This window comes from Chryseosolibacter histidinae (assembly GCF_018598225.1).
GTDB lineage: Bacteria > Bacteroidota > Bacteroidia > Cytophagales > Cyclobacteriaceae > Chryseosolibacter > Chryseosolibacter histidini.
This window is the reverse complement of the sequence record NZ_JAHESF010000002.1, coordinates 57,672-173,014: the sequence shown is the minus strand read 5'-3', so window position 1 is coordinate 173,014 and position 115,343 is coordinate 57,672. Positions and strand designations below refer to the sequence as shown.

Annotated in this window: 90 protein-coding genes and 1 riboswitch (2 of these 91 cut by a window edge); of the genes, 45 read left to right on the top strand and 45 right to left on the bottom strand. The window is 49.9% G+C overall.

Features of this window, described 5'->3' with window-relative positions:
- The 11 genes from KK083_RS02355 to KK083_RS02305 all read left to right on the top strand — a co-directional run.
- A protein-coding gene (locus KK083_RS02355) for a DUF4957 domain-containing protein (protein WP_254160310.1) crosses the window boundary here: on the top strand, positions 1-1,475 show its 3' portion. The gene continues 145 nt to the left of window position 1, outside the view; the window shows 1,475 of its 1,620 coding nt (coding positions 146-1,620); its start codon lies off the left edge, out of view; the stop codon is at positions 1,473-1,475.
- Between the two features lie 74 nt (positions 1,476-1,549).
- Positions 1,550-3,010: a pectate lyase family protein gene (locus KK083_RS02350; RefSeq protein ID WP_254160308.1), complete on the top strand. Its 1,461-nt coding sequence runs from the start codon at positions 1,550-1,552 to the stop codon at positions 3,008-3,010.
- Positions 3,011-3,016: 6 nt separating this feature from the next.
- Entirely contained in the window at positions 3,017-3,781 is a 765-nt protein-coding gene (locus KK083_RS02345) for a rhamnogalacturonan acetylesterase (RefSeq protein ID WP_254160306.1), read from the top strand.
- A complete protein-coding gene (locus KK083_RS02340; protein WP_254160304.1) occupies positions 3,778-5,109 on the top strand; it encodes a pectate lyase family protein in 1,332 nt (443 codons plus the stop codon). The genes KK083_RS02345 and KK083_RS02340 overlap by 4 nt, the downstream gene beginning before the upstream one ends.
- A 9-nt stretch (positions 5,110-5,118) precedes the next feature.
- Positions 5,119-6,768 (top strand): glycoside hydrolase family 43 protein, encoded by a 1,650-nt coding sequence (locus tag KK083_RS02335; protein WP_254160302.1) that lies wholly within the window; start codon positions 5,119-5,121, stop codon positions 6,766-6,768.
- Positions 6,765-7,991, top strand: coding sequence for a glycoside hydrolase family 88/105 protein (locus KK083_RS02330; RefSeq protein WP_254160300.1), 1,227 nt, complete (start codon positions 6,765-6,767; stop codon positions 7,989-7,991). The genes KK083_RS02335 and KK083_RS02330 overlap by 4 nt, the downstream gene beginning before the upstream one ends.
- A gap of 10 nt (positions 7,992-8,001) precedes the next feature.
- Positions 8,002-8,964, top strand: a complete 963-nt coding sequence (locus KK083_RS02325) for a pectinesterase family protein (protein WP_254160298.1) — start codon at positions 8,002-8,004, stop codon at positions 8,962-8,964.
- Position 8,965: 1 nt separating this feature from the next.
- Positions 8,966-9,916: a pectinesterase family protein gene (locus KK083_RS02320; protein ID WP_254160296.1), complete on the top strand. Its 951-nt coding sequence runs from the start codon at positions 8,966-8,968 to the stop codon at positions 9,914-9,916.
- A gap of 5 nt (positions 9,917-9,921) precedes the next feature.
- Positions 9,922-10,260, top strand: coding sequence for a cupin domain-containing protein (locus KK083_RS02315; protein WP_254160294.1), 339 nt, complete (start codon positions 9,922-9,924; stop codon positions 10,258-10,260).
- A gap of 2 nt (positions 10,261-10,262) precedes the next feature.
- The gene (locus KK083_RS02310) at positions 10,263-12,224 is read left to right on the top strand and encodes an alpha/beta hydrolase family protein (RefSeq protein ID WP_254160292.1); all 1,962 of its coding nucleotides are present in this window, start codon (positions 10,263-10,265) and stop codon (positions 12,222-12,224) included.
- Between the two features lie 135 nt (positions 12,225-12,359).
- Complete coding sequence (locus KK083_RS02305; protein ID WP_254160290.1) at positions 12,360-13,133, top strand: HAD-IIA family hydrolase; 774 nt, start codon at positions 12,360-12,362, stop codon at positions 13,131-13,133.
- 149 nt (positions 13,134-13,282) lie between these two features.
- On the opposite strand, the gene KK083_RS02300 is transcribed toward KK083_RS02305, so the two are convergent.
- Positions 13,283-13,585, bottom strand: coding sequence for a phosphoribosylpyrophosphate synthetase (locus KK083_RS02300; RefSeq protein ID WP_254160288.1), 303 nt, complete (start codon positions 13,583-13,585; stop codon positions 13,283-13,285).
- A 231-nt stretch (positions 13,586-13,816) separates the two neighbouring features.
- On the opposite strand from KK083_RS02300, the gene KK083_RS02295 reads away from it, so the two are divergent.
- Complete coding sequence (locus KK083_RS02295; RefSeq protein ID WP_254160286.1) at positions 13,817-14,581, top strand: PI-PLC domain-containing protein; 765 nt, start codon at positions 13,817-13,819, stop codon at positions 14,579-14,581.
- Between the two features lie 156 nt (positions 14,582-14,737).
- Positions 14,738-15,790: an alcohol dehydrogenase family protein gene (locus tag KK083_RS02290; RefSeq protein WP_254160284.1), complete on the top strand. Its 1,053-nt coding sequence runs from the start codon at positions 14,738-14,740 to the stop codon at positions 15,788-15,790.
- A gap of 11 nt (positions 15,791-15,801) precedes the next feature.
- Here the strand turns inward: KK083_RS02290 and KK083_RS02285 are convergent, their stop codons facing one another.
- The gene (locus tag KK083_RS02285; RefSeq protein ID WP_254160282.1) at positions 15,802-15,981 is read right to left on the bottom strand and encodes a hypothetical protein; all 180 of its coding nucleotides are present in this window, start codon (positions 15,979-15,981) and stop codon (positions 15,802-15,804) included.
- A 545-nt stretch (positions 15,982-16,526) separates the two neighbouring features.
- Here KK083_RS02285 and KK083_RS02280 point away from each other — a divergent pair.
- The gene (locus tag KK083_RS02280) at positions 16,527-18,737 is read left to right on the top strand and encodes a serine hydrolase (RefSeq protein WP_254160280.1); all 2,211 of its coding nucleotides are present in this window, start codon (positions 16,527-16,529) and stop codon (positions 18,735-18,737) included.
- 12 nt (positions 18,738-18,749) lie between these two features.
- On the opposite strand, the gene KK083_RS02275 is transcribed toward KK083_RS02280, so the two are convergent.
- The gene (locus tag KK083_RS02275) at positions 18,750-19,751 is read right to left on the bottom strand and encodes a helix-turn-helix transcriptional regulator (RefSeq protein WP_254160278.1); all 1,002 of its coding nucleotides are present in this window, start codon (positions 19,749-19,751) and stop codon (positions 18,750-18,752) included.
- A gap of 107 nt (positions 19,752-19,858) precedes the next feature.
- Between KK083_RS02275 and KK083_RS02270 the strand changes: the two genes are divergently transcribed.
- A complete protein-coding gene (locus KK083_RS02270) occupies positions 19,859-20,602 on the top strand; it encodes a siderophore-interacting protein (RefSeq protein ID WP_254160277.1) in 744 nt (247 codons plus the stop codon).
- A 166-nt stretch (positions 20,603-20,768) separates the two neighbouring features.
- On the opposite strand, the gene KK083_RS02265 is transcribed toward KK083_RS02270, so the two are convergent.
- Complete coding sequence (locus KK083_RS02265; RefSeq protein WP_254160276.1) at positions 20,769-21,488, bottom strand: hypothetical protein; 720 nt, start codon at positions 21,486-21,488, stop codon at positions 20,769-20,771.
- Between the two features lie 147 nt (positions 21,489-21,635).
- Positions 21,636-23,558 carry an adenylate/guanylate cyclase domain-containing protein gene (locus KK083_RS02260; protein ID WP_254160275.1) on the bottom strand — a complete coding sequence of 641 codons (1,923 nt, stop codon included), beginning with the start codon at positions 23,556-23,558 and terminating at the stop codon, positions 21,636-21,638.
- Positions 23,559-23,707: 149 nt separating this feature from the next.
- On the opposite strand from KK083_RS02260, the gene KK083_RS02255 reads away from it, so the two are divergent.
- The 5 genes from KK083_RS02255 (at position 23,708) to KK083_RS02235 (ending at position 28,444) form a co-directional block, all read left to right on the top strand.
- Entirely contained in the window at positions 23,708-24,391 is a 684-nt protein-coding gene (locus KK083_RS02255) for an NUDIX hydrolase (RefSeq protein WP_254160274.1), read from the top strand.
- Between the two features lie 280 nt (positions 24,392-24,671).
- Complete coding sequence (locus tag KK083_RS02250) at positions 24,672-25,394, top strand: NUDIX hydrolase (protein WP_254160273.1); 723 nt, start codon at positions 24,672-24,674, stop codon at positions 25,392-25,394.
- Between the two features lie 11 nt (positions 25,395-25,405).
- Positions 25,406-26,203, top strand: a complete 798-nt coding sequence (locus tag KK083_RS02245) for a nicotinamide phosphoribosyltransferase domain-containing protein (RefSeq protein WP_254160272.1) — start codon at positions 25,406-25,408, stop codon at positions 26,201-26,203.
- A complete protein-coding gene (locus tag KK083_RS02240) occupies positions 26,136-26,837 on the top strand; it encodes a hypothetical protein (RefSeq protein ID WP_254160270.1) in 702 nt (233 codons plus the stop codon). The genes KK083_RS02245 and KK083_RS02240 overlap by 68 nt, the downstream gene beginning before the upstream one ends.
- A gap of 167 nt (positions 26,838-27,004) precedes the next feature.
- A complete protein-coding gene (locus KK083_RS02235) occupies positions 27,005-28,444 on the top strand; it encodes an alpha-L-fucosidase (RefSeq protein ID WP_254160268.1) in 1,440 nt (479 codons plus the stop codon).
- A 181-nt stretch (positions 28,445-28,625) separates the two neighbouring features.
- On the opposite strand, the gene KK083_RS02230 is transcribed toward KK083_RS02235, so the two are convergent.
- Together KK083_RS02230 and KK083_RS02225 are read right to left on the bottom strand one after the other, a co-directional pair.
- Positions 28,626-29,771: a glycoside hydrolase family 88/105 protein gene (locus KK083_RS02230; protein WP_254160266.1), complete on the bottom strand. Its 1,146-nt coding sequence runs from the start codon at positions 29,769-29,771 to the stop codon at positions 28,626-28,628.
- Between the two features lie 343 nt (positions 29,772-30,114).
- Positions 30,115-31,173 (bottom strand): substrate-binding domain-containing protein, encoded by a 1,059-nt coding sequence (locus tag KK083_RS02225; RefSeq protein WP_254160264.1) that lies wholly within the window; start codon positions 31,171-31,173, stop codon positions 30,115-30,117.
- A gap of 491 nt (positions 31,174-31,664) precedes the next feature.
- Here KK083_RS02225 and KK083_RS02220 point away from each other — a divergent pair, with 491 nt between their 5' ends.
- The 5 genes from KK083_RS02220 (at position 31,665) to KK083_RS02200 (ending at position 38,401) form a co-directional block, all read left to right on the top strand.
- Complete coding sequence (locus KK083_RS02220) at positions 31,665-34,115, top strand: carboxylesterase family protein (protein WP_254160262.1); 2,451 nt, start codon at positions 31,665-31,667, stop codon at positions 34,113-34,115.
- A gap of 22 nt (positions 34,116-34,137) precedes the next feature.
- Positions 34,138-35,232 (top strand): sialidase family protein, encoded by a 1,095-nt coding sequence (locus tag KK083_RS02215; RefSeq protein ID WP_254160253.1) that lies wholly within the window; start codon positions 34,138-34,140, stop codon positions 35,230-35,232.
- Between the two features lie 174 nt (positions 35,233-35,406).
- Complete coding sequence (locus KK083_RS02210) at positions 35,407-36,339, top strand: ABC transporter ATP-binding protein (RefSeq protein ID WP_254160251.1); 933 nt, start codon at positions 35,407-35,409, stop codon at positions 36,337-36,339.
- A complete protein-coding gene (locus KK083_RS02205) occupies positions 36,332-37,366 on the top strand; it encodes an ABC transporter permease (protein ID WP_254160249.1) in 1,035 nt (344 codons plus the stop codon). The genes KK083_RS02210 and KK083_RS02205 overlap by 8 nt, the downstream gene beginning before the upstream one ends.
- Before the next feature lie 225 nt (positions 37,367-37,591).
- The gene (locus KK083_RS02200) at positions 37,592-38,401 is read left to right on the top strand and encodes a hypothetical protein (protein ID WP_254160247.1); all 810 of its coding nucleotides are present in this window, start codon (positions 37,592-37,594) and stop codon (positions 38,399-38,401) included.
- Here KK083_RS02200 and KK083_RS02195 read toward each other — a convergent pair.
- Positions 38,370-40,628 (bottom strand): ATP-binding protein, encoded by a 2,259-nt coding sequence (locus KK083_RS02195; protein WP_254160245.1) that lies wholly within the window; start codon positions 40,626-40,628, stop codon positions 38,370-38,372. The two genes, KK083_RS02200 and KK083_RS02195, sit on opposite strands and share 32 nt — an antisense overlap.
- A 408-nt stretch (positions 40,629-41,036) precedes the next feature.
- Between KK083_RS02195 and KK083_RS02190 the strand changes: the two genes are divergently transcribed.
- Positions 41,037-41,765, top strand: coding sequence for a phosphatase PAP2 family protein (locus tag KK083_RS02190; RefSeq protein WP_254160243.1), 729 nt, complete (start codon positions 41,037-41,039; stop codon positions 41,763-41,765).
- A gap of 17 nt (positions 41,766-41,782) precedes the next feature.
- On the opposite strand, the gene KK083_RS02185 is transcribed toward KK083_RS02190, so the two are convergent.
- On the bottom strand, positions 41,783-42,532 hold the full coding sequence (locus tag KK083_RS02185; RefSeq protein WP_254160241.1) for a DeoR/GlpR family DNA-binding transcription regulator: 750 nt from the start codon (positions 42,530-42,532) through the stop codon (positions 41,783-41,785).
- 127 nt (positions 42,533-42,659) lie between these two features.
- Between KK083_RS02185 and KK083_RS02180 the strand changes: the two genes are divergently transcribed.
- Positions 42,660-43,892: an MFS transporter gene (locus KK083_RS02180; protein ID WP_254160239.1), complete on the top strand. Its 1,233-nt coding sequence runs from the start codon at positions 42,660-42,662 to the stop codon at positions 43,890-43,892.
- A 249-nt stretch (positions 43,893-44,141) separates the two neighbouring features.
- Entirely contained in the window at positions 44,142-44,693 is a 552-nt protein-coding gene (locus KK083_RS02175; protein ID WP_254160237.1) for an REP-associated tyrosine transposase, read from the top strand.
- 244 nt (positions 44,694-44,937) lie between these two features.
- Here the strand turns inward: KK083_RS02175 and KK083_RS02170 are convergent, their stop codons facing one another.
- The 6 genes from KK083_RS02170 to KK083_RS02145 form a co-directional block, all read right to left on the bottom strand.
- A complete protein-coding gene (locus tag KK083_RS02170; protein ID WP_254160226.1) occupies positions 44,938-45,474 on the bottom strand; it encodes a fibronectin type III domain-containing protein in 537 nt (178 codons plus the stop codon).
- A 534-nt stretch (positions 45,475-46,008) separates the two neighbouring features.
- Positions 46,009-46,491 (bottom strand): RNA polymerase sigma factor, encoded by a 483-nt coding sequence (locus KK083_RS02165; protein WP_254160224.1) that lies wholly within the window; start codon positions 46,489-46,491, stop codon positions 46,009-46,011.
- Positions 46,492-46,509: 18 nt separating this feature from the next.
- Positions 46,510-46,755 carry a hypothetical protein gene (locus tag KK083_RS02160; protein WP_254160222.1) on the bottom strand — a complete coding sequence of 82 codons (246 nt, stop codon included), beginning with the start codon at positions 46,753-46,755 and terminating at the stop codon, positions 46,510-46,512.
- A 513-nt stretch (positions 46,756-47,268) separates the two neighbouring features.
- A complete protein-coding gene (locus tag KK083_RS02155) occupies positions 47,269-48,753 on the bottom strand; it encodes a P-loop NTPase fold protein (protein ID WP_254160220.1) in 1,485 nt (494 codons plus the stop codon).
- 92 nt (positions 48,754-48,845) lie between these two features.
- A complete protein-coding gene (locus KK083_RS02150) occupies positions 48,846-49,481 on the bottom strand; it encodes an NYN domain-containing protein (RefSeq protein ID WP_254160218.1) in 636 nt (211 codons plus the stop codon).
- 41 nt (positions 49,482-49,522) lie between these two features.
- Positions 49,523-50,041, bottom strand: a complete 519-nt coding sequence (locus KK083_RS02145) for a hypothetical protein (RefSeq protein ID WP_254160214.1) — start codon at positions 50,039-50,041, stop codon at positions 49,523-49,525.
- Between the two features lie 278 nt (positions 50,042-50,319).
- Between KK083_RS02145 and KK083_RS02140 the strand changes: the two genes are divergently transcribed.
- Positions 50,320-50,871 (top strand): REP-associated tyrosine transposase, encoded by a 552-nt coding sequence (locus tag KK083_RS02140; protein WP_254160237.1) that lies wholly within the window; start codon positions 50,320-50,322, stop codon positions 50,869-50,871.
- A gap of 144 nt (positions 50,872-51,015) precedes the next feature.
- On the opposite strand, the gene KK083_RS02135 is transcribed toward KK083_RS02140, so the two are convergent.
- The 6 genes from KK083_RS02135 to KK083_RS02110 form a co-directional block, all read right to left on the bottom strand.
- The gene (locus KK083_RS02135) at positions 51,016-51,402 is read right to left on the bottom strand and encodes a VOC family protein (RefSeq protein WP_254160213.1); all 387 of its coding nucleotides are present in this window, start codon (positions 51,400-51,402) and stop codon (positions 51,016-51,018) included.
- Between the two features lie 232 nt (positions 51,403-51,634).
- Positions 51,635-52,165: a hypothetical protein gene (locus tag KK083_RS02130; protein ID WP_254160212.1), complete on the bottom strand. Its 531-nt coding sequence runs from the start codon at positions 52,163-52,165 to the stop codon at positions 51,635-51,637.
- Between the two features lie 225 nt (positions 52,166-52,390).
- Positions 52,391-53,014 carry a hypothetical protein gene (locus KK083_RS02125; protein ID WP_254160210.1) on the bottom strand — a complete coding sequence of 208 codons (624 nt, stop codon included), beginning with the start codon at positions 53,012-53,014 and terminating at the stop codon, positions 52,391-52,393.
- 402 nt (positions 53,015-53,416) lie between these two features.
- Positions 53,417-54,088, bottom strand: a complete 672-nt coding sequence (locus KK083_RS02120; RefSeq protein ID WP_254160208.1) for a DUF6250 domain-containing protein — start codon at positions 54,086-54,088, stop codon at positions 53,417-53,419.
- 48 nt (positions 54,089-54,136) lie between these two features.
- A complete protein-coding gene (locus tag KK083_RS02115; protein WP_254160206.1) occupies positions 54,137-56,839 on the bottom strand; it encodes an exo-rhamnogalacturonan lyase family protein in 2,703 nt (900 codons plus the stop codon).
- A 38-nt stretch (positions 56,840-56,877) separates the two neighbouring features.
- A complete protein-coding gene (locus tag KK083_RS02110; RefSeq protein ID WP_254160204.1) occupies positions 56,878-58,233 on the bottom strand; it encodes a glycoside hydrolase family 88/105 protein in 1,356 nt (451 codons plus the stop codon).
- Between the two features lie 259 nt (positions 58,234-58,492).
- Here KK083_RS02110 and KK083_RS02105 point away from each other — a divergent pair, with 259 nt between their 5' ends.
- From KK083_RS02105 to KK083_RS02095, 3 genes are all read left to right on the top strand, one after another.
- The gene (locus KK083_RS02105) at positions 58,493-59,089 is read left to right on the top strand and encodes a hypothetical protein (protein WP_254160202.1); all 597 of its coding nucleotides are present in this window, start codon (positions 58,493-58,495) and stop codon (positions 59,087-59,089) included.
- 117 nt (positions 59,090-59,206) lie between these two features.
- On the top strand, positions 59,207-60,538 hold the full coding sequence (locus KK083_RS02100) for a hypothetical protein (RefSeq protein ID WP_254160200.1): 1,332 nt from the start codon (positions 59,207-59,209) through the stop codon (positions 60,536-60,538).
- 231 nt (positions 60,539-60,769) lie between these two features.
- Positions 60,770-61,147 carry a hypothetical protein gene (locus tag KK083_RS02095; protein ID WP_254160198.1) on the top strand — a complete coding sequence of 126 codons (378 nt, stop codon included), beginning with the start codon at positions 60,770-60,772 and terminating at the stop codon, positions 61,145-61,147.
- 69 nt (positions 61,148-61,216) lie between these two features.
- On the opposite strand, the gene KK083_RS02090 is transcribed toward KK083_RS02095, so the two are convergent.
- The 9 genes from KK083_RS02090 to KK083_RS02050 form a co-directional block, all read right to left on the bottom strand.
- Positions 61,217-61,819, bottom strand: coding sequence for an RNA polymerase sigma-70 factor (locus KK083_RS02090; RefSeq protein ID WP_254160196.1), 603 nt, complete (start codon positions 61,817-61,819; stop codon positions 61,217-61,219).
- Positions 61,820-61,981: 162 nt separating this feature from the next.
- Positions 61,982-63,133 (bottom strand): hypothetical protein, encoded by a 1,152-nt coding sequence (locus tag KK083_RS02085; protein ID WP_254160194.1) that lies wholly within the window; start codon positions 63,131-63,133, stop codon positions 61,982-61,984.
- A gap of 42 nt (positions 63,134-63,175) precedes the next feature.
- On the bottom strand, positions 63,176-65,719 hold the full coding sequence (locus KK083_RS02080) for an MBG domain-containing protein (protein WP_254160192.1): 2,544 nt from the start codon (positions 65,717-65,719) through the stop codon (positions 63,176-63,178).
- A 39-nt stretch (positions 65,720-65,758) separates the two neighbouring features.
- Entirely contained in the window at positions 65,759-67,126 is a 1,368-nt protein-coding gene (locus tag KK083_RS02075; protein ID WP_254160190.1) for a DUF4302 domain-containing protein, read from the bottom strand.
- 12 nt (positions 67,127-67,138) lie between these two features.
- The gene (locus KK083_RS02070) at positions 67,139-68,458 is read right to left on the bottom strand and encodes a DUF4302 domain-containing protein (protein WP_254160188.1); all 1,320 of its coding nucleotides are present in this window, start codon (positions 68,456-68,458) and stop codon (positions 67,139-67,141) included.
- Positions 68,459-68,466: 8 nt separating this feature from the next.
- Positions 68,467-69,345 carry a zinc-binding metallopeptidase gene (locus KK083_RS02065; RefSeq protein ID WP_254160186.1) on the bottom strand — a complete coding sequence of 293 codons (879 nt, stop codon included), beginning with the start codon at positions 69,343-69,345 and terminating at the stop codon, positions 68,467-68,469.
- Positions 69,345-70,823 carry a RagB/SusD family nutrient uptake outer membrane protein gene (locus tag KK083_RS02060; RefSeq protein ID WP_254160184.1) on the bottom strand — a complete coding sequence of 493 codons (1,479 nt, stop codon included), beginning with the start codon at positions 70,821-70,823 and terminating at the stop codon, positions 69,345-69,347. The genes KK083_RS02065 and KK083_RS02060 overlap by 1 nt, the downstream gene beginning before the upstream one ends.
- A 20-nt stretch (positions 70,824-70,843) precedes the next feature.
- The gene (locus KK083_RS02055) at positions 70,844-74,353 is read right to left on the bottom strand and encodes a SusC/RagA family TonB-linked outer membrane protein (protein WP_254160182.1); all 3,510 of its coding nucleotides are present in this window, start codon (positions 74,351-74,353) and stop codon (positions 70,844-70,846) included.
- Positions 74,354-74,533: 180 nt separating this feature from the next.
- Complete coding sequence (locus KK083_RS02050; protein ID WP_254160180.1) at positions 74,534-75,526, bottom strand: FecR family protein; 993 nt, start codon at positions 75,524-75,526, stop codon at positions 74,534-74,536.
- Between the two features lie 261 nt (positions 75,527-75,787).
- Between KK083_RS02050 and KK083_RS02045 the strand changes: the two genes are divergently transcribed.
- The 3 genes from KK083_RS02045 to KK083_RS02035 all read left to right on the top strand — a co-directional run bounded on the left by KK083_RS02045 (position 75,788) and on the right by KK083_RS02035 (position 78,000).
- A complete protein-coding gene (locus tag KK083_RS02045) occupies positions 75,788-76,417 on the top strand; it encodes an NAD(P)-dependent oxidoreductase (RefSeq protein WP_254160178.1) in 630 nt (209 codons plus the stop codon).
- A gap of 50 nt (positions 76,418-76,467) precedes the next feature.
- Positions 76,468-76,980, top strand: a complete 513-nt coding sequence (locus tag KK083_RS02040) for a DUF6496 domain-containing protein (RefSeq protein WP_254160176.1) — start codon at positions 76,468-76,470, stop codon at positions 76,978-76,980.
- 201 nt (positions 76,981-77,181) lie between these two features.
- Positions 77,182-78,000 (top strand): carboxylesterase family protein, encoded by an 819-nt coding sequence (locus tag KK083_RS02035; RefSeq protein WP_254160174.1) that lies wholly within the window; start codon positions 77,182-77,184, stop codon positions 77,998-78,000.
- An 89-nt stretch (positions 78,001-78,089) separates the two neighbouring features.
- On the opposite strand, the gene KK083_RS02030 is transcribed toward KK083_RS02035, so the two are convergent.
- Together KK083_RS02030 and metE are read right to left on the bottom strand one after the other, a co-directional pair.
- Positions 78,090-78,323: a cysteine-rich CWC family protein gene (locus KK083_RS02030; protein WP_254160170.1), complete on the bottom strand. Its 234-nt coding sequence runs from the start codon at positions 78,321-78,323 to the stop codon at positions 78,090-78,092.
- Positions 78,324-78,431: 108 nt separating this feature from the next.
- Positions 78,432-80,756, bottom strand: coding sequence for a 5-methyltetrahydropteroyltriglutamate--homocysteine S-methyltransferase (gene metE / locus KK083_RS02025; protein ID WP_254160168.1), 2,325 nt, complete (start codon positions 80,754-80,756; stop codon positions 78,432-78,434).
- Between the two features lie 163 nt (positions 80,757-80,919).
- A riboswitch (cobalamin riboswitch) is annotated at positions 80,920-81,130 on the bottom strand.
- Positions 81,131-81,479: 349 nt separating this feature from the next.
- On the opposite strand from metE, the gene KK083_RS02020 reads away from it, so the two are divergent.
- Positions 81,480-85,235: a PKD domain-containing protein gene (locus KK083_RS02020; protein WP_254160166.1), complete on the top strand. Its 3,756-nt coding sequence runs from the start codon at positions 81,480-81,482 to the stop codon at positions 85,233-85,235.
- Positions 85,236-85,263: 28 nt separating this feature from the next.
- On the opposite strand, the gene KK083_RS02015 is transcribed toward KK083_RS02020, so the two are convergent.
- The 5 genes from KK083_RS02015 to KK083_RS01995 all read right to left on the bottom strand — a co-directional run bounded on the left by KK083_RS02015 (position 85,264) and on the right by KK083_RS01995 (position 90,469).
- Positions 85,264-85,761, bottom strand: coding sequence for a hypothetical protein (locus KK083_RS02015; RefSeq protein ID WP_254160164.1), 498 nt, complete (start codon positions 85,759-85,761; stop codon positions 85,264-85,266).
- A 165-nt stretch (positions 85,762-85,926) separates the two neighbouring features.
- Entirely contained in the window at positions 85,927-86,175 is a 249-nt protein-coding gene (locus tag KK083_RS02010) for a hypothetical protein (protein WP_254160162.1), read from the bottom strand.
- Positions 86,176-86,487: 312 nt separating this feature from the next.
- A complete protein-coding gene (locus tag KK083_RS02005; protein WP_254160160.1) occupies positions 86,488-87,243 on the bottom strand; it encodes an SDR family NAD(P)-dependent oxidoreductase in 756 nt (251 codons plus the stop codon).
- A gap of 27 nt (positions 87,244-87,270) precedes the next feature.
- Entirely contained in the window at positions 87,271-89,436 is a 2,166-nt protein-coding gene (locus KK083_RS02000; RefSeq protein WP_254160158.1) for an alpha-glucuronidase family glycosyl hydrolase, read from the bottom strand.
- 7 nt (positions 89,437-89,443) lie between these two features.
- Entirely contained in the window at positions 89,444-90,469 is a 1,026-nt protein-coding gene (locus KK083_RS01995; protein ID WP_254160156.1) for a LacI family DNA-binding transcriptional regulator, read from the bottom strand.
- A gap of 223 nt (positions 90,470-90,692) precedes the next feature.
- Here KK083_RS01995 and KK083_RS01990 point away from each other — a divergent pair, with 223 nt between their 5' ends.
- Both KK083_RS01990 and KK083_RS01985 read left to right on the top strand, forming a co-directional pair.
- Complete coding sequence (locus KK083_RS01990; protein WP_254160154.1) at positions 90,693-92,309, top strand: sodium:solute symporter; 1,617 nt, start codon at positions 90,693-90,695, stop codon at positions 92,307-92,309.
- A gap of 264 nt (positions 92,310-92,573) precedes the next feature.
- Positions 92,574-93,344 (top strand): cupin domain-containing protein, encoded by a 771-nt coding sequence (locus KK083_RS01985; protein ID WP_254160152.1) that lies wholly within the window; start codon positions 92,574-92,576, stop codon positions 93,342-93,344.
- 373 nt (positions 93,345-93,717) lie between these two features.
- Here KK083_RS01985 and KK083_RS01980 read toward each other — a convergent pair whose 3' ends face one another.
- The 5 genes from KK083_RS01980 to KK083_RS01960 all read right to left on the bottom strand — a co-directional run bounded on the left by KK083_RS01980 (position 93,718) and on the right by KK083_RS01960 (position 99,983).
- Entirely contained in the window at positions 93,718-94,938 is a 1,221-nt protein-coding gene (locus KK083_RS01980) for an endo-1,4-beta-xylanase (RefSeq protein WP_254160150.1), read from the bottom strand.
- A 90-nt stretch (positions 94,939-95,028) separates the two neighbouring features.
- Positions 95,029-96,402 (bottom strand): putative oxidoreductase C-terminal domain-containing protein, encoded by a 1,374-nt coding sequence (locus KK083_RS01975; protein ID WP_254160148.1) that lies wholly within the window; start codon positions 96,400-96,402, stop codon positions 95,029-95,031.
- 26 nt (positions 96,403-96,428) lie between these two features.
- A complete protein-coding gene (locus KK083_RS01970) occupies positions 96,429-97,823 on the bottom strand; it encodes a Gfo/Idh/MocA family protein (protein WP_254160146.1) in 1,395 nt (464 codons plus the stop codon).
- Between the two features lie 31 nt (positions 97,824-97,854).
- Complete coding sequence (locus tag KK083_RS01965) at positions 97,855-98,715, bottom strand: ThuA domain-containing protein (RefSeq protein WP_254160144.1); 861 nt, start codon at positions 98,713-98,715, stop codon at positions 97,855-97,857.
- Positions 98,716-98,738: 23 nt separating this feature from the next.
- Positions 98,739-99,983, bottom strand: coding sequence for a DUF6807 domain-containing protein (locus tag KK083_RS01960; RefSeq protein WP_254160142.1), 1,245 nt, complete (start codon positions 99,981-99,983; stop codon positions 98,739-98,741).
- A 305-nt stretch (positions 99,984-100,288) separates the two neighbouring features.
- Between KK083_RS01960 and KK083_RS01955 the strand changes: the two genes are divergently transcribed.
- The 4 genes from KK083_RS01955 (at position 100,289) to KK083_RS01940 (ending at position 107,741) form a co-directional block, all read left to right on the top strand.
- Positions 100,289-103,552 (top strand): SusC/RagA family TonB-linked outer membrane protein, encoded by a 3,264-nt coding sequence (locus tag KK083_RS01955; RefSeq protein ID WP_254160140.1) that lies wholly within the window; start codon positions 100,289-100,291, stop codon positions 103,550-103,552.
- Positions 103,553-103,644: 92 nt separating this feature from the next.
- Positions 103,645-105,561: a RagB/SusD family nutrient uptake outer membrane protein gene (locus tag KK083_RS01950; protein WP_254160138.1), complete on the top strand. Its 1,917-nt coding sequence runs from the start codon at positions 103,645-103,647 to the stop codon at positions 105,559-105,561.
- A 315-nt stretch (positions 105,562-105,876) separates the two neighbouring features.
- The gene (gene uxuA, locus KK083_RS01945) at positions 105,877-107,040 is read left to right on the top strand and encodes a mannonate dehydratase (protein WP_254160136.1); all 1,164 of its coding nucleotides are present in this window, start codon (positions 105,877-105,879) and stop codon (positions 107,038-107,040) included.
- Between the two features lie 77 nt (positions 107,041-107,117).
- Positions 107,118-107,741 (top strand): HD domain-containing protein, encoded by a 624-nt coding sequence (locus KK083_RS01940; RefSeq protein WP_254160124.1) that lies wholly within the window; start codon positions 107,118-107,120, stop codon positions 107,739-107,741.
- Between the two features lie 94 nt (positions 107,742-107,835).
- Here KK083_RS01940 and KK083_RS01935 read toward each other — a convergent pair whose 3' ends face one another.
- Positions 107,836-110,256: a bifunctional aminotransferase class I/II-fold pyridoxal phosphate-dependent enzyme/GNAT family N-acetyltransferase gene (locus tag KK083_RS01935; protein ID WP_254160122.1), complete on the bottom strand. Its 2,421-nt coding sequence runs from the start codon at positions 110,254-110,256 to the stop codon at positions 107,836-107,838.
- Positions 110,257-110,451: 195 nt separating this feature from the next.
- Between KK083_RS01935 and KK083_RS01930 the strand changes: the two genes are divergently transcribed.
- The 3 genes from KK083_RS01930 (at position 110,452) to KK083_RS01920 (ending at position 113,527) form a co-directional block, all read left to right on the top strand.
- A complete protein-coding gene (locus tag KK083_RS01930) occupies positions 110,452-110,838 on the top strand; it encodes a DUF7793 family protein (protein ID WP_254160120.1) in 387 nt (128 codons plus the stop codon).
- 273 nt (positions 110,839-111,111) lie between these two features.
- Complete coding sequence (locus KK083_RS01925) at positions 111,112-112,782, top strand: PAS domain-containing hybrid sensor histidine kinase/response regulator (RefSeq protein WP_254160118.1); 1,671 nt, start codon at positions 111,112-111,114, stop codon at positions 112,780-112,782.
- A 253-nt stretch (positions 112,783-113,035) separates the two neighbouring features.
- Complete coding sequence (locus KK083_RS01920; RefSeq protein WP_254160117.1) at positions 113,036-113,527, top strand: DUF1440 domain-containing protein; 492 nt, start codon at positions 113,036-113,038, stop codon at positions 113,525-113,527.
- Between the two features lie 91 nt (positions 113,528-113,618).
- On the opposite strand, the gene KK083_RS01915 is transcribed toward KK083_RS01920, so the two are convergent.
- Both KK083_RS01915 and KK083_RS01910 read right to left on the bottom strand, forming a co-directional pair.
- A complete protein-coding gene (locus KK083_RS01915) occupies positions 113,619-114,506 on the bottom strand; it encodes a helix-turn-helix domain-containing protein (protein WP_254160115.1) in 888 nt (295 codons plus the stop codon).
- Positions 114,507-114,734: 228 nt separating this feature from the next.
- Positions 114,735-115,343, bottom strand: partial view of a LytR/AlgR family response regulator transcription factor gene (locus KK083_RS01910; protein WP_254160113.1) — the 3' portion only. It continues 102 nt past the right edge of the window; only the last 609 of its 711 coding nucleotides appear in the window; the start codon falls outside the window, past its right edge — the gene reads right to left on this strand; it ends in the stop codon at positions 114,735-114,737.

Sequence of the window (115,343 nt, the reverse complement as noted above, 5' to 3'; positions counted from 1 at the left end):
TGAGTCGTGATACCTTCAAGACCATCGACTACACCATTGAGTCGGACCAGAATTACCTTGTGCTTAATTCTGAGCTGCTGAAAGGTGATCCCCTGTTCTGGAATATGCTTTATCAGGTCCGTGCCACAGCGCATGCTGAAGATCCTCAATATGACAGCAGGATATCTGACCTTGGTAGCGTCCGCACAGAAAGATTTCCTTCCGTTTTAAAGGAACCCGCCACCTATGACGTAACCGATGTAGCTGCGCGTGTAACCTGGACTGTGGAGGGAGAAGACATAACGACGATCAAAATATTTGCCGGAAACGACCTTAAGCTTACCACCCCGCTACGGGAAATCACAGTACCCGAAGCTGACAGAAAGAAAGGTGAGACATTTGCCGTGCAGGGACTTACTCCTTCCACTAAATATCAGGTTGCTATCTATGCGCAGGGAACACTGCGCGGATGGGTCGAGTACACTACCCTAACTGCAGATATAGATCCTGCCTCACCCGGTGTGGTAGACCTGCGCGCGGCAACGGATCCGCTGGCTGTGGCCAATGCCGTGACAGCTGCGGCGAGTGGAAGTACCATACTTGTGAAACGCGGGTCTGTTTTCTACATGCCTACTGTAGCCTTAAATAAGTCCATTACCATACGGGCGGCCCATGGCTTCGGAGCAAAAAGGGCGCGGCTCTTCAATAAGAACGGAAACTGGAATATTGCTGGCGGATCAACAATAGAATTCATTCGATTTATTGACCTGGAGCTACGCGGTGGAGACTTTGGTGGTACCTATGTTTTTAATCCCGCTGTAAACAATATCTCGGTCAGTGAATTGCTGTTTGAAAACTGTGTTATCAATACCATGCGTGGCGTGATGCGACTGAGAAATAACAACGTGGTTGTTGATAACTATAAGTTCATCAATTGCCAGCTCGACAGCATCGGCAGCTATGGCCTTCTTACGGCTGATCAGCCTGTTTCAGGATCACCGTCAACCACAGCGCGGGTAAATAATATTGTCCTGCAGAACAGCACCTTTAACAGGTTCCAGTTCTTTATTTCTTCCTACAACAATTCGCAATCCATTACCATCGAGAACTGTACATTCAGCAATATTATTACGAGTGAAAGTGGCAACTATATTTTCAGATACCGCGGCGGTGACGGAAATAATAACGTGATCAACGGGATAAGTATCAAAAATTCAGTCTTTGGCCCTGGATGGAATACGGGCAATACTGCAACCAACAATGTGAGGGGAAAAGAGGGCCTTCCGAGTACACCCATTCAGGTTGTTAATACCTATGTTACGAATGATTGGGATTTCGTTGCAACCTACGAGATCCCGGGATTACGTTCGACCGTCTATGGAGGGAACCAGAGTGCGCTGTGGGTAAGTCCGCTGTCGAATAATTTCTCTTTTAAAGACAACGGTTTTGCGGGAAGATTCAGCACCGGTGATCCGCGTTGGAGAACGAAACGTTAATACCCTTTATTGCATTTAAGGCGTGGCCTGCCTCCAGGCCCGCCTTTATAATTTTTGAACAATAATCTGCATCAATGAAAACCTGCCTTCTTTTTCTCTTCTCCCTTTTGGCGCTGGTGAATTGTGATAAACCCGACGCCGAGCCTGATGAGAACGGAAATGAAGAAAAACCCGTACAGGTTGCGGAAGACGCTTTTGCCTTTCCCGGTGCAGAGGGCTTCGGCCGCGACGCTACCGGTGGACGCGGAGGCAAGGTGATGTTTGTCACCAATCTCAACGACTCCGGAGAAGGAAGCCTGCGCGCTGCCATTCAGGCCTCAGGTGCGCGATTTGTGCTCTTCAAGGTGTCTGGAACCATCGCCCTGAAATCCACCCTCAACATCAGCCATGGCGATATCACTATTGCAGGACAAACTGCGCCGGGTGATGGGATCTGCCTGAAGAACTACCCGGTGAATATCAACGCCGACAACGTGATCATCCGCTTCATGCGTTTCCGAATGGGCGATGAGGCGCAGCAGGAAGGCGATGCCATCGGCGGACGATTCCACAAGAACATCATTATCGATCACTGCTCCATGAGCTGGTCAACCGATGAGTGTGTATCGTTTTATGCGAACGAGAACACAACCGTGCAATGGTGTATAGTTTCGGAAAGTTTAAGGAACTCCGTTCATGACAAAGGTGCGCACGGCTACGGCGGCATCTGGGGTGGAAAGAATGCCTCGTTCCATCATAACCTGCTGGCCCATCACGACAGTCGCAATCCAAGACTGGGTGAAGAAGCGGGAAAAGCTTTTGCGCTGACGGACCTTACTGACCTGAGGAATAACGTCATTTACAACTGGGGCAATAACAGCACTTATGGCGGCGAAGCGATGAACGTGAACATCGTGAACTGCTATTACAAACCCGGACCGGCTACTGTAAAAAGGGAAAGGATCGCATCCATTGACAAGAACAAGATCGCCGGCACCGAAGTGTATGATCTCTGGGGCAAGTTTTATGTCAACGGCAATTTTGTTGAAGGCAGTACACGCGCTACGCAAGACAACTGGACGTATGGTGTGCTCAACCAGTTTCACAGCAGCTATGGAACCATATCTGAGGCCGACAAAACGGCGCTCAAATTGAGCGAGCCACTTCCCACGAACAACAATGTCACTACCCATACCGCACAGGTTGCATATGAGAAGGTGCTTGCTTACGCGGGCGCCAGTCTGAAACGCGATGGCGTTGATGAACGCATTATTGACAACGTACGGAAGGGATCGTTTTCCTTCCCGGGGTCCAATGGCAGTACCAATGGTATCATCGATACGCAGGCGGATGTTGGGGGATGGCCTGAGCTGAAATCAACGGCAGCACCTGTGAGCACTTCCGGCGATGGCATTCCTGACGAATGGAAAACTGATAAAAAACTCGACCCTTCCAAAGCACAAGCCAACGGAAGGGACCTGAGCACGGCTTATGACAATGTAGAAGTGTATATTAACAGTCTCGTGGCCGATATTACCGGGTCACAGAATAAATAGACATTCATGAAGAATATTATAAAAATCTTTGCATTCCTTTTCTTGCTGACGGCAACCTCCTTCACGCTGCCTCCCAAAAAGATCACGGTCTACCTCATTGGCGATTCTACCATCGCAGACAAAACGCCTCAAACATTCCCGGAGACGGGATGGGGCACGCCATTCAAAACTTTTTTCGATTCCACCGTAGTGATAGAAAACCGCGCGAAGAACGGCAGAAGCACCAAGAGTTTTATTGTTGAAAACCTCTGGCAGCCCATTGCCGATGCCTTACAAGAGGGTGATTACGTCTTTATCCAGTTTGGGCACAATGATGAGGCTAAGGAAAAGGTAGGCCGTTACACCACACCCGAAGAATACAAGAAGAACCTGCACAGGTTCATTTCAGAAGCCCGTGGCAAAAAAGCAAACCCTGTATTACTGACACCTGTAACACGCAGGAAATTTGACAAAGACGGCAAGATCATGGAAACCCATGTCGAATACTCGAAGCTCGCACGTGAAGTGGCGAAGGAGACCGGTGTTCCATTGATCGACCTCGATGAAAAAAGCAGACAGCTTCTGCAACAGTTCGGTGAAGAAACGTCGAAGCTCCTGTTCCTGCAGCTTCAGCCGGGTGAGCACCCGAACTACCCGGATGGAAAGGAAGATAATACACACTTCAGTGAGCTCGGTGCCCGCAAGATAGCGCAGGTCGTATTATCAGAAATTGTGGCATTGCGTTTGGAGCTGAGTGACAGGATCGTGAAACCCAAGAAAAAAACACCATGAGAATTATACTGCTGATCATTTTTTGCTTTTCTGTGTACCTGGCAAAGTCGCAGGACAAAGCGCTCGCGTTTCCGGGAGCAGAAGGTTTCGGAAAATTCACCACGGGTGGCAGGGGAGGAAAGGTAATTGTTGTTACAAACCTGAACGACGACGGACCCGGAAGTCTGCGCAAAGCCATCCAGGTGAAAGAACCCCGCATCATCGTGTTCGCTGTTTCCGGCACCATCGAGCTGCAATCTCCCCTCAGCATCAACGAAGGCAACGTGACCATCGCGGGACAGTCAGCGCCGGGCTACGGTATTTGTCTCAAGAACTACACGCTCCGGATCAACACCGACAATGTGATCCTCAGGTTCCTGCGTTTCAGGATGGGCGACGAAAAGAAATACGAAGGCGATGCCATCAGTGGCAACAAAGGAAACAACGTCATCATAGATCATTGTTCCATGAGCTGGTCTACAGACGAATGCGCTTCCTTTTACCGGAACCGGAATTTTTCGTTGCAGTGGTGCATCATATCCGAAAGTCTAAACACTTCCGTGCACGTGAAGGGTGAACACGGCTACGGCGGCATCTGGGGAGGTATGAAAGCTTCCTTTCACCACAACCTCATCGCCAGCCACAACAGCAGGCTTCCACGCTTCAGCGGATCGTCCACTACACCCAACCCACCAGATGAGCTGGTGGATTTCCGCAACAATGTTATTTACAACTGGATGATCAACAATACTTACGGTGGCGAGAAAGGTCGATATAACATGGTGAACAATTATTACAAGCCGGGGCCGTCAACTAAAAAAACGAGAATGGATCAGATCGTTAATCCGTCGTCTCCCGTTGGTAAATTCTTCATCGCCGGCAATTACCTGTATGGCAACGAAAGTGTAACGGCTGATAACAAGACGGGTGTTAAAGCTGAACATCCCGATTCTGTTTTCGCAGACAAACCTTTTGAGGCGGAGGCCATCCGTGAGCAAAGCGCGGAGCAGGCATTCAAGCTCGTGCTGGCTGGTGCCGGTGCCAGCTTCAGAAGAGATGCTGTGGATGTGCGTGTGGTGGAAGAAGTGCGCACAGGAAAATCACTTTCGGGTAAGAACAAGAATGGCATCATCGATTCGCCGAAAGACGTCGGTGGATGGCCGCAGCTCGTTTCCCAGCCGGCTCCCGCAGATGCTGACCAGGATGGCATGCCCGATGCCTGGGAGAAAGATCAAAAGCTCGATCCTCAGAATCCTGCCGATGCAGCGCAGCGGACCATCGACAAAGGATACAGCAACATAGAGGTTTACCTGAATGGCCTTGTGAAGGGTATCATGAGCGCACTATAAAAAAGAGAGATGAAGAGAAGCCTTTTATTGATCGCTGTAGGACTGGTAATAAACGTTACCGCCATCTTTGCGCAGCAGGCAAAGGACGGTTACGTTTCAAAAGTGTGGGTGGCTGACCTCGGCAACGGCTCGTACAAAAATCCCGTGCTGCATGCCGACTACTCAGACCCTGACGCCTGTCGTGTGGGCGATGATTTTTATATGGTGGCCTCCAGCTTCGATGCTATTCCGGGACTTCCCGTGCTGCATTCTAAGGACCTTGTGAACTGGAAGATCATCGGTCATGCGTTGAGACGCCAGCCTCCGTTCGGGCATTTCGAAAAAACACAACACGGCAACGGTGTGTGGGCTCCTGCCATCCGTTATCACAACAGCGAATTCTATATTTATTATCCCGATCCTGATTTTGGCATCTACCTGACCAAAGCAAAGAATGCCGCCGGCCCCTGGAGCGAGCCGGTACTGGTGGAAGCCGGCAAAGGTCTTATCGATCCCTGCCCGTTGTGGGATGATGATGGCAGCGTTTACCTCGTCTATGCCTATGCGGGTAGCCGGGCCGGTATCAAAAGTATTCTCGCTGTGAAACGCCTCAGTGCAGACGGCGCGAAGACTCTTGACGAAGGCACCATTGTTTATGACGGGCACGAGGCCGACCCCACCATAGAAGGGCCGAAGTTCTACAAGCGAAATGGTTACTACTACATCTTTGCTCCGGCCGGCGGTGTAGCCACGGGATGGCAGACCATACTGCGATCAAAAAATATTTACGGCCCCTACGAACGAAAAGTGGTGATGGACCAGGGATCAACCCCCATCAACGGTCCGCACCAGGGAGCCTGGGTGGATACGCCTTCGGGTGAAGACTGGTTCCTGCATTTCCAGGATAAGGAAGCCTATGGACGGATCGTACACCTTCAGCCCATGAAGTGGGTGAACGACTGGCCGGTGATCGGTGCCGATAAAGATGGCGACGGAAAAGGCGAGCCAGTGCTGGTCTATAAAAAACCAAATGTGGGAAAAGGTATCCCGGTGCAGACCCCGGAAGAGTCCGATGAGTTTAACAGCAACAAGCTCGGGTTACAATGGCAATGGCAGGCTAACCCAAAGGCTACCTGGGCCATGGCGGGTAATAATGGCGCATTGCGACTCTATTCTTACAAGATGCCCGACAGCACCAGGAATTATTGGGATGTCCCGAATATCCTTATGCAGAAGTTTCCCGCAGAAGAGTTTATGATCACCACGAGGCTTTCTTTCACACCCAATGCCAAGCTGGAGAATGAACGCACGGGACTGATCATCATGGGGCAGAGTTACGCCAGCCTCTCGCTCAAAAGCCGCAAGGATGGTATCGACCTCATCTATGCTGTTTGTAGGGATGCCCCGCAAGGCAAACCTGAAATGGAAAAGCTGATCCAGTCACTGAAGTCGGGAACCATTTACCTGAGGTGCACCGTAAAGAAAAATGCCATGTGTATGTTCAGCTTCAGTGCAGACGGGGAGAAGTTCACCGAAGCGGGAGAAACATTCAAGGCTGAGCCGGGCAGATGGATCGGCGCCAAAGCGGGGATCTTCTGTATCCGGACAAGTCAGACCAATGACTCTGGCTTTGCGGATTTTGACTGGTTTCGCATCGAACCTATTAACGATAAACTATGAATGCTACGAAGAAATTAATCGCTTCAGCGCTGCTGTTATTGGCGGTTGTATGGCAGACCGTGGCGCAAACCCCTGCTGCAACGGTGACCACCAACGCACCCTGGTCTGTGCGCATGGCTGACTCGGATATCATCCGCAATCCCAAAGCGTGGATGATCGACTTTGTCAAGGATCCTAAATGGAATTACACACCCGGTCTGGTGTGCAGTGCCATGGAACGCCTCTGGAAAAAGACAGGCGACGAAAAATATTATCAATACATCAAGACCTTCGCCGATGAAATGATCAACGAAGATGGCACGATCAAAACCTACAAGCCCGAGGAATATAACATCGACAAAGTGAATTCGGGCAAGTTCCTGTTCGCGCTGTATGCACACACCGGTGACGAAAAATACGCCAGGGCCATCAAGCTCATGCGTGACCAGATGCGCACCCATCCGCGCACGTCCGAAGGCGGCTTCTGGCACAAGAAAATGTATCCGCACCAGATGTGGCTCGATGGTATCTACATGGGCTCGCCCTTCCTGGCACAGTACGCCAGGGTATTCAACGAGCCGGCGCTGTTCGATGACGTAGCCCAGCAGATCAGGCTGATCGAAAAACACACCTATGACGCAAAGCTGGGATTGTATTACCATGCCTGGGATGAAAGCAAGCAGCAGCAATGGGCCAGCAAGGAAACAGGAAAGTCGCCGCATGTGTGGGGCAGGGCCATGGGCTGGTATGCGATGGCCCTGGTTGATATCCTGGATTTTTTTCCGAAAGATCACCCCGCGCGTAAAGAGATCTTACAGAGTGTAGACCGGGTGGCGAAAGCCATTATCAGATACCAGGATAAGGAGTCGGGTTTGTGGTACCAGGTGGTGGACCAGGGTAAGCGTGAAGGCAACTACCTCGAAGGCTCCGCTTCTTCCATGTATACTTACTTTTTGCTGAAAGCGGTGAAAGAAGGATACATCGATAGAAAATATCTTGCGCAGGGAGAGAAAGCTTATAAGGGCATCATCGACCGGCTGATCAAAGTAGACAACAACGGAATGGTGAGCATCACACAGGTGTGCGCGGTGGCCGGTCTTGGCGGAGATCCTTACCGTGATGGTACCTATGAATATTACATCAACGAAAAAAAGCGCGACAACGATCCCAAGGCAGTAGGACCGTTCATTATGGCGTCGCTTCTCTTCGAAGCGCTGGGAAAGAACAAAGAGACTAAACAGTAGCCTGTGTGTTATGAAACTTCGCTGGTTGTTGTTACTGTTTTCTATTATCGCTGGATCAGGGTGCGAGGCACAATCTGAAGCGCCTGCGGTGACCTATACCGTGGCGCTGGACGGAAGTGGCGACTTCACTTCGCTGCAACAGGCCGTGAAAGCGTGCAAGGTATTCCCTGACAAACGCATCACCATCAGGATCAAACCCGGCACTTACCGTGAGAAGATAGAGGTCTTTTCGGCCAATACAAAGATCGCATGGATCGGGGAGAGCGCTGAGAACACCGTCATCAGCTTCGACGATTATTCCGGCAAAGGTGATATCAATACGTTTACTTCTTACACCGTGAAGATCATGGGTAACGATTTTTATGCAGAGAACATCACCTTCGAAAATTCCGCAGGTCCGGTAGGGCAGGCCGTTGCGCTGCATGTGGAGGCTGACCGCTGTGTATTCAGGAACTGTCGTTTTATCGGCAACCAGGACACTATTTACACAGGTGGAGAAAAAAGCCGGCAGTATTTTAAAGATTGTTATATCGAGGGCACTACAGATTTTATTTTCGGGGCAGCTACTGCCGTATTCGAGAACTGTCACATCCACAGCAAGAAAAATTCTTATGTGACCGCCGCTTCTACAACAGAAGGCAAGAAATTCGGTTATGTGTTTCTCGGCGGCAAGCTCACATCCACGCCTGAGGCAACAAAGGTGTATCTGGGCAGGCCGTGGCGCAATTTTGCCAAAACGGTTTACATCACCACGGAGCTTGGTACGCACATTCTGCCGGAAGGATGGCATAACTGGAACAAACCCGAGGCTGAGCAAACAACATTTTATGCCGAGTACAACTCAAAAGGTGCCGGCGCCAATCCTGAAAAAAGAGTTAAATGGTCGCACCAGCTTACGGCAAAGCAAGCGGCTGATTATACGGTGAAGAAGATCCTTGCTGGAGATGACAACTGGAACCCCGAAACGAAATAATATGCTGCGACTGTGCATCCTGCTGACGTTTGTAAGTTTCTCATTGTACGGTCAGACGCGTTACGACTTTGTTGTGGCCAAAGACGGCTCTGGAGATTTTACAACGGTGCAGCAGGCCATCGATGCTGTTCCCGACTACCGGAAAAATCCAACCACCATCTTTATCAAAAAGGGGGCCTACAAGGAAAAGCTGTTGTTGGCCGCCTCGAAGACAAATGTAAAGTTCATCGGTGAAGATGTGGCCAGTACCATCCTCACCAACGATGACTACGCCCAGAAGAAGAACCGTTTTGGCGAAGAGATGGGGACCACGGGCTCCAGCGGCTTTTTTATTTTTGGCGATGATTTCTCGGCCGAGAACATCACGTTCGAGAATTCGGCGGGACCGGTAGGGCAGGCCGTGGCGGTACGCGTTGACGGTGACCGCGTCATGTTCACCAACTGCAGGTTCCTCGGAAACCAGGATACCTTGTACCCTCATGGGGAGAAGAGCCGCCAGTATTACAGGCGTTGTTACATCGAAGGAACGGTAGATTTTATTTTTGGATGGTCAACAGCGGTGTTCGAAGACTGTACCATCTTTTGCAAGAAGGGTGGAGGATATATTACCGCGGCATCCACGCTTGAAACAACGCCCTACGGTTTTGTCTTTATCAAATGTCAGATCACGGGCGACGCTCCTGCGCACTCATTCTACCTGGGACGACCCTGGCGCCCGTTTGCGAAGACAGTTTTCATCGATTGTACGCTGGGAGAGCAGATCATCCCGGAAGGATGGCACAACTGGAACAAGCCCGATGCCGAGAAGACTTCCTTTTACGCTGAATACAATTCCAGGGGCGCGGGTGCGGAGGACGCGAAACGTGTGAAGTGGGCTCACCAGCTCACGGCTGAAGAGGTGAAACAATACAATCTTTCAGCTATATTCGGGGATTGGAAGATCAACCCTTAGTTATTATGCCGGTTTTAAAACGGACAGAGACCCAGCCTGCGGAAGTCAGACCTGGCGTGGAGCGCACCATCATTCATACCCAGAACCTCATGACCGCCGTGATCGACTTCAAGAACGGCCCATGGGCAGAGCCTGATCCTTATCATCATCATGTACACGAGCAGGTGACCTACATCGCGGAAGGCGAAATATTGTTTTTGTGCGAGGGTGAAGCGACGCAGCGCCTGAAAGCCGGTGATATGTTCGCAGTAGCGTCGGACAGGCCACACACCATTCAGCTTTTGTCAAAAAGCGCCCGACTGATCGATAGCTTTAATCCCGTGAGAGAAGACTTTCTGAAGTGAGCATGAGGCCGTTCCTGTTTACCATTACCTTGCTGCTGACGTTTCTCGTTCATGGGCAGCAACCTTACAAAGTATTCAACTGGAAATCCGAATACACATTGAACACGTGGTTGCTCCGGCGCATGCATGAGCAGTACGATGAACGCCGGGCGACTCTCCAGAAGGCACTGGCATCGCCACGTTCGATGCAGGCTTACCGCGACAGTTGCCGGCAGCGGTACAAAAAACTGGTGGGAAGCCTTCCACCGAAAAAAGACTTGAATGTGCAGGTCAGGGGTATTGTCCTGCAGCAGGGATATGCCATTCGCAAGATCATCTATGAGAGCCTGCCCGGTCATCACGTTACCGCCAGTCTTTATGTTCCGGAAGGTATGGGAAGAAAATTTCCGGCAGTGCTGTTGTTCTGCGGCCATGAACCGGAAGCAAAAGCATCAGTGTCTTATCAGCAAACCGCGATCCTCCTGGCAAAGAACGGCATCGTTGCCCTTGTGATCGACCCGATCTCACAGGGAGAGCGGCACCAGCTTCTGGATGCTGCAGGAAACCCACTCACCCGCGGCGGTACCACGGAGCATACCCTCATCAACGCTGCGGCTAACCTTACCGGTAGCGGCGCAGTAGCCTACGAGTTATGGGATAATATCCGCGCGCTGGATTATCTTGTCACACGCCCGGAAGTGGATACGGAAAAGATCGGATGCCTCGGTAACTCTGGTGGTGGAACACAAACAGCGTACTTCATCGGGTTTGACGACCGCATCAAGGTAGCGGCCCCTTGCAGTTATATTGCGAGCCGCGAGCGGAACTTTGATCTTGTCGGCGCAAATGATGGCTGCCAGCACGTTGTTGGCGAGGGAGAAGCCGGGCTTGAGATCGCTGATTTTCTCATCATGTTCTCACCCAAGCCATTGCTGATCCTGGCAGGCCGTTATGATTTTGTCGACTATACTGGAACATTGCAGGCGCACGACGAGCTGCAAAAGGTCTACACCACCTTGCAAAGCGCTGACAAGCTGAAACTATTCACGGCCGATGACGGTCATGGCATCTCGAAATCGAAGCGTGAAGCCGCGGTCACGTGGTTCAGAAAATGGTTGTACAACGATGACACACCGGTAACGGAGGGAGCGGCAGAAACAATTCCTGCAGAAGAGCTGGCGTGCACCCCGGAAGGAGCGGTGGGCAAACACTTCCCGGAAGAGCTCAATGATTTCAAACGTGCAAAGCTGATCGCCGACAGCCTGAAGCAGAGACGCAGCGCGCTGCCGAAAGACCTGCCTGCATTGGTGAAACAGGTTCTGAACATTGGTACGGGTAAGGGCAAAATAGAAAGAGAGTCCGTGGGTGCCGTCAACAAGGAAGGATACAGCATCGAAAAAGTGATCGTCAGAAAAGCCGGGCAAATTCCATTACCAGTGCTCGCGGTATACCCGAAAGGACAGGTGAAAGGTGTAAGCATCTGGTTGCACAGCAAAGGCAAGTGGAAGATCGCTGACAGCACTGTCCTGATCAGGAAATACCTGGGTCAGCAGCAGGCTGTGATCATGGCAGACCTTAGCGGCGCAGGTGAGACTGCCGACCCCGTGGCCCTCAATGATCCCAAATATTTTAATGCCGAATACAGGAATGCCATGCTGGCCCTGCATATCGGCACATCCCTTCCGGCCTTGCGCACACAGGATGTGATCACCCTGCTCGACCTTGTTGCACAGGATGAGAAGTTGAAGGCCGCACCGGTCAAAGTATTTGCCAATGGACACCTTGCCTCGCCCGCCCTGCAGGCCGCTGTCATCGATCCCCGCATCCGCGAGGTCCAGATGTCAGACACCGTTTCGTCTTTTGAAGAGGCCATCACAGATCCTCTGAAAAAAGACTGGTATTCTTACGTCATTCCCGGCGTGCTGCAATACTATGACATAGCCGACCTCCAGGCAGCGCTGAAGGAACGATTGAAAATATTTTAACGGGCCCGGCCACCCGAGCCTGTTAAAACGTTTGTTTATAGGGAGTGATTATAAAGTTTTGATCATTCCCGGTTAAAATTTCAATCCACTGATAAATACCATATCTTCCGCACAATTTCACATTGATTCAAGTATATGGCACAAGGTCTTCTGATTGACATGGATGGCGTGGTTTATGGCGGCGACGTGATGATACCGCATGCGGATGAATTTATTGCACGGCTGTTGCAGCAAAGGATCCCGTTTATGTTCATGACCAACAACAGCCAGCGCACACGCCTGGAAGCTGTGCGCAAGCTTGGACGCCTTGGCATCGAAGTTTCTGAAGACCATATCTACACCAGCGCCATGGCCACGGGAAAATTCCTGGCCAGCCAGATCCCGCGCAGCACGGCTTATGTGCTGGGCGAAGGAGGTCTGCTCACAAGCCTGCATGAGAACGGTGTAACGCTGGTAGATACCGATCCTGATTTTGTGGTGCTGGGAGAGGGGAGGAACTTCACCCTCGAAATGGTTCAACGTGCTGTCGACATGATCCTGGCCGGCGCCAAATTCATTACCACCAACCGTGATCCATCGCCGAAGAAAAAAGGATGGAACAACCTGGGTATTGCTGCCACCACCGCCATGATCGAAGAAGCTACCGGCATCAAGGCCTTTGTGATCGGAAAACCCGGCCCCGTAATGATGCGCTCCGCCCGCAAAGCCCTGGGCCTGGAGACCGCTGAAACAACTGTGATCGGCGACACCATGGACACCGATATTCAAGGCGGCGTGCAGATGGGTTACAAAACCATCCTCGTGCTCAGTGGCATCACAAAAAAGGAAGAGCTCAAGAACTATGCGTTCAGGCCCGACCTAGTTGTCGACTCCGTAAAAGAGATCAAGTTCCCGTTACCATGGTGGTAGGGGGGAGTGGAGTTCTGCCCTTGTTGGTGTTCTTCACCAACAAACAGACTCCCTGACTAAGCGTGGGCTTTCGACCATGGACTTTTGATAAGGTAGATCGCCTGTTAACCCAACACGTCACGTCCGTGGACCATCGTCTGTGGACTCTTCTAATGCTTCACCGCCAGTTTCCTGATCATCGGTTCGGTGAGGTTTTCGCTGTAGACACCATACGCATCCACGAGAATTCCCTTCACACCATCTTTCGAAGAGATCGCAAAGACAATGCTGTTATCATCAGGGTCAGACATGCCTTCAAAGCGATGGTATTCATCTACCGTAAAATGCTCAGGCTTCCATTGTAACCGGAGCGCTGAACATTCCAGACAATCGGGCTGCAGATTAAAATCTTCTTTATAACCTCTCTTCTTCAGATCAGCGGTCGCTTCTGATAATGTATTGTAACTTTTCATAATGCTTTTTTGGAATTGGGCTCAATTTAAGTAAACATGGCAAGGAAAAGAATAGTGGTTTGCGGAATGCCGTGGTGTTAACAGAAGTTTTCGGCTATGTGAATTAATTGTAGCGCTCCTCGTCTGACCACTGCGCCCAGGCGCAGCGCGCATGGCGGTGGTCTGACGAGTGCCGCGAAGCCATGGACTATTGACTTTGTTTCTCTAACTTTACGATCGTAACCCGTAGTTATGAAACCTGGCGTATTCCTTCTTCTGTTTCTTCCATCACTTTGTTTTTCACAGCGAAACTTTCCGCACCTGCAGGCGCATGCACATAATGACTACGAGCATGAGCATCCGTTGACAGATGCATTGAAGGCAGGATTCAATTCCGTTGAGGCCGATGTTCATCTTTACAACAATCAGTTGCTGGCGGGGCATGATTCGGTTACGGCTGCGTCGCCCAGCTTAGAAGCCCTTTATCTTGCGCCGTTGGACAGTATACTGAAAGCCAATAAAGGACAGGTCTATGCGGGCCACCGCGGACCCTTTTACCTGATGATCGATGTCAAGACCGAGGCCGAGTCGTCGTACCAGGCGATCCGCGCGCTGTTGAAGAAGTACCCTGCGTTGTTATGCGGTGTGGCATCGTGCCCTGTGAAAATATTTCTGTCAGGCAACAGGCCGATCCTTACTATTGTGAACGAAGGGTATAATGGTGCTGCGCTGGATGGTCGTCCGGGAGACGTTGGCAAGGGATTCTCTTCCGATCTCATGCCTGTGATCAGCGACAACTATAAGAACTGGTCTCAATGGAACGGACTTGCAGCACCCGGTAAAGATGATCTGCTGAAGATCCGCAAGCTGGCACAAAGTGTACATGCCGAAGGAAAGAAGCTCCGCCTCTGGGCGATCCCTGACAATGCAATTGCATGGAAAGCACTGATGGATGCCGGTGTTGACCTGATCAATTCAGACAGGCTGGGCGAGCTGCACGAGTTCTTGTCGAAGTAAAGGTTGCCAGTTGCCGGTTACCGGATGGCCAGTTTAGTTCGGTGTATCTTACTCCAATGCAGTGTTTAAATATCTTCCAATTAGTTAGTGTATTCGATAAAGTTGCGAGCGCTTAACCGGTAACTGGCAACTGGCAACTTTCCCTAACTTTGCCCCATGAACGCCCTTACCTTCCACGGCCGTCACCAGGTCGTTTATCAGGCTATCCCTGACCCTCAGATCAAAGCACCTACCGATGTTATTGTCAAAGTGAAGCTTTGCGCGATATGCGGCTCAGACCTTCATGTGTATCATGAGCATGAAAAAGGTATCGATCACGAGACAGTGATGGGCCACGAGTTCATGGGCGAGGTTGTGGAAGTGGGAAAAAGCATCCGGCATCTGAAGGCCGGCGATGTGGTGATGAGCCCGTTCAGCACCAGCTGTGGACAGTGTTTCTACTGCATGAAAGGCCTCACATCGCGTTGTGTTTTCAGCCAGCTTTTCGGTTGGGTTGAGAAAGGTAAAGGACTTCATGGAGCACAGGCCGAATATGTGCGTGTTCCCATTGCGGAGAGTACGCTGATCCGGATCCCGAAAGGTATCAGCGATGAGCAAGCCTTGATGCTGGGCGACATCATTCCGACAGGATATTTCTGTGCACAGCAGGCGGAGATCAAACCTGACCAGGTGTATGCCGTGGTGGGATGCGGGCCTGTAGGATTGATGACGATCATTGGCGCCATCGAACAGGGTGCCACCACGTTGTATGCTATCGATACGGTCGAAGAAAGGTTAGCCATGGCAGCGAAGTTCGGTGCCATACCCATCGATGCATCGAAGACCAATCCTGTGTCGGTGCTGAGAGAAGTAACGGAGAACCGCGGTGCCGATGCGGTGATGGAAGCGGTTGGCAATAAAGCAGCAGGCAAGCTTGCTTATGAACTGGTGCGCCCGGGTGGCATCATCTCGATGGTTGGTGTTTGCACCGATGAGCAGATGGCATTTTCTCCCACAGAAGCTTATAACAAAAATCTCACATTCAAAGTAGGACGCTGTCCCGCACGCCATCTCATGGATCAGCTGATCCCAATTGTACGTTCAGGCCGATACGATTTCACTTCCATTATCACGCACCGCCTGGCGTTGAAAGATGGCGCGAAGGGATATGAGATGTTTGCGAATAAGAAGGACAATTGTTTGAAGGTGGTGATGGGGTTGGGAGGTTAACGGAATTAGCGTTATCGTTTTTTCGACCTCGCTTTTGCTTTCCTTTGCATTTCAACGGCTTCCTTCATTCTTCGCATGGCCTCTTCATGAGACAAGGGTCTGGTCTTTTTAAGAAGTTTACGCATGATCTCTTCAGGATCTCCATCCTGCTCGAAAGGGTTGGGGGGAGCTTGGGTACGGTTACGTCTCATAAACAAATATAAAAAACTTAATTAAACTTAATGTTGACAATAGTACTTCTGGACTTGATCTTCATTTGCAACCTGGAGCCGTAATATTTGCCGTTTATCTTCCCATATGCGAGAGGCCATCAGGAGAAAACGTTTTTTATTACTATAGCCACACTGTAGAGAATAAAATAATTTCTTAGGAAGCCCCTCAATCTCTTCCCACCTCGATTGATGGTTTCGATGTACGCTTAAGATTTCTGAAAGCGTTATCTTGTCTGGATTAACAGTAAAATTTATACGAGATATGTCTATTTCGAATTCCATACATTTATCAGTAAAACGGACAGTAGTTGAATGTTGAATAATTTATATTCAAGTTAAGTTTTTCTGCTACCTGATGTCAAGCCCGTTGCATGTCAAGTCCTCCTTAAATCAGGAACAATTGTGTGTGGATAAGATCTATTTTCATTTTTTCAGATAACTTGCTTTGGCTGCTTTTTTTAACATACCAAAGCGCGGCTGTGAACGTTATCTGATCTGACTTAATTAAACCCTTTCACTTCCCGATGCATAAACCCCTATTCCTGATCCTGCTTCTTACGGTGCTCACATCCCCAGCCCTCTCCCAGACCCTCTCCGGAAAAGTAACAGACCTTAGCACCGGATCACCCCTGCATTATGCGCACATTGCCTGTCCTGAAACAGGGGAAGGCACCATCACCGATGAAGGTGGTAATTTCACGCTCATTGTCAAGGACATCACCAAAGCCAGAACCCTGATCGCTTCCTTTGTCGGGTATCAGACCATGATGAAGACTGTTAAGGATGCGCAGCTCGTATTTGCACTTTCACCGGATACCACAACGCTGAAAAGTATCGAGATCACATCTCCTGATCCCGACGCTCTCATCCGGTTGGCGTTGCGTAAGATTCCGGACAATCACGGAGGCCAGCGTCTGCTCACCTGCTTCTATCGCATGGTCACCAAAAACCAGGACAAATACATCCAGGTCTCAGAAGCATCTTTCGAGCTGAACCAGTTCCCACTGCACTACAACCAGGTTAAAGTATTGAAGGCGCGTGAAGCCGAAGACGATAAGGCATTCAACGGTGTGGGCATGGGTATCGGCACCCCCGTTGCCTCGGCCCGCAGCACGGATATTACCATGAGGGCTGATGACAGTTTTTTGGGTGAGAAGAATCGTAAGAAGTACAATTTCTTTTACGAGGGCATCTTGCAACGCGGCGATGTGGAAGTTCATGAGATCTCTTTTGACCAGAAGAACATCAAAGACGCGTTGTACAAGGGCCGGCTGTATCTCCATACTGGTTCACTTGCTTTCGTAGCCGTTGAGTATGAGCTAAGTCCGAAAGGCATTGCTTACCTGAAGTTTGGCAATGCGGCGCAGCGTGCAGCCATGAAGCTGCTGGACATCGATATCAACATTCTTGTACAACGCCTGACTCTTACCTACAGGCGTTTCGGTGACAAGTGGTATCTCGATCATGTGGTGCGGGATGAACATGTGCGTGTAAAAAGCAAGCGTTATAATTTTGATGTGCCCGTTGCAGAACGGGGTGAGTTCCTTGTCACACGCATCGATACTACTTTCAGGCGGGCATTCGCCGAAGAAGAGCTCACCAAAAGCGGTTTTATCGAATCTGCCGCTGATACTTCAAAAAGCTTTTGGCAGGATTATAACACCATTCCGTCACAGATAGACTACAATGCCATTGCACGCGAGATCGAATCACGCAACGGTTATGCGTCCGTCAAGACCGCCCTCCGCAACCGGATGAAGAACTTCCCAAAAGATCCGGCCATCCGTGCCGATTGCGTGCTGACCTATTATCATTCCCGTGGACTTTTTAACGGCACAGCGCTGGTCAAGCATAAAGGCAAAGTGATCCTTCACAAAGGATATGGTTATGCCGACAGGGAGCTGAAGATCATGAACGATACGTCTACCGTCTTTCGGATCGGATCCATCGCTAAAACATTCACCAGTCGCATCATCTGGCAGCTGGAGCAGGAAGGACTGCTGAAGTACAGTGACAGTGTTCAACGTTTTGTTCCCTGGTATCCGCACAACGGCATCACCATCCATCACCTGCTTACGCACTCATCAGGTATTCCCAACTTTATGGCCCAGGCAGCTTTTATCGATTCCATCCGGCATCCTTTTACCATTGAAGAACTGATCCGGAATTTTGGACTTGAAAAACCGACATTTGCGCCAGGCTCCGAATTTAAGTACAGCAACACCGGTTACACGCTGCTGGCGCTCATTGCCGAAAAAGCGTCCGGTAAAACTTTCGCCGAGCTCTTCACGGAAAAGATCACGGTCCCGCTTCGCCTGAATAATACTTCGTTTGCGCGGCAGCACCCGGCACAGGCCAAGGGTTACTGGAATGGTGTGCCAGAACCCGCTTATGCGATTGGTAACACGGCAGGAGCGGGCGCAGTATCAGCTACAGCAGCAGACCTGCTGAAGTGGGATGAAGCGCATAACGATCCGCGGCTTGCAGTGTTGTTTGTTCCCCGCACCTGGTATCACGATTGGGGGTCGCATTATGGCTATGGGTGGAACATCGACAAGTATCAGTTCTGGGCATCGAAGAAACATACGATCCACTATCACGGTGGTACAGACTTTGGCTTCAAGTCGATGCTGGCGCGGCAACCGGATCAAAACAATCTCGTGGTGCTGTTGAACAATACCGGGGAGTTTCCGCTCTTCGATATTACGGACCTGGTGCTGAACATACTGAACTGATCTTTCGCACGATCAGCTCTGCGCACCTTTTAGCTGGCTGGGCAGGTAGCCGAAGAATTTTTTAAACGCTGCTGTGAAGTGATGCGCATTTCTGTAGCCGGCCTGGTCTGCCGCTTCACCAACGGTTTTGCCCAGGTCGAGCAGCATGTGCCGGGCCTGTTTCATACGAAGCTCATGAAGATACCCGAACACCGTTGTGCCCCACATTTCCCTGAAGCCTTTTTTTAGCTTGTATTCGTTCAGGCCGCCTTTTTTAGCGAGCTCTGTCAGCGAGAGTGGATCCTCCGGATTTTGCTCCATCACCCAGCGAATGTGGTGTAGCTTTTCGATGTCAGTGCGTTGAAGGCTTCCGGGCTTCGGCTTTTTCAGTGCCTGCTCAAACTGCTCTGCCTGCAGCATCAGCAGCTCCAGCACTTTTGATTCGAGGTATATGCGTTGCAGCGATCCCGAGCGGTTGCAGTTCATCATATCGAAGATGATGCTGTTCATCCTGGCGGTGATGCCCAGGTTCTCCTTGCTGAGCGCAGCCATCTCCTTTTTCTCGATCTTTTTCGCCAGCGCGGCGAGCATGGTACTTTCTTCCAGAACCAGCTTTTTGAAGAAGGTCTCTGTCAGATGCACTTCAAAGAAGCGATGGGCCATGGGTGACGGCTTCAACAGAACGTCGCCATTATAGGCCGGGGTATAGATGATGTTGTGCTCTGCGCTGCCAAAACTGTCGGGAAGCGAACTGGCGCCCGAGATCTTCATACCGGTTTTGCCCGACAGCGAGAAATGCATTTCAATGACAGACGCATCACTCTCCACATCAAGGTGGATCTCTTCGTGTAGGGTAGCCTCACCGTAGTTGATCAGAATGCCTTCAAACCACGTTTCCGTAGCGCTCATGGTGCCGATCTGGTGGGAGAAGGTGCTCTTCTTTTCTGATAGCCCTGTCGGACTCCTGAATTCGTCAGGAAATGACTCCTCGAATATGAGCTCTTCCATCTGCCGTCCTTTCATTCTCACCTTCATAGGCCGTTTTCGTTAAACGTTGATTAAAATCCGTTTGCCGTTGACCCCTGAAGCACCGGACGAAGCAGATTTGTGGTAATTTAAGTCTTTTCACTAAAACGGATCAGATGACACCACGGTTACCGAAAATACTGGAGCATATGGCTGAAAGCAGGCTAGGGATCTCCTGCACCGTTACAGCGGTAGAATATTTCCATGCTACCCTCAAGCGGGTACAGTTCAGGGGAGAGCTTGGAATGGAAACGTTTGTTCCCGGCCAGGAAGTTAAGTTTCGTGTCTCCGACGACGAATACAGGCATTATACGCCAACCTTTTTTGATCTTGAAAAAGGGATTTTTGACGTTCTTTTTTACCTGCAGGGCAATGGCCCCGGAAGTCATTGGGCATCAACGCTGGAAGCGGGCGATACAGCGAGAATGCTGCGTACAGGCGGAAAGATGCGGCTTGCAACGCATAACCGTTACCACTTTTTCTTCGGCGATGAAACGTCGCTGGGGCTGTTCCGCTGCCTGAAGGAAGCCGTGCACCAGAAAGGGCATGAGTACCTCGGCATCCTTGAGCTGGCAGAAGGGTCCTTCGGCTGGCCCGAGAAGCTTGATGTGTCGGTAGACCTGGTGCCGAGGTTACATGACGAACGTCCGGCGCAGGAAGCCATCGCCTACCTGAACGACCTTCACGGACTGCTTTGGAAAACCTGGAAGAAGGCGTCCTTTTATTTGGCGGGACGCGCTGCTTCCATCGAGGCGTTCCGCGAGGCACTGGTCGCCAGGGGTGTCAGCAACGACAGGATCAGCACCCACGCTTACTGGTCTGATGGTAAGAAAGGACAACTTATAAACAGTAGGCAGTAGGCAATAAGCAATAAGCAGTAGGCAAGATGCGGGCGCTGAGGTACAATACTGTGCTACGTTCGCCAGCCAGTACCTGCGAAGCTTACCAGCGTTGGCTGTCCTTTGCCTACTGTCCGACCGCTCGCGATCGGTTCCGATAGCTATCGGGATGCCTACTGCTAACAGTCTATCTAAGGTAGACTCTGCCAGTAATAACGATGCTGTAATTTTTACCATTGAAAACTGCTTTCATATAACCCGCACCCTTGGATTTTCCTTGACTCTTCGCGCTGTAGGCAGTTTTCGCGATTAGCTTGTTCTTTCTGTCAAAAACATATAACACCGACCCGCTGAAATGGAACAGGTAACCTGCGCATGGTGCGATGAATTCTGCGCCGTGTTGCAGCGTGCCGGCACAAGCTATCTTGTTCACGGTGATCTCGTAACGTCCGCTGTCTACATAGAAATTTTCGGCTGCAGCGATCTCGTCAGGAAGGTCGGCCAGGATCGTTCCCCGTTTTTTATCCAGGAGTAAAAAACTTGTCTGATCCGCAACGGCGATCGCATGATCGAGGATCAGCTCAGGACATTTCAGGAATTCCTTGTGATCATTAATATCAATTTCATCCGGTGATGCCTTGCGGAAGGTGCCATCGTCAAGCACGCTTTTATCATAGACACTCGCAGCGATGTACCGCTGCATCCTTTCCGGAAGTGTGATCGTCCAGGCAATACGTTGGTCGCGGGTGTATGATAACGCACGCAAATGAAATTGGTGAAAACCGAATGCCGTGTCGTACTGGTTCACCGCATAGGACCGGTCTGCTTTCCACTCCAGCTTTTCCGTATGCTGCGCGTAAAGTTCTCCGAAACAGGCTATCAGTAAAATACAAAGAGATCTTGCCATACGTTGATCGTTGGATTCTCAATTAGGAGCAAACCTTCAGCCAGTTTTTTTAGCCAGGGTCGATGGACCATAATGTGAACGTCAGGCAATCGTACGTCGTACCTCGTAAATCGTACCTTCAACGTCACCTGCATTTACTACGCCATACTACCGGTTATGGACTGCCTGCGTTTTCATCAGCTCCTGGTACCGTGGATCCTTCTTCAGCGCTTTGAACGTGGGATACTCCAGGAAAAAATTGACCGGGGGCGTGTGTTTCCGGATGCATTCGTTGATGTGATGGAACGCCTTATCCCAGTCACCGATTGCATACCAGACGCCTGCCAGATCGCCATCGAGCACCGTGTCGGGGTCTTCCCGCTGGCGCAATTCGATCTTCCGGATGCAGTCAATCGCTTTTTCTTTCTGGCCCAGCATGGCCGACGCATAGCCAACACCCATCAATCCTTTCAGCGGATGATTGGTCAGGCGGTGTACTTCTTCGAACAACCTGAGCGCCTCTGCCCAGTCGCCCTTCAGGCCCATGCTCCAGGCTTTCAGCTCGATGCTGATGCGCATCTGAGGGTTCATCTCCAGCATCTTGTCTGCCTGCCGGATCGCATCATCGTAACGTTCGCCAAAGATATAAACGTTGCCCAGGTATTGATTGGCGATGGTCGACAACGGATCGAGCTGCACGGCTTCCTCCATGATCTGTATGGCCTTTCCCTTTTCTCCTGTCAGGATGTAATAGTATGCCAGCATCTGGTATGCCGATGTTACCGCGGGGTTCAGACGCAACGCTGTTTGCAACGCTTCATAGGCTTGCTTCCATTTCCACTCGAAGAACAGCAGGGAGCTTGCTTTTGCCACATAACCTTCTGCTACCGTATCGTCAAGCTGAAGCGCTTTGGCGGCATATCGTTGTACAATATCGAATGCTTTTTGAGGCAGCATCTGGCCGGTAGATCCAAGGTAGCTGTGCACGCCCGCGATCATGGCATAGGCTTGCGCATAATCCGGTTCAAGGGCAACGGCCTGCTCAAAACATTCGATCGCCTTGTGCGCATCTGCCGGTGTTAACCTGTTCCAGTAATGAAGCCCTTTCAGGTAGTGCGTGTAGGCGTCGATGTTGTGAGCAGATGTTTTGATGGTGCTCGGGCGTGTTGCCGCAAGGTTCTCTCTCAGCTTATTGGCGATAATGCCGCTGATCTCGTCCTGCACCTCGAAGATATCGGTGAGGTTGCGGTCGTAGTTCTCGCTCCAAAGGTGATAACCATCGGCGGCATTGATCAGCTGTGCGGTGATGCGCACGCGGTTGCCCGACTTGCGTACACTGCCCTCCAGGATCTTGTCAACGTTGAGCCTGATGGCGATGTCGCGGATGTCGTCATTCTTGCCCTTGAAAGCAAAGGACGAAGTGCGTGAGATCACCTGCAGCCCTTCCACTTTCGTAAGTGCGTTCAGCAGCTCTTCCGTAATACCATCGCTGAAGTACTCATTTTCGGGGTCGGCGCTCATGTTCACGAACGGAAGCACCGCGAGGCGATTTTGCGGCTGCCGGGTCTTGCCCTGGAGCTCATTCCTGCCGGGAACCGCGAGCCCCGCGTTCGCGATAGCAAAAACACGCACGGGCAGCTTCACATTCTTGAGCTCGAAGTAGCCAAGCTCACGTGTGCTGATATCTTCCTGGTTCTTGACTTCGTCGAATACTTTTTCAGAGATGAACACGCCGCCGGGAACTGCCAGCGATTCAATACGCGAGGCGAGGTTCACGCCATCGCCATAGATGCCGTCATCGTCCACGGTAACATCGCCGGTGTGGATGCCGATGCGCAGATCGACCTTTGGGTCCTGCTGCAATTGTTTCTGGATGTCGATGGCACAACGTACGGCCTGAATCGCACTGGTGAAGATGCTGAGCGAGCCGTCTCCATAATGTTGTAAGATCTTGCCATTGAACTGTGCGATGCCGGGTTCAAGCACTTCCTTCAGCCGCTTGCGTTTGAGCCGCGCAAGCTGCTCGTTCTCCTGCATCAGGGCGGTATACCCTGTCATATCAGCGAACAGAATGGCGACAAGTTGGCGCATGGCGACTGGTTTGAGCTGTAAAGATATAAAATAGGCCAGGATTTGAGTTTGATAAATAAAGATAGTCCCATCGTAACAAGGGATATCGTGTGCGGGTTGTACAAGCCGATGGGGCTTTTATCTCACCTTTAAATTCCTATTTTTGGATCATGAAGCAGGAAATCAAGGTGTCGGTAGATGCTGTTGTTTTCGGTTATGATCAGGAGAGTGGCGTTTCAGTTTTGCTGATCAAACGAAGAAATGAGCCTTTCCAAAAAATGTGGGCCCTGCCGGGTGGACTGGTACTCAACGGGGAATCCCTCGATGAAGCCGTAAATCGTGAGCTCAGGGAAGAGGCGGGAATAGATGTAAACTACCTGGAACAATTATATACCTTCGGCTCGCCGGAACGGGATCCGAGAAATCATGCTATTTCAATTTCATATTTTGGATTGGTAAGGCCGCAGGATTTTCAGTTGGCGGCACACACCGATGCCGAAGATGTTGCCTGGTTCAACATAAAAAAACTTCCGAAGCTGGCCTTCGATCACAAAAAAATTATTGATGCCGCTATCAAACGATTGCGCGGTAAAATCACCTACGAACCCGTGGGATTCGAGCTGCTGGACAAAGAATTTCCATTTTCTGACCTGGAGAAACTGTATCAAACACTTTTAGACCACGAAATTGACCGCAGGAACTTTAAAAAGAAGATCATAGGCCTTGGGATCCTGGAAGAGCTCGACGAAACCATCCAACGTAAATCGGGAAGGCCCGCCCGACTTTTCAAATTCAATAAAAAGAAGTACTTCGAGCTTAAAGAGAAGGGTTACAATTTTGATATTTTCTTTTAAATCAGCCCCATTTTTCAATTAGTGTATAATTTACGCAAATTACCTTTGTGAACTGAAACCATCCATATATATTTGCGTATAATTTACACAAATATAGGAATTGATAAAGATCATGATTGGCGTAATAATAGCCCGTTTCCAGACACCCTATCTTCATCCCGGGCACAAGACCCTGATAGCGTTTGTACAGTCTAAGCACAAGAAGGTGGTAATTGTTCTCGGTGTTTCCCCTGTATTAGGTAGCCGAAGAAACCCGCTTGACTTTCATACAAGGGAAAGAATGATCAAGAAAGAACATCCGCAGATTGTGATACTTCCACTCCCGGATCATCCGCTCGATACAAAATGGTCTTCAAATCTTGATCAATTATTGAATGATACATTTCCAGGATCTGCTTTTACACTGTATGGAAGCCGGAATAGTTTTATCGATTATTACTCCGGAAAAAATACCGTGCATGAATTACCTGCCAATGGCACGCACAACGCTTCCGAGATCCGCGAGATGTTTAAAGAACAGGTTATGGATTCAGTGGAATTCAGAGCTGGTGTGATCTATGCGTATCTGAATACATACCCGAGCGTTTATGCAACAGTTGATATCGCAGTCTTTAGAAATAATAAACAGGAAATTCTTCTGGGCAAGAAAGACAATGACCAGAAGTGGCGTTTGATCGGAGGTTTTAGCGATCCTACAGACGCGGGTTTCGAACAGGCTGCACGCCGTGAGCTGCAGGAGGAATGTGGAAATATTGAAGTAAGCGAGATGCAGTACGAAGGATCTTTTCAGGTGGATGATTGGCGCTACAGAGCAGAGACGGATAAGATCATCACAACCCTGTTCTCAACTGATTATTTGTCTGGCACACCTCAGGCGAGTGACGACATAGCAGAATTGAAGTGGTTCCCTTTATCAGCGCTGGATGAAACGATAAACGAACAAAGTATTACTTCAACGCATGTTCCCTTGCTGAAACGATTATTAGAGAAATATAACCGATAAACTCCGCGAATATGAAAAAGCAAAACCTACTGCTGCTGGCCGATGCCTACAAGTACTCTCATCACAAATTGTATATGCCCGGAACTACCACGATCTATTCTTACCTCGAAAGCCGGGGCGGCGCGTTTAATACGACTGTATTCTATGGATTGCAATACTTTTTGAAAGCGTATCTCGAAGGTGAAGCTTTTACAAAAGATGATGTTGACGAAGCAGAACAACTGTTGACCGGGGCCTTCGGAAGAACAGATGTGTTTAAAAGAGAGAATTTTGATTACATACTTAAAAAGCATGCGGGCCGACTTCCTGTAAAGATCAAAGCGGTTGCCGAGGGAAGCGTTGTTCCAATACACAATGCGTTGATGACGATTGAAAATACCGACCCTCGATGTTATTGGCTTACAAATTTTTTGGAAACGCTGCTGATGCAGGTTTGGTATCCGTGTACGGTTGCAACACTTTCAAGAGAAGTCCGGAAGTTAGTGGAACGTTATTTCGAAGATACTGCCGATGAAAGTGCCGCCACAGCAATTGATTTTGTGCTCAACGACTTTGGTTTTCGCGGCGTAAGCTCCGTGGAAAGTGCCGGCCTCGGCGGATCGGCACATCTTCTCAGCTTTATGGGCAGCGACACAGTCTACGCTTCACGGTTTGCTCAACAATATTACGGCGCAAAGAAAGTATACGGACTGTCTGTTCCTGCCACGGAACACTCTATCATGACGTTGCTTGGTGAAAAAGGTGAACAACAGGTTTTTTCAGCACGTCCTCAACGCTTACCCGCAGGGAATACTGGCATGCGTCTCTGATTCTTATAATATCTTCAACGCTGTTGAGAACTATTGGGGCACGGCACTAAAAGAACAAATCCTTCAACGCAACGGCACGCTGGTTATCCGCCCTGATTCCGGCGACCCTGTGAAGACCTTACGCAAGGTGTTCGAGATCCTGTTTGCAAAATTCGGGTTTACAATTAACTCGAAAGGATATAAAGTGCTGCCTCCCCAGATCAGGGTTATACAAGGTGATGGCATTGATATTGACACCATCCCCAATATTTATCAGGCATTAAAGCTGAGCAAGATTTCTGCCGAGAATCTTGTGCTTGGCATGGGAGGCGCTTTGTTGCAAAAAGTAAATCGTGATACGCAAAAATTTGCTTTGAAATGCTCTTATGCAGAACTAAATGGAGATTGGGTTAATGTAAAGAAACAGCCCATAGAAATGAATGACAAAGGTGAATTGGTTAAATCGTTCAAGACCTCCAAAGCGGGGAAGTTGAAGCTGGTAAAAACACATGGCCAGTATCAGACCATAGACATATATTCCAACAACCATGTTGACGAGCTTCAAACGGTATTTGAAGATGGGGTGGTTACGAAAACATATACGTTTGAAGAAATAAGGGAACGTGCAAAGATAAATACCCTACAGTTTGCCTGATGGAAACAAGTATAAACGCTATGCTACGTCGGCTGCCGTTGGACTGGGCGCGGAAGTGGCAAATATGCCATCCCTTGTTCGTGCGTCGTATGTTCAACCTTCAGATTACAAAAAGGAAAGCCGTACGCTTTTCATCGGAATAGTCAATTTTGTTTACCTTCGGCGCTATGAGTAGAAAGTTGTTTCTTATTGTGCTGGCGGCCGCCTGTGTTGTGGTATTCAACAATGCAAGGGCACAGGCCGAGCACCCCACCTCATCAACCTATGTGTGGCCTTCTGATCCGCTGGTGAAGGAGAAGCTTGAAAAGTGGCGCGACCAGAAATTCGGTATGATCGTCCATTGGGGATTGTATGCCGTTCCGGGTATCATCGAATCGTGGGAGCTGTGTTCCGAAGACTGGATCAACCGCGACAGCACCGTTCGGTATGAAGATTTCAAAACATGGTACTGGGGTCTTCAGAAGGATTTCAATCCCGTGAACTTTGCACCCGACCAATGGGCGAAAGCCGCGAAGGATGCCGGCATGCGTTACGTGGTCTTCACCACCAAACATCACGATGGCTTCAATATGTTCGACACGAAGCAAACGGATTTCAAGATCACGAATGGTCCCTTCCGCTCGCATCCGAAAGCCGATGTGGCGAAATATGTCTTCAGCGCATTTCGTGAGCAGGGATTTATGATCGGTGCCTATTACTCCAAGCCCGACTGGCACAGCGAATATTACTGGTGGCCGCGATACGCTACGGCAGACCGGAACAACAATTACGATATCCGGAAAAACCCCTGGCGCTGGAATCAGTTCAAGTCCTTCACGTATAACCAGATCCATGAGCTTACGCACAACTACGGATCCATCGATATTCTGTGGCTCGATGGCGGTTGGGTGAGACCACTGGAATCTGTCACCGATGAAGTACGCGCATGGGGTGCGGCCATTCCGCCCTGGAGCCAGGATATAGACATTCCGAAGATCGCTGCCATGGCCCGCAGCGCACAGCCGGGAATGCTTGTGGTTGACCGCACTGTGCATGGTGAATTTGAGAACTACCAGACCCCGGAGCAAAGTATTCCCAAGCAGAAGCTCGATCACCCCTGGGAGAGCTGCATCACGTTGGGCGGCGCATGGGGATACGTTCCTAACGACCAGTACAAATCCGCGGCCACAGTGATCCACACGCTGATCGAGATCGTTGCCAAAGGTGGAAGCTTGCTGCTCGGCGTAGGACCTCAGGCTGATGGTACCCTGAAGACCGAACAGATCGAAAGGTTGAAAGAGATAGGGGAGTGGCTGAAGCAAAACGGCGAAGGCATTTACAACACACGCGCCACAATCCATTATCGCGACGGCAATACATGGTTCACGCAAGCGCACAACGGAACGCTCTATGCGCTGGTATGCCTCGAGAAAGATAAACCACTGCCGGAAACGGTGACCTGGAAGCTTAATATCCCCGCAAAGGGCAGCTCCATAAAGTTGCTCGCGAACGGAGAGAACGTAAAATGGAAACGTGAAGGCGATATGGTCACAGTAACCGTCCCCTCATCGTTCAGAAAAAAATACACGGCCTATCCGGCGATGGCATTCTCTTTTTCGAAAGAATGATTGCTCCAAGACCGCGCCCGGAACCTGTATCCTGAGCGAAGCATGTGTGTAGGGCCTGCGCGAGCGAAGGATCCCGTGATCTGTACCGAGTACTTATTTCGAAAGCCGATTTTATGAAGTGCACTTTGTCATCCGGGGATTCCTCGCTCCTCCGCGTGCAACCCACTTTCCTCGCTCCATTCTACCTTAGTTTATAAATCTCACTGCCCGCCAGTAAAAAGCAACCCAATCCGAAGTCTTCAAAATTCGGAACAGAGGTGTGTGTTACTGGTTGACCGTCTTTGGGCTCTTTACCGGTGCCTTGCACATATCCGAGAAAGCCATTGACATGGACCGCTTCTTTCAGCAACGCATTCCAGGCTTTGGTGACAACGGGTTTATAGATCTTTGCATCGAGGTAGTTGTTGTTGAGCCCCCAGGTTATTCCATACACAAACAACGCGGTGCCTGTAGTCTCTTTGCCGCCGTAGTTGGTGGGATCGTGGAGGCTGACATTCCAGAAGCCGTCTTTGCGTTGCACAGCGATCAGGGCTGCTGCCATCGCCTTAAAATCGTCTTCGTATTGTTTCCGGTTGGGTGCATCAGGGGGAATGATGTCGAGCGTACGCACCAGCGCGGCAAATACCCAGCCGTTGCCACGCGACCAGTAGCAGTCTTCGCCATTGGGTTCAGTGTACGGTGCATCGAAATCCTTGTCACGCCACCAAAGATTGTCTTTCGGGTTGAAGAGTCCGTTGTCGCCATGTTTGTTGCGCGTATACATGTACATCTCGTGCATCCGCGTCCAGTACTTCGGATCCTTGTAGATCACTCCAAGCTTGGCGAATACGGGCATCGCCATCTGAATGGCATCGACCCAGCTCCAGTCGTCGATCTTGTCCGTACGCATCATACTATCCATAGAAGCCTTGATCTTTTCGATCTTGTACGGCTGTGGGTCCATGAGATAAAGATCGATGTAGGTTTGCCCGGCGCATTGATTGTCGGCATTGCGGGTGTAGGTTTCACCATCGCGGAGGTTCCATTGATGGAAGTCGGCCCATCGCAAAGCATAGTCTAAGTAAGCGGGCTTGGGATCGAGCTTATACATAGCCATGAGCCCTTCATAATACACACCGCGCGTCCAGATGTTGCTGGCACGCGAACGTTCATGCACAATACGTTTGCCCACGTCAGGCCATTTGTCCATAAAATACTGGTTGGTGATGCGCATGGCTTCCAGTGTTTTTTCTCTTGACGGAAGTTTTTTCTGGCCGTGCGAAGGCAAAGAGATCAGTGTTGCAGCGATCAGAAAAAGAAGCGCGCGGGGCGTAGGGCATGTTTTCATGCCGACAAATTAAGATGATGCCGCTGGTAAACCTTACTGCAGTATCCTGCAGGAGAGTCCACGGTCGACAGTCCACAGCATTCCTCCTTCGAAGACCGTCATCCAGAGCGGTGGTATTGCGGTGGGTGGTGGGGAGCGAAGGATCCCCCGAAGGTTACTGCGTATCCAATTCGAGCGTGTGCCTTTACTTATGCACGTTGTTAATGGGGGATTCTTCGTTCGCGCAATGCCAGCACGCGATGCCACACTCAGAATGACGACTTAACCAAGTCTGTTGACCTTTACACAGCACTATTGTCTACTGCCACGATCGCTTGCGATCGTATTTGTCTACTGCCTACTATTAATGTGCTCCCGAATTCAGATACGACTTCAAATTCTGTCTTGTGATGATCTCCAACGGGAAAAGGTATTCGGCGGAAGCGTCTTTTTTAAACACGAGGAAGTTGGCCAGCTGGCTGATGCCGATGAATGCCTGGCGTCTCGAGTTCTGGTTGATGAGGAAGTCGATCACACCTTTGTTGAGATAACGGAGGTTCTCCTGCAGCAGGTCATAGGCTACGAGCCTGATGCCGTTCTTGCCGTGTTTCTCCAGCATGTTCGATACGATGGACGCACCTTTTGATGTGGTGACCAATAGCCCCTTTAGTTCGGGATTCGAGAGCAGGTCGTTGAGCTCTTTTTCGAGTGTTGCTTCGTGGGTGAGGTTCAGGTCTACGCTGATCACCTTGCACTGCTTCATGCTGGCGAAATAATCCTTGAACCCTTTTTCTTTTTCAGACAAGTGCACGGAGTTGTGAATGTCGTCATAGATGTGCAGGATGGCGTAGGTGCCGGGATCTGCCTGGTTGATGTGCAACAGCTCGGCGCCCACGGCTCCGCTCTGGTAGAGGTCCTGGCCCACGAAGCTCAGCGATTTTGTTTCGGGGATGTTGTTGTTGAACACCACGAAAGGGATCTCGTAGGCGCGGCACAGGTTGAAAAATTCGATCGACTCCTGGTGAAAGATAGGCGCTGTAATGATGCCATCGGGTTTGGCGTTGAGGGCTTCATTCATGGCTTCCTTGAAAGAGTTCTTGTCGTACAGGTCGAAATGCAGCAGCTGCACCTGTACACCGAACTCGGCCCACTCTTCTTCGGCTTTGATGATGCCTTCAGACGACATCTTCCAGTATTCGTCCTGCTCAGGATCAGGCACCACGGCGGCCACCCTGAAGGTTTTGTTGGAGCCCAGGGTGCGGGCGATGAGATTGGGTTTATAACCGGTTTTTTCCAGGATCGCCATGATCTTGTTATAAGATTCTGCCGATACCTCACCGCGTTTGTGAATGACACGGTCAACCGTGCCAACGGAGACATTGGCCATTTTGGCGATGTCTTTGATCCTGATTTTTTTATTCATCTCCAGGTACAAATAAAATTCTTTAACCGTTAAAAAGCACGGTTTACGCTTTGCAAGTCCACATTTTATAAAGACTACCGGAAACCCAGGGATTACCTGCTTTTCGTTTACGCGCACGAATTGATCGTGTGCGCGAACGAAATTACTTTTTTCTTGCAATTCCACATAACTCCTTCTACCTTTCTTTACGAAAAGATCATCTGCCGGAAAATGCGCGCCCGGAGTCCATCATTTTGATATGATGGATACCAGGAACAAACGATTCCGGAGCTATTACCTGCAACAGGTGCTGACAATAATCGGGTTAGTTACATATGAAGGAGGCTCGCGTATGCGGCCTCTTTTCTTGTTGCCAGTTACCAGTTCAGGGAAGCGTTGGCAATGACGATCGGGCTAACGATCTCCTGGATTAGAACTCAGTATATAAAATTTACACGGCACGAAACTGGCAACCGGTAACCGGCAACCAATTCAAAACACTAACTTCCATCATGAAACTCTCCCTTCTTTTTCTACTCGCTCTATCATGCTTCACCACTTACTCCCAAACCTACCAATTCAAACAAGGTCTCGCGGCGGGGCAGTGCCACCGTTACGGGCGGGAAGCTATCATTGCTGATCAGCTCGCATGGCAACGCCTCACCGGTGCGTTGAAAAAGCCTATGGCCGGCGACGTGCTGATGACAAACAGCGAAGGCAAACAGATCACCTGGAAAACTGTGACCGCCGACAGCACCGGGCGTTTCAGAGGAGATGCCCTGGCAAACGGATATCTTTATCTCACCTACGAAGCTGACCGCAAGCAGGCCATGTTGCTGAACATTTCCGGCGACGCTATGTGCTATGTAAATGGAGCGCCACGCGGCGGCGACATTTACGGAGACGGATGGATGAACCTGCCCGTACAAATAAAAAAAGGCTTGAACGAGATCATCGTCCGGTGCACCGGTTCAGCACGGTGGCAGGGCGTGTCTGCACGACTATCGTTGCCTGAAAAAACTGCCATGATCTCCACTGACGATGCCACACTTCCGCATGTTGTTGTAGGCCAAACAGCGGATGCGCTGCTCGGAGCCGTTGTAGTGATCAACACCACTGCCAAGCCACTCACGGGCCTTACCCTCACGGCAACACTGGAAGGTCAGACGTTGTCTTCCGATGTTCCCGTGATCGCTGCCATGACCCTGCGCAAGGTGCCATTCCGTATTAATGCATCAGGAGTTAAGACCAAACAAACTTATACCTGTGCACTACAGCTCAGGCAAAAAGGAAAATTGCTGGATGAGAAGAACATTTCGATCGACGCTGTTGAATCACACGATCATCACAGTTATACGTTTGTCAGCAACATCGATGGAAGTGTTCAATACTACAGCGTTGCTCCGCAGATGAGTACCGGTAACGGACAACCCGCCATGTTCCTCTCGGTGCACGGTGCCGGTGTTCAGGCCATCGGTCAGGCCCGCGCATACAAACCCAAAGACTGGGGTGTGCTGGTGGCGCCGACCAACCGGAGACCTCGTGGCTTCAACTGGGAAGACTGGGGACGCCTCGACGCGCTAGAAGTGTTTGAGCTCGCCAGGAAAAAATTCAATCCCGATCCACAGAAGATCTACCTTACCGGTCACTCCATGGGCGGACACGGCACGTGGTACCTCGGCGCAACATACCCAGGTAAATGGGCTGCCATCGCGCCTTGTGCCGGATATCCGACACTGACCGGTTATGGATCGGCCGACGGAAAAATACCGGAGAGCGGCGCCACCGAAGTTGAAAAACTTTTGTTGAGAGCAGGTAATGCCAGCAACGTGATCGAGCTTGCGCGCAACTACAGATCGCTCGGCGTTTACATTCACCATGGCGATAGCGACAAGGTTGTGCCTGTTACCTACGCCCAGCAGATGCGCAAAGTGCTTGGTGAGTTTCATAAAGATTTCAGCTACTACGAATATCCCGGTGGCAGCCATTGGTTCGGCAACGAGAGTGTGGACTGGCTTCCCATCTTCGATTATTTCAGGTGGCACCACATTCAACCAGACAGCGCCGTGCACGTGATCGACTTCACCACCGCCAACCCCGCCATATCGTCACAATACCGCTGGGCCTCTGTATTGCAGCAGCAACGTGCGCTGGAGTTCAGTCGCCTTCAACTGAAGCGTGACAGGAAAAGAAAAACCATCACAGGTACCACAGCGAATGTTTCCATTCTCGGCCTGAGCTTCGGCGATTTCAGCAAAGGTGATACGATCACCATCATAATTGATCAGGAGAAGCCCGTGAAATATGTAGTGACCGCGCCGGAAGACAATCTTTACCTGCACAAAGACAGGCAGTGGCAACGCGGTGAGAAACCTTCCGTCTCGCATAAAGGAGTGGACCGCAACGGTACTTTTAAAGAAGCATTCAATCATCGTATGATCTTCGTCTATGGAACCACGGGCGATCAGAACGAGAACGCCTGGGCTTACAACAAAGCCCGCTACGATGCGGAGATCTGGTACTATCGCGGTAACGGTGCCGTAGACATGGTTGCCGATAAGGATTTTAATGCTGACATTTACAAAGACCGGGGCGTGGTGCTGTATGGTAATGCCACTACCAACGCAGCCTGGAAAAAATTACTGGGCAATTGCCCGATCCAGGTGAAGCGTGGAAGTGTGAAGGCAGGAGCGCAACAGTTTGAAGGGAATAACCTTGGCGTCTATTTCACCTGGCCCCGTGCAGGAAGCAACATTGCTTCGGTGGCGGTGGTGAGTGGAACAGGATTGCAGGGTATGCGCACAGCGGAGGCTAACCAGTACTTTGCTGCAGGAAGCGGTTTCCCTGACTACATGATCTTCTCCACCGAGATGCTGCGGAATGGTGCGGCAGGAGTGAAGCTTGCCGGTTTCTATGGTAACGACTGGAGCCTGGAAAATGGCACATCGGCAACCAACAAGTAAGAACCATATTCTGACCATACGAATGACCAGTAACCGACCGCTGATCACCATTGCCCTGATCGCACTCCCTGTTTTAATGATGCAATGCAATTCCAAACATGAAACTGCCGCGGAGTCGCAGCCGCGGGATTCCGTGACGGTAATTGCTGAAGATTTTATTTTTGGCGATGACCGCCCCTTCCCGCAATGCCACGCTTCTACCGTGTTGCCCGTTGCCGGCGGATCATTCCTGGTTGCGTGGTTTGGTGGCACGCACGAGAAGCATGACGATGTAGGCATCTGGCTTTCGAAGGGCACACCCGGAAAGTGGTCGGCACCCCGTGAGGTTGCCAAGCTCAGGGAAGACCCGCACTGGAACCCGGTGTTGTTCAGGAAAGATTCTAACGAAGTTATTCTCTATTTCAAGGTGGGCAAGACCATCGACGAATGGGAGACGTGGTATATGACGTCGCGTGACAATGGTGAAACATGGTCTGAAGCAAAAGAGCTCGTGGCTGGCGATAGAGGTGGAAGAGGCCCGGTACGCAACAAGCCGCTACTGTTATCGAACGGAGTTTTGCTGGCGCCTGCATCCAATGAGAAGAAAGGCGTGTGGAATGCATTTGTCGATCGCAGTGAGGACGGAGGCACCACGTGGACGGCCAGCGCATTCGTGCCGCTCAATCGTGATTCCTTTCCGGGAGAAGGAGTGATCCAGCCCGCGCTCTGGGAATCGCAGCCAAGCCGAGTGCACATGTTGCTGCGCAGCTCCGCAGGCGTGATCTGCCGCAGCGATTCTGAAGATTATGGCAAAACATGGTCACCGGTTTACAAAACTTCGCTACCCAATCCCAACAGCGGCATCGATCTTACCAGGCTTTCTAATGGAACCCTGGTGCTGATCTTTAACAGGGATAGCACCAACTGGGGCGCGCGCCATCCCATATCACTGGCGGTTTCAAAAGACAACGGCAAAACGTGGCCCCTGATCACTGATCTTGAGAAGGGCAGCGGCGAAGACGAGTTCTCCTATCCGTCGGTGGTTTCGCTTGGTGACACCGTTGCGTTGACCTATACCTGGAAACGGCAAAGGATTGCTTTCCGGATGGCGAGGATTGATTACGTCCATAGTCCATAGTCGATGGTCCATGGCATTTGGGTGTGAGCTTCACTGCACCCCTTACCATCCACTAGACCATTAACAATACTATCAGGATTAGCATTAGCCGGCTATGGACCATGGACCATCGACCATGGACTACTACAACTTTCCCATTGTCCAGTTCACGGTCCTTCATTATATTGAGCATAAATGAACAAAACACCCGTCATCGAGATCAACGGTGTAAGCAAGTCTTTCAAAGATGTGAAAGCTGTTAACCACCTGAGCCTTACTATCTATGAAGGAGAGTATGTGGCGTTGCTCGGCCCCAATGGCGCAGGCAAGACCACGTTGATCGAGATGATCGAAGGCATTCAGAAGCCTGACGAGGGGAGTATCGCCATCCTGGGCATGAGTTGGAAAACGCATGCGCAAAAGCTGCATCGTGCCATCGGTCTGTCGCTTCAGGAAACACGGTTCATAGACAAGATCACCACGGAAGAAACGCTGAACCTGTTTGGCAGCTTTTACGGACTGGGGCAGCGGCGTACGGAAGAGATCCTCGACCTTGTGAACCTGAAGGAAAAACGGAAAGCTTATACCGTAACACTCTCCGGCGGGCAGAAGCAGCGGCTGGCATTAGGCATTGCGTTGCTGAACAATCCTAAAATACTGTTGCTGGATGAGCCGACCACCGGGTTGGACCCCGCGGCCAGGCGTGAGATCTGGAAGATCCTTGAAAAGCTTCGCAGTGACCTGGGCACTACTATGATCCTCACCACGCACTACATGGAAGAGGCAGAAGTATTGTGCGAAAGGATCCTGATCATGGACAAGGGTCAGTTCATTGCGCAGGGCACTTTATCGGAGCTCAATGCAAAGCACGGCGAGGGTGACCTCATCGAGATCAGCTTCGGCAACAATTTCGATATTGAGGCGCTGGGGCTCTCGGGCATCAAAAAGCTGAACTGGATTGCGCCGCACACCAAAGTGCAGATCTTTGTGGATAACATCGCCGAGGTGCTGCCCGCCGTCATCAATTCGGCAAAGACGAAGAACATCAAGATAGAGGAGCTGTTATCGCGCAAGATGACGCTCGATGACCTTTTTATTTCCATGACCGGACGACACCTCCATGACTAAAAGCCTTTACCAACTCATTCTCGTTCACTTCAAAACGTTCTTTCGGGAGCCTGGTATTCTCTTCTGGGCCATTCTTTTTCCTATTCTGATGGCGTGGGTGCTGGGCGTTGCTTTTTCGAATAAAAGTGAAACACTGCAAACCGTTTATGTTATCGGTGCTGCGGCTCCTGAGCAGATCACGGGTGAGAAAATTTTTGGCACGGAGACGGGCAATCCATTCAGGATCAGGTTCAGGGAAGCAGCTGAAGAAGAAGCTGTACGTGCCATCAAACGCGGCATCATTGCATTATACGTTGAAGTGAGAGGGAGTTCGCTCGTTTATCATTTCGATCCTCACAACCCTGACGCACAGCTCCTGCACCTGGTGCTTGACCGGGGCATGTCCGGTATCCGCAGCAATGGTTCCATCGAAGCGCTGCAGGCAAAAGGCACCCGTTATATCGACTTCCTCATCCCGGGCCTCATCGCGTTAGGCATTATGAATGCATGCCTTTGGGGAATAGGATGGACATTGATCGAGACCCGCATGAAGAAGCTGATGCGCCGGATGGTGGCCACGCCGATGAAACTGTCGGTTTTCCTCAGCTCGCATATCATTACCCGTATCATCCTCGGCGGCGTTGAAACCCTGCTGCTGTTCGTGTTTGCATGGCTTTATTTCGGCACCACCATCACCGGAAGTGTTCCTGCTTTCATCGTTTTGTTCGTGGCGGGTGTGCTTGCCTTTGCAGGCATCGGTATACTTACAGCATCAAGAACCGCTAAAACAGAGATCGGCAACGGACTGATCAACGCCGTCACGCTCACGATGATGATCCTTTCAGGTGTCTTTTTCAACTATCACAATTTTCCCGATTGGACCATTCCCGTGATCCAGGCGTTACCCCTTACCGTACTGGCCGATGCGATCCGCGCCATATTCATAGAGGGTGCGGGCTTCGCTGAAATGATCAAGCCCATCGCTATATTGTTGGCAACAGGCCTTGTCACCTTCACCGTAGGCCTTCGTATTTTCAAATGGTACTAAGGATGCCATCCTTTAAAAGCGCACCTGAAGTATAGATGCTGACGATAGCACATACCTTCTTTTGGATCAGCGCATTACTCCTCACAACATACATTGCAGGTTCAAAACATCAGGAAAACGCGAAAGCCGGTTAAAGAACCAGGATGCATTTCAAAGAATAAAGCCGTACGGTGGCATGTTTTTATTTGTTGCTTTGTCATGGTTAAGACCACACTTTTTTTATCTATGCGTCACGGAAGCATTTTAATCCTCTTCATTGCTGGTTTGTTCCTGATGAGCTGCGGCTCAGACGAGCTGTCGCGCCTGCGTGCTGAAAATGCGGAGCTGCGTAAGGCATTGGAAGAATATCAACCCGAGATCGAGGCTATGCGCAATATGAATGCATGGCTGGATTCTATTGATGTCAACCGTCACTCAACGCATGACGACGACAGCAAAAGCTCACCCGCGCCCCGCGCAGTTTCCTCCAGGCTGCAGGATGTTAACCGTTATGTGATTACTTCGGAGAAGAAGCTTACCCGCTTTGAGGACTCACTGCACCAGTCAAAGCGAACCCTTTCCCGTTACGAGGTGATGATCGGTGAGATGGAGCATGAGGTCGTTCTTCGCGATGAATACATCGAAGATCTGAAGGCATCACTATCCGTCTATCAGGCAGCTCACAGGTCGCTCACACAAAATACTATGATCCGGCAAGATTCCCTTGCGGCGATGCACGAAGAGCTTGCATTGCTTCAGGCAAAAATGGACGGTCTCCTGGCCCACCTCCGGTTAAAAGAAGGTGACGCCATATATGCCAAAGGTAAGGCAGCAGAAGAAGTGGTAAAAAGGTCGAGAGCAACCGTTGCCCAAAAACGCGATGGATACCGTGAGGCGCTTGAAGTTTTCAAAAAAGCGTTTTCGCTGGGTAACCAGGAAGCAGCTGACAGCATTGCAGAGCTGGAATGGAGACTGCTCACCGATCCGGAGCTTTATTTAGGAAAGCCTACCAGCTTTAATCAGGTCAGGAATGAATTTCAGCACGCTCCTGGGTGATCTCCTGCGGCAGCTCGATCACAAAAGTGGCACCCTTGCCCCAGGTACTTTCAACCTTGATCGAACCTTTGATCTTCTCTACAAGTGATTTAACGATTGATAGCCCCAGGCCGGTTGAGCTTTCTCCGCCTGTAGGCCGCGCCGAAAGCTTTTTGAATTTGCGGAAGAGGTGAGGAAGGTCGTCGGGATGAAAACCCTGCCCTTCATCCTGGATCACGATCTTCACAGTTTCACGTTGCTTCAATATCCTCACGTAGATGTTGCGGCCCGCCGGTGAAAATTTAATGGCGTTGGTAATGATATTGTCCAGGATCCGGTCGAGATAGCTGGCATCGGTTTTAATGGAGGCCTCCGTCTCGTACTCAAAGAACATCTTGAGATCTTTTTTATCGAGCTGATGTGTATAATGGCCCAGCAGTGATGATACATAGTGTGTGAGTGAAATCTCGGTGATGTTGAGCGCTTCACTGTTCTCGTACTGGTTGATGTCGAGCAGGTCGCGGATCAGTCCATTGCCATCTTTGCACACCTTTTGAATGATGGTGATGATCTCTTTTTCTTCGGTGCTGAGGTGGCTGTTGAACGCCAGGATCTGGGTGAGGCCGGCAATCCTGTTCAGCGGACTTCTCAGGTCATGTGCCACCACACCGATCAAACCATCTTTTTCGCGGTGAAGGTCTTCCAACGTTTCATTTTTCTGCGCCAGCATCCTGTTCTGGTCTTCAACCTTGTCCATGAGCTTTTTCAGTGCTGCATATGCGTCGGAGATCTTTTCGTTTTGCGCCGTGAGCACCTTAGAATGCCGCGACTTCACATACACCCAATAAAGGATACCTATGATGATGGCCGTCAGGAACGTCACCGATACCCAGAGCAGCTTCCGGTTGCCTGACAACTTCGCCTCTTCAAGCTTTTTGGCTTCGCTCAGCAGGATGATCTCTTTATCCTTCTTTTCACTTTCGTATAGCTCCCGCATCTGCAGCACCTGGCGGCTCTTGCTTTCATTGAAGAGGCTGTCGTTCAGCGCTGAATATTTTTTGAACCATTGATATGCTTCTCTATAGTTGCCCCGTGCTGAATCGAGCTTGGAGTGAAAGAGATAGGCTTTCTCCAGCTCCAGCATCGAGCCCGTAATTTTGGCCGTAACCTGCGCACGGTCCATGTGCACCGAAGCCTTTTTTATATCGCCGATCTTGAGATAGAGCTCCGTAGCGCCGATCAGGGCTTTCACCAGGGCCTCATTACTTTTTATTTGCTCCGCGATGCGGATGGCATGCTCGTAGTGGGTGGCGGCATTCGAATAGTCATGCAGGTTTTTGTATGAATAGCCCAGGTTACTGTGCGCGAGCGATTGCCCGCGTTTTTCATCGATCTGCCGGTAAATGACCAGCGCGCTATCAAGGTAATGAACTGCTTCTCTGTAGTGCTGAAGGTTCATGTGCGCTTCGCCTACATTCAGCATGCCTACCGCGATGGACTGCGTGTGCTGAAGCTCCTTCATGGTTTTGAGGTACCGCAGAAAATACTTCAGCGCCTCATCGTATTGTAAAATATCGATGTATACAACACCGATGTTGTTCAGGGTGGAGGCGTAGTATAGTTTGTCGTTGAGCTTTTCGCAGGTCTTCAGCGACATCAGATAATACTCCAACGCCGTTTCATAGCTGCCCTTTTTCAGGTAGGTAACGCCTGTACTGTTTTGGATCTTGAACAGGATGGCATCGTCAGGGTATTCTTCAATAATGCCGAGCGCGATCTTGTAGTGCTCCAGCGCTTTATCATACTGTGCAAGGTAATCGTAGGCCTGGCCGGTATACACGTGGCTGTTGGCAAGGCTCCTGTAATTATTGATGGCCGCAAAAGAAGCGCGGGCGTTTCCAAAGTGACGCAGGGCGCTGTCGTATTTTCCTCTCCGAAGTTGGGTGTGGCCCGATGCGAGCCATGCAATGCCTTCGCCTTTTTGAAAGCCCAGTGTTCTTGAGAGGCTCCGGGCACGTTGGGCGTAATCCAACGCTTCATCATAGTTGCCAGACCAGTAGAGGTGACGGCTCAACTGTACCATGTTATTCACCAGCAGCGTGTCCTCATTGTTGTGCTGACTGATCAGCGCTTTAAGGCTGTCGATCTTGTTTTGCTGTGCGCGTAAAGGTGAAGGGGAGAGGAGTGAAAATGCAACGATGAGTGAACAAACAATGCAACGCAAAAGAAAAAAAACATCTCGCAACATGACCCTTTATCTCTGTTTTTAAACTTATATGATCAGCCCCAAAGTGTTCAAAATCCACCGGCCTTTTTGTGTCACTTACCGGCCAACGCTATGGATGTATGGTTTGGTCAAAATATTTGAAAAAGTATTCTGTAGAGGGGAAATCTTTGTTCAATGCACTAAGACGTGAATACGGTTCTGCGGGGGAAAAGGTTTACCAGGATTGGAGGATTTGGTGGATTGACAGGATAGGCTCATCACATCATACGTTTTAATGATCTTTTTTTGTTGAGAGATACCACCTGATACGGCATGCGCTCCCGGTTTTCAGTGATGGCTAACAATTATTCGTAATTCTTCGAGTCAGGTTCCCGGCTCCTTTGTGTGGGTGCTTAAGAATGAGTAATATTCGTTGTTGAAGCAATCTGTATGAGAAAAATATTAGCGGCATTCATTCGATGGGTCCGGAGATTTATCAGGGAAACATTGCATGTACAGGACGAGAACCTGCCTTACTATGTTACCATTGCCGTGGCCATCGTGCTCTTTGTCATCGGCCTGAATGCTTTTGTAGAGCTCACAGACGAGCTGGTTGAAAACGAGCTCGAATCTTTCGACCGGTCCGTCACCGCCTGGGTGGTATCTTTCAGAAGCGATTCGCTGACACCTTTTTTCCGGTTCATGACCGAGATGGGCGACGTCATCGGCTACATCGTGATATCCGTTGCCATCGCCGCGTACTTTTACTTACGGCACCGCAGCTGGCGTTTCATTGTGCAGACATTACTTGTACTTTTATTATCTACGGTTTGCAACGTTGTGCTGAAGCGCTTCATCAACAGGGCGCGACCCACGGCAGAACATCTCGTGTCGGTGAACACGCTCAGCTACCCCAGTGGCCATTCCATGAGCGCCATGGCGTTCTACGGTTTTCTGATCTACCTCTGCTTTCAGATGACCATGCACCGTGTAGTGCGAACGTTGCTGGTGATTGGTTTGGTTTTTATGATCCTTTCCATCGGCCTGAGCCGGATCTACCTCGGTGTTCACTTTCCTTCGGATGTAGCGGCGGGTTACATCGGAGGTTTTATCTGGATCACGTTTTGTGTGGTGATCTTTAATGTGATCGATCTGTTACGGGGGAGGAGGGCGAACTAGGTCGCTTTGATGTCAGATCAAAGTACTGCTGTGCCGGAGTCTCTGAAGGCGTCTTCTGCCAGGGCTTTTCCGTCTTCGTCTGTGATAATAACATCCACTTTGGAAGCAGCACAGATGAAGAATGCCTCACCGGTATTTATTCTTTCGTGTGGGGTAAGGGCCACCACTTTTTTGGAAACGCCGACAATAGCTTTTTTTACTTCACTTTCCTCGTAGTTTATGGTGGTGACGCCGATGCTGGGATGGATGCTGCATATTCCCATAAAGAAAATATCGGCGCGCACCTTATTGAAAAAGCTGATGGTATCATGCCCCATGGAGGTGAATGCGGTTTTATTGAGCCTTCCGCCGGCAAACAGAACTTCAATGGCCGGATGCGATTCCAGTATGTTTACTACCGGAAAGCTGTTTGTAACCACGGTGATGTTGAGATCAGGCGGAAGCATGCTCGCGATGGCCATAGCCGTTGTACCGCCATCGAAAGCCACCACCTGGCCGTTGTGCATCAGCTTCAAAGCTTTCTCTGCGATGATCTTTTTTACATCGCTCAGGTAATTCAACCGGTCTGAAAATTTGTGAGGTGTTGGTGAATGCGGCACCGCGCCGCCACGCACGGCCTTTAGCAATCCCTGGTCTGTGAGCTCCTTAAGGTCTCTCCTCACGGTGTATTCCGAAACATCCAGCGCTTTACTTAAGGTTTTAAGTGTCACCTTCTGGTCTTTCGAAAGTCTGTCAAGGATGATCTGAAAGCGTTCTTCTTTCAACATAAACGAGCAATATTTTGCAATATAATGCAAAATAATCACGCTGAATGCCAAATAGTTGGAATTTATTAAGCGATATTTTGACATATTTTGCGATATTGAATTACATTTATTGCAAAATATAGCAAATATGAGCTTATCTGAACGGGAAATACATGTTGGCGCACCGGATATGCGGCAGCATTTTCGGCAGGACATAAAAAATGCTCCTGCGCACGCGGCTGTTCTGTTTAATCGCATCGCAGTCAGCGCCATTTTCTTCATGCACGGGCTCACTTTTGCCAGCTGGGCTTCGAGGATCCCTACAATCCAGGAAAATTTACGTTTGAGCGCCTCCGAGCTGGGGGGTGTACTTTTCGGGTTGCCTGTTGGCTTCTTCATTTCTCTTCCATTCGCCGGATGGCTTATCGCGAAGCTGCAAAGTAAACGGGTTGTTGTGGCCGCATCGGTATCGTATGGCATTTCCCTGGTGGGCATTGGTATGATGTCGAGTGCATTTGGACTTTTTGTTTCCCTGTTCGCCTTCGGTTTCTTTGCCAACCTTCTGAACATTTCAATCAACACGCAGGCAGTAGCCGTGGAGAGTCTGTATAAGAAGAAGATCATGGCGTCGTTTCACGGCTTGTGGAGCCTGGCGGGTTTTGCAGGAGCTGCGCTCGGAACGTGGATGATCAACCATTCAGTTTCGCCATTGTACCACTTTGGTATCATCTGCATCACATTCGTCATCGTTAACACGGCATGTGCTTTCCACCTGGTGAGTAAAGATGACGCCGGGGGAGAAAAGCGTCCGATCTTTGCAATGCCTGACAGAACGCTGCTGGGATTAGGGTTCATTGCATTCTGCTCGATGATGGTGGAGGGCGCCATGTTCGATTGGAGTGGTCTCTATTTTATGCAGGTGATCCAGGTAGATCCGGGGCTCACCGGTTTTGGTTATGCCACGTTTATGGTGGCGATGGCCGGAATGCGCTTTGCGGCAGATAGCTTCTCGAACAAAGTTGGCCTGAAGAAGATCCTCCAGGTGAGCGGTGCGCGGGCCACGACGGGGTTGCTGGTGGCGGTTGTCTTTCCGCAGATGATGCCTTCGCTGGCCGGTTTCTTTCTCATCGGCATGGGTGTGTCGTCCGTTGTTCCCATGGTGTACAGCGCCGCAGGAAGATCGAGATCCGTTTCGTCAGGCACGGCATTGACAGCAGTTTCTTCTATGGGATTTGTCGGTTTGCTGATCGGGCCTCCCATCATCGGATTCATCGCCGAAGCAAGTGACCTCAGGATCTCATTTCTTACACTCTCGCTCATGTCAGTGGCGGTTGTTATCCTGGCCTCGCGACTTCCGGCACCGTCCAACCTCGATCGATAAAAATGAAGACGTCCAATACCGCTGGATGATTGCTGAAAATTCATCTGAGGCAGTGCAATGCTCGAATGCGCGTGACGTTGTGTTGCCGCGCTGGCGTAAGGTACTGCCCGGGCTGGCGCAAGTCTTCAGCCTGTGTGAGGGCATGCGGGAGACTTGTGCCCGGTTATTATCAAGTCTTCAGACTTGAAAGTTTGTATTGACGAAGCCTTCATTCTTACCTATCTTGTATATAAACATAACCCTCTCTCCATGAGCCGCAAATACAAGATACGCGATCAGGGCGCTTTGTACTTTGTTACATTTACCGTTATCCATTGGCTTGACGTATTTACACGAAAGGAATACCGCGACATATTTCTCGATAGTATACGCTATTGCCAGAAACATAAGGGGCTGGAAGTTTGGGCATACTGTATCATGAGCAGCCATGTGCACATGGTCATCGGAAGAAATGGCGACCCCAATCTTGAGCACATCGTAAGGGATATTAAGAAATTCACGTCTTTCAAGATCATCGAGGCAATCAAAGAACACCCACAAGAAAGTAGAAAAGATCTATTCGTCTGGCTGTTTGAAAGGGCTGGCAGGGCAAATAACAATAATAAGCGTTATCAATTTTGGCAACAGCATAGTCATCCAATTGAATTGAATACCGATGAAAAGATCGATCAGAGGTTGGACTATATTCACAACAATCCTGTGAAGGCGGGTATTGTTTTGTCACCGGAAGATTATTTGTATAGCAGTGCTGTAAATTATGCGGGATTGCCGGAGACGTTAATTGATGTGATGCTGATGTAGCGCTATCAGTCTGAAGACTGACATTGTAATGGGCACAAGTCTCGCTCGCGCGCCGGCCTTCGCGGGAAGACTTGCGCCAGTCCGTTGAGTCTAAGGCAAACTTGCCTGGAGCAAGTCTTCAGGCTGGTGTGAGGGTACATGGGAGACTTGCGACAGCCGGGTATGGCGAAGGTTTTAATTGCTTAGAAAAAGCCGCAACCCTTTGAGAGTTTTAACCCTCAAAGGGTTTTGAATACGGTTTACGTTACTGCACAAAACGACTCACCACATCTGAATACACCAGCGTAGGATCTGCACCAACACCAGCTACACGAAATACGTATTCCTTACCACTGGTGAGGCCATGAACAATATAGGTTCGTGCAGTGGATCCTCGCGAAATCCACTGTGCTTCGTCACCGGCGGGAGCTGTAGTGTATTCAAACATGTAGCTTCCCGCACCTGCTACCTTATCGATGCTCAGCTTGATGCTGCCGGGGTTGGGGCCGTTCATTACCTTCAGATTCTCCGGCTTTACAAGCGTTCCGATAGGACTATTAGGCTTGCGTGACCGGAAGCCTGAGCTCAATAGTATTGCAAGATCATTTTGGCAATTTGCTTGCACGTACAGTGCAAGAGCGTTGAGCAGCGTTTCCACTTTATTGCGTTTTTCATTTTTGATAACAATTTTTTCCGCAGTCCTGCTTTCAGCCTGTGACAAGGCGTCTCTATATGCTGTGAGCGCTGTTGTGACATCGGCCAGGGCAGGAGTGGGTGTGGGGTAATTTTCATTACCCGTCATATTATCAATAATGGTTTGTGCGGGTAGCAAGTTCGGCGTCGCGCGACTTTGAGAAACCAGTAACAACTTTAATTGTTGGCATAATTGAAACATTTTTAAGTTTTACATAGAAACCAAAGCATGCTTTATGTCAGCAACTAACGTAATACCTGGTGAATATTTTTAGTCAAAAGGATTTTTGTCAGGAAAACCAGACAAGAAACATGTCAGGTTTTCCTGACAAAAAATTAAAATGCCTTCTTTGTGATGTCTGGTTTTTCAGAAAGACGCGACTTCACTAACCACAAAGACCTGACTGTTTTCTTTAGGAAATAGTGTACTTAGAAGAAGATCATCGGCATTTTCTTATGAAGTCGGTGGATTTTCTTAAGACTTTGGTCCGTTTCCTTAAGAAGATGCCCTATATTCTTAAAGAACTGTGGTGTTGTCTTAAGAATATTTCTCATCGCTTTAAGGAAACACTTCATTTTCATAAGAAGATGCCGAAACTTCTTAAGGAAACGCATCAATTCCTTAAGACTTTGCTTCGTTTCCTTAAGGAAATACTCTAAAGGATCTGAGCGATATCGTAAAGTCACCAGGGAAGGCGCTTATTTTTTTAGCAACTGTGGTGATTAACGAAGGTGAAAGTTTCTTTTTTCCATTCTCCAGGTATGTCATGGCAACGCTCCTGGCGTTGGTGAATAGAAAAAGCCTTATTTCCTCTGGCTCTGTAAACTTTGCACGTTTAAACCAGAGTGCTGAGAACACCTCACTCACCAGCGCTTCTGCCAGCTGCTCTGACTGAAAGTACCGGCACGATACGCGATAGATGGCTGGAGCGTAACGATCATAAATGCAGCGGAACGCCAGACGACTGCCATGTGCGAAGGCATGTACCAGCACACCATTGATGCCGTCACTGGTATTGATCAGCGTTTCCCTGGTTACGGGTTGTGATGTTGTTTGAGCATTCACAAAACCGTTTTTAAACGTAAGAAAAAGATTTAAGACGAATGAAGAGAGGGTCTTGTACATAGGCTATCGATTTGTGTTTTACTGCTTGAGCATACGTGTTCTTCCTGCCTTGAGCAGTTGCTCTGGTTTATCTGCATTTTGCATATGGTCTAGCAGATTATAAACCGCCTTAATATCTTCTCTCAGTACTGGTCCGATAGACTTTAGCTCAATTGTACTGAGAATGCCCAGCAGGCCTTGCTGAAATCGTAATACTTCCTTTTGGCTTGATACGGGGATGATGATCTTGCGGGGAATGTTGGTGGTGGTGTTGAATTCTATCATGGTATTCGGTGGTTGAAAATGTTGCTAATGATTTGCTTTAATGATACAAATATGAAAATGCTGTAAGACAATGTTGAGGGCCTTTTGGCCCACACTTATAGATTTTTAATTACTAATCTGTACGCTCGAAGCTGTGTTCAATACTATACTGCAAGATGTGAGTGATGGTAAGAAAAAAAATGGGGTTATGGCCACATTTAATGTGTATTTTTCCAATACTTTGTATTAGAAAAACAGAATCAGAGAATCCGAGAACATTCAATGACGTGTAGAGCAGCTAAGAAATGATATTTTTCTGCAGAAGATAGCTGAAAGAATAGAGACATTGCGAGTGAACGTCGATGTGACGCAAGAGCAATTTCATAACTATATAGAATTCACTTGAGCGAATTGAGATGGCAGATACCAATATCACTGTGAGTACGTTAGAAACTATTTGTAAATATTTCAAGCTTTCATTACAGGATTTTTTTAAGGGCATGTGAATGCCCACCTGGTGGTTTAAGGAGTATCTTATATCTCTTCGTCTCTTGTCAGTTCAGCATAGGCTTCTATCGCACTTATTATTGCCCGTCTGAAATCCAATATGCTAATTTCCCCCCCAGAAGTAGTGGTTGCAGTATAAAAATCAGAATAATTGTCATTCTCATCCCACGTAACCTTGATTTGGTATCTGTAGGTATTTCCTGACGGCAATTTGCTATAAACAAATTCAGAATTTTCCTTGCCTTCTTTAATGAATTTGTGATTTCTCCAATCCAAAATCAACAACAAATTCGCGAGGAAATAGTTTGAACGCTTATTAATTCTAAATTCTGTTTTGGTAATAGCTTCCACTAAATTATTAATGCCACCAAATAAATGTACTAGGAACTGAAAGACACTGAAAAATGCTATTTGATAGCTTAAAATTCTATTATCGATGCGATGTAACGAAAAGGTTCCGTAGAAATACTCTGCGTTATGAAGTTTTGTCAATGATCTAAGATTTAGAATGTTGGAGAGAATTAAATTCTTTAAAAGAAGAATTAGGAAATTGCGGTCGTTTGAATTATTTGACCACATTGGCATAACATCCTTAGTCTTTATCTGAATTGATTCTACTATAAGTTCTATGGCTTCTGTGACCATTTTACGATTATCAAAATAGAATACTTCTCTGCTGTAGAACTTGTCGATATAACCATTAAATGCGGTATTGGTACCATATTTACTATTGAATAACAAGCGTACGTTATCAATATCACAGGATAAAATTATTCTGTCAAGGCCAAATTTATTGTCATCATTTAGGTCTCGAACATCAAAATGAACTGCAAAAATGTTTATTATTCTGAAAATATGCTCTGGATCAATGCGATCAAGATCATCTACAATTAACACTACTTCTATATCCGCCTGATCAGATTCATGACCCTTGCCTTTAATACTTGCAATTAGCTTAGTAATTAGCTGGGTATAGAAATCATTTTCGTAAACATGACCTTGTTTTTTAGTTAGTTTATCAGAAAAATCCTTGATATGTTTTGCATCATTTATTGTGAGTTCATTTTGTTTTGCGTCAATTTTTTTACTGAGACTGGTAATTAAGTGCTCAAGTGGTTGGAGTATTGACATTACCTTTTTTCCGATTTCTGGAATTGCAGAAATGAAGTTTTTAAAGATTTCAAATTGATCAGCACTATCGAGATATACTAGCGTATTTAATGAAGACACTTCTAACTTATCCAGATCTGGACTATGACCTAGTAGCTCGAAGAGTATGTCATATTTGATCAGTTCAAAAATATCTTCATTCTTGGATACTGAGTAATTGGTTGGATAGATATGTATTGGAATAAATTTAGCGTGCTTATCAAAGAATTTCCTTAGAAAGTAAGTTTTCCCACAACCAAAAATTCCTGAGAAAATTATCCTATCGTTGCCTAGTAGATTTAGGAATTCTTCAAATCTGGCTTTTTCCGTGTCTATAGGTATTTCTAACTTTGAATTAATCATACTCATAAAGGCTTAACCATTTATTTTAACAAAGCGAAGAACGATCAAACCTTCCGCGGCTCGCGATTGAAGTTTTTGACAGACTGGCTATATTATTTTAACATTAATGTTTGCAGTTCCTCCCCCTTAAATTCTTTAAAAAGCGACCTGAATTGATTTTTATATTCCTTATCTTTTTCTAATGAATTAATATTCAGCACATGGTTACAGGCTTCCTTTAACCGTTCGTTAGCAAAGCTCTTTCTTCCATTTTCTTCATATTCAAAATGTGCGACTATTACTGTCATTCCTCTTTTCATCAGCGCTCTGACAAGTGGCACAAAGTCTCCATCTCCCGTTACAAGAATAGCGACGTCCATGATGCCCTCCATGCCTATCTGCAGAATGTCAATCGCCATAGCAACATCAATTCCTTTTTCACCTTGTGATTGGCTCATTGGATGGAATTTCGTTTCAATGCCTGCATGCATCAAATCATGATGCCGATTTCTATCAAGCTTAAGATTTTTTTCGGTTGCTGTAGTCGTAGTAAACAAACCTTGGTACCATGCAGCATAAACGACTTTACAGTCTATGAAGCTTTGGTAGTGTCTTCTGGTATAGTCTTCTATGAGTCTATGAAATGGTTGAAAAGATAGCCAACCAAGTTTGCGCCCATAAAAGTAATTCTGGGCGTAAGTGAAATGTGATCCATCGTAAAATATACCGATTCTGAGTATTCCATCCATATGGTCTATATTAGTTGCACTTATTGCATAATTGAACTTAATTACTTCCTTTTTTTTACATAGGTCTTGTTGCCGTTTTTATTGATGTAGTACTGGCCTCCACGTGGTCCTGTGTGTATAGCTTTGGACTGTGAGTAGCTGCCAGTGTTTGGTGATGTATTGTTGCGGGAGTTACTATAGTCTGTTTGCTGATACTTGTCTTCTTTTGGCAATGGTAACATTTTGATTTTTTTACCATTTGATTGATTTTTGGGGTGGCGATTAATTATGTCTACCGCCTTGGCGTCATATTGAAAAAAGTCTATATACAAATACCCCTGAATGGTTTTATCTACGGCCGATCTAACCTTCAAGTATTTACCACCATCATAATCAACGATTAAAACCGAATCTCGGCTTTTGACTGTTGCTAGCTCCTTTGCATCTATATTTTGTTTTTCTCGGATATACATCACATTGCCATGATTATACACCAGTGAATAGTCTATTGTGTCGTTTAGCGGTTCTTGCGCAATGGCGCCAGCGAGCGGGAATAGAATGAAATAGATGAGCAATTTCATATAGGTTGGGTTAGGGGTGAGGCGAAAAGCAAAGCCCATCCGCCGCACATGCAGTGCATCACGGATGGGCTCCTTATATGAAAGTTAAAAAAAAATGTATCAATCCAAAAAAAACATTTTTGTACTGCCTCAACCCCGCGCTAGCGCAAGTCTTCAGCCTGTGTGAGGGCATGCGGGAGACTTGTGCCCTGTTATTTATCAAGTCTTCAGACTTGAAAGTTTGTATTGACGAAGCCTTCGTTCTTATTTATCTTGTATATAAACATAACCCTCTCTCCATGAGCCGCAAATACAAGATACGCGATCAGGGCGCTTTGTACTTTGTTACATTTACCGTTATCCATTGGCTTGACGTATTTACACGAAAGGAATACCGCGACATATTTCTCGATAGTATACGCTATTGCCAGAAACATAAGGGGCTGGAAGTTTGGGCATACTGTATCATGAGCAGCCATGTGCACATGGTCATCGGAAGAAATGGCGACCCCAATCTTGAGCACATCGTAAGGGATATTAAGAAATTCACGTCTTTCAAGATCATCGAGGCAATCAAAGAACACCCACAAGAAAGTAGAAAAGATCTATTCGTCTGGCTGTTTGAAAGGGCTGGCAGGGCAAATAACAATAATAAGCGTTATCAATTTTGGCAACAGCATAGTCATCCAATTGAATTGAATACCGATGAAAAGATCGATCAGAGGTTGGACTATATTCACAACAATCCTGTGAAGGCGGGTATTGTTTTGTCACCGGAAGATTATTTGTATAGCAGTGCTGTAAATTATGCGGGATTGCCGGAGACGTTAATTGATGTGATGCTGATGTAGCGCTATCAGTCTGAAGACTGACATTATTATGGGCACAAGTCTCGCCGGCGCGCTGAGCCCTTGCTGGAAGACTTGCGCCAGCTTTTGATTACCAGGTCTCACAAATACCCGATATTTTTCAGGCAAGGGAGACAATGAGCGATCCTACATATAAAACACATTGAACTTATGTCCATCCGGATCAGCGAACACAAAACCGTAGTACCCCTCTCCAAACGCTTCTGGTTTTGAAACTACTGTTCCTCCGGCTTGTCGTACTTCCTTTTCCCAATTATTAACCTCTTCCTTAGATTCAGCAGAAAGCGTAAATATAATTTCATTGCCAGCTTTTGTATCAATTATCGGTCCCTTCATGCCGGGTTCAAGTGCATCTTTTAAAAAGAAATGGATGACAAAGTTTTCGTTACCAAAGAAGAAGCTGGTCAGTTCGTCAGACGCTCCGTTATGTTTGAATCCGAGTTGTTTATAGAATTTGCTGGTGCGATCTAAATTCTGAACACTGAAATTGGCCCAGATCTGTTTTGGTTTCATGAACTAAAAAGGTTTTATGGTTAATAGATTTTTTGATATGCTGAATCGCTTGTTCGCGCTGCGTTCTAACACGTCTCAAAGATCATCCATTAGTTTATTAAACAGGCTGGCTATTTGCGAACTTTTCAGGGGGTGTTTCCGCCATTCTCATGAATACTTGCTAAAATAAAGAAAGCTGTCACCACGAGGGTAACAGCTTTCCAGGTATAAGTCGTTTCAAGGCCGAATGGAATCAGATGCCTTCAACAATGAAATTGATACTTTGCTGCCAGTTGATTGGAGCGCCATCTACCGATGATTGAATGTTGTATACCTTCAGTATCTTGTTGGAACCACAATTGTTATACACGGTAAATGACCCAATATCATAAGGAACACCATTGGTTGGATTGACGGGCAGTGTGCCGGATATGAACATCACGTCTGCGCCATAGCACGTTGAGCTTGCATTTTTGAGCTGTATATCGAGCGTGCCGCCTACGGTAGGATCAGAGCTGTCATAGATTGCATAAACGGTTACGGTTGTTCCGGATGAAACAGGGGCGCCCGGATGCAGAATGATGTACCAGCTGCCAATAAACGCATTCTCACCTTCAACGGTTTGCCTGGCATGCGTGGCGGCATCCCACATTTGCAGCACATCATGGCTGAACGAAGGCCTCAGTGAGACAGGCAACGATGCAGAAACACCATAGGCCAATGAAACAGTGGAGCTTGCAATCGTAGCCGCAACTACGAATAGGGTCACAGTTAATTTCCTCATAAAATTTAGGTTTGTTTTTTATTAAAGCTATTGAATGCAGGTGAGATTTCAAATCGCCAGGAAGAGAATTGGTTGCCCGTAACGCCTTTGCTATACGCTATTTTTCCAGTTTTATCGCCCTCCGGCGTATAGCGCTGAGAGATGTATTTAAAAAATGAAAGGGTCTTCCTGTTTAGGAAAGCCCCCTTCATAAAATCGTATATTGATGGCTCCGCTATACTTTAATTACATGTCTTTTATTTGGATAGTAATGTTATGGGGTGCTGTTTCGTCGCCGCCGAAGTAGGGGTAGAGCCGGTAGCCAGAAGCCTTTCCACTGCATGCCCGTGGTAGTTGAACAGTCTTATTGCCAACCTTAAAGACGTATACATTTTCACCAAATGAGATCTCGAAAGTAGCGGACTGATTCAACTTCATCGAATCAACCAGGGCTAATTTCCGTTCACCATTATTGTAAGCATAAGCCCAGATCTCCAGCTTGCCTTCATACCAACGCCAGCCAAACCGCGCACTATTTTCCTGGTGCTGGCTGCCATGGTCAGAAAGACCATACAACTTATTGATATCGCCCTGATTGTTTGCATTTACCGTTTTATAAATGGCAGAGCTATCAAAACTGGCCGTGAAACTGATACGTTCAGCCTGCTCTACAAAGTGTACGCCGTGCGTTGCGCTATGATTGCCAGCTGGTATAGTATAGGCTTTGTCATTCCTTTCGGCAGCGGCGGCGTTTTTCTTGATATTTTCAGCTATTGTTTCATAGCCGTCTATCATTGAGCATGAAGACAGGAAGGTTGCGATGAGAACGAGAGCGATTCCTGAGACAGTGGGTTTTATGAAGGATTTCATTTTTTTGTTGGCTGGTATTGCCTTTCGTGAGTAAATGCAAAACCATGTCTTCCTTCATTTCAACATCTGCCGTCTTGATGTAAGGTTTATGAGGATAAATACTACGTTAGCTGCCTTTCTGATACCTGAGATAATTTCATAAGCCATTTGCTGCCAGTAGCGGCGGAGATAGTTGCTGACATTCCAGGTAGGAAATGTTTAAAAAATGAATTTGCAGCAGCATCATGATCAAATAATCTTATGCATCCCCGACGAAAAGCAGAATAATCTTTAGCTGCTGTAGAGGCAAAACTATAAAGGATGTCCCGGAATGAGAGCAGTAGTTCTATATTGAATCGAACAAACCCTCAAAGGGCTGTTAAGTAAGTGAGTTAAGCCGGTAGCGAAATAGTAGTAGTAGACTTATGGCAATCTATAAACTGTAAACCGCGAGATCTCCTGCCTTGAATGCGTTGACCTAAATCCAAAATATCCCTCAAGTAGTGGTTGCGGATCAGTATATCGAAAATAGCATTCACCATCCACCCAAAAGCTGGTGGTGCTGTTCTGTAAGATGATCTTGATCCTGTATTTTTTGTTAGGCTTCAACAAATGGTTTGCATCCGCGTACTCCTGCAACAACACCCTGTTTCCCTTGCCATCGTATTTTCTAAAACGCGTAGTAGTATTTGAATTTCCACCCATGCCCACGTAGTAGAGCTGTAGCGAATCATATTCTTCGAAAGCACCCTGCCGCGTGAATAGGTTAGTACTTCGTGGATCACGCGCCATCCAGAACTGATTCAGGTCAGAGAGTCTGTCATTCTTATTGCCTTCCACCAGCACGGTGCGGTCATATTCTATTTGTATGTTTCCCCCCAGGCGTTTGTTCAACCACACTGTTACCCCGCCGTTGCTGTCTATCACCAGCTTTCTATCTTTCACATACATCACAGAATCTCCTCCAGGAGCAGCTTCAACAACCCATTCATTCTTATCAATTCTCTTTCTAAAATCAGCTTCATATAGCAGCGACTGCGAAACCGCATCAACCACTCCTAAACAGATCACCACGCCAGTTAGTATTGCTCTCACCAACTTTAAACTTTAAACTTTAAATCTTAAACCTCAAACTTTAACCTGTCACTCCAACTGATCTCCCAACATCGCGACCAGGGCCATGGCACTCAGTCCCCACTGTGCAACGGCATTGGTTGAAACATCAGCTTCTTCCACGGGGTTCAGCACTTCGGGCGGTGCGATGGTTCGGGTGTTTTGTGAAGGGTTACGGAAGCCTGCAACACCGTCGAAGAACTCTTTCCAGGCGCGGGCTGCCAGGCGTGCATCTTTTTTACGAATCGCAGCAAAGGCTGTGAGACGCGAATGCCCTTGTTGCAGGTTGAGCTTGCCAAGGCTTTCGCCCAGGGCTGCTGTTTGCTCTTCAGGGGTGGCATTGTAGAGTTCGCAGTATTGCACCCACGCTTTTTCAAACTCGGGCATATTTACCGCGTCTACGAGCTCGGCGCAGATTTCCGCCAGGCCAAACACGGCGCTGAGATGCGATGCAGAGATCTTGTCTTTCGGTTCCATGGCAAACTTGCCGGTGCTCAATTCCATTTCTGCGCCGCCGGTGAAGAACCCATGAGGTTGTTGGGCAATGGTGCGCATGCTGTTCAGCAGTTTGTTCATGATCTGCTTGTCGCCGGTGCGTTCCCATTCTGTAAACCATGCCGCGGCCAGTGCACCCCAGTCTGTTCCGAACGAGATGCTGGCATAACCTTCGGCCTGTGCGGCTTTCTGGCCGATCTTTCTTCCGGGCACAATATCGCGTAAGGTTCTGTCGGCATTGAGCTGCTCTCGCATGAGGTCGCCTACCCGTTCGTCAGCAGTGAGGTAATAATAGAATCTACGGTTTTCAACGGTGCTGATGCGCAGCTGTTTGGCGCTGCATCCCCAGTGCTGCACGTTGTGGCGCGATCCCAGTGGACTAAACTTACCGAGGTGATGCACGTCTACTTCACCGGTATGACGTGTCATCGCTTCGGCCATGCGAAACACATCGGCTCTGCCGGAGTAAAGAAAATAATGCCAGAGCCATATGTCGGTGGAGAGTTCGGAGTTGTCCCACGCGTAGCCACCCACATCATAACGCCATTGGTGACGGTCGCGGTCGTAGCTGTGCATCACGTCGCCATAATTCCAGAAGCCGTACCAATGGTGTTGGTCTACCTGCTTTCGATAATAGTCAAAGTAAAAGCCGAGTTGCTCTCTGATCTTTTCCTTGCGGGGAGAAGGCTGATAGGTAACATTCCACCGGCCGCCAAACACACCGGCTTTCTGCCAGTACTCAGTTGAAAAAGTGATCTGCGGTGGTTGCTGGATGGCTGCAGCGATCTCGTTGAGCTTCTCGTTAGAAGGTGTGGCGGGCAACATCCACAGTTGCAGCTCACTGGTGCGCGCAATGCCTTCGGGTGTGCCGAAGCCGGGCTCGTAGTCTTCATAGGTGATCTCCAGTCCTTCGAGCTGTTTCGCGAATGTATCTTGCCCCAGGCCGTCGTGGTAAAAGCGCAAGTCCATGGCTTCTGCCTGCGGTGCCCATAACCACATGGTTACTTCTGCCGATGTGGTATGCGCCTTGCTGATGTCGAGCTGCGCGGGATAGCTCTGCCAGAAATTGCGGATGCCAAAAGCGATGCCGCCTTCCGGTGTTCCTACATAGGCGGTACCAGCTGCACGGTTGCCATGAGCAGCGTGGATCCATCCATAACCTGTTTCGGTGCGTTTTCTGATCTCGAATGAGTCAGCTGTGGGTTGAAATAAAGTATAATCGCCGAAAGCGGGAATGTAATCCAGTCGTTTGGAGATCGCTTCAGGAAAAGATTCGAGGGGCGGGGTCGCCTTGCCTGTGCGTTGTGCTGCTCTGATGGCATCGCCCGGGTCTCGTCTCAGGCCCGTGAGGCCGCGCACTGCTTCTGCAAAAACACCTTTGTTCTCGCCGGCAAAGCGTACATGGCGATTGTGCAATGCATCGTTCAGCGGCACCGAGAAACGCACACCCAATCCTTTAATAATGTCCTTATGCTCATCGCCGTCATAGATAATGGTGTGCATGATCCTGATGGCTTCGCTGCCTTCATAAAAATATAAACGGATCACAAATGGAAGCCAGCTGCGGCCGTTGTTATGCGCGTGTTTCCCTTCCAGCTTCACAACAGCGCGTACCGGACCTCGTTGCTCAACGGTGACCTGGCGAATCGAGCTTTCAAAGTTCTCATAGGTCACGGTGCCAGTGATCTCCGCATTGTTTTGTGTGGTAAGTACGAGCTTGCCATCCTGCGCGGCGATCTTTCTATCGCGGGAGATGGAGCGGATCAGCACTGTGCCGGTCTTTGCTATGGTGCAGGCGATAATACCTGTATTGACGACGATGGCGTCATCTTGTTCCGCTACGCTCAATTGAGCTGAGGCTGTCACTGCTTTTCCTGTTGTAAGCTGAAACGTCTCGGGCAATGACTGATGCGCACCAATGGCGTGGGCTGTCCATTTCAACGAACCATCGGGCCAGTAGGCGAGGGGCCATGATTGCAGCGCTAAGTTTTCTCCGGCATTGCCTTGCAAAGAGAACACTGCATTCTTTTTCAATACACCTTTCGCCCAGGGCACACCCCAGGTGGCTCCGGAGGCAAGCGCAGGAGATTTTCCATCGAGCCAGTGTAAGGCAACAGCATCAGTCGGAGCCGATCCGTCATCGCCCGAAAGGGAAGGCCACGAAACCGCCGGCAGTGTGGCCAGCATGAGTGAATTTTTTACAAAGGTTCGCCTGGATAAAGCATCATTGTTTTCCATCAGGGCTGCGTTGTTTGGTTGTGGTCAATAAATAAACTTTATTTCGGGAACATGAGTGCGCTGTCGTTCATCTCACCGGGATGTTCATTCAGCAATTGATACATCGCTGCACCCGCCAGCAACACTGGACCATAGCCATGAGCCGCATACGCATTGATGGGACGGTAATAATAGAACGCCGGGTCGAATGCCATACCCGTTCCCACGCAAGTGCCCTCTACCTGTCCTTTGGCGCTCACTTTTGTGCTCACGGCATTCCAGGCCAGCAACGCCATGGGTGCATGTGCTTCGCGGTTGATCCAGCCCCGGTTGATGGCATGCGCGATACAGTAGGCATAGATGGCTGTGGCAGAAGTTTCAAGATAGGAGTCGTGACGGTCTATGAGCTGGTGCCAGAAACCATCACCCGACTGGTGTGCTGCAAGTCCCTGGATGTGTGCCTGCAGTTGTGCCAGGATCATCGGTCTGCCGGGATGATCTTCCGGCAGCACTTCCAGCACTTCAACGTTGGTCATCAGCGCCCAGCCATTGGCCCGTGCCCAGTGAAACTGCGGATGTACATTCATGCTCTCCACCCATCCGTGCATATACAGTCCTTTTTCTTTATTGAACATACGCTGGGTAAACTGGGTGATCTGCTTCACGGCTTCGTCATAGTATTTTCGATCGCCGGTAAGTTTGCCCATCTGCGCCATGGCGGGCACGCTCATGTACAGGTCGTCGAGCCAGAGTGTATTCGGCAGCGGCCTGTTGCGGGCCAGTGTTCCGTCTTTCAGTCTGTACTCTTTTGTCATGATGTACTGGATGAAGTTATCGATATAGGGTCGCAGCGATGAAGTGATGCCAGCGCGTTCAGATTTGATCATAGCGGCGCAGAGCGATCCTGCATCGTCTAAGGCGCGCGGCTCAAATACTGACCGCAGGGGATTGGTGGTGCCAGGATAGGTTGCAGAAAATGATTTGAAGTAAGTGGCGGCTTCGCCGAGAAATTTCATACGTGAGGCTGTGTACTCCGTGTAGCGTTTATCGCCTGTGACCTGCCCGGCCAGGAGCATGGCGCCGTAAGTAACACCCCATTCATAACTTGTGAGCCTGAAGTCGCCCTGCTTGAGCACGGCATCCTGGGCGGGTTTGCTGCGGTCGGTGATCACGGCTCCGCTCTTGCTGCTGACGATCAACGGTGGCGTTACTGCTTCCAGGTATTCCCTGATCCGGTCGAGCACTTTTTTCACGTCTTCCGGTTTCGCGGGCGGATTGTAAGGGATCTTATAGTCTGGCTGGAGCGCATGCAAAGGCGTGTTGGTATCCGTCTTTGGAGTGTTCTGCTGGGCGGACAGCTTTAGTGTGGCAACACAAAAAGACATGCACAAGGCTGCGCGGTAAAAGTATTTCATACTTAAGGGATTTAAATGATGTACAAAAAACGAAAAGTCGGCGGATTAACTTACCTGATCTGTCGGGTGTTGAAGCGGCTGCGCTCACGGTTTCACTGCGCAAGTCGACATACAGGAGCCTGTATATGGTTTTGCGCAAGCGTTGCGCAGCCGATCTTTTTACAGCCAAATGTCATGCAGATGATGTTTAAGAGAACGCCCGTCAATGTGCACGTGCCTGCCTCGGTAACTTGCAGCTTGTTTTTTGCAATTCCACGTTATGAGAAAGACCTTGCCGCTGATCGTTGCTGTTGCCACGTTTTTATTGTTAGGATGTGACGGTGATATCAGCCTGATCCCCGATGCTGAAAAGCCAGGAAAAAAAGATTCTGTTACGACTTATGTAATTCCAGCGGGAGCACACTATTCGAGCCAGTCTGCGTTCCAGCAGCTGGATGTCACCAGCATTCGGTTCAGTGCCCGTTTCAACAATTCTGCGATGTACCAGACGGTTGATAAGGAAAACCAGGGCGATATCAACAAGCTTTATGGCATCTCTGACTGCAACACCGCTCACCAGGTGAACAGCGCACGGTTTGGCTGGCGCTGGTACAACAATGTCCTGGAGATCTGGGCTTATACTTATAATGAGGGCACATCGAAATACACCTTCGTGAGCAAGGTACCGCTGAACACCTACAGCACTTATGAGATCGGCTTCACTGACAATGCTTATACTTTCCAGGTAAACGGCGGAGCACGGGTGTCGCTGCCCCGGCATTGTGCGCAGCAAGCTCATGGTTACAAACTTTACCCTTACTTCGGTGGCGATGAAACAGCCCCGCATGAGATCACTATCGAGATTAAAGACCTGTAAAACATCCAGTAGGCACTCATTTCGGCACTTTTTTCTGGCTCGTTGTTTGCCATTTTATAGTAGACTGTGGTGTCGTATCCTCTCCGCACCAGGCAGTCGACTATAATTTTCATATTTATGAAAGCGTCAAATTTAAAACAGTTCTTTCTCGCCCTACTGGTGTCGGGATGGATCAGCGTACAGGGCCAGACAATGGTGGAGTCTGAGGTTCCAGGCGATAATTTCAGTCTTGAAGGTGCGCTCGAACTTTTCAAAAAATCGCAATCGCCTCAGCAATTTGAGGAGATGCTGAACTCACCAGATTCCAAAGTCAATAACCTCGATCTTAATAATGATGGTGACACTGACTACGTGCGGGTCATTGATCGCAATGAAGGGGATGTTCACGCATTCATTTTGCAGGCTGTTATTTCCAGCACAGAAAGTCAGGACGTAGCCGTGATAGAATTGCAAAAAAAGGCCAATGGTGAGGCTGTATTGCAGATCACCGGCGATGCGGATGTTTATGGTGTGGAAACCATTATTGAGCCGACAGAGGAAGTGCGCGTCAATGCGGGCACGTCTACGGCGCGCACCGTTGTAAACGTTTGGACGTGGCCTTCCGTACAATATGTTTATGGTCCTTCCTATTCTGTTTGGGTCTCTCCCTGGAGCTGGGCGTATCGTCCGTTCTGGTGGCGCCCATGGAGGCCGGTAGCCTACTATGTGTATGATCCTTGGTGGAGACCTTACCGTCCATATTACGCTGTTTGTCATTCACACCGGATCGGCTACCTGCCGCGATTGTACAGGCCTTACAGACGTACTTCTGTAATTGTATATAACCACTACCACCATGATATCGATCGTTACAGGTCACGCACCAACGGCCGCGATCGTGATGATGGAAGATACAGTGACAGCCGCAATCGTTATGACAGAGATTCTCGTATGCGCACCACGGGCAGCGACTACAATCGCCGTCACGATGATGGAAGAAACCGCACCGATGCAAATACTTCATCATCGTACAGCAGGCCTCGTTCCACGGAGTTCAACCAATCCTCTGATCGCCGTAACGAAGTAAATAACGAAGGCTTTTCACGTTCACAGTTCAATCGCTCACCAGCGCAACGAAATGGGTCAGAGCGATACCGGTCAACAACGGAAAGAAGTATTTCAAAATTCTCCAACTCGAATCCTGTGCCCTCGAATGAAAGGCACCGCTCTTTTGAAACAAATCGCCCTTCCGGGGAAGTGAATACAGAACGGGCTCCAGAACGTCAGCAGAGAAGTATCGAAAGATCACAGTCACAGCGTTCCTTTGAGCAACGCTCAGCGCCGGCACGTCAGACTCGGGAGTTTCATCAGCCACGGTCTTCAACACCAACAAGAACAATTGAGCGATCGGCGTCACCCAACAGAGAGTCAGGACGTGGAAGTGGTGGTAATCGAAGGGGAAGAGATTGAGTAGTTTACGCAGTGTCCCGAAGACCGAAGACACTGCTATGACGGGGGATTAAGCGGCTTAGACAGTATCACCCCGGCACCCGGAAAACGGTTTAGTCGTCGGACCACTGCCTTGCGCGTTTGCCGTTGCGCAGTGGTCTGACGACTTTTTATTTCGCTAATTTATTTAGTTTTTAAAACTAATATTATTAGTTTAATCCCTATCTTTGAACCGGATAATCAAGGAGCCTTATGAACACAGTAAAGAACATCAAAATAGCCACCGGCTTGAAGCGGATCGAGCTGGGCAATGAGAATTTTGCCCTGTTGCAGATCAGGGAAGTTTTGAAAGAGCATCGTGAAACGTTGATCAACCGCCTTGTGCTGGACCTGGGCACGTATATCAATTATACCTTCAGCACGCCGGCAACCAGGTCACAGATCGAAGCGATCAGGGAGAAACTGATCGACCTTAGAAAATCCACGCTCAGCATGCCAGCTTACAGTGACATCATTAATGAAGTGCTGGAGAACGAGACTACGTATGTGAGGTCAGAGCCTTTTTATCACGAGATCAATGCCGTGATCGGTGAAGCGCTCAATCCTTCACAGCTCATCCTTGTTAAATAATGCCCGATCGCGCGAAGCTGTAAGGAAAAGAATGATTGGCCTGCGTTAGGCTACAGATGTATGGTCATGTTAAAGCAAAAGAAGCATCTTTAAAAAGGTCGGGTCATTCTTAAAGGTATTCTTTTCAAGGAGTTTTGCGCGGAGTGTTTTCAGGGCATTAACGATGTGGTTCTCTACGGTCTTTTCAGACAGGTTGAGCTGCTCGGCTATTTCCCTGTACTTCAGGTTTTGAAAACGGCTCATCTTGAAAACTTTGCGGCACTGCACCGGGAGCCTTTCAATTTCCTGGTAGAGCATTTCTTTGAGGGCATGGTCTTCGATGATGTTTTCAATATGATCATGGCCGAGCTCTTCAGCCATGCGTTGGTGATGCTGTTCGATATTTTTTTGACGATTCACGTAGTTGATGGAATGATTGATAACGGCGCGGTACAAGTAAGCTTTCAGTGACCGGGCGTTCAGGATGTCGGCGGGAGTTTCCCAGAGCTTTAAAAAAATATCCTGAACAACCTCTTCGGCAATGCTCACATCTTTCACATACTTTAATGCGGCCAGCGATAAACCTTGAAAATGGCGGGAGTACAATGTTGTGAACACATCATGGTCGGCATTACGGATTCCGGCAAGAAGCTCTTCATCTGTATATGGTTCGATCGACTTTCCCCTTGCCATTATAAAACACCTTTCTTCTTCAGGGCCATCCTTTAAAAATACAACAAAACCGTAAAATGGCCCAAAGAAAATTGTACACTGCGTAACAGACCCTGCTGCAAACCATTGCAAAAGGCGTCCCGGATACAGGACGCCTTTTTTTATAACAGTGGTTCTGACTGATCAGCCTCCGATGCGACTTACGGTCTCGCTATAAACTTTGCCGCCAGAGCTGAACTTACCGGTGATGGTGATATCGTGCCGTGTGGTGTTCTCGCTATCGATCACGATGCCACCCATCGGAAGTTTCGTGCCCAGGTATCCGCGGTACTTGCTGATCTTCAGTGTGAAGTCGAAGCTTACCACACCATCAACGTTGGTGTAGTTCGTCATTGTGAAATCATCAGCGGGAACTGATGTCACGTTTTCATACAGGGGCGTGTTGTCAGATGCTTTCACAAATACATTTGCTTTCAGGGTGCCGTCGTAAACAAATTTGATGTCGTTGTATTTTTCGATCAGCGCATTGTTCACAATGGCCGTACCGTTGAAGCTGATGGACACCAGCTCGCCGGTAGCGATGCTGTAAGCGTAGGTGTAAGAGGTGTTGTCGCGGTTCTGGAAGATGTAAGAGTCCGGGGTTCCGTTGAAGTCAAGGTCATCTTCATAATACATCAGCTTGCCGCTGTTGGCATAGTCAAAATTGTAGATGCCGTTCTGCTCAGGAGTGAGCTCGATCAGGCGGTTGTAGGTTTCATCCACCAGGTGGGGTTGCGCTTTGAGCTGGAAGATCTGTGTAGCGCTGATGCCTTTTTTAAAGAAAACTTTGAGGTCTTCAATGTCAACGCTTGATCCTGCCTTGAGCGCATAGAGCTTCAGGTAACCTTTGTCAAGCGGAGCTTCGTATCCGGCAGCGGTTGCACCGGCATCGGCAATAGCACCGGAAGCAGTTTCAAAACGCTGCAGCAGGATCCTGTCATCCGATCCGTAGAGCTCATGCCCGAACATATATTCATACTGGAATGTTTCTTCGAAGGCGGTACCATCGCGGCGAGTACCTTTGATCGTACCCTGGAAGTAGCCGTTCTTGGAAGCGGCATCTTCGCCGTCCTGGCCATTCTGGCCGTCTTTTCCATCTTTCCCGTTTGTTCCGTTGGTGCCATTCGTTCCGGCCGCACCGGTATCTCCTTTGTCTCCTTTATCTCCCTTGTCGCCTTTTGCGCCTTGCTCTCCTGCCTCGCCGATGGGGCCCGGCTCACCATCTTCACCCGCACAGGCAGCGATGGCGAATGCCGCTATCAAAGCATACAGAAATAATCGTAGTGTTTTCATCATTGGTTTATTTGTGGTTTAAGTAATAAGTCTCTTTTGTAAATGCTATCGAACAATCTGGATCTTGCGAATGATCTGCTCATTTTTATCCGTTACGATCTTCATGAGCAGTGTTCCCGCCGGAAACTGACTTACGTCAAGGTGATGTGATGTGACGGGTTTGTTAAAGTTTACCTGTTGCAAGGGGCGGCCCATCACGTCGTAGAGGGCAATTGACCTCATAGCCTCATGGTTGCTTTCGATTACCACAATGCTATGCGCAGGAACAGGATAGATCATCCATGCGTGCTCCGTTGTCTTTTCTGTGCCCATAACAGCATCCTGGATGATCATATCACCGGCGGCCTCGCCTTTGTACGAAGGGTGATCGATCACAGCGCGCACATAGTATTCGCCGATCTCCGTGGGCTGTGCTGTTTTTTCATTGTAAGTAATGATCAAAGGCAACCCGGCGGGTATGGTCTGAGCCGTAACGAATATGGGTGAGCCATTATAGGTGCGATTGCCGAGCCCTGTGAGCGTGATCTCCGCCGCGATCTTTTCGAGGGTGATCCTGCCTTCAGCTTTCCCCACATACAATGGATCATCGATGCTGGCAATCACCTGGTAGCTTCCACCTTCAACCGGTACGTCAGGCTTGCCGTTGTACAGGATGTTGACGGTAAGGCCTGCGGGAACAGTGGTTGCTGTAGCGGCGCGTGGCTGGCCATTATAGTTGAACGTGCCAAGCCCTGAAAGTGTCACTTGTGCGGGCAGCGCGAAAGTATGCTTGTGCACACCAACATTTGTAGACAGGTAAACATCATTACCCATCACGTGGAGCCTGGCGTAGTCATAGTTCTCCACACCACTGATTTGTGTCTGCCACGATGAATTCTGATCCACAGCATAATACACGGATTTATCGCCTACAGCATAGAGGTGGCCACGGTCGTCCCACGCCACATCGGTGAACAATCCTTTATTGAATCCGCCCACCGCTACAGGTTCCGCAGCGAGACCGTTAATAAAATACAATCCAGCAGACGTTGCAACGTACGCCTGATGTTCACTGCGGAGTGCCAGGTCGTTGATGGTGATGTTGTCAAGTTTTTGAACGGTCCAGTGAAGACCGTTGTCAGCAGAGATGTACAGTCCGTCGTTGGTGGCGGCGTAGAGATAACCTCCGGGCAATTCTGCCAGCGAACGGATATTTACACCAGAGGCGATCTTCGAGACGAGGCTCACTTCATACGTTTTGGTATGGATGCGGAACAGCCCTGCGTTGGTGCCGGCGTAGATCGAATCTTTCGAGGTAATGTATACGGTGTTGATGCTGGTAACACTGGCCGGGAATCCCAGCGAGAACCAATCTCTTTTACCGATGCCGTCGAGGTAGATGTAGGCCGATACCCAGGGAGAGTTGTTGAAACCTCCTGTGCACCCGACAAACTTGTCGCCATTATCTTTTTCGGCATAACAGGTTACGCTTCCTTCGCTGTTTGAAAAAATGTGTGTCCATGTATTGCCGCGGTCTGCCGTTTCGAAGAGCCGTGTATTGCCATCGGCCATCGCGATCAGCTTCGACTGATAGGAGGAGAGGAAGGAAATATCCATGGGAAGGCCCACCTGAGAAAAGCTGAACGTATCCCCATATGGGGAAGTCCATAAGCCGTTGAGGGTAGCCATTACCAGTTGACCGGTTACCTGATCATGAAATATTCCCGCGCGACTATCCTGCGCGATCAGCAATTTCCAGGCAGTGTCGGTGTTTGAATAGTAGGTTCCGCTTCCTGCAATGCTCACGAATACCTTTGATCCGCCGAGCACTGTTACGCGCCTGATCTGTTTCCCGACAAATACATCTCCTCCAATCGAAACCCAGGTGTTGTCTTGTCCGTCATCGGCGTAGTTGATGAAGAGGCCCTGTTCTGCGGTACCGGCATAAACGTCTCCTTTGTCGTTCGTCGCCAGGCTCATGATGGAGTTGGCGGTTTCGTCCATCGCGGAGAGTGTCCAGGTGTCGCCCTGGTTGTCGGAGCGATAGATGCCTCTACCAGTGCCTGCATACATCACTCCGTGTTTATTGTTGCAGATTGAGAATGTGAACATGCCGTATTGGGTAGGGAACGGTTTGTGTTCCCACGAAAAAGTGCCGGGCGATGCTCCCGCCACTCTTTTATAAACGCCATCACCGGTTCCGATAAAAAGGTTCCCATTGTCATTCAGCGCTATGCTGCGTATCTGGGTTGCTTCCGGCAGACCGGTAGCGATGGATTGCCAGCTATTGCCATTATCGGTGCTGGTCACAAGCATACCATCGGCATCGCTGGCGTAGATCGTACTGTTGTATTCGGCTATCGACAGTATGGTGCCCGTTGTGGTAAGCACTACATCCCATCGGTCTTTGCCTGGCAGCTTGCGGAAGATCTTTCCGTTGCCGGAGCCTCCGAAATAGGTTCCGTTTGAAGTTACGAGCGCTGCCCACAGGTTTACACCGTAAGGCCCCTGGGTCTTGGTCCAGAAATCGCCCTGCGCCTGTAGCGATACGGAAGCTGTGATGAGCAGGAGGATCGCGAGTGGTCTTTTGAAGCGTAAAATTGATATCATTCTTTTGTTCATTTTAAAAGTTGCTGGCATCATTGCGTTTTACTGATAGAACAGTCCTGTGAAATAGAGGTCGGCATCATCAACGCTGATGTACTTCGGTATCACACCTCCCAGCTCCTCGTACGCGTCGTAATACTCGATGCGGAAACGATTCACATTGATCACACTGAGGATGTGCGGGAGGTAGTTTTTGATGAAGGTGGCATTTTCTCCTTCCGGCGAGCTATCGATGGCCTGGGGTGTAAAAGAGAAGATCCCTTCAGCCGTTTTCGTGAACGTATAGGGGAACACCGCCCGCACCAGCTTGTCATCGCTGTAATAAAAGACCCGGAGGTCCATGGTATTGGTTTTGAGATGGAGGTCCAGCGCGATGTAATACAGGTAGATATCTTTAGCCGAGAGTCCGTTATCATCGATCAGCCAGAGGTTGTAAAATTTGGCAGACCATCCTGGCAGGTTTCCTGCATTGGGTGAAAGCACTGCTGTGCCGGCAGGATACTCGCTGCCTAACAAGTAGTGCATCGGGATCACGGGAATGGGAGATGCCTGCAGGTCCACCCGTGCGCCATTGTACAGGGTGTAAAGTTTTTTCGAGGTGCCATCCCAGAAGATCTCACTGGCCTGGTATCCCGGTAAGGTCATGGCATTTTTCAGCTCGATTCCTTTTAAAGAATACGCATAGTCGCTGCCGAAAAATTTTGCGCCGTTGTCCAGGTAGGTCACATAGATGCCTTTGGAGATCGGGTTTGCCGCGAACTGGATCACCTTGCCTGGCGCTGGCGCGATGTACAGGAACCGTACCGTTGACAGGTAAGCGGCAACAGCTTCCATGGTGGCCTTTAGTCCGCTCGCCAGGTAACTGTCGTGATCATTTTTGGTTGCCTTCACCAGCTTCAGCACATCGCCGTACTGGTTGCCCATCAGGTACAAGGTATCACCCTTGGTGTACTTAAAGCTGTATGCTTTGTCGACGCCAGCATTGTTGGGATGCGGCACGCGGTCGAGGTTCGATCCTTCTCCGAAAATGAGGGTAGGATTCACACTTTGTGTAAGCTGCACAGCGTACGGCGTGATCGTTGGCTTCCGCGCGGCAATGGTGTCGGTATCGGCATACAACGAAATCTTATCGGCAGCCTCCAGGGTAAAAAAGAGCGAATACATTTTTCCCGGCTGCGGGATGAGCACGGCTTTCCAGCCATTGTCAGACGATTGAAGCATTTGACGGAAGGCCACCAGCGCTTCTCCCGGATCTGCGTAAGAACGTTGAACAGGGATGACTGCGTCTTCTTCCTGGCTGCAGGAAGATACCACGAGCCATAACATGAGTAAGAGCAGGAAGGCTAAGCTTCCAATGGTGAATGGATTCACTTTGCCAGGTTTTTTTATACTATCAATTTTTCTGATCATTGCCTTTTCTTTTTAGAACCACGCGCTCCCGAAATTTCCCGTAAAGGAGAAAGAAGCTTTTTCCACACATTTCATTTCAGCGGCATACCCTGTTTCTGTTTTGTAGTACTCCATACGGAACCGGTAGGTGTCGAAGTAATAGAGCAATGCATCCATCACAGGTTTGATGTATTCACCGTTTCCGTTCGGCTCATCGTACGGGGAGAACCTGAACACACCGTCAGGGGATTTTGTGTACGTATAAGGGTATTGTGCCAGGAAGTAGTTTCCGTTGCTGAGGGAACGAATGATCACGTTGATGTTCATGGTTTTGTTGGCGGTGTTGAAGTCGAACTCGATTTCATAGAGACCGATGCCATTGTCTGCCAGCGTAGCCACTACATTCTGCCGAAGGGTGTTGAAGGTCTGTGACCATCCCTCTATCTTTTTCGCCGGTACAGAGATCACTGAAAAATCCACACCCAGCAACAGGTGCAGGGGCAGGGTGGGGTCGGTGGAAGAAACCACTTCCATGCGTGTGCCATCAACTTCTACATACCAAACATTCTTTACGGTGTCGAAGAACACTTCCTGGAAAGTGATGTTCCTGTAACGCACCGGCTTTTGTAAAAAGATACCTCGTGCGGTATAACCGAAAGGAACGGTGGTGATGTTGAGGCTATCGGCCTGCTTGAATGAAAGCGAGAACAACCTCTCTTCCAGGTTGAAGCTTGTGTTGAGTCGTTTTCCATCACTGGATTGGAGGTAGGAGAAGGGCGTGCTTTTGGCGTACGCAGCGGCTCCATGCGTGATGGTGTTCACCTTCCCGGACTTAAACGCCTGCGCTTCTTCCTGCGATGCCTTGATCAGGATCAGGGGTGTGTCATGCTGATTACCTTTCAGGCGTATAGTGTCACCGTGTGTAGATTCAAAGGCAAATTCGAAATCGGAGCGCAGCCCCTTTCCGATCTGGCCACCCAAAGTATCAGGGTCAGGGTCGGAGAGAATGTGCAAATAAGAATAGGTATCGAAGAACAGCGATGGACGTTGTACCGCTTCCAGCCTGTAAGAGCTTTCAAACAGCTTGCTGGCGCAGTCTTCGTTGATGTCGGCCATCATAGACACACGGCCTTCTTCGTTAAATGTGAAGTGAAAGCTGAATCCGCCGCCGAGCTCCGGGAACACAAAACCTTTCCATCCATAGGGGCTGCTCACCAATTGCTGCCGGTGCTCTTTTAATATTTGGGCGATCCGTTCTTCGGGCCTTCCCATGATCGCTTCATCTTCATCATCCTGGCATGCAGCGAATGCAACCAGCATCAGCAGTGACAGGTATTGTAAATTCTTTTTCATGTTTTCTGTTAGTTACCGGTGGCTTTTGTGATCGCTTCCTGCGTGGCGGTTTGCAGTGAGTAGAAGTCAATGTTCCACGACTGTTTGAAGTAGGCCACCACAAAAGCTTCCTTTTTACGAAGCAGTGCACGTCCTTCTTCCGGTACTTTGCTCAGGATGGCTTCGTACCCCGCGCGTCCTTCCACCAGCATCATGGAGATCATTTCTACAAAGTCTTCGTCGGAGCTCGCCCGTGCGTAAGGTGTAATGAACCCCAACGCGCGTGCAGTCGCATCATCTGTATTGTACCAGCTCGCCGTATACCCGGAAGGTGTTACCTGTTTGTATTCACGCGGGTATAAAATGGTCTGGTGGAGGATGTGTGCAAATTCATGGTGGATGGTGTGCAACATCTGTTTGACCGCGGGAACATTCTGCCGGTTGAAATCATTGACCACGAACAAGGTCACCTTTCTGCCTGACTCCGCTTCACCCAATACGATGGTGCCATCGTCATTGTATTTGGCGCTGCCCACCAGCAGAAATTGTTTGGGCGCATGTTCTTTCACAAAGGCTTCACCAGCCTTCAGCACATAGGGATCGATCCACGTGTCCTTTACCACTTTCATCACAGGGATCACCTTGTCTTCTTTTACGGGCACAAGCACCCTGTTAGATGGCAGCTCATAGGGATCCCATTTATATTCTACCGCAATGTTGAAAGGGCTCGTATAGTTGTCATCTATCCACAGGTCGATGGCGCTCTTTTCGGATGGATCGGTATCCAGGAAAGAAACATCCAGCGTATCCTCATCGCTGCATGACATCATGGTCACCAGCAACGCAGCGAGCACAACGGTGATCCTGGCGCATTTTTTATTGAATGGATGCATACACATGTTTTTCATTATCTCGGATTTAATTCAATGCCTGACATCTGCGCTTCCTGCGGGATCTGCAGCACCCTTCGCGGGTCGTTAGGTCCCAGGGTGATGATGTTCTTCCGGTTGTCAGGTGTGTGCACAACCGGGATATGGTGCCGGAGGATGTCGAACCAGCGGAGACCTTCAAAAATGAATTCTACCCGTTTGAAATCGAGAATGGCCGTAACAAGCGCAGCTTCCACGTCTTGTGTCTTATAGAAAGTAAGCAGGCGTGGTCTTGTGATGGTATGCTTGGCAGGATCGTAGTACGGGGCATTCGAATCGTTGATGATGATGCGTGTGCTGGCGAAGTCATTCAGGTCTTTCAGGGCTTCGTCATAATTGCCAAGCATGGCGTTGGCTTCGGCACGGTTGAACAGCACTTCTTCGGCCGTGAACAGGGGTATGATGTTGTAAGGTGTTCCGATATCGGCGTTGGGATCCTGCTTTACAAAATGTTCCCTGAACTTGGGCGTAAACACCGATGCATCGTCTCCATAGAACATGTAGGCCCATAACCCTCCCGTGACGTTATTGTCCCACACCATTTTCTCAAGCAGGTGCGAGCTGAAACCATACCGGTAGTTGCGCAGGCGTCTGCCCCACAACGATGGTGCTTCCACCAGCAACAGGTTGGCAGATGCATCAGCCTTGGTATACTCGGCGAGCTTTACCAGGGGCTCCTGCGCGCGGTAGGCCGCGGAGTTGAGGGGTCTGAGGTTAGACAAAATATCACCATCGGGAAAAGTTTGGTTGGCATGGTCAACAACCTTCCGGTAGTCTTGTTTGAAGAGATAAAAACGGGTTGCAAAGGCATGTGCCGCGGCCGTTGTAAAGTGATATTTTCCGGCACCTTCTTTATAAGAATTATTGTCGATCAGCGGCAACCCTTCTGTAAGGTCTTTTTCGATCTGCTCGTAAACGTACGCCACGGTTTTCCGCTCATATTTTTTCACAACCTCTTTTTCAGTTTCTGTTACATAGGGTATGCCCGGGTCCTGCGATGCTGTTACCGGATCGTACACCCGAGAGAATAATGTTACCAGCATAAAGTGGGCGTAAGCCCTCGCCACTAAGGCCTCTCCTTTTGAAGCATTATAAGGTTTCTGATCCGGTGCGTTGCCGATAACCTCGAGCACATGATTGGCGGAAGCGATGGCTGTGTAGGCTGAGAACCAGTAGAAGTCGGGTGTATCCTCATTGCGGTCCGGAACATCTTCAAAAAACCAGGGACTGCGGTTGATGATATCGGACCCGCTAAGCGCTTTGTCTTCGGCATTGTCAGACATGGCCTCCAGGAATGTGATGTAGTTGGCCCTGGGATATGCCGATGCTGTCAGCTCAGCCACTTTCGCCGGTGTATTGAGCTCAGCACGCTGATCGGGCAGATGCTCGAGGTAATCGCTGCAGCCGGCGGTGGTCAGCAGCACAAAAGTTATATAGGCGTATAGATTCTTTTTCATTGATGATTCATTGAGGCATTTTAAAAACCTGCTTTGAGTGAAAGCGTGTATTGCTGCGGTACAGGCAGGGCCACGCCACCCGATGCAAAAAATTCAGGATCCTGTCCTTTCAACTTCTTATTGGCGTAAAGCAGCGCCGGGTTATTTGCCACCAGACTGATGGAGAAGTTGCTTCCGCCGATATTCTTAACGAACGCGGAAGGCAGGAGGCAGGTAAGCGATACCTGTTTGAGTCGTATAAAGCTGCCGTCAACCACACGCACATCAGAATAGTTATATACCGCATACGGATCTGTGCCTTCAAGCTCGCTCGTGTTGCGGGTGTCCAGCACGGAGGGTATGTTGGTGAGCGCTTCGTCGCCGCTGATCATCCAGCGGTTCAGGAATTCTTTAGGCGTTGCATCCAGGTCTGTGTAGCTGCTGCTGAAGGCAGGATTCAGGCGGATCTTGTTGCCGGTGCTGTATGTGATGAGTGCCGAGAGTGTAAAGTTCCGGTATTGCACAGCGTTGTAAATGCCGCCGGTGGTGGTCGGGTCAACCGGACCTTCGTATTTCAGGTATGCGGTTTTATCGCTTTGCAGGTATACATTCGGACTCACGTCACCGCTCTCGTTGATAAAGTACGGCGAGCCGTTCTCGGCATCCAGCCCTTTGAAACGTACGGAAAACAATCCGCGGTACGGATAGCCCTGGCGTGGCCCGCCATCGGAAGACACCAGCTCCCAGATGTTTGGGTTGCTCTTCAGGTCCGTTACCTTGTTGGTGCTCCGGGCAAAAGTGAGCTGGGTTCTCCAGGTCGTGTGGTTCTTCTGAAATACAGTGTATCCCAGGGTGAGCTCGATGCCGCGTGATCTCATGTCGGCATAGTTGGCTGATTTCACAAACTGTCCACCGATGCCTGACGTGCGCATGGGACTGATCAGGTCGAAGCCATTCCGGTTGTACCAGTCGATCGTGGCGGTGAGCCTTTCGTTGAAAAAGCCCGCGTCGATACCAATGTTCGTTTCGTACTGTTTCTCCCAGGTGAGATTCATGTTCTCGAGGTCCTGGATGTTGATCACCGATTCGATCTCCGGAAGGTATGGACGGGTCGCCTTGTTGGTAGACAATACGAGGCTTGAGTTGGTGGCATTGCCCATGCTGGCTGTCAGCCCGTAAGTAGCGCGCAAAGTCAGACGGTCAATGGTGCGCTGCTGCTGCATGAACGGTTCCGTGTCAAGATTCCACGAACCGCTTACGTTCCAGGTAGGAAGCCACCGGGCCACGCGTGATTTTCCCAACCGGTTCGACCCGTCATACCGGATGGTGGCATTGGCATTGTACTTTCCACGGTACGAGTAGGTGCCGTTCAGCATCCACGCCAGGAACCGGTCATAGTTCATTCTCATGCCATAGAAGTCGAAGTTGCCTTCGATCACCTGCTTGATGATGTTGGGGTCCACATAAGGAATCCCTCCTTTGTCAAACTGATAGCCGTAGCCATAGAAGAACTTGTTCTGTCGGTCGGCATGCCGCAGCTCCTGCGAGCCGAAGAGGCGTACGATATGGGTATCGTTAAATGTTTTGTTCCACTCCAGCGTATTCCGGAGGTTGAAGCTCACCAGGTAGTCGTCGTTGGTATTGTAGAAGCCGCCATAGGGGAGTACCACTACAGGTTCGGCTTCCGGATCATCCGGGTCTCTGTAGAGGAACCGGTTGTTTTGCCGGATGGTAGCATCGCCCGCAGCGCGGTATGCGTTCGCCATATTCGATTGCTCATACACCTTATGCTCCTGGTTGGTCTTGGCATATCGCAACGCTCCGAGAAATGCATAGCGGACATTTTTTGTGATCTTGTACGAAACATCGCCCTGCAGCTTGAGGTCGATCATGGTCAGGTCGAGCGTGTTGTTGCTCAGCTCGTCGATGATGTTGAAAGGCGCAAAGTTCCTTTTGAAGAACTCGAGGTTGCCCTGCTCATCGTAAGCTGTGAGCGTGCGACTGGTATTCAGCGCATAGCTGAAGGGGTTGATATCGAAATCGCGGTCATACTTGCCCTGCACGGGATTGCTTCTGCGGCTCACGGTGCCAGGCGCGCGTTGTACACGCACCGATCCCTGTGAAATGAATCCCAGCGACAACCGGTCTGTAATGTTGAAGTTCGCGCGGGCGTTTCCGGTAAACCGTTTTACGTTGTCGCCGATCGTCCAGCCTTCATCTTTCAGGAAGCTGGTGGAAAAATAGAGCTGCGACTTTTCGGTGCCGGAGGAGATGCTAAGCGAATGCTCCTGCATAAAAGAGTTCCGGAAGAGAATATCGAACCAGTCTGTGTTCTGGGAAGCGTATCGCTTCAGGAATGCGGCCTTGGCTTCAGGTGTGTTCTGCAATCCGAAAAAACCGGTCTCCCCGTTGTAAGAGTCGATAAGGTCATACATTTTCACGAACACACCCCCGTTGGCAGCGCGTTTGCTGTTGCCAAACAATTCCCATCCCTTCCTGTCAAGCTCGGTGTACAGCGCCATCTGGTCTGACGAGTTCATGATGTTGAAGGTGCTGTACGAAGGTTTGAGGTACGTGGAGAAGTTGCCGGTATACGACACTTGAGGCTTGCCAACGTTCCCTCTTTTGGTGGTGATCACAATAACGCCATTCATCGCCCGTGCACCATACATCGCGGTAGCGGATGCATCTTTCAGGATCTGGAAGCTTTCAATATCATCGGGATTGAGACCGGCTACGGAAGAACCGATCAGCGTTTTTGTATCGCCGGTGGAGAGCTGCTCGTTGGAGACATTCACCACATCTTCGAGGATCACGCCGTCTACCACCCATAGCGGTTTGTTGTCTCCCGTAATGGAAGTAGCACCGCGGATCCTGATCTTGGGCGCTGTACCGAAGGTGCCTGAAACGTTCTGTACAGAAACACCGGCAGCACGGCCCGCCAGCATCCGGCTTACGTCGGTTACACCGTCCTGCTTCACATCACTTCCTTTCAGGTTCACCGTTGACCCGGTGAATAATTTTTTATCCACCTCCTGGTAACCGGTGACCACTACTTCTCCCAGGATGTTTACATCTTCTTCCATCACCACCTTCACTTCAGATCGTCCGGTGATGCTTATTTCCTGGCTTTTATAACCGATCATGCTGAAGACCAGCACGGCATTCTCCTGCACCCTGATCTGGAAATTGCCATCGATGTCGGTGATCGTTCCGTTGCTCGTACCTTTTTCAAGGATGGAAACCCCCGCCATAGGAGTGGCCGTGCCGGCGCTTACCGTGGTCACTTCCCCTTTGATGGTGATCACCTCCTGTACGGCCCTGGAGCGCTGAAGCACCACCATGTTGCCAATGATCTTATAGGTGATACCTTTGGATTGCAGCACCTTGAGCGATGTTTCCAGCGAAGCGTTGTCGGCATCGCTTTCGATCTGAAGGGAACGATTGATCTCCGAAGCATCGTAGACAAACGTGATCTGATGTTGTTTCTCCAACCGTTTAAGAAAAGCGTCGAGCGATTCGACCCTGGGTTGTTCCAAGTTGCCTGCCATCGCAGAAATGGTGCAAATAACCACCAACAACAAGGAGAGGAATAAAAACCTTCCGGAAAACAGCACCGCACGGCCGTAGACTGTCGACCGTGGACTGTGGACTATCTTGTATAGATGTTCATACATAACGACTCGGTAAATATTGATGGGAATTAGATGGGCTCCTGACTTCTGTTGATGCTAAGGCTTGCTTTTGATGATGACGATGGAATTCTTCCTTTCGATGCTGATCGGGTAGGTAGCTTCCAGCACATCCAGCACTTCCCTGAGCTCGCTGTTCTTAAAGCGGGCGTTGAATTTTTTGAAGTTGGCGATGGAGTCGGTGAGGGCCACCCTGATCTTGTAATAGTGTTCCAGTGAATGAATGACCTCACGCAGGGAGGCGTCGGTGAAATTCAGCTCGTGCGTAAGCCAGGCGTCGGCATTCTGGTTGGTGACATCAACAGCCGTCAGCGTTTCCGTCAACCGGTTGTAAACGATCCCTTTTCCGGCGGTGAGCACCGACCTCTCTTCAGCACCTGATTCAAACCTCACAGATCCGGCCTTAACGCTTACGTAAACCTCATCGGCAGTAACGGTAATATTAAAACGTGTTCCCAACACTACTACGCTCGACTGACCGAGTTGTACAATGAAGGGGTGTTCCTTGTCATGCGCAATCGAGAAGAAAGCATTGCCTTTTTCAAGGTTGATCTTACGCTCGCTGCCCGCGAATGCTTCCGGATACAAGACGGTGGTATTTTCATCAAGCGATACTTTGCTGCCATCGGAAAGCCTGATGGAGTCACGCACGCCTGTTGTAGTGGCTTTGGTGAGCAGCGCTGAGGGCCTGGTAAAATAATAAACGCCATAGCCGATCACACCGATGATGGCGATGGCGGCCACACGCAGGATCCATTGATAAAGCGGAACTTCTTTTGCTTCGTGGCGGGTGATGTAGCGCGGGGTTTGTTTGAGCTTGAAAGAAAGGCGTTCAGTCGCCTCGGCCACATTGATGGAATCAAGATCCTTTAATTCTGAAGACGATACCCATAGTCTATGCACTTCCTGGAAAAAGGTTTCGTGCGCGGGCGATTGCGCCCTCAGCTTCTCTATATCTTTTTGTAAAAGCGGGTTCCCGGGTTCATTAAAAAGCTGGACGATCTTCCTCAGGTATTCTTCCTCAAGATTCATGGTTTAGGGTTATGTTATTTGTTCGTGTTGTTTGCATTAAGACAAATAAGGGCACCCCACCCCACTAAAAGATTTTGCATCTTTTTAACATTTTATTTCAAAATGACCCTGGATGGCGAAAATTTCTTCTTTCTGAACTGCAATTGGCTTAATAAACAAGGTAGGTAATAGAAAAGTCTTGTTCCAGGAAGTATCATTCCAGGCTGGCACCTTGTGGACAAAGGGCACGCGATTTATCCGGATACGGACAAATTGAATTCAATGAAGGTCCTGATTTTTGGAGCTTCCGGCGCTACGGGACACCACCTGGTTTCTCAGGCCGTAAATCGCGATCATGCTGTGACGGCATTTGTTCGCTTTGCTTTAAAATTTGACATTGGCAGCGACAGGGTAGGAATATTCAAAGGTGATGTGGCAAACTATCAAAGCGTTGAAGATGCTGTCAGAAACCATGATGCTGTGGTATCGGCTTTAGGTGCTTCCAGTCCGTGGAGACGGGATCTTTCTTTAATCGCCGGCGTGCGGAATATTACTGCTGCGATGGCCAGGGTTAATGTGAAGCGATTTATTTATCAATCCTTTTTAGGCGTGAGCGAGAACAGGAAGGAGATGGGTTTTCTGATCAACCGTATTGTGCCGATCGTTTTGAAGAATGTCATTCGGGATCATGAAGCCAAAGAGGAGATCATTGTGAGCAGCAATCTGAACTGGACCATTGTAAGATGTGGCATGCTGACGAACGGACCATTTACCGGCAACTACAGAGATGGCGTACACCTGACGACAGCCGCCATAATGCCGTCGGTCTCCAGGGCTGATGTGGCGGACTTTATGCTCCGGCAATTGACAAGCTACCAGTATCTTCTCAGGAAGCCCAGAATCATGTATTAACAACCCCACTACACGCGCTGACCATTCGTGGCATGTTAATTTTCTTCTTCATGGGAAAAATTGCTATGCCGGAGAAAAAAACGATCAACCGAGCCAAAAAGGCAAAACGTGCAGGCAAGTCACCAGGTACCCAGGCCGGTGAATTTGTGCGTGAAGAAATAGAGCATATCCGCGAAGGAAAACATGGCGCAAGGTCAGCCAAGCAGGCGATTGCCATTGGTTTGTCGAAAGCGCGCAGGGCAGGTGTTGATCTGAAGCCGCCGAAAAAAGGGACGGTATCGGAGAAGACCCGCAAGAGTGCAACGCAGGCTTATAAAAAAGGTCAACGGCATGAGCCGATCTCACCTACGCGTTCCAAAGCAAGGGTACGCGCATTGAAGCGTGAAGGAAGATCTGCTGTTTCGCGTCAGGCACTGTCACGCCAGGCACATGCAGCGGCCATGAAACGAACGGCATCAGATCGCTCTGCTTCGGCAAAACAGGCAGCCAAAACGAAAGGCCCGCGCAAACGTTCAGCAGCTGCTAAGAAAGGAGCGCGCACACGGGCCAGGAAAGCGCGTTGAAAGTATTTGCGCTTTGCCGGCCGGTAGCCCGGTGTTTGTAACTACGCTATCACCATCAAAATAACCATAGAGATCGGTCATCGACGCATAGTGTTGAAGACCGCCGAAACTGTACTGCTCTTCGAGAAAACGTCATTATCACATACGTTTTGCGTCGCAGCTTCTGTTATATCATCGCTGACCCTCCCGTCAGGAGCCCCTATGAATATTAACATCAAGCTTCGTTTTCTTTTTGTCTTGTTATCAGCTTTACTCACAGCTGCCTGCAGTCAGGAAGATGAGATCTTACCAGCACCGCAGGAGTCTCCTGCCACAGAGAGCGCCGCGGTTCCGGTGCCGGCTCCAGTGCTAACCACCAAGGCTGATTCCACTAAAGCCGATTCAGCGGCGTACCGGTATGCCACGTTCAGGAACATGCCTTATCGCATTCTGTTCCCCAAAAACTATGATCCTGCAAAGCAGTATCCCATGCTTGTATTTCTCCATGGCATCGGTGAAAGAGGCAGTGATAATGAACTACAGCTGCGTTGGGGCGCATCACTTTTTCAGACGGATAGTCTTCGCGAAAAATATCCTGCGTTTATTGTCTTTCCGCAATGCCTCACAGACCATTACTGGTTTGACAGTTGGGGAACAGAAACCCTGAAAGGCCTCATTGATTCAATGGGCAAGGAACATAAGATCGGCCACGTTTACATTGGCGGACTGTCGATGGGAGCATACGGAACTTACGCCATGACCTCGCGTTATCCCGGCTTTTTCACAGGGGCTGTAGCCATCTCCGGCGACGGTGACAGCAACAAGGCTCCCGTCATGGCGCGTGCCCGGTGGAGGATCTTTGCAGGAAAAAAAGATTACATCGTATCGAGCGACAAGTCTGAAAAAATGGCTGCGGCCCTCAGGAAGTCCGGTGCGTCGGTGTCGTTTACGTTATATCCCGGTGCCGATCATACGGGCAGCTGGGTGAACGCCTTTGCTGAGCCTGACTTTGTCTCCTGGATCTTTTCCGACCCGAAATAGTAGACAGTAGGTGATGGGAAGTAGGCAACAAGTAGAACGCTATCGTACCTCGTTCCCGATAGCTATCGGGATCGTACCTCCTCCCAGGTTCATCTCATCCGCAGCAAGTGCATAAGTCTTGCTTTCAGGCTGTTGTTGTGAAGCTCGGCCTTTAATTCCTTCAGGCATTCGGCACAGAGGCAATCACTGAATCTCTCCCTTGTATAACTCCGTTCTGCATCGCTCAGCTTAACAGCGCTGCACTGGCAGAGTCCTACCGAACCAACTTTGCATTCGAATGACGCATTGCAGCGGGGACAAAATTTTTCTTCGTGTTTGATCATTGACCGTATTAAATAACCCTCAAAGGGTTCTTAACCCTTTGAGGGGTGAGTTTTAATTTACGAGGGATGGTTTACTTAACAAAGGGATAGCCTCGTTTAAAACAACCACTAAAGCACCACGCTTTCTTTCTCCGAAGCGCGCAGCTTCTTTGCGGCTTCCACCATCTCTGTCAGCGCTTTTTTGGTTTCATCCCAGTGACGGGTTTTTAATCCGCAGTCGGGATTGATCCAGAGCTGGTCTGATGGGATCACCGCTTTCGCTTTGTTCATCAGGTTTACCATCTCCTCTCTCGAAGGCACGCGGGGCGAGTGGATGTCATATACACCGGGGCCGATCTCGTTGGGGTACCTGAACCCGGAAAACGCATCGAGCAGCTCCATCTGTGAACGCGAGCATTCAATGGTGATCACATCGGCATCCATATCCGCAATGTGCTGAATGATGTCGTTGAATTCGGAATAGCACATGTGTGTATGGATCTGGGTGCTATCGCTCACGCCACTGGCCGAGAGGCGGAAAGCTTTTACGGCCCAATCCAGGTAACTGGCGCGGTCTACCAGGCGCAGGGGAAGGCCTTCGCGGATGGCGGGTTCATCGATCTGGATAATGCGGATACCCGCTTTTTCCAGGTCACATACTTCGTCGCGGATGGCCAACGCGATCTGCAGCGTGGTCTGCTCGCGGGGCTGGTCGTCGCGTACGAATGACCATTGAAGAATGGTCACCGGGCCCGTCAGCATTCCCTTCACATGTTTTTTGGTGAGCGACTGCGCATAAGCAGACCAGGTCACCGTCATCGGTTCCGGCCGGGATACATCACCAAAAATGATAGGCGGTTTCACACAACGCGATCCGTAGCTTTGCACCCATCCGTTAGCCGAGAACACAAAACCTTTCAGCCGCTCGCCGAAGTACTCCACCATATCGTTGCGTTCGAATTCGCCGTGCACCAGCACATCGATGCCGGTGTCTTCCTGCCATCGCACGGCTTTTTCCGTTTCTTCCCGGATCAGTGTGTCATATTCTGCTTGCGTCAGCTCTCCTTTCTTCCACCGCGCCCGCCAGCTCCTCACCTCGGCAGTCTGGGGAAATGATCCGATGGTGGTGGTGGGGAAGAGGGGAAGGTTCAGCGAACGCCGTTGTTCGGTCTTACGGGCAGCGAAAATATTTTTACGCTGCGCATCGGCATCTTTGATCCCTTTTACACGTTGTTTGACGGCGGCATCATGGATCAGCGGAGATGTTTTCCGGTCTTCCACAGCCTTTCTGTTCGCGTCAAGCAGGTCGCTCACGGCTCCGCTGGTTTCGGATGACGTGAGTAGCCTGAGGGTTGCAACCTCATCGAGCTTCTGCCGGGCGAAGGCCATCCAGTTTTTGATCTCCGGTCGCAGCACGGCTTCGTTCGTTTCCAGGGCCAGGTCGCAGGGTGAGTGCAGCAGCGAGCACGATGGCGCGATCATGACTCTTTGTGCGCCAAGTTTTGCAGTGGCTTTGCCGATCAGCGCCAGCGATGCTGTGAAGTTGTTTTTCCAGATATTGCGACCGTCTACCACGCCCAGTGACAGTGTCATTTTCTCCGGCAACATACCGAGCAAGGTATCGAGCTGTGCGGGGTCTCTTGCCAGGTCTATATGCAACGCACATACGGGAAGCGAAACCGCGAGGGAAGCATTGCTGCGCAGGCCTTCGAAATAGGTGGCGATCATGGTCTTCACATGCGGAACCTCGCGTTTGATCTCCGAATAAGCATACGTGAAAGCGCGCTTCTCTTTTTCCGACAGGTCGAGCGCCAGGAAGGGCTCATCGAACTGGATCCACTGAACATCCAGGGCATCGAGGCGTTTCACGATCTCGATGTATACCGGCAACAGGTTTTTCAGGAGGTCTATGCGATCGAAGCCTTTTTCTTTTTCCTTGCCCAGCAACAGGTAGGAGACAGGGCCGAGCAGCACCGGCTTGGTAACGATGCCCAGTTGCTTGGCTTCATAAAACTCATCGATCACTTTTGTTGAGAACAGCTTGAACTGCTGATCCCTGCGGAATTCGGGAACGATGTAGTGATAGTTGGTGTCGAACCATTTGGTCATTTCCATGGCGATGATGTCGAGGCCATGCTTCTGGTAACCGCGTGCCATGGCGAAGTACAGGTCGAGCTCCGAGCTGTTCTGCTTCACCATCACATCGTGGTAACGCTCGGGAATGGCGCCCACGGTCAGCGACATGTCCAGCACCTGGTCGTAGAAAGAAAAATCATTCGAGGGGATCAGGTCGATGCCTGCCTGTTTTTGCAGCATCCAGTTGTCGTGGCGGATGTTCCGGCCCACCTGCAGAAGATTTTTCAGTGTGGATTTTCCCGACCAGTAAAGCTCACTGGCCTTCTTGAGTTCACGGTGGCTACCAATGCGCGGGTAGCCAAGGTTGTGTGTAAGCATTTTTTTGCTTGTGTTAAGTTGAACAATACGTTTAACCGTCAGCCTGCAGCCAAACGAATTGCTTACACGAAATGAAACGGACAGGATGGAAGACGAGCGCATCAAATGCATGGAAGATGATGCGGGTGATCAATGCCTGACAGAAGCTTCAGTGCGCGAAAGCAATGTCAATGCGTTGAAGGCAAGTCTCCTGACTTACCCGACCTTGTTCGCCTTCTCGTCTCCGTCACCGGATGACAATGGCACTCTTGAACAAAGCTTTTTTCCGGCAGGACCGGAACGGGTTCACAGTTGCGCGACAGCCCATGATTCTCACATGGTTCCTTTTTAATTCTCCCGAGGCTTCGGGAAAAACCAGCTACGCTAATGATGTTTAAAAATGCAAAGAACTGACCAGGCAAAGATAACAAAATAAATTTCCCTTTACAGAGGTTACTTTTGCCGTGCTATTTTGTAGAAGACAGGTAAAGGTCTTCTGTCACGGAACAGAAGGGCTCAGGCATGGTCATTTGAGGGAAAATTTTCCCGGACGCGCCTGATCCATCGTTGTAAAGATCATGAGAAGGACCCAACTTCCGCGGAAGTCACTTCCCCCGGTACGGGAAGTTTCTTCCGTTCATGTATTCGTACCTGAAATCTGCTTTATCATATGAGATGTATTGCTTGTGATGTTGTATCTTTAAAGCTTCATTGTTTGTAGTCATGACAAAACCCCCTCGTGTATTGGCAATCGCTAAACGGCAGGTGCTGATACTCTTTATCCTCACGCTGGCAACGTATACAGGCTTTGCACAGAACGCCGAATTCACAGCCGATGTTACTTCAGGTTGTTTCCCGCTCACAGTACATTTTACAGATGCTTCCACCGGTGCCACTTCCTGGACATGGGAGCTGGGCAATGGCAACACCTCTACCAACCAGCACCCCTCTGCCACTTATGCGTCGCCAGGAACCTACACGGTAAAGCTGACGGTATCCAACGGCACAACCTCGAACACCGAAACAAAAACAGGTTACATTGTTGTTCACCATAACCCTGTCGCTGATTTTTCTTTTGATAAGAATTCGGGATGTAGTCCTTTAGGAGTAGCCTTCACGAACCTCTCAACCTCGGCTTCAGGTGTTATCACAGACTGGCTATGGGCATTCGGTGATGGCGCACAAAGCAATATCCCGAATCCCACGCACACCTATACGTCTTCCGGCAGCCGGTCTGTGACCCTGCGGGTAAAAAACCAGTTTGGCTGCGAGCATGTTGCCGTGAAAGCGTCGGCCATCAATGTGCAGGGACCCGTTGCCCTTTTCACGCCCAGTAATGTCAAAGTATGTCAGGTGCCTGCCACGATCAATTTTACGAACCAATCTACAGGCGCTGTTTCTTATGCCTGGGATTTTGGGAATGGAAAAACAAGCACAGACGCCGCGCCGTCGAATACTTACACGCAGCCGGGCAGTTATAACGTAGTATTGAAAGCCCGTGATGTGCAGGGTTGCGAGAGCAGTCACTCGGTAGCGGTGTTGGCCGGAAGTGACGATGGCCTTGATTTTACACCTTCAATCACAAAAGTGTGCGTAGGAGAGGCGGTGAGCTTTATGGTTCAGGCCGATGCGCCCATGCTTTCAATTCTTTGGGATTTCGGTAACGGCACGTCTTCCACAACGGAGAACGCCGTTGTTACTTATCCCGCCAAGGGGATCTATGATGTTACACTGGAAGCAATGCTTCAGGGGAAATCATGCCATTCCGTGGTCACCAAAAAAATTGAAGTGCTGGCAGACCCGGCGCCCAATTTCACCTATAAGGCAGACTGTAATAACAACGTCACGTTTACCAGCACGTCCACAGGAGCTGCGCGCCTGGAGTGGTATATCGACAACACGTTGTACTCTACGGGCACATCATTCCTGCGTGCTTTCGGTGCGGGCGGTAAGTATACGATCAAGCTCATTGCTTATAATGCGTTGAACTGCAGCAAGACACTGGAGCGCGAGATCACCATCGCAGGTAAGCCGAAAGCGGCGTTCACGCCCAACCAGGAGCAGGATTGTACGTCGCCATCGCTCTCCGGGTGTGCACCGTTCACTGTTCAATTCAAAAATGAGTCTGATGGGATAACTTCCTTCACATCACAATGGAATTTTGGTGATGGAGCATCTTCCAACGATAAAGAGCCAAGCCATACCTATGCAAAGGGAAATTTCACCGTCACCTTAAGGATCACCAACGCGCAGGGATGTACCAGCACGGCCTCTGCCAAGGTAGCGGTAGCGGATGTGAAGCCTGTAGCAAAGTTCACCACGGATAAAAAGGAAGTATGCACACGTGAAAATGTGAAGTTCATCGATCAGTCGCAGGGTGCCAATTTCTGGTGTTGGGATTTCGGCGATGGTAATACCGGCACGGGCAGCCAGATAACACACAGTTATATTGAGCCAGGCGTGTACACCGTGACCCTGGTCGCGAAAAACGCAGGTTGTACCGATACCTTTGTGATCACGCAAGCCGTGAAGGTGAACGCGCCGCTGACGAATTTTGAGCTCAAGAAAAATTGCTTCGATCCTTATACCGTCAGCCTGCAAAACCTTTCGGCCGATTATCATTCTCTCGAATGGGATTTCGGCGACGGTAATAAATCTACTACCGATGTATCGGACCATCGTTATCAATCGGTAGGCGATTATACGGTAAAGCTGACCGCCACCAACAACACCACGCATTGCACAGTGAGTGTGCTTAACTCGTTCACCATTCGTGATGTGCGTGCCGACTTCACCATCGACAACGTTAAACCCTGCAAAGGGGCACAAGTAAAATTCACCGATAAATCAGATGCTGCCGTGAAATGGGAGTGGATCTTTGGCGATGGCACGATCTCGTCCGCCCAGCACCCCGTGATGAGCTATTACACGGCCGGACCGTTCAATCCGAGGCTGCGTGTTACCGATGCGGATGGATGCACCGATGAAAAGTCTCTACCGTTGGCTGTGCTGGATATCCAGGGTAATTTTATGTTCAACGCCACCAGCACCTGCGATAAGCTCACGGTAGATTTCGATGATTACTCCACAGGCACCCCGCAGATCACCGACTGGCATTGGGATTTTGGCGATGGCAATACTTCTACCGATCCGGAGCCGCATCACGTTTACACGGCGTTGGGAAGTTATCCTGTAACGCTCACCCTTACCAATGCTGATGGCAATTGTTCATTCATCCGCTACGATGCCGTGAAGTTCACCAACCCTGTTCCCGAATTCACAATTCCCAAACCCGCGTATTGCATCAACGATCCGATCGTGATCACCAACTGGTCGCGTGATGCCATATCGTTCAACTGGGATTTTCATGACGGCCGGAGCGCGAACACCATTCATACACAGATCTCCTACCCCGCAACAGGTAGCTACCCGGTTACGCTCAGCGCTACCGATGGCTATGGTTGCAAACGATCCGTGACAAAAACCGCGTTCATTACCATTACCAAACCGGTGGCGGCGTTCAAAGCTTTTGATACGGAAGGCGCATGCCCGCCACTGATCACCGTGTTCCAGGACCTTTCAACCGGAAATGTGGCTGGCTGGCAATGGGATTTTGGCAACGACACTTATTCCGTGCTCAAAGACCCGGTGAACACATACCTCAGGCCTGGCATCTTTGATGTGACCCTGAAAGTGACCGATGCCAACGGATGCTCCGATACCACCGTGGTGGAAAAGCTTGTTCGGGTGGGCGGACCGGACGGAACCTTCAGCAGCAGCATGACGGCACCCTCGTGTGTAAATACTACGATTCAGTTCAATGCCGTGACGACAAATACGGTTGTTCACCGTTGGGACTACGGCGACGGCAACGTTGACGATATGTCTGTGTCCAACACAGCGCATCTTTATACAGGTACGGGATCGTTCAATACATCGCTGGTGCTGATCGATGACAAGGGCTGCAAGGTTGTGGCCGTGGGGAATGAAAGGATCGTTGTGGGAGACACGACCAAGATCGATTTCAAATACAACCCGGTATGCATCTTTGAAGGCGATCCGTTTTTGCTCGAGGCTGAAGCTGCAGAAGAAGTGACCTGGGCGTGGGAGATGGAAGGCAAGGCATTGGGCACTGACGCCGTACAACCGGTACTGCTGGACACTGCAGGAGCGTATCGTGTGGTGTTGCGTGCCACCAATCAGTATGGATGCGTGTCAACGGTATCGCACATCATTCCCGTGCATGGCAACATTACTTTTATTCCAAATGTGTTCACACCCAACAACGATACTTACAACGATCGCTTCGAAGTAAGGGACCTTGAAAAAAGCAGGTGGGACCTCCGGGTCTATAACCGCTGGGGCGACCCGGTGTATAAAAAGGATGACTACCTCAACGACTGGGATGGCGGCGGCCTGGCTACCGGCGTTTACTACTACAAGCTAACCAATGCCGTCTGCGAGAAAACGTATAAGGGGCACGTTACGATTACCCGGTAGTTGTCAGAGTTCCACCAGCTGGCTAAGGTTACTGGCATACCCAATTTGCTACGCCCGCCCTACCACAAATGTCAGCAGTCATCTCGTTACTGATTTTTGAATCCTGGCAAGATGCTCCTATTGGTTTACAAATCTGCTTCAGCGTAAAGGTTGCGAATCTCCCACTTCTTGATGATATATCGAGTTTCAGGGTACCGTTTCCTAACGCTATGATTTTATACTGTTGCCTCATAATAGGAACGTCAATCGTGTTTTTCCCGTCATAGGTATATTCCATTACCACATCAGACTCAAAATCTGCACAATCTCGACTGTACCAACGAACCACGTCAGGATAAAAATTGTATTCGTGGTGCTCGGTTATTCCCGGTAGGCAGCTGCCAGTGCTGACCTTGTACCTGACAATTTCAGTGGTTGCCCATTTGCCGTAAAAGTCGATCTTCTTAAATGAGGGTGCATCATCTTCCTCGCATGAGATCAAAGCAGATGCCATGGAGATGATCAGGAGGGTTTTAATATTTTTCATGGCCTTTGCTGATAGCCTTTAATTGACGGTGCTTTGCAGGCATCACTTTTACTGATACACGCATTACAATATATATAATTGGGCAGAAGCCAATTGCTATGCCCGAGCGAGGAGGGTTTTCAGAGTCGTTGGTTCTTCTACCGTCAACCCTGGACTACCGACTATTTACGCACTCAATGATTTCTTCGAAGCTTTTCCGTTCAGCTCATGCTTCGATACTTTAGCCATTTTTTTGAATTGCTTTTTCAATTCACTCTTCAGCTCACTGGAGAATTTTTTGCTGACCTTGTCGATCAGCTTCTTCGTTTTTTTGGAGGGTTCTGAAATGTGATAATTCGTAATAACGCCCAGGAGGCTCTCATTCACAGTGGCACGTATCTCTTTCCTGGTTATTTTTTCTGATGCTTTTTCCATATAACGGGTTTATTCAATTGTGTTGTAAACCAAAACTAAGCCTTGTTAAGCAAATGTTATATCACTTAACAAAAACTTAACATTGGCACTGATAAAACTGCTTTTTTGCAATGGAATCGATGATTTTCAAAGATCAATACGAGTTTAGTATTCCGGGAACAGCCATTGTGATGCGCACGACGCACGATCTTTCCCGGTACGAGCGATTTCGCCACGAATGCACTAAGCACACATTGAGACATAAAAGAAACTTGTGCAAGCCTGTTGCGTCACGCATTGACAACCACAACTGTACCGCTGTGGGCTGTTGTTTCAAAATCCAATTGAATTTCCACCATCAACCGGGATTACCGTGCCGGTCATGAAGCTTGATTCGTCGCTGGCGAGAAAATACGCGGCGTTGGCAACATCTTCGGGTACGCCCAGCGTGCCCATGGGCGTTCGCGAGAGCACTTTATTCTTTCGCTCCGGATCGCTGTCAAGCGCGGCAGCTGACATCTTGGTGCGGATGAAACCCGGCGCGATACAATTCACACGGATCCCCATCGGCGAAAGCTCAACCGCCATGGCACGGGTCATACCTTCGATGGCTGATTTGGATGCGGTATAGGCAATTACTTTGGGGATACCATATTGTGAAGCCATGGAGCTGATGTTGATGATCGACCCACGCTTTTTGTCGATCATTACTTTCACAACCTCACGCGACAAGGCGAACACACCGAGCACGTTGGTCTGGAAAATATTCTGGAACTCCTGGTCAGTTACTTCTGCGAAATTCTTTTTCAGGTTGATGCCTGCGTTGTTCACCAGAATGTCGATGGTGCCGTATTGATCCACAATTGTCTTGACCGTATGCGGCAGCTGCGCCAGGTCGTTCATGTCGGAGACCATGGTGATACAACCGCTGCCGAGCGCTGCAGCAGCGTCGTTGAGCTTTTGCACGTTACGCCCCGTGATAATTGTTTTGATGTTGTTGTCTACGAATTTTTTCGCGATAGCAAGACCCAGCCCGGAAGCGCCGCCGGTGACCAGCGCGATCTTGGAAGAATTGAAGTTGTCGTTCATGTATTGTATTCCCTGTGTATATGACCCTCACCACCGTGGCCTGATGCCCGGTGCAAAAGGAAACTCAAGCTGTTCGTAATATTGCAGTGTCTGATCCGGTTTTTCAAACCCCGGAGGAATTGGTTTTTTTGAAAAGGTCTGGAAGTAGAGTACGCAGGCATTGCGCCACCACACGGCCTCCTGCTGCTGGATGTTCAGCAGGCTCTTCACAAACCGGAATTGTGCATCGTCGACCTGGCCTTCCAGTGTATTCCATTGCTGTTGCATCCATTTTGCCGAGTCGGCGCCCTGGTAATATTGATGGCACAGCTCATCCCACAACGTACGTCCTGATTTCATCTTACGATCCCAGCTCACGTGGTGGAACCAGAGCAGGTATCGCTCGTCACATTTTTCAGGATCGCTGTAAAGCTGTTGTACCGGTGACTGGTATTGCTCCAGCGCGTTGCTGCCGGAAGTTGTGCGGTTGAAACCGATCCCTTTTTCTTCGGCCTGGTGATAGTAGACAGAAGTCCAGTCGGCGCGGGGTTTGTCTTTGATCCAGGGTCCCGGTCCGTAATGATGGTTCCATCCCATGATGTGATGAAGTCCCAGCGGCGTCATGTACTTCACCGTGATATCGCGTGAGGCTATCATGATATTTTTGATGTTGCTGACCACGGCCACGTTGTTGCTGAAGGTCATGCGCACCCATTCATCCGCGATCGCCTCCGCAGAGAGCGTATGGTCCCACGCCAGCCTGCCGAAGGAATACCAGTTCGATTGTGCCACGGGATGCCCGCACCAGTTACGGTCGTTGCCGATGTTGGCCACGCCGGCCATGCCGCTGAGCGTATGATTTTCGAGCGAGCCATCAATGACCCTGGCCACCGTTGAGCCTTTGCCTTTAGCGTGAGTATCGGCATCGAGACATTCTTTAAAAAGCGGCGCAAGGTAGACGAGGTGTGTGGCGAAGCCCAGGTACTCTTGCGTGATCTGGAATTCCATCATCAGTGGCGTGGAGGGCATGGCGCCGAACAGGGGATGAAAAGGTTCGCGCGGCTGAAAGTCGAGGGGACCGTTCTTTACCTGCACCATCACGTTGCCACGGAAGGTTCCGTCGAGCGGTTTGAATTCGTTGTAAGCCTGCTTGGTGCGGTCAACCGGTACGTTGTTGTCATAAACGAACGCGCGCCACATCACAATGCCGTTGAAAGGTTTTACAGCATCGGCCAGCATGTTGGCTCCGTCGGCGTGATTGCGGTTATAGTTTTGCGGACCAGGTTGCCCTTCGGAGTTTGCCTTCACGAGAAATCCGCCGAAATCTGGAATGACCTTGTAGATCTCCGCCACTTTGCGCTTCCACCATTCCTGCACCTGAGCATCGAGCGGGTCAGCGGTTTTTAGTCCGCCGATCTCGATCGGTGCGCTGAACCTTGCGGTGAGGTATACCCTGATCCCGTAAGGCCTGAAGAGATCTGCCAGTGCTGTAACTTTTTTCAGGTAGGCCGGCGTGAGGATCAGCGCATTGGCGTTGACATTGGTGAGCACGGTGCCGTTGATGCCGATAGAAGCATTGGCGCGCGCATAATCGTGATAGCGTGGATCGATATGATCGGGAAGCTTATGCCAGTCCCACAGCGAAAAACCTGCGTAGCCCCGCTCAACGGTGCGGTCGAGGTTATCCCAGTGGTTGAGGATGCGCACTTTTGTTTTGGGTGTGCTTTCAATGGCGAGCTTACCGATGGGCTGATGCGTTTGCAGCATTCTCAGGAAATGAAAGACACCATACAACATGCCGGCGTCTTCATTCGCGGCGATCACAAGGGTGTTCTTGTTGTTGACCTTCGTGTTGAAGATCACAAACCCTTCGGGGCCTACATTTTTCAGCCGGTTCTTCAGGTCGAGTGAAGAAAGCGCAGCAGCGTTTGCCGTGCCGATGAGCAGTGTGCCTTCGGTGGCGCTTTTTACTTCAGGAACGGATTTGCCGAGCAGTCCTGTGAGCGCGCGCTGTAATTCCTTCCGGATGATCTGTGCAGTGGGAGAATTGTTATCGACAAGCCATCCTTTAATCGTGTTACGGTAATCGTTAAGCTTTTGCTGATCCGTGACAAGTGAATAACGAAGCCAGAGCTCGTAGCCGTCTTCGGCTTTCAGTGCCGTGTGGCTGAGCAGTATGATGATGAGAAGACAGTGTCGAATTTTTCTGCGCATCCGTGATTTATTTTTTTCGCTGTGACGACTGGCGGATGATGAGGCTGTGCCTTAATACCAGCGTGTTGAGGTTTGCCGCGGGCAGGTTATTGATGGTATTGATCAGTGTTGTGGCGGCGATCTCACCCATCTCCTGGCCGGGATAATGGATGGTGGTGAGGTTGGGCTCGATCACCCACGAGATGGGGTCGTTGTTGAAACCTACCACGGCGATCTGCTCGGGCACAGAAATGCCTGCAAATTTCAGCTCGCGGATGATGGCTACAGCGGACGTGTCGTTGGCGGTGAAGATGCCGTCGGGCAGCGGGTTCATTTGCATGATCTGTTGTGCGGCCTCGCTTCCGGCCTGTTCGCTCAGGGTGTTGATGATGGTGAGCGCGGGGTCAATGGCGACACCTCTTTCGGCATGAGCTTGCTTGTAACCTTTCAGGCGGTCGGCATACACGTTGCGTTTCAGGCTACCACCTACGTACGCGATGCGTTTACATCCCTGGTCGATCAGGTGCATGGTGGCGTCGTATCCTGCTTTGATGTTGTTGATCACGATGCTGGTGCACTTGGTATGTTCGGCCACGCGGTCGAAGAAGATGATAGGGATCTCCTTCTTGAGCATGGCGTCGAAGTGTTCTATGTTCTCAGTGTCGAAGGCGAGGGACACCAGGAGGCCGTCTACACGACTGTTGAACATGGTGTTCACGCTGGCGATCTCCTTTTTAGCCGACTCCTGGGTTTGGCTGATGAGCAGCATATAACCGCGCTCGTTGGCGATCTTCTCCATACCGGCGATGACGGTGGACATGAAGTAGCTGTTGAGGCGCGGGATGATGACGCCGATGGTGTTGGTTTTTTTAATGCGAAGGTTGCGGGCGAAGGTGTTGTGCTGGTAGCCCATCTGGCGGGCTGCTTCGAGAATTTTTTTTTTCGTATCTTTTCTGATGCCGGGGTGATCTTTCAGGCCCCTGCTTACTGTTGCGGGGGAGATGTCCAGCGCCTTCGCTATGTCATAAATGGTGATATCTTTAGGACTCTTCATTTCAATCGCTTGCACAGCAATTTTAGTATAAAAAAGTCATATTTTGGGATATTTTGTGAAATAAAAATGCAATCGGTTGCAAGGTGAATCGGATTGTCTTAGCTTAGTTCTGGCTATCACCACTTGGAAACATAAACCTATGGCCTGCGCTCATGAAACCACCGGATGCTTTCATGAAAGATCCTGGCTATATAGACTCTTTATCCAACTAAACCCTTAACACATGAGTGGATTTGCAACACTGGACTGGATCGTTATTGTCTCTTATTTTCTGGCCATTGGCGGGCTTGCCATCTGGGTGATCACCCGCAAACAACAAGACACCGAAGACTATTTTCTTGCGGGCCGCAACATCGGATGGTTTGTTGTAGGTGCTTCTATTTTTGCTTCCAACATCGGCTCCGAACACGTGGTGGGCCTCGCTGGCGCCGGTGCTGGCGGAAAGATCCCGATGCTGATCTATGAGCTTCATGCCTGGCTTGTGATCACGCTCGGCTGGGTGTTTCTTCCATTTTACCTGCGCAGCGGTGTGTTCACCATGCCCGAGTTCCTGGAAAGGCGTTTCAACGCCAACACACGCTGGTTTCTCAGCATCTTTTCACTGCTGGCCTATGTGCTTACCAAGGTTTCCGTCACCGTCTACGCTGGTGGCATCGTGATCGCCTCCCTGCTGCACATCGACTTCTGGACCGGCGCCTTGCTTACTGTGGTGCTTACGGGACTTTATACGATCCTCGGCGGGATGCGCGCCGTTGTCTATACAGAAGCTTTGCAGACCGTGGTGCTTGTGATCGGTGCCGGCGCGTTGACGTTCGTAGGCCTGAATGCAGTAGGAGGCTGGAGTGGCATGCGCGAAGCTCTCGAGCCCGGTTATCTCAACATGTGGCGCCCCGCTTCCGATCCTAACTTTCCCTGGCCAAGCCTGGTGATCACCAGCACGATCGTGGGAACATGGTACTGGTGCACCGATCAGTATATCGTTCAGCGTGTGCTGGCAGCCCGTAATATTAAAGAGGGAAGAAGGGGCACCATCTTCGGAGGTTTCCTGAAGCTGACACCTGTATTTCTATTCCTCGTTCCCGGTGTGGTAGCCCTCGCGTTGAAGAACCGTGGTGAGCTGCAGTGGGATAGTCCCGACCAGGCGTTTGCCACGCTGCTGATGAACAAGATGCCGGCGGGACTGCGCGGCCTTGTAGTGGCAGGATTGTTAGCCGCCCTCATGAGCTCATTGGCGTCGGTATTCAATTCATGCTCCACGTTGTTTACTGTTGATATCTATAAAAAGCTCCGGCCCAACACACCTGAAGCCAAGCTGGTGAACATCGGACGCATCGCTACCTGCATCGTGGTGGTCCTTGGTATCTTGTGGATCCCCATCATGCAGAACATTTCAGGTGTGCTTTATGAATATCTTCAGTCGGTGCAGGCCTACATTGCGCCACCCATCACCGCTGTTTTCCTGCTCGGTATTTTCTATAAGCGGATCAATGCTACGGGTGCCATGGCAACACTCGTTAGCGGACTTGCTGTTGCTGTGATCAGGCTTGCACTGGAGCTCGCAGGTGACTCCATCGGCACCGATAACATTTTCTATACCTTCGGCAACGTGAACTTCCTTACCTTCGCTGCCTGGTTCTTCCTGTTCTCCGTGCTGGTGTGCATCGTGGCAAGTCTGCTAACCCCCGCACCGCCCGTGGAGAAAGTAAAAGGCCTGACGTTCGGATCACTAACCGAGGAACAGAAAATGGCCAACCGAAACAGTTATAACGCCTGGGATATTGTTTTCTCACTGGTAGTGATCGCCATTGTGGCGTATGTGATGATTAGCTTTACGGGTTAGGAAGAATTGACAGTTGACAATGGAACAATTGACAACGAGTCGATGGTCCTGCTTCCTTCGAAGGCCGTCATCCAGAGCGGTGGTTTGAGCGGCGGACTGTGGGAGCGAAGGATCCCCCGATGGTACTGCGTACTCAGTTCGAGCGTATGCGTTAAACGTGCGCACTTCGTCATCAGGGGATTCTTCACTCCCTCAAACCCACGCACGTGCGTCGTTCAGAATGACGGTTTAAATAGAGATGTGGAAAACGAAAATTAAAACATTATGAGAACGACAGCGCTGCTCTTTTCTCTTAGTATCAGCTTCGGATCGCTGGCTCAGCTTCAGCCCATTGCCGCTGACGTGTACCGCTGGAAAGACCTGAAGATTGAAAAGGAGCAGACCCGCGAGCGAAGGCAGGTGCTGGAAGGGAGCGCGCGTGACCTTGATCTGCTGGAGATCCACACGTCTGCACTCGAGCCAGGAAAATCGCCACACCCTCCCCACACGCATGATGATGTTGAGGAGCTGGTGATCGTGAAGGAGGGAAACCTCAGGGTTACCATCAAAGGTCAAAGTAAAATTTTAGGACCGGGAAGTGTCGCCCTCGCCATCCCCGGTGAAGAACATGGTTTTGAAAATGGCGGCAATACCAGGGTCACTTATTATATCATCAAGTACCGTTCGAAGCTGCCCATGAACATCGATCGCGGAAAGCAGGCTGGCGGATCTTTTATGATCGATCGCAGCGAGCTTACGGTAAAAACCACAGACAAGGGGAGCAGGATCAACTATTTTGAACGCCCCACTTCCATGGCGCAGCGGTTCGAGATGCACGTGACCACTTTGAATGCGGGCATGAACAGTCATCCGCCGCACACGCACCGCGCAGAAGAGATCGTGCTGCTGATCAGCGGCTCGGGCAAGATCCAGATCGGCGAGCAGCACAAAGATGCGTCTGTGGGCGACCTGATCTTTCTCGGCTCCGAAGTGCTGCACGCCTTCACCAACACAGGCCAGGAGCCGTGCTCGTATTTTGCGTTTCAATGGAATTAGTCGTCTGACCACTGGAATAGTTGACAGTTGACAAGAGAGCAATTGACAACACCTGGAGAATTGTTTCATCACTCAGCTGCGATTGGAAAAATCTACAGCGACCGACCATCGTAGCCTGAACGTGATGTAAACTTCGAGCGTGTCAACTGCCTATTTGTCAACTGTCAACTGAACTATACCAACGTTTCGTTACTCTTCTGATCGCTTTGTGCTTTCAGGCGATATCTACCAGCTTCTTGTGGATGGCAAGAGCGTTGATAGTAAGCAGATGCAGTTGCAAAAATGAAAGTTAGAGGTTTAAAGTTTCAGGTTTAAAGTTTAAAGTTGGGGGAACCTGGATTCAACTTTAAACTTTTAACTTCTAACTTTTAACTTAGAACTTCACCACTTTCCAATAAGCCTTTTTCGGTTGCAGATTCTGGTCGAAGAGCAGTGGATAATTTTTCCGGTCTCTGACGGGGAAGGAGTCGAGCCAGCTGTGCTTGTCAGATACGTTCCAGAAGGTGACACCGGTGACGGAGTCTTTATAATTGCGCAGCACCCTGAAGATCATTCCGTATTGTGTGATCTGTTTCTGTTCCATCTCGGGAGTGAACTTGTTGGGCTCATCGGGGCGGGGCTCACGCCGGCTGTGTTCCAACGGATAAACGGATACATCGAGCTCTGTGATCTGCACCTTCAGACCCAGCGCGGCGAATTTGTCGATGGAGAAGCGAAGTTCCCTTTCGGAAGGTTCGTAGATGGACCAGTGGCCCTGCAAGCCGATGCCATGGATGGGCACGCCTTTATCGATGAGCGCTGTTACCATCTGGTGGATACGGTCGCGTTTGCCAGGACTTTCGGTGTTGTAGTCGTTGTAAAAAAGAAGCGCATCGGGGTCTGCTTCGTGGGCGTATTGAAAAGCTTTTGCGATGAAGTCTTCGCCGCAGATGGAATACCATTTTGAATCGCGATAGAACTTCGAGTCGTTATCATCGATCACCTCGTTCACCACATCCCAGGCATAGATCTTACCCTTATAACGCGTTACCACTTCGGTGATGTGCGCTTTGAGCCGTTGCAGCAGCACTTCCTTGGAGACGGTTTTGCCATCCTTATCCACGAACAGCCAGTCCGGTGTCTGGTTATGCCAGCAGAGTGTGTGGCCGCGCATTCGCATGCCATTCTCCTGTGCGAAGTTTACAATAGCGTCGGCGGGAGCCCAGTTATAACGACCCTCTTCCGGGTGGATCGGTCCCATCTTCATGGCATTCTCCGCAGTAAGGCTGTTGAAGTGTTTGCGGATCAGCTCTGCTTCCGGCCCCTTCAGCACCTGCGGTGAAACAGCAACGCCCATCGGGAAGTAGCCGGCGTAGTAGTCTTTCAAACCCTTGTTGTCTTGTGCGGCGGCGGAGAGGAGAGTGGTGACAACCAGGATCGTTGCCAGTTGCCAGTTACCGGTTGCCGGTCGGCGGTTAAAAGTTAAAAGTTTAAAGTTTAAAGTTGTGGTGTGCCGATTTGCAGGGCAGCTCTGGCGTAAGGCTGTATCGGGTCTCAGGTACGCTGAGCCATTACTCATCAGTTTGTTCAAATAACTCAGTATGTTGTGTACCATAACTTTAAACTTTAAACTTTAAAACTTGAAACCTGAAACTTCTAACCTGAAACCCAACCAACCGGCAACTGGCTAGCCGGCAACTGGTAACTATTTCTTCTTCGCTATTTCCAGCGCACGGGTAGTCGTGTAATACTTCGTGATCATATTAGGAACTTCCCACGCAGGCAGGATTCCACTTCTCAGGTATTCCAGGAATTTTTCAGTAACACGTGAGAAGTGTGCTTCGTGAGTCTCCTTGTATTTTTCGGGGATCACCACTTCCCATCCATTGGCGGAAGGTGTGAGCTCCACGCCAGGGAATTTTGCCTGAATGGTTTTCAACTGTTCGGCGAGCAGCTTCTCATAAGCCGCATCTTTTTTTGCGAGCGGCTCGATGTAAAGCACGGGTTTGAATTTCTGCTCCGCACCCTGGCGGATCACCAGGTTCGCTTTTGTTCCGCGCATGATGGAGTAATGTGTATCACCGGCACCTTCGGGAGCCTGATACGCCCACGTTACAGAGACCCGGGCATTGACACCTTTGATCTGGTAATCGATGGCGCCGTTGCTGTACACCTGCAGCACGGTATCTTTTACATCCTTTTTAAGGTAGTCGGGGAAATCGTCGAGCTTGGTAATGGCTTTGAACTGGCTCTTGGTCATGCCGGTGGTCCATCGCCTGGCGTTGGTGATGTTGATCTCGGTTGTGTCGATCACCTGTTCAGGGAAACATTCCCACTGCACGAGGTCAACCAGGTGTGTGGTAACGTCAACGATGCCTTCACCCTGCTGGGCCACATCCATAAACCACGCCGGACGCGTGAGCACACTTCCTGATACATATTTGTAAAAGTGGTGCACACTTTCTTTGGTCACCGCCGGCTCCTGTGGTGTTCCTTTCTGGAGGGTTCCAAATACTTCCGGCAGCAATGAGAACTCGCGCTGCAGCATGGTGGTGATCTCATAACGTTCTGTCATGATATCGTACAGCAGCAGGCCTTTGGCGCCCGCCGTAGCGAAGGCTTGTTTCAGGTCGGCGAAACCCGCAGCATTGATGGCCATGGGTTTGTCGGCCAGCACGTTCATGCCTTCTTCCAGCGATCTTCTGATGTATTCTGTTTTTTTCTGGTTATTGCCTGAGATCACAACAACGTTGCCCGCTTTTTCTTTCAGCATCTTATCGAAATAGTCGGCACCGGTATAAACTTCCTCGTTCCAGCGTGTAGCGTCCTCGGGGCGTGTATTGAATCCTTCGATGCGTTTCAGGTGCATCTGTACGTCTGTTCCTTCCGGCGCATAAACGTGTACAACGGAGTCTACATTGCTGTACATGGTTTTCTGCACCAGGGCCGCATGGAAATGGCCCGGGTCAAGCGTGACAAGCCGGATGGTATGATTCTCCTTCACTTCTTCTTCTTTTTTGGTGGTCTGACAGGATATTAAAAGACACAATAAAATAACGACGCTATAGCGTGATCTCATAGTATGGATGTGTGTTAAATGAAAAATCAATTGATAGTATAGGGTTTGCGTTGCTCCCGTGACAGCATCGCGGTAGCTTCATCATCGTTCTTGAACCGCTCTTTGGCAGGATCCCAGTAGACCTTGCGCTTCAGCTTCATCACAATGTGGTGGAGCAGGCAGGTGGTGCAGGAGCGGTGCCCGGTTTCGGCAGGTGAGATGGGCTCTTTCCGCGATTTGATGCTGTCGAGCCAGTTGCCGTGCTGGTCATTGCTTTCGTAGAGGTGCACTTCGTTCGGCCCGATCACGGAGGTGAGTATTTTCGGATCGCTGGCCTCCAATGGCTTGGGGCCTTGAGCTGAGACAGGATCACTTGACGTTGCCTGATAATTTCCGCGGGTAACGAAGATCCAGCCTTCGGTACCTTCATACCGGATGCCGTTCGGAAGCTCGTTGCTCACGATCATTCTCACACCATTCTCATAGAGGCCTTCGGTCTGGAATTTTCCGTGCACGTTCCACAAACCGCTGGTGGGAAACTCGGCCCATCCGGATACTTCAATGGGGCCTGAGTGTTCCGTGTTCATGGCCCAGTGCGCACAGTCTATGTGATGCGAGCCCCAGCCGGTGATCATGCCCGCGCCAAACTGTTCACAGCGCAGCCATCCCGGTCTGTCGTAGCCGACCTGTGGGTGCACACGTTTTTCCGTGTAGTATACCTGGGGCGTTGATCCGAGCCACATATCGTAGTTGAGGTTTGCTGGCACCGGCATCTCCGGTTCTTCTTCTCCTGACGGATCGCCCGGCAAGCCGATATAAACTTTCTGAAGCTGACCAATCCTGCCGTTGCGCACCAGCTCGGCAGCATAGCGGAACTGGCGTGAAGAGCGTTGCTGGCTCCCGATCTGTAAAATACGCTTCGTACGTTTTACAGCATCGGCCAGGGCCCTGCCTTCTGAAATGGTAAGCGATGCGGGCTTCTGCAGGTAAACATCCTTGCCTGCTTCCACTGCGTCGATGCCGATGATCGAGTGCCAATGGTCCGGTGTGCTGATGATCACAGCATCGATGTCTTTGTTCTTCAGCAGCTGGCGGTAATCGGTATAAACTTTAACTCCGTCGAAAGGTTTGCCTGTTTTTTTTGTGTAGAACTCATTCACCAGCAGCTTTGCGTCGTTTGCCCGGTTGCTGTCGAGATCACAGACAGCAACGATCTGCGCCTGATCATATTTCCAGACGCCAGGCATGTCGTGGCCGCGTGAGATCCGGCCTGTGCCGATGGCGCCGATGTTGATGCGGTTGCTGGGTGCATTCTTCCCGAACACACTGGCCGGCACAATGGTGGGTATGCCACTCAGCGCAAGCGAAGAAACGATAGCACCTTTGGTAGTTTTCCTGATAAATGCCCTGCGAGACAAACTTGGGTTCTTCTTGTTTTGCATGATGATTACAGGTTAAAGTTTTTATAATATTTTACCGGACAGGTTCATCTTTAATGGTGGCGTAGGCTTTTGCAGGATCAGGTTTCTTTACCTGCCCCGCAACAAAAGCGATGCCGTTCAGAAGATGCTTTACGAACAAGGGATCTTCATAATCTTTTTTGTGATGGCCCAGCGCGGTGATCCAGACATAACCACCATCGAACCTGTGATGCCATACGGCAGGATACAGCTCGGTATAGGGTCCCGCGAGTGTGGTCACCTTCTCTTTGTCATTGCCGTCCAGGGAGGTGAGGTCGTGCGCCATAATGGTGTGAATGGCCGGGTTCATCTCTTTCTGAAAGTAGCACTCGTCCTCTCTTTCCCAGACCTGCGGAATTCCTTCCAGCGAAGCATGACCAGGGTCTACGGTCACGACGCGGTAGCGCTGAAATTTCGGATGCCACACAAACGATCCGCCCGCGAGCGCTTTGAACCATTTCCAGTTTCGCTCGGTGCCCACCACGGAGTGGATACCTACAAATCCGCCGCCCGCTTCGATGTAACGCCTGAAGGCCAGTCGCTGTGCATCCGTATCGAATACATCGTTGTTGGTGCTGGCAAAGATGATCACCGAATATTGTTTCAGGTTTTCTGTTGTGAACACCGTAGCCGTATCGGAAACATCTACTTTGAAGCCGTGCTGGGTGCCGAGCTTTTTAATACATTCCACGGCATAGGGAATATTCTCATGCACATAACCTTTCCCGTTTTTGGTATAGACCAGCACGTTCACTTTTTTCCAGTTTACTTTTTCCTGGATGGCTACGGGCGTAAATGCCGTGATGACGATCAATGTAAAGCCCGCGATCATCAGTGCCATGACCTGGCGTATGGTGCTTTCTGCTTGTTGCATAATTTTTTGTTTCAGATCCGGTATCAGTTCCTGCCTCCGTTCTTCTTAACAGTGACAGACAGGGGTGCTGCAAAATTCTGCCACGCAGCCTCTGACTGTGCTTCGGTGAACGGACCGTTGAAAACGATAAACCTGTATCTAAGGACGTAATTTTTTCCCGGTTCCAGTAACCAGTCTTTGTCTTTTGTAGGGGAAAAGTTAGCAAACATATCGCCGCGTTTGTACTGGTCTTCGGGCCATATGCGGAGCGGTTCAGGATGGTTATAATTGGTAGGGGACGACATCATCAGCACGCCGGCATGATCCTGATCTACGGCGCCCTGCACCAGGCACCAGCGGGCTTTGCTGCCATCGGCATTGCGGCGGTTCTTGCCATCGGAAGTGAGCACCTCGCTATTGTCCCTGTTCCATTGTTCCGTGGTTCGCCATCCCAATCCGCCATAGCGGTATTTGAGCAGCAGCACGGGTGCGGCAGCACAAGTCATGTTGATGGTAATGTCGGCGATATAGTAGTGCTGATCCGAGGGCCTGTACACCCGTACCGTCTGCACCTCGTTGATGATCACTTCATGGCCTGTGCTTCTGAAGGCTACGTGCTCATGCAGGACGCCATACTCCGCGAAGACCTGACCAGCCTGTGTTTCTGTAAAATGGGCAAAACGTACGGTGCCTTTTTTTGCATTGAGATTCCAGAGGTCGAGTGTATCTCCTTTGTAAAGCAGATGGGTCCATGGATTCCAGATGCCATAATGGTGATAGTGATCAGGAGGCTGGATGCGGGTAAGTGACTGTCCTTTTGGCGACCACAGCGGGTGAATAAATCCGCTGCGTTTAAAAACAGTGTCAACTCCCTGTGGCGGGTAAACGGTTTTGAAATTGTATTGCAGCAGGTTTTTGTCCGCGCTTTTGATGACCAGTGCTCCGTCGTTTTTTGTGAGTGACATCTTCGCAGCATCAGATGTTTGTTTCAGCTGCGCCAGCTCATAAGTTCTTTTTTTCAACGTTGCATTCGGCGTCACGATCCAGTGCAGCATGCGGTTGCTGCTCGCGATCTGGAAGGGCAGGGGAATTCTTTTGCTGGCGGACACTTCAAATAGCGCAAGCTCTGTATCGGGCAGGCGGGTGATGTTGTCGAGGGATACGCTGACCGGCACTTCCAGGGTAAGCGATGGGGCATCCACTTGAAAGGAGGCCAGCGGTTTCTGGGCCTGGCAAAAGGTTGTTGCCAGCAGGCAAAGCAGCATGGGTAGTCCTGATCTGATCATCATACTCATTAATATAAGGCGATTCAGCATGTTGTACAAAGGCCCATTTTATAAATCGGTTGCATGACAATTAGTGGCTTGCTACTGCCAAATATCAATTAATTTACAAATATCTTTGCAATCGGTTGCATAATTTCCTTTAAAAAATGATCTTAGTGAACCGGTTCAGAGAGCGCCTGCAAAAAGTGTGAACGGAGCCGGTTTTGCGTCACCAGCCTTTTACCCTATGAGTTGAAGCATCGTGCGATGGGGTGGGGCTTTGCCGCTTTTATGCAAACGTTTCCATTACTCACCCTAAAATTTACACTATGAAAGAAGTACTACTACTCAATTTCCCAGGCCTGTGGAAAGGTTCAGGCGTTCCCAGGATGATGCTTTTGTTTTCCCTGATGCTCCTGGTCATACAGGTTAGCGCACAAGACCTCGTGAAAGGCAAAGTTGCTGATGAAAATGGCTCAGGCATGCCTGGCGTCAACATCATCGTGAAAGGAACCACCAACGGTACAACTACTGACGGCAATGGCAATTACTCGCTGAGCGCGGGCTCCGACGCTACGCTGGTGTTCTCCTTTATCGGTTACGCCACGCAGGAGATCCAGGTCAACGGCCGCACCGCCATCGACGTAGCGCTGGCACCCAGCGTTGAAGCGTTGAACGAAGTGGTGGTTGTCGGTTATGGAACCCAGGCTAAAAGAGACATCACCGGTGCCATCACCAAAGTAGAATCGAATGTGCTGCTGCAGACCGCGTCGCCCAATGCCATTGATCAGCTCAAAGGCCACGCTGCCGGTGTTAACATTGTTACCGCCAGCGCTGTTCCGGGAGGAGCCTCACAGATCAGGATCAGGGGCAATCGTACCATGGTGGCGAGCTCGATGCTGAGCGGAAACAGTGCCTCGACCGACGCTGCTACGGCAGACCAGGCGGATGCCCCGTTGCTGGTAGTGGATGGCATTCCTTATTCAGGCAACCTGAACGACATCAGCTCGAATGATATTGCCAGCATGGAGATCCTGAAAGACGCATCGGCCACAGCCATCTACGGTTCGCGGGGTGCAGGCGGTGTGATCCTCATCACCACGAAGCGTGGTACCGAAGGAAAAGTAGTCTTCACCTACGATGCTTATTACGGTGTATCGAAAGTAATGGATGAGCTGCGGGTGTTCAACGGGCCCGAGTATGCGCAATTCAAAGCTGACGCCGCCGCGGGCAACAGCACAGCCCCGAACACAACAGCCTATGGGTTGTCTCCCGCTGAACAGGCAGCCCTCGCCAGCGGTATCTCCACCAACTGGCAGAAGCTCATCTACCAGAATGCACCCATCACTAACCATAGCCTTGGCGTTGCAGGCGGATCTGACAAGAGCAAATATTCATTGAGCGCCGGTTATTTCAAGCAGGGCGGTATCATTCCCAACCAGGATTTTACACGGTACACCATCCGCAGCAGCATGGACCACCAGCTGAGCAAACGTATCAGGCTGGGACTGACAACGATCAATGCTGTAACCTACCAGAATCTTCCGGGAGGCAGTGGCGTGACCAACGGCCTCATGCGCATGACTCCCCTGGCATCACCCTATAATGACGATGGAACTGTTAACCTGCTTCCCCAGGTAGGACAGATCGATGGCCAGTCGATCAACCCGCTTACACTCGAAACAAAAAGCGATGCCATTCTCTCCAGGAACAGGAGGTTGAGAACCTTCAACAGCTTCTATGGCGAAGTAGACATTATCAAAGGCCTCAAGTACAGGGCGAACATTGGCTTGGACTACTGGCAGGATAAAAGCGACGGTTACTCCGGCCCTGCTACCTATGTGAACACATCGCTGTTGCAATCGCAATCTACCGCGAGTGTCAGGAATACTGAAAACTACCAGTACACGGTGGAGAACCTGCTGTTCTATGACAAAACGTTCAACGACAAACACAAGCTGGGCCTCACTGCCCTCTACAGTTTTCAAAAAACACATTCGCAGGGCAGCGGTCTTTTCGGCATCGGTGTTCCGTTCGATTATGTTCATAACACCAACCTGTACCTGGCGGCTACTGTTTCTGCTGCCAACCCGCAGAATGCCGCAGACAATCCAAACTTTTTCTGGGAGCGTGGCCTGATCTCTTATATGGGACGTGTTACGTACAGCTATGATGGCCGTTACAGCCTCACGGCTACCGTGCGCACTGACGGCGCTTCGGTGTTGTCTCCCGGCAACCAGTACTATACCTATCCCGCATTTGCCGGAGCCTGGAACCTGAGCAATGAAAAGTTCATGGAATCGTTGGCCTTTGTTTCCAACCTTAAGCTGAGAGCAGGATGGGGCGTCACTGCCAGCCAGGGTATTAATCCTTATTCTACCCTGGGTGGCCTCGGCACATCAGCCTACAACTTCGGACAGGGCACCGCAGGCCAGCAAGGTGGATACACAGTTTCGAACCTGCCCAACAACTCCCTGAAATGGCAGAGCACTTCGCAATACAACGTCGGCATCGACTTCGGGATACTGGAGAATCGCATCAGTGGTGCTGTTGAGGTGTATGGCCAGGAAACATCAGACATCCTGCTGCCGGTCAGTCTGCCGCCCAGCAATGGTGCCGGATCAACTTTCCTGAACGTTGGTAAAACTAAAGGACGCGGTGTGGAAATAACGCTCAACACCGTCAACGTCAAAACCAACAGTGGCCTGACGTGGACTACGGATCTCAATTACTTCTTCAACAGAGAAGAGATCGTTCAGCTTGCCGCACCGGGCCAGGCCAACGATATCGGTAATGGTTGGTTTGTAGGGCAACCCATTGCCGTGCTCTACGACTACAAGAAGATCGGCATCTGGCAAACCGATGACCCGGGACTGGCTGCGCAAACATCACCGGTGCAACGTGCCGGGCAGATCAGGGTGCTCGACTGGAATACAGCCAACGCTGTGCCGGGCGCCGCAGATTATGGTGTGCCCGATGGCAGGATCACGCCTGACGACAGGATGATCATCGGAAACTTCCAGCCGAAGTTCGAAGCCGGCATGACGAACAGAGTAGCCTTCAAAAATTTCGACCTCTCTATCAGTGTTTACGCGCGCATGGGCATGAAGATCGTTGTTCCTTACCTCGCCAGTGAGCCCGGTGGAGCGAACTTTACGGGTTACAATTTCTTCATGCAAAGCAGGCAAAATCAGCTGAAGGTAGATTACTGGACTCCTACCAATCCTACGAATGCTTTTCCTCAGCCTGATGCAAGTCTTGGTGCACCGCTCTACAGCTCAACCTTGTCTTACGTGGATGGCTCCTTTATCAAGTGCAGGACTATCAACTTAGGGTACAACGTTCCCTCTACCTTGTTGGAAAAAGCCGGCATTACTTCCCTGAGGGTATATGTGTCTGCCGTGAACCCGTTCGTGATCTGGTCGCCGTTTGTGCAGGATGGTTACGGACCTGATCCGGAAGGCAACGGATACGGTGGTGGTGTGAATGCTTCCGGTACGTCGAACGCCGGCACCGTTGGACGCCAGATCACCGTGAACGCCAATAACCCTGCTACAAGACAGTTCCTTTTTGGCCTGAACCTCAAATTCTAAAAACGTAAAGAAGCATGTGCGATCGATCATCATTGAGTGCAAGAAGAATTTGTGATCGCTACACCTTTCATCAACAATAAAGCAATATGCATATGAAAAGATATAAGATACTGAGTTCTGTGTTGCTGGTAGCCACCATGTTGGTCAGCAACAGTTGCTCTGATTTGCTGACGGAGAAACCTGAATCCAACGTGGTTCCCACGGCCTTTGGCACACCTGCCGGACTCCTCGGCGGTATTGCAGGCGTTTATAACAATATCCGCGGTGCCTGGGGAACAGAAGGCTTTACCATCAACCAGATGGCAGGCACTGATGAGCACCTGGCGGGAGGCAGCGCTGCGGTGGGCAGCATGCAATCCTTCACATACAACGGCATGACTGGCGCTTCTTTTAGCGGTGGCTTCGGTTTCTATGCCGATATCAATGCGCTGAACGGCATTCTCGAGCTCGGTCCCAAAGCTCAGGGATTGGACGCTGCTACTTTAAAATCGTATCTCGGGCAGGCGCAATTCCTGCGTGCGTTCCTGTACTTCTATCTCGTGCAGACCTTTGGCAACATTCCGCTGCATACTACATTTATCACCACACCGTCGCAGGCAGATGCGCCCGCTCCCGTAGCGGATATCTACAACGTGATTGTTCAGGATCTGAATGATGCCATTACCAACCTGCCCAATACGCCAACGGCACCGTTCCTCGGAAAAGCGGCCACTGCCGGCGCTGCCAAGTGGTTGCTGGCCAAGGTTTATCTTACCCGTGGATGGTTGACAAACTCACAGGCAGATTTTACGCTGGCCTACAATACCGCCAATGACCTGATTACCAACAGGGCTACGTATGGCCTGGACCTGTGGCAGGACTACGCCGACGCGTTTAAGCCGGCGAACGATTACGGCAAGGAGACGATCTTCGTCAGCGATCACAGCACCGATACAAAATACGGCGCTTATGTGCAGGGCGGATCCGGTGGTGCCGGCGTGAACGTTACACCCTGGATGGGTCTGTTCAACGGCCCTGGCACAATCGGTGTGAACTCCACCGTAAATTCGAGTGGTGTTCTTACAGGACCGAGTACTACCAATCTCGCTTTGTTAACCAGGGATGTTCAATTCGGAAGGCCTTACACCCGCATTCGCCCGAACATGCCGAGACTCACCGCGGGACCTAACGCCGGAAAAAGTTACCTGTTGGATCAGGCTTTTGCAGACAGGCTCAACGATTCCAGGTTTCACAAAACTTTCCAAACTGTGTGGCTGCTGAACTCAGGGCCCGGTGGTGGCGGAGGCCAGGCTATTAGCGGAGTTTACTCCGGTGCCGGTGTTGCAGGCTCACGGGGTACGCTGATGTGCGGTGTTGACACTGCTGTGTGGTTTCCCGATTATGAAGTTGCCGGTGCGCCCCAGAATTTTGGTTCGCGTCCGTTCAAAGGTATCATTGTGCCTCCCAGCCTGCAGAACAACACCATCTTCCCGTACATGAAGAAGCTCGCTGATCCCAGCAGGGCATCGCAGAATGATCCATCCACCAGGCCTGTGATCATTGCCCGTTTTTCTGATGTTTACCTGATCGCCGCCGAGGCAGCTTTTAAGCTCGGTCAAATGCAAAATGCTGCCGACATGCTCAATGTGGTGAGACGCAGGGCTGCCTACAGATCAGGTGCTGCTTATACAGCCGGAGGAGCGTTTGGAACATCTACCCCTGCTACCATGGTGGGCGATCCTTATCCCGCAGGCGTCACCCTGACAAGTGCCCAAGCTGCGCAGACCATTGCAGCCACGGATGTTACACTGGACTTCATCCTCGATGAGCGCACACGGGAGTTCTATGGTGAATCAATGCGCTGGCTGGACCTGGTGCGCACGAAGTCGCTGCTCTCAAGGGTTAAAGCCTGGAATCCGGTGGAGGCAGGTACCAATATCAAAGATACGCACGTGCTCAGGCCGATCCCTTTGGATCAGATCAACCTTGTCACAGTTGGGCCAAGGTATCCGCAGAATGAAGGATATTGATAAAGTAATGAATTGTTTGGGTTGAATAATTGGGTATTGAGTTAGTGCTGGGGTTGCTCGCTGGTAACGAGTAACCCCTCACTATTATGGGGTGTTAAATGCGAGCTACCGGGGCGGCGGGAGAGTTTCAAGTTTCAAGTTTGAAGTTTAAAGTTTGTGGTGTGCGTCAGGACAATAAATCGGGAAACCGGATAGGGGCAAAGCGCCCGGCATACGTCACTCTGGCGGTAGAGCATAATCCCGAAACAATTTTTAACTTTAAACTTTAAATCTTAAACTTTACTTCTTAAACTTTTACCTCTGAAAATCAAGACTATGTTAATGGAGCAAACCATGCGTTGGTACGGTCCGAAGGACCCGGTTAGTTTGTGGGACATCCGCCAGGCGGGATGTACGGGTGTAGTGAGCGCCCTGCATCATGTGCCGGTAGGTGAAATATGGACCGTGGAAGAGATCAAAAAACGCATCGCAGAGGTGGAGGCGGCAGGCCTTACCTGGACCGTGATCGAAAGCCTGCCCGTGCATGAAGACATCAAAAAGCAAACGGGGTCTTACAAGCAATACATCGAGAACTACAAGCAGAGCCTTCGTAACGTGGCGAAATGTGGCCTGAAAGTAGTTACCTATAACTTTATGCCCATCCTCGACTGGATGCGCACCGACATCAACTACACCATGCCAGACGGCAGCAAGGCGCTCTATTTTGAGAAGCATGCCTTCATCGCCTTCGACCTCTTCATCCTGAAAAGGCCCGGCGCTGAAAAAGATTATACACCTGCGCAGATCGAAAAAGCCAAACAACGGCTCACCACCATGACACCGCTTGAAAAGGAGACTTTGTACCGCAATGCGTTGTTGGGCCTGCCGGGAAGCGAAGAGCGTTTTACGGAAGAGCAGATCCTGGCAGCGCTGAAACAGTATCATGGCATTGACTCCGCCAAGCTGAAGCAACACCTGTTCTATTTTCTGCAACAAGTGGTGCCGGTGGCCGAAGAAGCAGGCCTGAAGATGGCCATTCACCCCGATGATCCGCCATATCCTATTCTCGGTCTGCCTCGCATCGTCAGCACGGAACAAGACGCGAAAGAATTGCTGGCGGCGGCACCTTCGCCTGCCAACGGTCTCTGCTTTTGCACAGGCTCGTATGGTGTGCGTGAAGATAACGACCTGCCTGGCATGATCCGTCGACTGGGTGACCACATTTACTTCCTTCACCTGCGCAACACCAAACGCGATGCGGAAGGTAATTTCTACGAAGCCGATCACCTCGGCGGCGATGCAGATATGTATGCCGTTGTGAAAGAGCTGGTGCTGCTCATGCGCAAGCGTAATGAGTCCATTCCCATGCGCCCCGATCACGGCCACCAGATGCTCGACGACCTGAAGAAGACCACCTATCCCGGTTACTCCGCCATCGGACGTCTCAGGGGTCTCGCTGAGCTTCGCGGCCTGGAGCTGGGTATCTCCCGTTCTGTCTGAGCGTAAACTGGTCGTCAGACCACTGCAGGCGTGAAGGGCCTTGTGCGCAGTGGTCCGACGACTATACCGTTAATGCCATGATCAAGCCACTGTTCTTCGAAGCTTGCCACCATTATTCTGCTGATGAGTTGTTAGTGTCTTCCTTATGGGAGGAGATCGGGAAGAAGTATACGGCAGCGGACCGTCACTATCACAATCTTGTACACCTTGACAATCTTGCGAAGGAGCTTCTTCCTGTCAGGGAGCAATTCAGCAATTGGGATACAGTTGTCTTTTCGATCGCCTATCACGATGTTGTTTACAATGTTCTCAAACAGAACAACGAAGAGAAAAGCGCAGACCATGCCGACAAGAAGCTGACATCGATGGCTGTTCCCGCAGTGGACGTGCAGCAATGCAGAACCATGATACTCGCCACAAAGAGTCATCAAGTAAGCGATGATCCCGCGGTAAATCTTTTTACGGATGCCGATCTCAGCATCCTGGGAGCACCGTACGAAGTCTATGAAACGTATTTTAAGCAGATCAGGAAAGAATACGGCATCTACCCCGGACTTGTGTACTGGCCCGGCCGTAAAAAAGTGCTGCAACACTTTCTGACCATGCCCCGGATCTTTAAAACCGACTACTTCTTCGAAAAGTACGAAACGCAGGCCAGGAAGAACCTTGCATCTGAGCTGCGTTTCATCGAAAAACAATAACCTGCTGAAAAGTCGTCAGACCACTGCAGGCGCTAGGCCTTGTGCGCAGTGGTCCGACGACTGTATTACCGTGGACTGTCGACCGTGGACTATACTACTTCTGCATCGTACCCATCAGCTCCATGGAGAAATTATCTTTCGCCTGGATGTATGCCACTTTCGGTACGATCGCGGCACCTACTTTCTTCTTCTCGAATGATGCAGAGAAACCGAAGTCGATCTTTTTGAAATCGAGCGCTTTTGCCCTCATGATGGTTTGATACAACATCTGGCGGTAGATCTGAAACTCGGCGTACCGGTAATCCATGCCGATAAATGAAGGAACGTAGGTGTGCTCCATGTTCTTGTAACAGAACATCACAGCTACCGGCGTTCTCTGTTCCTGGTTGGTGGCAAATTCTTTCTTCAGGTAAAGCACAATGAATTCCCAGTTCGGGTTCTGTGACATTTCGGTGAACAGTGTCCTGGGGAAACTGAACGTGTTCAGGCCGAAGTTCTTCGCTCTTACATTTTCGAAAAGCTGATAGTAGAAATCGAGCTCTTCTTCCGATGCAGTGGAACGGTATTCAACATCGAAGTATTTTTCGTACGACTGAATATCTTTTTTGAAGTGCTTGCGCGATCTCGGCGAAAGCGTGGCAAGATAACCTTCAGCATCGTTCCATGACAGATCCGTAACGACGCAGGATTCAGGCATGCTGATCTTGATGAATCCCATGCTGTGCAACAATTCGTTGATGGCGGCGTCTTCTTCGAAATCGCGAAGCACGGTCATGGCCGCATCCTTGTTCTCTTCAAGGCCTTCAAGGGCATTGAGCAAAGTCTGGAAGGCTTCTTTCCACTTGGGATTTTGCTTGTCGATATAGTAGTGCTGTCCTTCTGTGAACAGCGAGCCCATGGAGATCACTTTTGAAGTGAGGTAGTAGGGATCGTTCTTCCGTTTTTCTTCCAGCTGCATCGATACGGAAGCGGGCGCGAGGATATCGTCTTTCCAGAGGGATGTTGTCAGGAACGTAGCCAGTACGGGACGAGCTTTCTCATCACGGATGATGTAGTAATGAAAGGCAAAATTATGTTCGGGGCGCTCTGCGTGGGTGAAAACTTTTTCCAGGAATTTCAATCCTTCCCAGTCGAAGGCGCTCTGTTTGCCGAGCAGGCTGTTCCATTCGTTCTTGTCGATGTTCTGAATGGTGCTTTCGTGCTGAACGGAGAGCGATGCTGCCGCAACAGTGGTTTTCTCCTCTTCTTTGATGTACGGCATCTTGAAAGCGGCGCGTACTTTATTTTTAGTGGTGTGGGTTTCTTCCAACGCCTTGGGATAGTGATACACCATGGCGTCAACGAGGGCTTTCATTTCTTCTTTCTCGTTGTGACGTGAAATGGTGATGCGAACACCGGTATTCTTCACGGGCACGGCAGGGTAGAGGCCGAGGTTCACGTAAAAACCTTCTTCCATGAGGCGGTTCACGAAATGATACCCGGTAGCAGGAGCGCCGGTGCCTATATAGAATACTGGGCAGGTATTTTGTTCCACCAGCGGAAGGTCGGTGTTGGCAAGCAGTGAATTGAAATAACGTGTGCGATCATGCAGCTCGGCCTGGAGCTGGTAGATCTCCGGAGAAAGGTGAATGTTGGCGGAGGCAAGCGCTGCGGCAGCAGACGCAGGTTCCAGCTGGGCAGAGAAGGTCAGGGGGCCGCCGAAGTTCTTTACCTGTTTGTGTATTTTTTCATTGGCGGTAACCATTACGGCACCGCTGGCACCGAAGGTTTTGCTCAGGGTACCAAAGAGGATCACGTTCTCGGGCAGTGTGCCCAGCTGCTCCATCACGTAGCCGGTACCATTTTTTCCGGCCCAGCTCATGCCATGAACGTCGTCGAAATAGAGGTGCAGCTGCGGATATTTTTTGCAAAGCTCGAGAAGCTGCGGTATGGGTGCGCAGTCGCCGTACATCGAGTAAACACCATCGGCCATATACCAGATCCTGGAGCAGCGTGTGGCGAGCTCTTTTATTTTGTCTTCGAGCATAGCCAGGTTGTTGTGGCGGATCATTTCCACGGGAACGGAGCGGGTCTTGAGGATCTGTGCGGCGCTTTGTACGCTCCAGTGTACCTGGTGATCGAGAATAACGCCGTCTTCATCACGTACGATGCAGGGGATCACGCCGAGGTGGCCCAACGTGCTGTTCTTTGTAATGATCACCGGATTGCTATACATTTGCTCGAGCTTCTCCTCGAGTGATTTATACAAGGGATGTGAGATGTAGGTTTTTGAAAGTGGGAACTGTGTCCCGTATTTCCAGATGGCTTCAACGGCCGCGGTTTTCAGGCGAATGTCCTGTTCAAGGCCCAGGTAGCCGGTGGTTCCAAAATGAAAGAGATCCTTTCCTTTGATCTTTACTCTTCTGCCGGTCAGCTCCTCGTCCTCCGTGTAAAGATGAACGACGCCCATTTTCTTGGCGTCAGAAATAACTTCATCGACAGTATCCATGAAGTTGTTGTGTTTGACCTTGGCCATAATGATGTGGTTAGTTGTTTGATTTGCAATGCTAACTTCGGCGTAATAGTGCAGACGAAAAAAAAGCAGGCATCAGCGGGGATGCGGCAGCAGGTAATATTGATATGGCTTAGGAATAAATTGGAATGAAATCTCAAAGAAGTTGGTTTTTTCAGAAAAGATGGCGTACTTAATATATCCGCTTGCCCGGAAAACATGAAATCAAACTACTTTCAGAATCAATTTGCAGAGTATTGGCTCGAAGACGGCGTGCTGTTTTTCATCTATAAACCGGGTACCAGCATGAACCTCGAAGCTGCCAAACAGGTGGTAAAAGACCGCCTTGAAGTACAGCGTGGCGAGAGCTATCCTGTCTTCTGCGATATGCGTGGAATCAAGGATTCTGATAAGCCTGCGCGGGATTTTCTCGCAAAAGAAGGGTCATCGCTCGTACGTTCGGTAGCAGTTCTTACAGATTCTCCGGTTACCAAGATCATGCTCAATTTTTATCTTACCATCAGCAAGCCACTGGTGCCTACCAAGATGTTCACGGACAAAGACCAGGCGCTCGAGTATTTAAAACACCTCACCGTGCAGGCTTAAACAGCTGTGCGTACGCTCCAAGGTTTTTACTGATCTTCACTACGTAGTTCTACTGATCTCACCTCCGGTATCGTACCCGTTGACGCGTAAGGGACTTCCGTGGAATCTTAAATCACCAATGCTTTAAACCTGACGTAAGATTTTTGCCTGATTGTAGCCCTTAGGGGAGATACCTCCACATACCTTTGACGTATACATCAAAAACAACACGCGCCAGTGCGCACCAAAGTTATGGAAGTTCATGTTCACAATCGAATCGATCACATTACCAGAATGATCTTTGAGATTGCTAATGGTAATTTTGATTATCAGGTTGAGCGTTCAGGCAATGAAGACGAGCTCGATGCCATCGTCGTAGGCATTAACATGCTTCGCGAAGAGCTGAAGGCTACAACAGTGTCGCGTGACTATATGGACAATCTGTTCCGCGGCATGGTAGACCTGATCTTTATCCTCGACCAGGATTACAACATCCAATCCGTGAACGAAGCCGTGGAAGAGCTCATGGGCATCAGCCAGGAATATCTTGTAGGCAAGAGCTTCCTGGATATCGTTGACGAGCGCTCCAGGCCCGTAGTGGAGAACGTGAAGGCGAACCTTGCCTTCAGGAAGTTCAGGCGCGACATCGAGGTGAACCTGAAGATCGACGAAGTGAAGTCGATCCCTGCCTCGAGCTCGTTTTCTGTGCTCTACGATAAAATGAACCGCAAGAACGGTATCCTCATCGTTGCCAAAGATATCAGCAGGCTGAAGCAGGCCGAAGAGGAGATGCGCAAGGCGAAAGAATACGCTGAGGCGGCCAACGTTGCCAAGAGCCGTTTTCTGGCAAACATGAGCCATGAGATACGCACCCCCCTGAACGGTATCCTGGGATTGACCGAGATCATGTTATCAGATATCAAAGACCCCATGCACCGCGAGTACCTGGAGATCATGCGCATGTCGGGAAGAAATCTCGCTGGATTGATCAACGATATTCTTGACTTAAGCAAAATAGAAAGCGGCAAGCTCACCATCGAGCAGTCGAAATTCGGATTCAGCGAGACCGTTCATCGCAACATCCAGCCCTATAAACACCTTGCCGAGCAGAAGGGACTGAAGTTCAACTGTTCGATCGATGAGAACATACCCGCTCAGGTCATCAGCGATCCCACAAGGATCAACCAGATCATCGTGAACCTCGTGGGCAATGCCATCAAGTTCACAGAGAAAGGCTCTATCTCGGTATCCTTTCACAAAGAGGGCGAGCAGAACGGCGAGATCACCTTACGTGGTGTTGTTAAAGACACCGGTATTGGTATCCCCAAAGAGAAGACGAAAAAGATCTTCGAGAGCTTCGCGCAGGCAGATGATTCTGTAACACGCAAGTATGGCGGAACAGGCCTCGGGCTTACCATCGTGGAGAGCCTGCTGAAACAAATGGGTGGCGGTATCAGTGTTGAAAGCCCCTACACAGCAGAGACCACGGGCTCACAGTTCAGCTTCATATTCAAAGTGGGTGTGGTGGCAGAAGCAGATGAGCAACCCGCGCAAGTAAACGTGCCCGCCAAGAAAATGGTGTTCGACGAGCTTCTGCATGTGCTGGTGGTGGATGATAACGTTCTTAACAGAATGGTGGCAAGGAAGATCCTCGAGAACCTTGGCGCCAAAGTGACGCTGGCAGAAAGTGGTGCCGAAGCGATCGCCCTGGCCAAAGCCAATCCATTCGATATCATCTTTATGGATATCCAGATGCCTGACATGGATGGGTATGCAGTGGCCAGCACGTTGCGCGGCGAGAACTTTATGAACCCGATCATCGCGCTTTCAGCGAATGCTTATGCGGAGCACGTAGCAAAAAGTATTGAAGCCGGTATGAACGGGCACCTGCAAAAACCATTTACGCCACAGGAGATCCATGTGATCACAAACAAGTTCCTGTCGCATAAAATGAGAAAGATCTAAAGTGTTTTCGGAGAGTTTGTGTTTTTTAGGCCGGCATTTGCTGGCCTTTTTTCATTAAAGGAACTGGGTGAAAGTACGAGATACGAGGTACGAAGTACGATCTTCACCCAGCGAACTACCCTTCGATCGGAGCGCCTCGTACCTCGTTCCCGATAGCCATCGGGATCGTACCTCGTACTTATTTAAGTAAGCATTATTTTACAATTTTTACCTCCTGCATTCCATCAATTTCATGATGTTAAAAACGCACACGATGATCACAAACCACACTTCTTCTAACACGGTGTCCACCTCCAATCACCTGTTCAGGGCCATATTGTTTGCCGGGCTGATAGCAGGTACACTCGATATCACGGCTGCGGTACTGGTCTCTGGCGCCAGCCTGCGCACGATACTCCATTATATTGCCAGTGGTGCCTTTGGCAGGGAGACCGCTTTCTCCGGCGGCCTTCCGATGGCATTTGTGGGACTGCTCTTTCACTATCTTATTGCCTATAGCTGGACCACCCTCTATTTTTTGATTTATCCAAAAATGCCCATCCTTTCCAGGAGCAGGATCATGTCAGCACTTGCCTATGGTGTTGTTGTATGGCTTGTGATGAACCTTGTGGTGGTGCCATTGTCGGCAATTCCTGCGCGTCCGTTCAATCCCACCAATGCGCTGATCAATTGCGTGGTGCTCATGCTGGCGATCGGAGTTCCGGTTTCCTTTTTAGCACACAGGTATTATTCGAAGCGGAGGTAGTCAAGGTAGTCGTCTGACCACTGCGCGCTGGGCCTGCGCCTCAGTCAGTGATCTGACGACTAAAAACCCTTCCTGAAGGGGTGGGATGCAATCACCCGTGCTGCAACGCGTTCTGAGGTTTGATCAGGAATTCTTTCGGGCACATGCCGGTCACTTTTTTAAACGCATTGCTGAAGTGAGCCTGGTCTGTAAAGCTCAGGGCATATGCCACGTCGCTGAGTGAACCATAATTTCCCCTGATCAGTTTTTGCGCCAGCTCGATCTTCATTTGCAGCACAAAGCGGTAAGGACTTATGCCTACGGTCTGCCGGAAAAGCCTGGAAAAATGAAACGGACTCAAATGCACGCATGATGCCAGTTGCGCCAGGCTGAGGGTCGAATGAATGGAGGTCCTTGTGTGATCGATCACCCTTCCGAGCTGTGCTGATGAAAGCTTTCCTTTCGGAGCAAACACCTTTCTGCCATCGGCGCTGCAGGTGCTGGCCAGGTGAATGATACAGGTGATCAGCAGGCTTTCGGCGTACATTTTATTCACAAGATACCCTTCGGCGGTTTCTGCATACAACGCGTTGGCAATATGTTTCAGCAGTGGATCTTCCAGGTTGTGCAGTGTTTTGAATTTGAAGTTGCCGGCATGCGTAAGCGCGTTGACAAAGTCGTTTTTAAAAGACAATATCAATGCGTGATGATTCTGTTCCCACAAGATCTCTTCGTCTGCTCCAGGAGAAAGTAATGCCACCACGTGGCCGTTATTGCAGGTGCCTTTTTTCCATTGTCCGCCGGTCTTCCGGGCATACGTCAACGGCATGCCCAGATTGCAGATCAGCATGTGCTCATCGGTTGCAGGGTGACGCAGGTGTGTTGGGGGATAATGGATGAGGTCGATCCGGAAGTTCTTCCAGAGCGCTCCGCTGGAAAAGACGGGTACTGGAGCAGCCGTATATGCCTCGTCCAGCATGCCGTGCAAGAAAGTTGTCATAACGTGGGTTCTTTGCTGTTAATACGTTTGGCTCCGTAATGGGAAGGTATACATTCAATCGCAGAAAAACTGCCGGGTGCGACAAACAACGGCTATCTGATGATGAACACCGATCCGAAGTACGAAGTACGAGGTAAGCGGTACGAAATAGCCGCTAAGATAGATCGTACTTCGTACCTCGTTCCTGATAGCTATTGGGATCGTACTTTTTAATTCGTGGCCCGGACTTCACAAATTTTTTAAATACTCCTGCACATGTTCTTTGTACAGCCTGCCTACCGGTATGGGTACTGCTCCGATGAGCACACGGTTGGCTTCAACGGCCGATATCTTATCAAGGGCAACAATGAACGACCGGTGCACCCGCAGAAATTGCTGTGCCGGAAGAAAACGCTCATAGTAGCCAATGGTCTGCCGTGTGACGATGTCGGTATGATTGGCGGTTCTGAATTTCAGGTAATCACGCTGGCTTTCGATGTAGAGGATCTCATCGAGGTAAACCTTTTGTAATTGTTTGTTGCCCTTCACGAAGATGTGGGCTTTTTCAGTGGTGGCGGGTGCTAACGTTGCTGCATGGCCAGGCATCGCTTCAGTCATCACTTTGCTGATGGCTTTCAGAAAACGTTCGAATGAATAAGGCTTCAGCAGGTAATCCACCACATCGAGATCGTAAGCATCTGTGGCATAATACCGGTAAGCGGACGTGATGATCACGCTCGGTTTGTGGGTGACCGCTTTCAGCAGATCGATGCCACTCATCTGCGGCATTTTGATGTCGAGGAACAACAGGTCTATTGTGTTGTGCTGAAGGAAACTGAAGGCTTCAACGGCATTGCT

Excerpts from the sequence above, each read along its gene's own strand:
- KK083_RS02350 (WP_254160308.1), top strand. The coding sequence starts at position 1,550 with ATGAAAACCTGCCTTCTTTTTCTCTTCTCCCTTTTGGCGCTGGTGAAT.
- KK083_RS02345 (WP_254160306.1), top strand. The coding sequence starts at position 3,017 with ATGAAGAATATTATAAAAATCTTTGCATTCCTTTTCTTGCTGACGGCA.
- KK083_RS02340 (WP_254160304.1), top strand. The coding sequence starts at position 3,778 with ATGAGAATTATACTGCTGATCATTTTTTGCTTTTCTGTGTACCTGGCA.
- KK083_RS02335 (WP_254160302.1), top strand. The coding sequence starts at position 5,119 with ATGAAGAGAAGCCTTTTATTGATCGCTGTAGGACTGGTAATAAACGTT.
- KK083_RS02330 (WP_254160300.1), top strand. The coding sequence starts at position 6,765 with ATGAATGCTACGAAGAAATTAATCGCTTCAGCGCTGCTGTTATTGGCG.
- KK083_RS02325 (WP_254160298.1), top strand. The coding sequence starts at position 8,002 with ATGAAACTTCGCTGGTTGTTGTTACTGTTTTCTATTATCGCTGGATCA.
- KK083_RS02320 (WP_254160296.1), top strand. The coding sequence starts at position 8,966 with ATGCTGCGACTGTGCATCCTGCTGACGTTTGTAAGTTTCTCATTGTAC.
- KK083_RS02315 (WP_254160294.1), top strand. The coding sequence starts at position 9,922 with ATGCCGGTTTTAAAACGGACAGAGACCCAGCCTGCGGAAGTCAGACCT.
- KK083_RS02310 (WP_254160292.1), top strand. The coding sequence starts at position 10,263 with ATGAGGCCGTTCCTGTTTACCATTACCTTGCTGCTGACGTTTCTCGTT.
- KK083_RS02305 (WP_254160290.1), top strand. The coding sequence starts at position 12,360 with ATGGCACAAGGTCTTCTGATTGACATGGATGGCGTGGTTTATGGCGGC.
- KK083_RS02300 (WP_254160288.1), bottom strand. The coding sequence starts at position 13,585 with ATGAAAAGTTACAATACATTATCAGAAGCGACCGCTGATCTGAAGAAG.
- KK083_RS02295 (WP_254160286.1), top strand. The coding sequence starts at position 13,817 with ATGAAACCTGGCGTATTCCTTCTTCTGTTTCTTCCATCACTTTGTTTT.
- KK083_RS02290 (WP_254160284.1), top strand. The coding sequence starts at position 14,738 with ATGAACGCCCTTACCTTCCACGGCCGTCACCAGGTCGTTTATCAGGCT.
- KK083_RS02285 (WP_254160282.1), bottom strand. The coding sequence starts at position 15,981 with ATGAGACGTAACCGTACCCAAGCTCCCCCCAACCCTTTCGAGCAGGAT.
- KK083_RS02280 (WP_254160280.1), top strand. The coding sequence starts at position 16,527 with ATGCATAAACCCCTATTCCTGATCCTGCTTCTTACGGTGCTCACATCC.
- KK083_RS02275 (WP_254160278.1), bottom strand. The coding sequence starts at position 19,751 with ATGAAGGTGAGAATGAAAGGACGGCAGATGGAAGAGCTCATATTCGAG.
- KK083_RS02270 (WP_254160277.1), top strand. The coding sequence starts at position 19,859 with ATGACACCACGGTTACCGAAAATACTGGAGCATATGGCTGAAAGCAGG.
- KK083_RS02265 (WP_254160276.1), bottom strand. The coding sequence starts at position 21,488 with ATGGCAAGATCTCTTTGTATTTTACTGATAGCCTGTTTCGGAGAACTT.
- KK083_RS02260 (WP_254160275.1), bottom strand. The coding sequence starts at position 23,558 with ATGCGCCAACTTGTCGCCATTCTGTTCGCTGATATGACAGGGTATACC.
- KK083_RS02255 (WP_254160274.1), top strand. The coding sequence starts at position 23,708 with ATGAAGCAGGAAATCAAGGTGTCGGTAGATGCTGTTGTTTTCGGTTAT.
- KK083_RS02250 (WP_254160273.1), top strand. The coding sequence starts at position 24,672 with ATGATCAAGAAAGAACATCCGCAGATTGTGATACTTCCACTCCCGGAT.
- KK083_RS02245 (WP_254160272.1), top strand. The coding sequence starts at position 25,406 with ATGAAAAAGCAAAACCTACTGCTGCTGGCCGATGCCTACAAGTACTCT.
- KK083_RS02235 (WP_254160268.1), top strand. The coding sequence starts at position 27,005 with ATGAGTAGAAAGTTGTTTCTTATTGTGCTGGCGGCCGCCTGTGTTGTG.
- KK083_RS02230 (WP_254160266.1), bottom strand. The coding sequence starts at position 29,771 with ATGAAAACATGCCCTACGCCCCGCGCGCTTCTTTTTCTGATCGCTGCA.
- KK083_RS02225 (WP_254160264.1), bottom strand. The coding sequence starts at position 31,173 with ATGAATAAAAAAATCAGGATCAAAGACATCGCCAAAATGGCCAATGTC.
- KK083_RS02220 (WP_254160262.1), top strand. The coding sequence starts at position 31,665 with ATGAAACTCTCCCTTCTTTTTCTACTCGCTCTATCATGCTTCACCACT.
- KK083_RS02215 (WP_254160253.1), top strand. The coding sequence starts at position 34,138 with ATGACCAGTAACCGACCGCTGATCACCATTGCCCTGATCGCACTCCCT.
- KK083_RS02210 (WP_254160251.1), top strand. The coding sequence starts at position 35,407 with ATGAACAAAACACCCGTCATCGAGATCAACGGTGTAAGCAAGTCTTTC.
- KK083_RS02205 (WP_254160249.1), top strand. The coding sequence starts at position 36,332 with ATGACTAAAAGCCTTTACCAACTCATTCTCGTTCACTTCAAAACGTTC.
- KK083_RS02200 (WP_254160247.1), top strand. The coding sequence starts at position 37,592 with ATGCGTCACGGAAGCATTTTAATCCTCTTCATTGCTGGTTTGTTCCTG.
- KK083_RS02195 (WP_254160245.1), bottom strand. The coding sequence starts at position 40,628 with ATGTTGCGAGATGTTTTTTTTCTTTTGCGTTGCATTGTTTGTTCACTC.
- KK083_RS02190 (WP_254160243.1), top strand. The coding sequence starts at position 41,037 with ATGAGAAAAATATTAGCGGCATTCATTCGATGGGTCCGGAGATTTATC.
- KK083_RS02185 (WP_254160241.1), bottom strand. The coding sequence starts at position 42,532 with ATGTTGAAAGAAGAACGCTTTCAGATCATCCTTGACAGACTTTCGAAA.
- KK083_RS02180 (WP_254160239.1), top strand. The coding sequence starts at position 42,660 with ATGAGCTTATCTGAACGGGAAATACATGTTGGCGCACCGGATATGCGG.
- KK083_RS02175 (WP_254160237.1), top strand. The coding sequence starts at position 44,142 with ATGAGCCGCAAATACAAGATACGCGATCAGGGCGCTTTGTACTTTGTT.
- KK083_RS02170 (WP_254160226.1), bottom strand. The coding sequence starts at position 45,474 with ATGACGGGTAATGAAAATTACCCCACACCCACTCCTGCCCTGGCCGAT.
- KK083_RS02165 (WP_254160224.1), bottom strand. The coding sequence starts at position 46,491 with ATGTACAAGACCCTCTCTTCATTCGTCTTAAATCTTTTTCTTACGTTT.
- KK083_RS02160 (WP_254160222.1), bottom strand. The coding sequence starts at position 46,755 with ATGATAGAATTCAACACCACCACCAACATTCCCCGCAAGATCATCATC.
- KK083_RS02155 (WP_254160220.1), bottom strand. The coding sequence starts at position 48,753 with ATGATTAATTCAAAGTTAGAAATACCTATAGACACGGAAAAAGCCAGA.
- KK083_RS02150 (WP_254160218.1), bottom strand. The coding sequence starts at position 49,481 with ATGGATGGAATACTCAGAATCGGTATATTTTACGATGGATCACATTTC.
- KK083_RS02145 (WP_254160214.1), bottom strand. The coding sequence starts at position 50,041 with ATGAAATTGCTCATCTATTTCATTCTATTCCCGCTCGCTGGCGCCATT.
- KK083_RS02140 (WP_254160237.1), top strand. The coding sequence starts at position 50,320 with ATGAGCCGCAAATACAAGATACGCGATCAGGGCGCTTTGTACTTTGTT.
- KK083_RS02135 (WP_254160213.1), bottom strand. The coding sequence starts at position 51,402 with ATGAAACCAAAACAGATCTGGGCCAATTTCAGTGTTCAGAATTTAGAT.
- KK083_RS02130 (WP_254160212.1), bottom strand. The coding sequence starts at position 52,165 with ATGAGGAAATTAACTGTGACCCTATTCGTAGTTGCGGCTACGATTGCA.
- KK083_RS02125 (WP_254160210.1), bottom strand. The coding sequence starts at position 53,014 with ATGAAATCCTTCATAAAACCCACTGTCTCAGGAATCGCTCTCGTTCTC.
- KK083_RS02115 (WP_254160206.1), bottom strand. The coding sequence starts at position 56,839 with ATGGAAAACAATGATGCTTTATCCAGGCGAACCTTTGTAAAAAATTCA.
- KK083_RS02110 (WP_254160204.1), bottom strand. The coding sequence starts at position 58,233 with ATGAAATACTTTTACCGCGCAGCCTTGTGCATGTCTTTTTGTGTTGCC.
- KK083_RS02105 (WP_254160202.1), top strand. The coding sequence starts at position 58,493 with ATGAGAAAGACCTTGCCGCTGATCGTTGCTGTTGCCACGTTTTTATTG.
- KK083_RS02100 (WP_254160200.1), top strand. The coding sequence starts at position 59,207 with ATGAAAGCGTCAAATTTAAAACAGTTCTTTCTCGCCCTACTGGTGTCG.
- KK083_RS02095 (WP_254160198.1), top strand. The coding sequence starts at position 60,770 with ATGAACACAGTAAAGAACATCAAAATAGCCACCGGCTTGAAGCGGATC.
- KK083_RS02090 (WP_254160196.1), bottom strand. The coding sequence starts at position 61,819 with ATGGCAAGGGGAAAGTCGATCGAACCATATACAGATGAAGAGCTTCTT.
- KK083_RS02085 (WP_254160194.1), bottom strand. The coding sequence starts at position 63,133 with ATGATGAAAACACTACGATTATTTCTGTATGCTTTGATAGCGGCATTC.
- KK083_RS02080 (WP_254160192.1), bottom strand. The coding sequence starts at position 65,719 with ATGATATCAATTTTACGCTTCAAAAGACCACTCGCGATCCTCCTGCTC.
- KK083_RS02075 (WP_254160190.1), bottom strand. The coding sequence starts at position 67,126 with ATGATCAGAAAAATTGATAGTATAAAAAAACCTGGCAAAGTGAATCCA.
- KK083_RS02070 (WP_254160188.1), bottom strand. The coding sequence starts at position 68,458 with ATGAAAAAGAATTTACAATACCTGTCACTGCTGATGCTGGTTGCATTC.
- KK083_RS02065 (WP_254160186.1), bottom strand. The coding sequence starts at position 69,345 with ATGAAAAACATGTGTATGCATCCATTCAATAAAAAATGCGCCAGGATC.
- KK083_RS02060 (WP_254160184.1), bottom strand. The coding sequence starts at position 70,823 with ATGAAAAAGAATCTATACGCCTATATAACTTTTGTGCTGCTGACCACC.
- KK083_RS02055 (WP_254160182.1), bottom strand. The coding sequence starts at position 74,353 with ATGGCAGGCAACTTGGAACAACCCAGGGTCGAATCGCTCGACGCTTTT.
- KK083_RS02050 (WP_254160180.1), bottom strand. The coding sequence starts at position 75,526 with ATGAATCTTGAGGAAGAATACCTGAGGAAGATCGTCCAGCTTTTTAAT.
- KK083_RS02045 (WP_254160178.1), top strand. The coding sequence starts at position 75,788 with ATGAAGGTCCTGATTTTTGGAGCTTCCGGCGCTACGGGACACCACCTG.
- KK083_RS02040 (WP_254160176.1), top strand. The coding sequence starts at position 76,468 with ATGGGAAAAATTGCTATGCCGGAGAAAAAAACGATCAACCGAGCCAAA.
- KK083_RS02035 (WP_254160174.1), top strand. The coding sequence starts at position 77,182 with ATGAATATTAACATCAAGCTTCGTTTTCTTTTTGTCTTGTTATCAGCT.
- KK083_RS02030 (WP_254160170.1), bottom strand. The coding sequence starts at position 78,323 with ATGATCAAACACGAAGAAAAATTTTGTCCCCGCTGCAATGCGTCATTC.
- metE (WP_254160168.1), bottom strand. The coding sequence starts at position 80,756 with ATGCTTACACACAACCTTGGCTACCCGCGCATTGGTAGCCACCGTGAA.
- KK083_RS02015 (WP_254160164.1), bottom strand. The coding sequence starts at position 85,761 with ATGAAAAATATTAAAACCCTCCTGATCATCTCCATGGCATCTGCTTTG.
- KK083_RS02010 (WP_254160162.1), bottom strand. The coding sequence starts at position 86,175 with ATGGAAAAAGCATCAGAAAAAATAACCAGGAAAGAGATACGTGCCACT.
- KK083_RS02005 (WP_254160160.1), bottom strand. The coding sequence starts at position 87,243 with ATGAACGACAACTTCAATTCTTCCAAGATCGCGCTGGTCACCGGCGGC.
- KK083_RS02000 (WP_254160158.1), bottom strand. The coding sequence starts at position 89,436 with ATGCGCAGAAAAATTCGACACTGTCTTCTCATCATCATACTGCTCAGC.
- KK083_RS01995 (WP_254160156.1), bottom strand. The coding sequence starts at position 90,469 with ATGAAGAGTCCTAAAGATATCACCATTTATGACATAGCGAAGGCGCTG.
- KK083_RS01990 (WP_254160154.1), top strand. The coding sequence starts at position 90,693 with ATGAGTGGATTTGCAACACTGGACTGGATCGTTATTGTCTCTTATTTT.
- KK083_RS01985 (WP_254160152.1), top strand. The coding sequence starts at position 92,574 with ATGAGAACGACAGCGCTGCTCTTTTCTCTTAGTATCAGCTTCGGATCG.
- KK083_RS01980 (WP_254160150.1), bottom strand. The coding sequence starts at position 94,938 with ATGGTACACAACATACTGAGTTATTTGAACAAACTGATGAGTAATGGC.
- KK083_RS01975 (WP_254160148.1), bottom strand. The coding sequence starts at position 96,402 with ATGAGATCACGCTATAGCGTCGTTATTTTATTGTGTCTTTTAATATCC.
- KK083_RS01970 (WP_254160146.1), bottom strand. The coding sequence starts at position 97,823 with ATGCAAAACAAGAAGAACCCAAGTTTGTCTCGCAGGGCATTTATCAGG.
- KK083_RS01965 (WP_254160144.1), bottom strand. The coding sequence starts at position 98,715 with ATGCAACAAGCAGAAAGCACCATACGCCAGGTCATGGCACTGATGATC.
- KK083_RS01960 (WP_254160142.1), bottom strand. The coding sequence starts at position 99,983 with ATGATGATCAGATCAGGACTACCCATGCTGCTTTGCCTGCTGGCAACA.
- KK083_RS01955 (WP_254160140.1), top strand. The coding sequence starts at position 100,289 with ATGAAAGAAGTACTACTACTCAATTTCCCAGGCCTGTGGAAAGGTTCA.
- KK083_RS01950 (WP_254160138.1), top strand. The coding sequence starts at position 103,645 with ATGAAAAGATATAAGATACTGAGTTCTGTGTTGCTGGTAGCCACCATG.
- uxuA (WP_254160136.1), top strand. The coding sequence starts at position 105,877 with ATGTTAATGGAGCAAACCATGCGTTGGTACGGTCCGAAGGACCCGGTT.
- KK083_RS01940 (WP_254160124.1), top strand. The coding sequence starts at position 107,118 with ATGATCAAGCCACTGTTCTTCGAAGCTTGCCACCATTATTCTGCTGAT.
- KK083_RS01935 (WP_254160122.1), bottom strand. The coding sequence starts at position 110,256 with ATGGCCAAGGTCAAACACAACAACTTCATGGATACTGTCGATGAAGTT.
- KK083_RS01930 (WP_254160120.1), top strand. The coding sequence starts at position 110,452 with ATGAAATCAAACTACTTTCAGAATCAATTTGCAGAGTATTGGCTCGAA.
- KK083_RS01925 (WP_254160118.1), top strand. The coding sequence starts at position 111,112 with ATGATCTTTGAGATTGCTAATGGTAATTTTGATTATCAGGTTGAGCGT.
- KK083_RS01920 (WP_254160117.1), top strand. The coding sequence starts at position 113,036 with ATGATCACAAACCACACTTCTTCTAACACGGTGTCCACCTCCAATCAC.
- KK083_RS01915 (WP_254160115.1), bottom strand. The coding sequence starts at position 114,506 with ATGACAACTTTCTTGCACGGCATGCTGGACGAGGCATATACGGCTGCT.